Here is a 115,343-nt window from a genome sequence, read left to right as displayed (position 1 = left end):
TAATACCTGATAGTGCTGCTGCTTCTTCATTTCCACCAATTGCAAATGTACGGCGACCAAATGTCGTTTTCTTCAAAATGAAGTACAGTACTGCGAAAGCGATCATCATTGTAACAGCTGGTACCGGAATACCAAGAAAATAACCGCGGCCAAACATTTGGAACATTAAATGATCACCAAGACCAGTGATCGGACGTCCGTCCATATAAACAAGCGTCAACCCACGAAAAATAGTCATTGTTGCTAAAGTTGCAATAAATGGAGCTACTTTTCCCTTCGCTATGATGATACCGTTTACAATTCCCATTACAAGACCAGCTAATAATCCAACTGCCATCGCAAGGAACGGGTCCATGCCACTTGCCATCATTCCAGCAACAAGTGCACTTGATAATGCTAAAATAGAACCTACCGATAAGTCAATACCCCCTGTTAAAATTACAAAGGTCATTCCGAATGCAATAAGCGCATTAATCGATACTTGACGCAGTATATTAAATAAATTTGGAATTTCAATAAATGCTGGATTTAAAGCTGTAATTACTACAATAATTAATACTAGTCCAATTAAAGACCCAAGTTGTTGTAATACATTCCCCTTCTTAGCCATCCTTACTCTCCCCCTGTAGCTAGTGCCATAATAGACTCTTGTGATGCCTCATCTTTCTCTAAAATGCCGCCGACTTTTCCTTCATGAATAACAAGAACACGATCACTCATCCCTAAAACTTCTGGAAGCTCAGATGATACCATAATAACGGCATCTCCTTGCTCAGTAAGCTTATTCATGATAGAGTAAATTTCTTTTTTCGCTCCAACATCAACACCTCTTGTTGGCTCATCTAAAATAAGTAACTGCGGGTGGATACCTAGCCATTTCGCGATTACAATCTTTTGCTGATTTCCACCAGAAAGAGATTTCACCGCTTGCTCTCCACTAGATGCTTTCACATTAAGTAGCTTCATCATATCCGCTGTAAACTGTTGTTCTAGTTCGTTACTAAGGACACTTCCCTTTGAAAGACTTTCTAAATTCGGTAAAGCTAAATTTTCTCGGATTGAGAAATCTAAAACTAACCCTTCAGATTTTCTATCCTCTGTAATGAAAGCTATTCTTTGTCTAATCGCATCTATCGGACTATCAATCTTTACTTCTTGTCCATTAATAAAAATTTGGCCAGAATCTAAAGGTTCGTATCCAAATATCGCTTTCATAATATCTGTACGGCCAGCTCCCATCAAGCCAGCAACACCAAGGATTTCACCTTTTCTAATTTGAAACGAAACATTTTCAAACTTCCCTTTTTTCGTTCCGTTACGCATTTCAAAAATAACATCACCAATTTGACTATTTCGCTCCGGGTAACGTTCACCAATGCTGCGCCCCACCATCATACTCACTACTTCATCAAACGATGTTTCCGGAATTAATCTCTTTCCTACGTATTCCCCATCACGTAAAATCGTAATGGCATCACATATTGAAAAGATTTCTTCCATTCGGTGTGAGATATAAACGAACGAAACGCCTTCTTTACGTAATTTATTAATGACAGTAAACAACGTTTCAATTTCACGATCTGTTAATGCAGCTGTCGGTTCATCCATAATAATAACGCTCGCGTTTGTCATTAACGCTTTCGCAATTTCGATAATTTGCTGTTGTCCAACCGATAACTCTCCTGCCAACATAGCACCTTTTACATGTAACCCTAACTCCGCTAGTTGCTGCTGCGCAATCGCGTTCATTTGACGCGTACGTAAAATACCTGTCTTCCCATACATTAACTCTTTACCGAGAAACATATTTTCAGCTACTGTTAAATTCGATAATATGTTCAATTCTTGATGTATAAATGCAATACCGTACTCTTCAGCTTCTTTCGCATTTTTAAAAGTTCGTTCTTGTCCATCAATCGTGATGGTTCCACCATCTTTTTTGTATACACCTGTTAAAATTTTCATAAGCGTTGATTTGCCCGCTCCATTTTCCCCCATCAATGCATGGACTTCCCCTGTTTCAATCATAAACTGTGCATTCTTCAAAACAGGATTACCATTGAACGCCTTTGAAATATTTTTCATTTCAATACGCATTCCCATCACTTCCCTTTATTAAAAAATCACGCCTGCATGTAAAATTACATTGGCATAAGGCGTAGCCTCTCCTGTACGAATAATCGCCTTCGCTTTCTTCGTGTGCTCTTTAAATTGTTCATGCGATACATATTCAAATGCTGGTCCTATTAATTTCAGCTCGATTTCTTTATTTACTTCCGCATTATTGTTAATGATTTCTTCTGCTAACGTTACTTTTTCAATTGCCATATCATCAGCTACCACTTGCAATACGTCTAAAAAGCTAGGTTTTCCAATCTCAACTGCTAAATCAATTCGTTTTACTCCGTGAGGAATTGGTAACCCGCAGTCTGCGATTACAATTGTATCTGTATGCCCAAGTGAAGCAAGGACTGATGCAATCTCACTGTTTAATACACCGTGCTTTTTCATCCGACAATCACCTGCACTTCACGTACTCTATCTCTCGTTGGCATACCGCCCTGTGCTCCAAGTTTCGTTACAGAAAGGCCACCAGCAATATTCGCAAAACGAATTGCTTTTTGAAGTGTTTCTCCTTCAGAAAGCGCAACTGCTAATGCACCATTGAATGTATCACCAGCTCCAGTCGTATCTACTACATCAACAGCGATGCTAGGAACATGCACAATCTCCGTACCATTATGGAAACGAACACCTTTAGAACCTTCTGTCATCAATAGTTTATTTGGATATTTAGCCAGTAAATCTTCAATTGGTGATGTGAAATCATCTAATACGATGCGGCACTCATGTTCATTTGGCGTAATATAAGTTGCCTTTTTTAAAATATCTTCTGATAACACTTGTGCTGGCGCTGGATTTAACATAACTGGAATATTATGCTCCTCACAAATAGCCAATACATATTTTACTGTTTCAAGTGGAATCTCTAGTTGAAGAACAACCATATCTGCTTTTATAAGAAGATCTTTTGAACGATCTACAACCGACTCATTTACATGAGCATTCGCCCCTTGCACGACAACAATACTGTTATCCTCTTCTGCTAAAACGATATGAGCAATTCCTGTCGCCGCATCTGTAACCGGTACCACATAGTCGATAAAAACGCGTTCGTTCTCTAAATTGCTCCTAACTACAGTTCCATAATTATCGTTTCCAACTGCTCCAACCATTGCTACATTTGCGCCTAATTTAGCTGCAGCAACCGCTTGGTTTGCCCCTTTCCCTCCCGGGATTGTATGAAATGCTTCACCAATTACTGTTTCTCCTGCTTTCGGACGTTTTTTTGAAACAGCCACTAAGTCCATTGAAATACTACCTACTACTGCAATATTTGGCATCTGTTTCATCTCCTTACTTCGTTGTATTTCGTTCTATAATTTCAATCGGTAAACGATAGTGTTTCTCTTCTAATACGTTTCCTTCCATCTGCTCTAACAACAGCTCTGTTGCAATTTTCCCCATTTCATAAATTGGCTGTGCAACAGTTGTAATAGATGGATACATCATTTCTGTTAAAGAAATTCCATCGAATCCGATAATTTGTAAATTATCCGGAATAGAAATCCCCTTTTGAAGTGCAGCCTTTACAATACCTATTGCAATTAAATCATTTCCAGCAACAATTCCATCAATATGTGGGTATTCTTCTAATAATTCCACCGCTACACGCTCACTATTAGCTGGATCAAATGTACTCTCTGCAATCATATAAGAAAGATTATTTTGCGTAATAACGTCTACAAAACCTTCAAAACGCTCATTAGCCGTGCTTACGTCACGCGGTCCGCGAATATGAGCAATATGTTTACAGCCTTTATCTATTAATAACTTTGTCGCTGCCTGACTCCCTGCATAGTTATCTGCATATACAGTAGGAATACGCTCATTAAACATACGGTCAATTGCAACAACTGGAACAGACAACTTCATGTAATTAACACTATTTTGTGGATTTGTTGCTACAATAAATCCATCCACATTATTTTGCCTAAGTACATCAATATATTGCTTTTCTTTCTCTAAGCTCTCATCAGAGTTACAAAGGACAACTGTGTATCCTTGCTTATGCGCTACATCTTCTACGGCACGTGCAACTTCTGGAAAGAACGGATTCACGATATTTGGAACAACTAAGCCAATTAAACGAGATTTTTTGTTATACAGTGAACGCGCTACTGTACTAGGTTTATAATCTAGCATCTCAATTGCTCGCTCTACTTTCTTTAATGTATCTTCATGAACATATCCATTTTTATTTAACACTCTGGAAACGGTCGCAACAGATACTCCCGCTAATTTTGCAACGTCTTTAATCGTACTCATTCTCTTCCCTCTCCATTTCATGTAACCGTTTACAGAAAATAATATAACGTATTTCTAGAAATACGTCAATCATTTCTCACGAAAAAGCTTTTAAGGTTATACTCAAAAAAGCACCGCCATAAGGCGATGCTTTTTCATTACGAATACGATACAGTTTGTTCTTTGTCCTCTGCAGCTGGCTCTTCAGCGTCTTTTTTACGATCTGACAGTTTAATCTTCTGTAAGAAAATCGTAAAGATAGCACCTACTACGATAAATACTAATCCTGTTAGGAATACAGTATGAAGTGAGTCTACTAAAGAGTTTTTCAAAATCGGTACAATGCTGTTAGCGAATGCTTCTGGCATTTGTTTTAATGCCTCTGGACTAAATAGCATCGAATATAAACCTTGCGGGTCTGTATGAATCATATCTTTAAATTTCGTTACCATTTGTCCCGCTTCTTTCGGGAACGTATCTAATACAGGTACTAATTTATTTGTTAATGTTGTACCTGAAGTGTTGTTCATAATTGACCCTAAAATTGTAATACCAAATGTTCCACCGATTTGACGGAAGAACTGACTTGATGATGTTACGACTCCAAGATCTTTTTTCGGGAAACTTTCTTGTAACGCTAATGTTAATGTCGGCATAACAAGACCCATTCCTAAACCGATAATACTCATATAAAAAGTAGCAGTAAGTTTAGTCGTGTGCATATCCATCGTTGTTAATAACCAGAAACCACCAGCCATAATAAGCATCCCTGTAATAATTTGTGGTTTCACACCAACTTTTAATACAAGTTGACCACCGATAATACTCATAACAATCATTGTAATCATCATTGGTGTCATAATTGTTCCTGATTCAGCAGCACTTACTCCTACAATTCCTTGCATGAAGAATGGTACAAACATAATCGCACCGAACATTCCGATACTCATAAAGAAACCAATCGCATTCAGTATTGTAAACGTGCGATTTTTAAAGAAATGCATCGGTAAAATTGGTTCTTCTGCTTTCGTTTCAACGATAACAAAGCTAACAATACCAATTAGAGCTAATGCAAATAAACCGATAATTTGCCAAGAATCCCACGGATAATCTTTTCCGCCAAACGTTAATGCAAGTAATAAACTTACAACACCGAGAATCATCGTAAAGATTCCAGCGATATCAATTTTGATCGGTCCTGTTTGTTTATGTGACTTTAATCCCATTGCAATAAAGATTGTTGCTAAAATACCAACTGGTAAGTTAATGTAGAATACCCATCTCCAGTTCACTGCGTCTACAATCCAGCCACCCACTTGTGGTCCAATTACAGAAGCAAGACCGTATAACGCACCAAAAATACCTTGCCATTTCGCACGTTCTTTTCCCGTAAACATATCTCCGATAATAATCATAGCCATTGGCATCATAATACCGCCACCAAGACCTTGAATACCACGGAAAATAATTAATTCTGTCATACCATTTGCCATACCACATAACGCCGAACCAACCATAAAGATAACTAGTCCCGTAATATATACGTTACGACGGCCAAGTAAATCCGCTAATTTACCTGCAATTGGTACAACTGTCGTTGATGTTAACATATAAGCTGTTGTTAACCACGTCATTAAGCTTAATCCGCCTAGTTCACCGACGATACGCGGCATTGCTGTACCAACGATTGTTCCATCTAATGCAGCAAATAGCATCGCGATTATTAAACCGATTAACAGCAACTTTCTATTTATGTTTTCTTGTTGCTCCATGTAATCTCCTCAATTCCTCTTAGTTATTCTCTTTTTTCTCTTGTGTCCCGCAAATAATTGTTTCTAACTTCTCAAAGAGGCGTAACAAATCTTCTCTTTCTTGTAATTCTAAATGTGAGAAATATTTTGCAATATGCTCATTACGAGCGGTCATTGCCTCTTCTACTCTAGCTTTCCCCTTTTTTGTTAACTCAATGATGACAACACGACGGTCATCTTTGTCGTGATAGCGTTCTACAAGCTCTTGGTCAATTAGGCGATCAATCATCACTGTAATTGCACTAGGCTTTACATACATCTTTTTTGCTAATTTTGTCGCTCTTGAAGCACCGTAATGATCCAAAATCTTTAAAATATAAAACTGCGGTGGTGTAAGTCCTGTTGCTTGCATTTGTTCTAATAACTCCGTCTGCATTTTCTTTCCAATCGAAAAGGCAAGAGCTTGAATTTTATCGATATGCGTCATATCATTTGGCATGTTATCCACCTCTTATTTAAGCAATAAAATATTTAACGTATTTAAATATTAATCCCACAAACAAAATCCGTCAACACTTTTTATTTATAAAAACGTTTACATTTTTGTCACAAAGTTGTATAATTTTCGACGAAGTTAATATTGACAGTCACGGAGAATCGGAGTATACGGCTATGAATCATAAAAAAGGAAACTTTTTTATATTTCATGGCCTTTTTATATTCTCTCTGACTTACAACATTTCGAATTCATTAGGGGAGGATTTTCATTTTATGTTTTTTACACAATTATTTAAACCTGCGCCCCACGCGGAACGCTTACCAGCTGATCGCGTTGATAGCGAATACCGTAAATTACGTTTACAAGTATTCTTAGGTATCTTCATCGGCTATGCAGGTTACTACTTTGTTCGAAAAAACTTTTCACTAGCAATGCCATACTTAATTGAACAAGGCTTTAGTAAAGGGGAACTTGGGGTTATCCTTTCAGCAGTATCTATCGCTTACGGATTAAGTAAATTTCTTATGGGTATCGTATCCGACCGTTGTAATCCTCGCTATTTTTTAGCAGCTGGGCTATTTTTATCAGGTATCATTAATATTATTTTCGGCTCATTTTCTTTCATTACAACAAGCATTATACTTATGTTTGTCCTTCAGTTTTTAAATGGATGGGTACAAGGTATGGGCTGGCCTCCTTGTGGTCGTACGATGGTTCACTGGTTCTCTATTAGTGAACGTGGTACAAAAATGTCTATTTGGAACGTCGCTCATAATGTCGGTGGCGCACTTATGCCTTCTCTTGTAACATTAGGGTTATATTTCTTTGCAAATGACTGGCATAGTATTTTTTACTTCCCAGGTATTCTTTCAATTTTAGTTGGTATTTATGTATTAATTACGATGAGAGATACACCTCAATCTTGTGGATTACCTTCTATTGAAGAACATACTGGAGAATATCCAGCAGATGAAAAAGTAAAAGATCGAGAACGCGAACTTTCAGTAAAAGAAATTTTATTTACATACGTACTAAACAATAAATTTTTATGGTACATCGCTATTGCGAACGTTTTCGTTTATTTCGTACGTTACGGCGTTGTAGACTGGGCTCCTACTTATTTAGTAGAAGAAAAAAGTTTTACTCATAGTAGCTCTCGCACAGCTTATGCTCTATACGAATGGGCTGGTATTCCAGGTACACTTCTTTGCGGATGGATGAGTGATAAACTGTTTAAAGGGCGCCGCGCACCTGCTGGTATTTTATTTATGGTTGGTGTATTTATCGCCGTTCTTGTTTACTGGCTAAATCCTCCTGGTAATCCAATGGTTGATAGTATTGCACTTGTCGCAATTGGATTTTTAATTTATGGACCTGTTATGTTAATCGGCCTACACGCACTAGACTTAGCACCAAAAAAAGCTGCTGGAACTGCAGCTGGTTTAACTGGGTTCTTCGGTTACCTAGGTGGAGCTACTTTTGCTAGCGCAGCTATGGGCTTTATCGTCGATGCATTCGGATGGGATGGCGGATTCATCTTGTTACTTGTATCTTGTGTACTTGCAATGTTCTTCCTTGCTCTTACTTTAAAAACAGGATCTGCAAAACCAAAACAAGCTTAAGTACTAATATTATTCTTATCAAAAAAAGAGAGACTGTTCTTTCCAGAACACCTCTCTTTTTTCTACATATAAATCTTTTTTCTTACAAAAGATTTATTTTCCTCTCACATATATGTTAGCGTTTTCAAAACACTTCAACTACTAATACAACTGCATTCAATTTTTGTATAAAAAGATTTTTGAATATTTTCTCAACTTATACTTGTCAAACATTGTCATTTTATATTAAAATAACAACAACATACAAAATATTTAGTCTTTTCTGAAAAGATGGAGGGATAGCCATGAAGAATCCACTTCTTCGCATTGAAAACTTACAGACTTCCTTTCGCATACAAGATCACTATCATGCAGCAGTAGATGATGTTTCGTTAACTGTCCATGAAAATGAAATTGTCGCGATAGTTGGTGAATCAGGTTGCGGAAAAAGTGCACTTGCCCTTTCTATTATGCGATTGCATAATGAAGCAAATACAAAATTACAAGGGCAGCTTAACTATAGAGATAAGGATTTACTAACTATGTCAGCCGCAGAGATGAATAAAGTACGCGGATCAAACATCGGTATGATTTTCCAAGAACCTCTTACAGCACTCGATCCTCTCATGACAGTTGGAAAACAAATCGAAGAAAACTTAGACTACCACACAAGCCTTTCAAAAGTTGAAAAAAAAGAACGCACCTTAGAACTACTTCATCAAGTTGGTATTCCAAAACCAGAACTTACATATAAACAATACCCACACGAATTATCTGGCGGAATGAGACAAAGAATTGTTATCGCAATTGCAATTGCTTGTAACCCAGCACTCATTATTGCGGATGAGCCAACAACGGCTCTTGACGTAACCATCCAAGCACAAATTTTAGACTTACTAAAATCTATTCAAGAACAAACGAAAATGGGCATCATTTTAATTACTCATGATTTAAGTGTTGTCGCAGAAACAGCCGATCGTATCGTCGTTATGTACGCTGGACAAGTTGTAGAGACAGGAAAAGTTGAAGAGATTTTTAACAATCCTCTTCACCCATATACTCGTTCTCTATTACACTCCATTCCATCTGCGTATGGTGAAAAAGAAAAATTGCATGTAATTCAAGGGGTGGTTCCTTCGTTAGCGAAGCTTCCTCGCACAGGTTGTCGCTTCCAAGCTCGAATTCCATGGATTAGACCTGATCAACACGAGGAAAATCCAATTTTACATGAAGTAAAACCAGACCATTGGGTACGTTGTACTTGCTACAAGCATTTCAACTTCCAAGATAAGAAAGGAGATGACGTAACTCATGGCACTGCTTAAAGTAGAAGATTTAAAAGTACATTTTCCAATTAAAGGTGGCTTCTTCGGCCGCACATTAGATTACGTGCGTGCTGTCGATGGTGTAAGTTTTGAATTACAACCGGGTGAAACATATGGGATCGTTGGTGAATCAGGAAGTGGCAAATCAACAACGGGTAAAGCAATTATGCATTTAACGAAAGCAACAGAGGGTAGCATTCATTTTAATAATAGAGATTTAACAAAATTAAGTCGCTCTGAGCTACGTGAACAACGAAAAGATATTCAAATGATTTTCCAAGATCCTTATTCATCATTAAATCCGAAGAAACGTGTTCTCGACATTATTGCTGAGCCTCTTCGAAATTTTGAGAAGCTCTCACCTGATGAAGAACGTAGAGCGGTTCAAGAATATCTTGATAAAGTTGGTCTAAATCCAGAGTCAATTTATAAATATCCACATGAATTTTCCGGCGGGCAAAGGCAGCGGATTGGTATTGCACGCGCTCTTACATTAAAACCTAAGCTTATTATCGCTGATGAGCCAGTATCTGCGCTTGATGTCTCTGTACAAGCACAAGTATTAAACTTCTTGCAAGATTTACAAGCTGAGCTCGGACTAACATACTTATTCATTAGTCATGATTTAGGTGTAATTCGTCATATGTGTGACCGTATCGGTGTTATGTATCGCGGACGCATCGTCGAAGAAGCAACTAGTGCAGAAATTTATAGTAATCCGCAACATATTTATACGAAGCGCCTAATATCAGCAATTCCTGATATTCGTCCTGAAAACAGAGAGAGACAGCGTAAGCTCCGTCAACAAGTAAGCTCTGAATACGAGAAATCATACGAAAATTATTTCAATGAAAACGGTCGTGCTTATGACTTAAAAGCAATCTCGCCAACGCACCGGGTGGCATTACCATAAGGGAGTGATAAAACATGTGGAAGTTTATATTACGGAGATTTTTAGTGATGATCCCGCAATTATTCGTGTTAAGTGTACTTGTCTTTCTACTAGCTAAGGCAATGCCAGGCGATGCCTTAACTGGCAAAGCAATGAATCCAAAAGCGGATCCAAAAGTGATTGAAGAACAACGTGAAAAGCTTGGATTAAATGACCCAGTTCCAACACAATATGTTCGCTGGATTAAAAATGCAGCCCAAGGTGACTTTGGTATTTCCTATGCACATAAAATGAAAGTAACCGATTTAATTGGAGAACGACTTGGAAATACAGTATCTTTAGCACTTGTCATTCTTATTCTTACTTATTTAATTGCCATACCACTGGGAGTTATAAGTGGGCGTTGGAATGATACATGGGCTGATCGACTCATTACCCTTTACAACTATCTAGGTTTTGCTACACCACTATTTATATTTGCACTAGTTATGCTCTTCCTATTCGGATTTAAGTTTGCAATATTCCCAACCGGCGGTAGCGTAGATCCTCAAGTTGCAACAGGTACATTTGCTTACTATTTAAGCAAATTGAATCACATGCTACTACCAGCTTTATCCGGGGCATTAATCGCAACAGTTGGTACTGTTCAATATTTACGAAGCGAAATTATTGATACGAAACATAAAGATTTTGTTCGTACAGTAAGAGCAAAAGGTGTTCCAGAATCAAAAATCTATTCTAGACATATTTTACGAAATTCATTCTTACCAATTGCAGCCTTCTTAGGCTATGAAATTACAGGATTAGTTGGCGGTGCCATCTTTTTAGAAAGTATTTTTAGCTATCCAGGAATTGGACAACTATTTATACAATCTATCTCTCAACGTGATTTTAGTGTAATAACTGCACTCGTTATGTTTACTGGATTTGCAACGTTACTTGGAACTCTCCTTTCAGATATTATTCTAAGCATCGTCGATCCACGTATTCGTATTGATTAAAGAAAGGAGATGACGTTATGTTAGCAAACCCTGAAAAACAAACTGAAGTTATTCATTACGAAAAAAGCCCTTCTGGTTTCTCTATTATGTGGCGAGAACTTCGTAAAGATAAATTAGCAATGTTTTCACTTATTTTCCTAGCAATCTTATTACTAGCAGTCTACGCAACATCTTTTATTATGAAACAAGAAGATATTGTACGAGTTGATTTATTCGCTATTTATGCTCCCCCCTCTGCTGAACATTGGTTAGGAACAGATTATGGAGGACGCGATATTTTCGGCCAACTTATTATTGGTACACGGAACTCTTTTACAATTGGATTAGCAATTACTATTCTTTCTTGTTTAATTGGTCTTTCAATTGGATTAATTGCCGGGTATTTTGGAGGAGCTATTGATAATATCATTATGCGCATTATCGACTTTGTTATGGTTTTACCATTTTTAATGCTTGTAATTGTATTTATTACACTTGTTCCTACATTCAATATTTTTACTTTCATTTTAATTATGAGCGTGTTCTTATGGACAGGAAAGGCCAGATTAATTCGCTCAAAAGTATTAACTGAAAAAGAACTAGATTATGTCTCTGCATCTAAAACTTTAGGAACACCAAACTGGAAAATCATTCTTTTCCAAGTACTACCTAACTTAAGTTCAATTATCATTGTTAGCGTTACATTAAATCTTGCTGGAAACATCGGTATTGAATCTGGTCTAACTTTCTTAGGATTTGGTCTACCAGAAAGTACACCAAGCCTTGGTACACTTGTTAGTTATGCTAGAAATCCAGATGTATTACAAGAAAAATGGTGGATTTGGTTACCCGCATCAGTCATGATTTTAACATTGATGCTGTGTATAAATTTTATTGGTCAAGCGCTACGCCGCTCGGCCGACGCAAGACAAAGAAAAGGATAAGGGGTGGAAGAAATGACAAATAAGCCAAAATTTTTCAAAGTATTAAGTACACTTGCCGTTTCAACATTACTACTTTCAGCATGTGGGGGCAGTGGTGGTAGTGAAAAAACGAGCAGCACAAAAAAAGTAGATACAAATAAATTTAGTGCATCTGTTAAAAATGATAAAAAGGAAATTAAAGATGGTTCATTAACATATGGTCTTGTTTCTAACACACCATTTGAAGGACTTTTGAACTTCGCTGTATATGAAGGAGATCCTGATAACCAAGTCATTACAATTTTCGATGAATCTTTATTATCAAATGACGAAAACTGGGAATACACGAATGATGGCGCTGCTACATATGAAATTTCTAAAGATAAAAAGACAATTACATTAAAAATCAAAGATAATGTAAAATGGCATGATGGAAACCCTGTTACCGCTGAGGATTTAGAATACTCTTATCTAGTAATTGGTAACAAACAATATGCTGGTTCTCGCTATGACACTCAAATGCAAATGATTGAAGGTATGGAAGATTACCATAATGGAAAAGCCGAAAAAATTTCGGGTATAAAGGTAACGGATCCAAAAACAATTTCGATTACATTTAAAGAACCGAATCCTTCAGTGAAAACTGGACTTTGGACATATCCTCTTCATAAGAAATACTTAGGAGATGTACCAATCGATAAATTAGCAGAATCTGATAAAATTCGTAAAAACCCAATTGGTTTCGGGCCTTTTAAAGTGAAGAAAATTACGCCAGGTGAAGCTGTTGAATTTGAACGTTTTGATGATTATTATGGCGGAAAACCAAAACTAAAAAGTATGGTTTTAAAAGTTGTTAACCCTTCCGTTGTTAACGCGTCCTTAAAAAATGGTGATATTGACATTGCTGAAGTAAGTGCAGATCAGTATCCAAATGTAAGTAAATTAAAAAATGCACAATTAGTCGGTAAAACTGATTTATACTATAGCTATATCGGTTTTAAATTAGGCCATATGGATAAAGAAAAAGAAGAAGTAGTGATGGATAAGGAGAAATTTAAAGATGTTCGTGTACGTCAAGCAATGGCGTATGCTATCGATCGAAAAGAAATTGGTGAAAAATTATATCACGGCCTACGTTATCCGGCTAACTCACCAATTCCACCATCTCTACCAAAATATCATAACAATAAAGCTGGTGCCTATGATAAAGATATAGAGAAAGCTAAAAAATTATTAGATGAAGCTGGCTATAAAGATACGAACGGAGATGGATTCCGTGAAGATCCGAATGGTAAAGAATTTAAAGCTAATTTCTTATCAATGAGTGGTAGCGATGTAAGTGAACCACTTGCAAAATTCTTTATTCAATCTTGGAAAGACATCGGCCTAAAAGTAGAGCTTCTTGATGGTCGCTTACATGAATTTAACTCATTCTACGATATGATTAAAAAAGATGATCCAAAAGTTGATCTTTTCGCGGCAGCTTGGGGAACTGGATCTGACCCAGATCCTTCTGGTATTTGGGCTAAAGATGCAGCGTTCAATTACCCACGTTGGGCTACTGACAAAAACACAGAATTATTAAAACAAGGTATTTCTCCAGAAGCTGCTGATGAAAAGTACCGTAAAGATGTCTACGATAAATGGCAAAAATTAGTTCATGACGAAGTACCATTAATTCCACTTCATTATAAATTTGACTTAAAAGGTGTAAATAATCGCGTAAAAGATTATAAATATACACCAGAAGATCAATACAAGTGGGGTAAAGTTAGCGTAACAAGCGATAAAGCAGAAACAGAGAAATAAGAAAATAGCTCCTAGCACTAAGATACATGCTAGGAGCTATTTTCTATTTATAATACTTCTCTTGCTATTAATAACAACCAATTCCTTCCCTACTCTAAAATTAAAAGATTTGATGAACCATCTTTATTAAAATAGCTAACGTAACAGATGCAGCAAATCCGCCTAAACAAATTAAGCTTACCCCTTGACTATATGATAAATTTTGCAATGATTTCATTACTTCCATCCTCCCTATCTCCCCTTTGATACTCTTATTTTACCAATGGGAAAAATTTCATAACATCGATTTTTCTGACAACAAACTTACAAATTTGTAAGTTAACATTTTCTAAAACTTATGTATCTAGTATGTCCATACCTTCCCCTTTTATACGCCAAAAAGGACCTTGAATTATATCAAAGTCCTGCTTACACTACAGAGTATCTCACTCAATTTATTTAATAATCATCACCGGGCATTTCACTCGTTTTGCTATTTTATGACTTACACTACCAAGCACCATCTCTTGCAGTGTATTTAATCCTCTACTTCCAGCGATAACAAGATCTATGTCTCCTGTATTTACATATTGAACAATCGTATCTCCTGGATCGCCATGTAATATCGTAATTTTATAAGAAATGTTCTCTTTCTTTAATAAACCTTCAATCTCTTTTAATTTATCTTTTCGACTAGCCGATATTGTTTCTAGATCTGTTTGACCTTGTATAATATCTGATTTTGCCGTTCTATTATCTACTACGTACACAACTTCAACATTTGTTTCTTCGCTACATTTCGCAATATATGTTGCATGTTCCGCTGCTCGAAGTGCATGTTCAGAACCGTCACATGCTAATATAATTTGTTTGTACATATGCTGAATCCCCTTTTCGTTATCCTACCCGTATTATATAATAAAGCCCCCTAAAAAGGAGGCTTCTAACTAGCAATTCTTTTATTATAAGTAGCTAAATTTGAAATAATCTTCGAGCTTCGTTCATTTAATCCCGTTATACTTACTTTCACGCCACTTTGTTCATACTTCATGATAACTTTATCAATTGCAGCTACTGCTGAATCATCCCATATATGCGCATAAGTAAAGTTCAACTCAATTTCTTCCACATCTTCATTGAATGAAAAATTATTTATAAAGTCTGCTGTAGATGCAAAGAAAAGTTGACCATGAATTTCGTATATTTTCTTATTTTCAATATATAAATGTTTCACGTGAATCTTTGCCATATTGAATGCAAATAAAACCGCACTAATTACTGTTCCAATAATTACACCTAATGCTAAATTATGTGTAATTAAGACAATCACAACTGTTACGATCATAACAAACGCATTTCCTTTTGGTACTTTATGAATCGTTGTTACAGAGTTCCAATCAAATGTTCCGATTGAAACCATAATCATTACTGCAACTAAAGCTGCCATTGGAATATGAACGACATAGTCACCTAAAACAAATAGTAATACGATTAAAAATCCGCCCGCTACAAATGTGGATAAACGACCTCGTCCACCTGATTTAATATTAATAACAGATTGTCCAATCATTGCACACCCTGCCATTCCTCCGAAGAAACCAGCCACAATATTTGCAATACCTTGCCCACGTGCTTCTTTATGTTTATTACTTTCCGTATGCGTCATATCATCTAAAACTGAAGCTGTTAATAATGACTCTAGTAAACCGATAATTGCAAGCATAACTGCGTACGGTAAAATAATCCCTAACGTCTCAAGTGTAAAAGGTACGTCAGGAATGCTAAAGAACGGTAATTCTTTCGGCAAGCTTCCCATATCTCCTACTGTTTTTAACTGCAATCCGCTCATAAGTGCAATACTTGTCACAATAATAATAGAAATAAGTGTAGACGGTACAGCCGTCGTAATACGTGGAAATACATATATAATTACAAGTCCTAATGCGACAAGTGCATACATTTGCCAAGTTGCATGTTTAAAATGTGGTAATTGCGCTGTAAAAACTAAAATTCCAAGTGAATTTAAAAAACCACTCATAACAGATTTAGGTACAAACTTCATAAATGAGCTCAGTTTGAACACGCCAAAAATAATTTGGACAATACCGGTTAATATTGTTGTAGCAAATAAGTATTGCAAACCGTGATCTTTCACGAGCGTGACCATTAATAATGCCATTGCACCTGTTGCAGCTGAAATCATCCCAGTTCGTCCGCCAACAAATGAAATGGTAACTGCAATACAAAAGGCTGCGTATAACCCAACGGTCGGATCCACGCCTGCAATAACTGAGAAAGCAATCGCTTCAGGAATTAACGCTAAAGCAACAACAATTCCTGACAGCACATCCCCTTTCACATTGGAGAACCAGTCATTTTTTATCGTTTGAAACAAAATACCACTCCTCTACTCTTTTATCATTTGATTTTCTCCATAAGAAAACCTAGGCCGACTGCACGAAGGCTATTATATAACGAGTAGAGGATTTTGCGCTATGTAAAAGTTTCCTAAAAAAAGACGCTACCTTCATAGCGTCTTTTCTCATTTCATTAATGTCCACCGTGCCCTTGACCACTTTCCTGAACAATCTCTAACCTTTCATCCAGTATACCTTGTGTTTCAAATGAAATATCACTCGTACTTCCTAATAAGAAGCCGTGGTTATACGGTCCAAGTGTTGGGTCATCTTTAAACTTCGGCTGAATACTAGCAAGGAATTCATACACTGGCTGTGAAGCTTTCCCTTCTTCTAACAATACAACAGGTGCGTGTTTACCCATATGTGAAAATGGTGCCCCTGCAACTGCTAAGTCTGGTGTTTTGCTTGAAACAAATGATAAACCGTGACCTGGTTTTGTAAACCCCCATCCAAATTTCGTTTTTTCATCTTTAAACTTCGCAAATGCAACCGAATTTTCTGTTGGAGTCTCTCCACTAATACGCGTTATTTTTCCGTATTTACTTAACTCTTTTTCTACTGCTTTTGAAATGATTTTTTCTGGTCCTAATACATATATATTCGCTTTATCTTTTCTCATCTTTAATGCCTCTATCGTCGCTTCTGGCACTTTATCTTTTTCTGTATATAAAAGCGGTTCTGGCATATGAGAAATCCAATTTACAGCTGGTGTTGTATATAAACGCCCTTCTTCTTCAGACGAACCGATAATAACACTATTTGGATAGCTACCTGTTATATCGGCATATTCTTTATCCACATCTTTAGCAAATTTAGCTGGATCCGTTTCTTTTATTTGCTTTACTTTATATGCTTTTAATTGCTCAAGGATAGATGGACCTACATCCCCCATCAACATAATTTGTGTTCCATCTTTCGTTCCGAGCGGATTTAATCGTTTTATTTCTTTTAACGTCATTTCGGGTACCTTTTCTTTTTCTATAAATAAAATTGGCCCGTTATTCGGATGGTGAATAAGATCCGCACTTGCAATACCTAATTGCCACTCGTTTACTGGTACTAAAATAACAGCGCCTGGCTGATTCTCTTTATGCGTTGCTGGCCATATCGTTTGCGAAGTTAATACTGCCATTTGCATAGGGTCATTTGTATTTAATCTCGTTACATTTTTTAAACTCGTCGTTAATACATCATTCGATGCCCCTTTATTCATTTCTTTCGGCGCACTTACCTCCTGCTTCATTTTCATTTTCATTTCCTTTTGCTCTGTTTTCTTCTCTTCTTTAGATTCATGATTTTTATGATCTGTGTTCGTTTGCCCACACGCCGCAAGACCAGCCGCCGCAATTATTGTTATCCCTAAAATTCGGGTCATCTTTTTCACTATACCGCCTCCGTATGAATCGTTTTCGAGCCAATATGATTACCTAAAATGAAATTTCAACTTTACAATAACAAGCAATTCTGAAGAAATTATGCAGATGCATGATAATCTGCACCATTTCTTCATGATTTTGACTTACAATTTAAGTAATAACTACAAATGCGGAGGTACTCTATGGTCGATATACTACTCGTAGATGATGAGCCGAGAATGCTTGAATTATTAACGCTTTATCTTACTCCAATCGGATACAACTGCGTATGTGCAGTATCCGGGGAAGAAGCTATTTCACATATAGAAAATCGAAACTTCAAATTTGTTTTACTCGATATTATGATGCCAAAGATGGATGGGTGGGAAACGTGCAAAAGAATTCGATCCTTTAGTAACGTTCCCATCATTATGGTAACGGCTCGTGATCAAACGGTAGATGTCATCCAAGGGTTAAAACTTGGAGCGGATGATTATGTAACGAAACCTTTCCATGAAGAAGAGCTTTTCGCAAGAATTGAAGCTGTTTTAAGGCGAACGAATCAACACGCTCAAATCCAATATCACGGCATTTTATGGGATGAGGCAAAGCATTTCGTTTCTGTCTATAATGAAGAACTTCTTCTCACTCCAATCGAATTCTCTTTACTCGGATTATTTTTACGTCATGTGAACTACGTGTTAAGCCGCGATCAGCTCATTGAAAGAATTTGGGGATTAAATACAAATACAGAAGATAGAACAGTCGATTCACATATTCGTAATTTGCGTGATAAATTACGAAAAGTAAATTTCCCTATTGATCACCATTTAAAAACTGTTTACGGAGTCGGCTATCGATGGATTGATACTGTAGATTAAGGAGCAAAACGATGAAGCGAATCTCTATTCAACTCGGATTTTATTTTTTAATTGTTACACTTTTAATCGAAAGTGTTCTATTTGTCTTGCTTTATTATAGCCTTGTCAACAATAGAGTAAATGAAGAAATGACAGCTTTATTAAAGCGTGGAAATAGTCACCGAGATGTCCTTGAAAAGTATTTTGATAAGCAAACAATCTCCCATGTTGCACTAATGGAATCTGAAGCCGAAACCACTGTCGTTATTACAAATGCCAATAAGGATGTGCTAGCTAAATCTAATGAAATAAATACTACTATAAAAAAGCATATTGAAAAGATGCAAACACGGACAGATCATGACGGAGCAATTATAGAAAATCATTGGAAAACATCTAATTATATATGTACAGTTAGTCCTATTATAGTGGCAGGCAAAACAGAAGGCTACGTATATATGTTTCTCGGAACGGAATCAATCGAGGAAATGGTTAACGGGCTAACAAGACAATTCATTATTGCTGGAGTCATTACTTTTCTATTAACAGCCATCACCATCTTTCTCTTATCACGGTTGTTAACAAAACCATTGTTACACATGAAACATGCCACTGAAAAAATGAGTAAAGGCGACTTATCTGTTTCATTAACAACTACTCGAAATGATGAAATTGGTGAGCTAGCATCATCTATTCAAACGCTTGCTAATGATTTACATTATATGAAAACAGAGCGAAGTGAATTTCTAGCAAGTGTTGCTCACGAATTACGAACACCGTTAACATACGTAAGAGGTTATGCTGACATTGCTTTAAAAGAAACCACATCTCCTGAGCAACGTTTGCGATATTTATCTATTATAAAAGATGAGTCTGATTACATTACAAACTTAGTTCAAGATTTATTTTCACTTGCACAAATAGAACAACATAACTTCTCTATTCAAGTAAAAGAAGTACATTTACACACCTTCCTTACTCGCATAGCCGAAAAAGTAAACGCCATGTATAAAGAAAGACATATTAAAGTTTCCTTCTTTTGTCCTCCTACACTGGTAGTAAGCTTAGATGAACAGCGATTTGAACAAGTTATAGTGAACATTTTAAATAACGCTTATAGACATTCAAACGAACATTCTCATATAAACATTTCTGTTACGGAAGAACATAAAAGTATCTCCATTACAATTGAAGATGAAGGTGAAGGTATTCCGCCTGAAGACCTCCCTCACATTTTCGACCGCTTTTATCGAGTTGATAAAGCTAGATCACGCGCTACAGGTGGAACTGGTTTAGGACTATCTATCGTGAAAGAAATTTTAGAACTACACAGCGGGAATATTACTGTAACGAGCGAAGTCGATCATGGGTCTTGTTTTATCATTTCATTGCCATCTATACAAAAACACGACTACTGATGGTAGTCGTGTTTCTTTATCATTTTACTTTATAATATAAATTTACAAATTGCCCAAAACGTTTCGTATCCGTTAGAGTTAAATTAATTTCTGGATTCTTGTCTTGAAATAACAGAACTCCAGAACCTAATATATGCGGTGTAATCGTAACGATATATTCATCAATTAGATTATTCTTAAAGAACTCTTTCAGTAAACTCCCTCCACCGACCATCCATATTTTAGATCCTTCTTGTGCTTTTAACCTTTTAGTAAACTCCACTACATCTTCATTTATAAACTCAACGTTTCCGTCTGAGCCTTTTTCTGAACGAGAAAAAACATAACATGCTTTATCTAAGTAGGGGAATGTTTCTGTATGTTCTACTACATAATCGTACGTTCTTTTCCCCATAATTATTGTATCAATCGTTTCATACATTTCTGTATAACCGTTATCTCCCTCTCCTTCGGTTTCCATTAACCACTCTAAATCATCATTTTCTTTCGCAATATATCCATCCAAACTAGCGGCTATAAATAAAACAACTTCACGTGACATCTTTTTTCCTCCTTGCATCTCATCTTGATAACATTATGATGTAAACAATATACTATCAATAAAACATGACAATTTATGTCATGTTTAAAAAGAAAAAGGTGATACATTTGTCAAAAGCAAAACGTTTACTAGACATTCTTATATTTGCTTCTGCGAAAAGAACATTTACAGCTCAGGAAATAGCTGATGAATTTAATATTTCCGTTCGTACTGTCCATAGATATATTTTAGATTTAAGTGATATGGGATTACCCATTTACGCAGAACAAGGTCGTAACGGAGGCTATAAAGTATTAACGACTAGAGTCATTCCGCCTATTTTATTTACCGAAGAAGAAGCAGTCTCCATCTTTTTTGCTTTTCAGTCTTTAAGCTACTACAGAGACTTGCCTTTTAACACAGAAATCAATTCCGTTACGCATAAACTGTATAGCTCTCTTCAACATGATGCGAAAGTGAAAGTTAATAAAATACGTTCTTATATCGCTTTTTGGAATCCGAAGAGAACAATTGATACACCTCTATTAAACGCAGTGTTAAGTGCGGCTATTGAAAATAAAAATTTACACTTTCAATACGAATCTAAATCGGGGATAAAAACAAAACATGTTCATCCTATCGGTGTATACGCTCATGATGGGCTATGGTACTTACCATCCTATGACTTCAGGAGAAAAAAAGTATTACTCTATCGTGTTGATCGTATTCTTTCTATATTATCAACAGAAAAAAATGAAAGTACGTTCATGAATTTAGAAGAATGGTTTACCTCTAGCTCTAACGTAGTGCACATTCCTACCCAATTACATGTTTTACTAACGACAGAAGGCGTGCGCCAATGTAAAAGTGTTCCTTACCTTGAAGAATTCGTGGTAATAAACGAAGACGGGACAGGATATATACATTCAACAATTGATAAAGGCGAAATCAACTTTATTACCCCTTTATTTTATAGACTTGGAAAAGATGCACGAATTTTAGAACCGAAAGAATTGATAGATGGTTTACTTATGCGTGCGAAAGAAGTTTTACATATGTATGAAGACGAAAAAAGCTGCTAAATATAAGCAGCTTTTTTCGTCCCGTTGTTCCTATTGTTTTATTATTGACGAATGTCAAACCACCAACGATTTTTCGAATTCATATTCTCAGTTCCACTAAAACCACTGTAACGGAAAGCATCAAGGAAAATTGAATCTAGTTTATCCTCATCCACAAAATAACCTAAATTAACTTTCATCGTTTGGCCAGGTAGGATACTACCAATATTGTAAAAGCTTTTTCCATCTCCGTGAGGTTCTAAATAATCGACTTCGCCCGTCATAATATTTTTTTCCGCAATTCCATCTCTTTCAGCGTAATTCCATACATTACCTTTACCTTTAAGCACTTGTATGGATGGAGTCATATAGATTTCTTCTGTCGCCTGTTTACCAATATTTTTCACTGTTGTTATTAGGTAGACAAATTTAGGACGAATTAATTTTGACTCTACTAATGTATCAATTGAATCTTTACCATTTCCAACCTTATATTTATCCCGTCTATACGGTATTAATTGTCCGGCTTGATCCAAAGCTTGGTTCCTGCTTAGTATTCCTAAGCCAAGTTCATAAAAGTTATCTTGTTTAAAATCTTTAATCGAATCAAAAACTTCAACTTTCTCTATCACATATTCAATTTGGCTGTTATCCATAGATATCGTTACTGGGACCTTTTGCCCTATATGAAATAGTCGTTTGCTATCTTTTTTCAAAGGAATCACCTTAGTTTTTTTAGGTTCATCTGCTTGGCTAAAATACTTTTTATCATAATTTGATATATGTGATGCCTTTCCTTTTGACGTAGGCTCCAGTGAAATACTCCCTAACACATCTATCATTTGTTCTTCATTTATATCTGATCCAATAAAACTTTCTAACATAATCCCTTCTTTCTCAAAAAAGAGAAAGACCTTCCTATCAAACATTACATTGTTGTTTCCAGTTTCTTTATGAACAATTACTGCTTTCCTGCCATTTATCTCTTTTTCTTCATAACTTTTCGAGTACAGAGTTGGAAAATCTGAATTCCCCCCTACTCTCCAAAGTGCGAATGAAAATCCACCCATTGCGTAGTTATCTTTAAATGAATATTTCATAGCACTGTCATCAATTGCTTCCATATTTTCTGGTAATTTATCAATTTTCAACTTATACCACTTGTCCGCCTTTTTCGAGTCTTTGTTTGTTACCGAAACATTTACTTCATAATTTTGTTTTTGAACAATCATATTATAGACTTTCACTGCTCCAAAAACGGTTGTCGGCATGCCGATTAATAAGCAAGCAGCAGCGATTAACATACGATGTCTTTTACGCTTTTTCTGCGGTTGTCCATCTTTCAGCTTCATTTCCTCCATAAACAATTTCCTTTTGCGCGTATATGTATGTGAAAATTCATGTCTTTCTTCGAGTTTATCAAAATCATCTAAAGCAATTTTTTCAGCAAGTTCATATATTTCTTTGGAGTTCTTTGAATTCGTCATGTTGTATACCTCCTATCATATTTTGGATTCGTTTTCGAGCGCGTTCAAACTGCTTGCGGACATTAACCTCGGTTATTCCCATAACACTTGAAATCTCTTGATACGTTAAGTTATAGAAGACTTTATACTTAAACACCTGTCTGTTAGATTCACTTAATTCTGTTAGCAATGTATCAATTTGAACCTCAGACATTTTACGTTTTTCCCACTCTTCAATATTTTCATCTACCGCTTCTATTGATTCTCTTTCATATTCTTCTAAAAATGTTTCATGTCGTTTATTTTTCCGGTAACTATCAATCGCCTTGTTTTTCACGACCCTCAAAATGTAACGTTTAAGCTCTTCAGTGCTCAAGCTATGGAGCTTTTCCAAGTTCTTATAAAGTGTAATAAACGTCTCTTGAACCGCATCTTCAGCCTGCTGAATATTATTTAAAATAGAATACGCTACATAATAAATTTTTTGTTCGTACAACTCATATAGCCCTTCCATCTTTTCATAATCGTTGTTTGTGACTTTCATATAATTCCTCCTCTCACTCTATATAACGAATGGGCGATATACTTTGTGACACTGCATAATCTTTTTATATATAAAATTTAATAACAGAATAAACAAAAGCCCAATTTCTCTATTTTAACTGAGAAATTGGGCTTTTGTTTATTAGAATTTTCCTGACTGTTCCCTTAAGAACATTCCTCTTACGCCTTTTTAGTAAGCAGTATTTGCTCTATCGCTTCTTTTCACAAATTCTGTGTCTCTTCAAAATTATAATTCTTCTTTTCTCCCGATTGTACCGTATAAAACTCAGCAAATGAGCGCCCTTTATATCTTGGTACGACATGCATATGGTAGTGTGTTAGCTCGTTAAATACTCCACCATTTTGACAAATCGTAATTCCGTCTGGTTTATATAATGATTTAATCGCTTTTGCAATCAGCTTAGAAGCATCCATAATTGCTTTCGCTATAACATCATCTAATTCGTCCACTTCTACAACATGCTGCTTTGGCACAATTAAAGTATGTCCTGGATAGAAAGGTTCATGATCTAAAAAGCATGTTACATACTCATCTTCATATACTTTATATATTTTTTCCTCTCCGCTTGCTAATTTACACCCTAAACATTCCATCATATTTCCCCCTTTATTAAAAACATAAAAACGTGAGAGCCGTATTCTCACGTTTTTATGTTTCACTTTATTAGTTCAATTGTTTCCGTAACCTTTATACTATCTTTTACAGATTGAACAATCGTGCAATTTTTCACTGCAAGTTGCAGTGCTTTGTCCAACTGCTCTTCTGTAATGTTTTGCGCTTTAATTTTATAGTGCAAATGAACACTTTCAACTGGTTTTGATAAAGCTTCACTTCTACCAATTTCCGTTTCGATTGTAAACGTATCGTATATAATACGTTTCTTTTCTAAAATTGTTTGAAAGACAATTGCACTACATCCTGCGATAGAAGAAACGAGTAATTGTAACGGAGAATACCCATTTTCTTTTCCAATCGCTAATGGACCATACGATAAATCTGCCTCTATATCATCATGCTTAATTTTTATTTTCATACTTCGCTTCCATCTCCACTTTCATCGGCTTCTTTCGTTTCTTACTCATATAATAATATATATAGCAGAAAATGATAAATGGAATACCACAGTATAACGCCATTCTTTGTTCTGGAATAAACGCTAAACTAATAACAACGATACTATTTGTAATTAAAGCTAAAATAGGAACAATTGGATATAACGGTGTTCTATACTTTAAGTCCTCTAACTTTCCTCCACCTTTTATATACTGACTTCTAAAGCGAAGTTGAGATAGAGCAATAATGATCCAACTTGAAACAGCGGATAAACCAGCTATAGATAATAAGTACATGTATACTGTATCTTCTGCAAGGAAACTTGTGAATAAAGAAAGACCAGCTACCGCAATCGTTACAACTAGTGCTGTAATTGGAATGCCACGTTTATTTACTTTCTTGAAAGAAGTTGGTGCCATTCCTTCATTTGCAAGTGACCATAATATACGAGTTGCCGCATATAATCCTGAATTCGCTACAGATAGTAACGCTGTAATAATAACGAAGTTCATAATATCAGCTGCGTATGGAATACCGATTTTATCAAATACGACTACGAATGGACTTTCAATTACCCCTGCTTCTTTCCAAGAAATCAATCCTACTAAAATCGTCATTGTTAAAATGAAGAATAACATAATGCGCCATACTGTATTACGGATCGCACGTGGAATTGTTTTTTCTGGATTTTCACTTTCTCCCGCTGCAATCCCGATTAACTCTGTTCCTTGGAACGAGAAGTTAACTGTAATCATTGTAAGTAATACGGCAGCTAGTCCATTCGGGAATAATCCGCCATCGCTTACAAAGTTAGAGAAAAGAGGTGCTGCTTCTTTTCCGTCATATGATATAAATCCTAATAATGCACTACCACCAAGAACAACAAATGCAAGAATTGTAACTACTTTAATACTAGAGAACCAAAACTCTAATTCAGCATAACTCTTCGCTGATATTGCATTTGAAGCATATAAAATAACTCCGAATACGAGACACCATACCCAAACATCAACATTCGGAAACCATCTTTTCATCATTAAACCAATTGACGTTAATTCTAAACCTACCGTTACTGCCCAGCCAAGCCAATATAGCCAGCCGATCATAAAGCCCGTTCCTGGTCCAATAAACTTCGTCGCATACTTTTGGAAAGAACCTGAAACCGGCATTGCTACCGTTAGCTCTCCAAGACAAAGCATTGTTAAATACATAATAAATCCGCCCACTAAATAGGAAAGGATGGCTCCCCCTGGTCCAGCCTGATTAATGGTGTAACCTGAACCTAAGAAAAAACCAGTCCCGATTACACCACCTAGTGCGATCATAAATAAATGTCTACTCTTCATCGTACGATGTAATTTCTCATTCGTTGGTTGCTGCATCTAAATCCTCCCCCTACCGATACCCCTATATCTTGTTAAAATTTTCTGATAATAAAAATATACACGAAAGCGATTACAATTTCTATATAAAATTAAAACTTTTCTGATAAAATAATATAAAAAATCGAATTATCGCGAGTTTTAGATTCTAATTAGAGGAAAATAAGGTTAAACAAGGAAAAACCTTTACATATATTGTAAAGGTTAACGAAGTTCTAATCTTCTCGATAAAATTGATAAACTATAGTTTACGATAAAGTACATACAAGCTACTACTATAAACGTTGGAATCATATAATTTACATTCTGTCCGCTAATAATTTGAGCATTATGCATAAGCTCTGGCAGTGATATAGCAACTGCTAATGATGTATCTTTCAGCAATGAAATAAACTGACTAACAAGCGGCGGGACCATTCTTCTTAATGCTTGTGGTAAAATAATATGCCAAAGCGCTTGAACATACGTTAATCCTGAAGATCTTGCAGCCTCAATCTGCCCTTTTTCAATAGATAATAAACCACTTCGAACAATTTCAGATATCATTGCTGCTTCAAATATTGTTAAGGCAACAATTACAGCTGTTATAATTTCTAATTTTAAGCCTGCTTCTGGAAGTGCAAAATACGTGAAAAATATAATTAAAAGTAGTGGTAAATTTCGAATTACTTCAACAATAATTCCTAATATTTGTGAGACGACAGGTATTTTCATGTAGCGCAATATTCCTATTACACTACCAATAATAAAGCTAAGTACAATTGCTACGAGCGCTACCTCTAACGTTATAAGTAATCCTTTTAATAAAAACAGAATATGATCTCCTGTAATTGCTCCCTTAAAATCCATTTACACCGCCTCCTTTGCTAAGCGTTTTTCTAAATAACGCACTAGCATACTGAGCGGAATTGTTAATATTAAATAAAACATCCCGACAAATATATACACATCGAACGTAACAAAAGTCTTCGTTGAAATTAAATCTCCTTGATACATTAAATCAGTACCCGCGATAATTCCGAGTATGGAAGAGTTTTTTACTAAATTGAGAAATTGATTTCCTAGAGGAGGGATTACGATTTTCATCGCTTGAGGTAAGACTACATAATACATTCCCTGTACATACGTTAATCCTGAAGACCGTGCTGCTTCCATTTGCCCTTTTGCAACGGATAAAATACCAGCGCGAATGACTTCCGCAATAAACGCTGCCGTATATACAGTAAGCGTAACTGTTCCTGCTACAAAACCATTTAAAGTAATTCCTATTACAGGTAAAGCGAAATAAAATATAAATGCAATTAATACGAGTGGAATATTTCTTACAAACTCCACAAAAGCTGACCCTATCCAATTTAAAATACGAATAGGTGAAATACGCATTACAGCCAAAATTACTCCTAAAATAAAGCTTCCTATTAATGCAATTACACTAGACATCACTGTATATTTAAAGCCTTCTAAATACATATCAATGTTATTCGTTAATATAGAAAAATCAGGCACATATTCTCCCCTCTTTCTTTACAAGAAGAGGATGAGCGTCCCTCATCCTCTTACTATTTATCAATGGGAATACAGCTCCGCTCATTAAAATATCACTTTACTACTCTTGCTTTTGCCCAATCCATTTCTCATACAATTTGTCGTACTCCCCGTTCGCCTTCATATCTTTTAGCAAGCTATTAATCTCTTTCGTTAAATCACCTGCACCTTTTTGCACTGCAATTCCGTACGGTTCATCCGTAAAAATTTTCCCTACAACTTCATAATTTGAATCTTGTTTTGCCATGCCGTAAAGAATTGCATTATCTGTCGTTAAAACATCGCCTTTCCCTGCTTTTAACGCCGTAAATGCCTCACTATAATTTTCAAATTCTAATACAGTCGCTTCTGGTGACTTTTGACGAATATTATTTGTAGACGTTGAACCTTTTACAGCTAACACTTTCACACCCTTTTTCACATCATCAATACTTTTAATATCGCTTCCTTTTTTCACAAGTAATGATTGCCCTGCTTTAAAATATACATCTGAAAAATCTACTTCTTTTTTACGCTCCTCCGTAATTGTCATTGTTGCGATAATTGCATCAATATCACCATTTTTCAGTAGTGGAATACGCGTTTTAGACGTTACTTCTTTTAATTCTAGTTTCTTTTCATCTCCAAGAATTTTTTTCGCAAGCGCCTTTGCGATATCAACATCAAATCCTTTTACCTCCCCTGTCGAAGGATTTTTCAAGCCAAATAAGTTCGTATCATTCTTCACTCCAACTACTAGTTTCCCGCGCTTTTTAATTTGCTCAACAGCCCCGCCTTGCTTCGTATTCGTTTCTTTCGCCTCATCTTTTTTACTTTCGCACCCGGCCACGACAAGTACGAATAAACATAAGAATACGATTAACGTAAACAACTTTTTCATTTTAAGCATAAAATTCCTCCTTTAATGATTTAACACTCTTCTTAAAAATAGACGCGCTCTTTCTTGTTCAGGACTTGCAAAAAATTGCGCCGGTGTTGTATCCTCAATGATTTTGCCATCATCCATAAATAAAATCCGATCTGCTACTTCTCGCGCGAACCCCATTTCATGCGTGACAACGACCATCGTCATCCCTTCTTTAGCTAGCGTCTTCATAACATCAAGTACTTCCCCGATCATCTCTGGATCAAGAGCAGACGTAGGCTCATCGAATAGCATAATTTCCGGCTGCATTGCGAGCCCCCTAGCGATCGCTACCCTTTGCTGTTGTCCTCCGGATAATTGATGCGGGTATACACTAGCCTTCTCCGGAATTCCTACTTTCTCTAAATAAAACATCGCTGTTTGCTCAGCTTCCTCTTTTGAAACTTTATTTACTTTAATAGGTGCTAGTGTAATATTTTGAAGAACCGTTTTATGTGGATATAAATAAAAATGTTGAAAGACCATCCCGATATTTCGGCGTAATTCATTCATATCTGTTTTGACATTGTGTACCTCTGTATTCTGTACAATTAACTCTCCATCTGTAATTGTCTCTAGCTGATTTATACACCGAAGCAACGTGCTTTTTCCTGATCCTGAAGGCCCAACAACTACTACCACCTCACCTTTTTTCACTTGCACATTAATATCTTTTAAAACTTGAAAATTGCCATAATATTTATTTACATTACGAAACTCTATCAACATACTCCCCCCTTCCACTAACAAAGCATGTACATTCTTTTTATATTCAAAAATAGGAAAAAAAATAACTTCCAGCCTCATTTTGTCCATAAAAAAAGCAAAGGGATTTTCCCTTTGCTTTTTCACTTCTATTCTATTAAGATACTTCTTCTTTCTTATCTTTTCCGTATTCATGCTCCCAGAAATCAGCATTTTTAATTCCTAATGGCCCTGGATCGAATACTGGATCTTTTCCTTCTTTTTTCTGCTTTTCATAATCCTTTAATGCGACTAATGCAGGTTTTTGTAATAATAAAATCGCAATGATATTTACCCATGCCATAATTCCTACACCGATGTCACCTAACGCCCACGCCGTTGCTGCTGTTTTTATACAGCCGTAGAATACAGCTCCTAAAAATACAAATTTTAATATCATAGACAGCCAAGGGCGGTCTTTATCACGATTTAAGTACGCAATATTCGTTTCTGCAATGTAGTAATATGCCATAATTGTTGTAAATGCAAAGAATAGTAACGAAATTGCAACGAAACCGTTTCCAAATCCAGGGAAAACAGATTCTACCGCTGCCTGTGTATATCCCGGTCCTGGCTGAGCACCATTTAATTTATTTACGATAAAGTTTTTTCCGCTTGCATCAAATACGTTATACATGCCTGTAATAATCATCATAAATGCTGTTGCTGAACAAACAAATAATGTATCAATGTAAACGGAAAATGCTTGCACTAAACCTTGCTTAGCTGGATGTGATACTTCCGCAGCAGCTGCTGCATGTGGTCCAGTTCCTTGCCCTGCTTCATTGGAATAAATACCTCGTTTTACTCCCCAAGAAATTGCTAAACCGATAATACCACCGAAAGCCGCTTCTAATGCAAAAGCACTTCTTATAATTAGCATAAATGCTTCTGGCAACTTTTCAATATTCATAGCAACAATAACGCAAGCTACTAAAATATAACCAACTGCCATAAACGGTACGACAACTTGTGCAACGTTAACAATTCGCTTTACACCACCGAAGATGATAATAGCTAGTACAACAACTAATAAAGCCCCTGATACGGTAGTGTTAATTCCAAAAGCTGTTTCTAAACTTACAGCAATACTATTTGCCTGCACACCTGGCAGTAAAAGCCCCGTTGCAAGAATTGTCGCTGCAACGAATACTAATGCATACCATTTCACACCTAAACCTTTTTCAATGTAATAAGCAGGTCCACCACGAAACTGTCCTTGATGTTTCGTCTTATATATTTGCGCTAATGTAGATTCTATATAAGCTGATCCTGCTCCTAAAAAGGCCACTGCCCACATCCAAAATACAGCTCCTGGTCCACCGAAGGCAACCGCTGTTGCTACCCCAGCTATATTCCCCGTCCCAACGCGTCCTGATAACGAAAGCGCTAACGCTTGAAATGAAGAAACACCAGCCTCTGATTTTTCACCTTGAAATGTCAGCTTCACCATTTCTCCTACATGCCTTACTTGTAAAAACCTCGTTCGAATGGAAAAATATAAACCTACTCCTAAACATAAATAAACAAGTGCTGGACTCCAAACAATATTATTTAACCAATTCACGAAAGCTTCCAACATTCCCCCTCCTTCTTTATAAAGAATATTCAGAATATATATAAAATTATAAGTGTATACTGAATCTAGGACAATATTATTTTAATAAAGTAAACATATTTTTGTATAAAAAAACAAAGTATATATTTGTTTTATATACTTTGTTTCGAATTAAATGTATTATATATTCACAATTGCTTCTCTTTTTATAATTCTTTCATATAGCTCTTCTGATAATTCTCGGAAGTTATCTGGCATATCTTTCCCCTTAAACTTCTTTTGAAGTGTACCGTATAAACCAACATCACGTAGACGTAAAAACAACGGTAACGATTCATACCAACTATCCGCCAGTCTGTGCTCATGCTCATAGCCTTTTCGTAACACTTGTAGCTGTTTACGAGCAAAGTCTGTCTTCTCTTCCGCTGTCCATGGTGTAAATAGAACAGAGTAATAGAGAACCATCGCTAAATCATGTATAAAGTAATTATAAGCCGCATCATCAAAATCAAAGATTGTTAGCTCTTTACCATCATAATGAAAATTACCGGGATGGATATCACCGTGCATAAGGCCGAACGTTTCTCTTTCAATTGGAAGAACCTTTATTTCATCCATTAATACCGCTGCAATCTTTTTCACTTGATCATCTTCTAATTCATTAACAATCCCACTTTCGTCTTCTTCCCACGTATCACGATAGTCTGTTTTAGGATAGCTCATTGTTAGGCGATGCAGTTGTCCAATCGCTTTTCCCCATGCTTCAAAATAATCATCTCCCCAATAAGGCGATCCTTCCCCTTTTACTTGCTCACCTTTTGCATATGTAAATAAAGAAGCAAAAAAGAAAGTGCTATCTTCCGCTCCAATTTCTTCTACAAGATTTTGAGAAGTTGAGTTAAGAGGTCCTGCTACCTTTGCCCCATGCTCCGCAACATATCGTAAAAAATCTAGTTCAGCTTCAACTTCTTTTTTAGAGCGATGCGAAGAATGCGTTAAACGTAATACATAGTCCTCATCATTATCTCCCTTCGCCTTAAAAATATAATTTTCAAAATCTCCAAGCGGCTTCTCTTCCACTGTTACATGAAATGCCTTTGCCGCTCTTCTTAAGATCTCTTTCGTAAAAACACGTTCTACAGCTATTTCCATATGTATCCCTCCTATATATCTTCTTAATTCGACATAAATGTGAGAAGTACTGCTATAAAATTGAATAATGCGTGGGCAATCATAGCTGATAAAATAGAATTTGTTTTCTCATATAACCACGCAAATACTACTCCACTAAAAAAATTCACTGGTAATGTGTTATATGTTGGAATATGAACAACGGTAAATATTATGGAACTTATAAGCACTCCGCCCCATATACCATATTTATCACGAAAAAACGTATAAAAAACCCCTCGATACAAAATCTCTTCATAGATTGGTGATATAACTGCTGCTCCAATTACCGCGATACAGAATGAATATATTGATTTATCATTTTGGACCGTTTCTGTTTTACTATTTTCAAAAGAAATACCCATTTTCTCCATTATCATTAATACAGCAATACTAACTACAATTAAGAAAATAACCGCTCCAAATGTCCATAAGAAATCTTTCCATGAAAGCTTCCGAATTCCAATATCTCTCCACGAGATCTTATATCTTTTTATACAAAAAAGATAAACTACAGTAGTAAATATCACTGCCATTATAAATCCCATTAATACTCCAGCATATAATGAGTTCCCTATTATTTTTAAAGCATAGTCATAAAAAAGAGATTCAACAGTTACTGGAACAATAATAAATACAAACACAAATAAATATAAAATTTCTTTCCATCCCCACATACTTTTCAAAATTATATACACCATCCCTCTACTCCTTGTTTCCTTAAGTATAAAAGATGACGTAACGTAACTTTCAAGCTTATTTTTTTTCAAATAATCCAAGCATAATTTTCTCTCAAAACACAAAAAAGGTTGATTCACTAAATCAACCCTTACACTATTAAAAATTTTATTTCTCAATTCTTCATCAATTTATTCTTATATATAACATTTATCTTTATCTCTCTTCACCTTTTGTCTGCATTGAATTGAAAGTCCAATTTAATTTTAATGAATCTCCTTGAAATACATTTTGCTCTTCATTGCTATCTACAAATGTGAACATTACATAGAAAGTATCATCATTACCAGGAGCAAGTCCATTTCCTTCTCGGTCTACAACACCTTTTTGTACAAGATCAGGAATACTTCCGTTTTGCGTAGCTACCTTTAATTCAGATAATGTAGTAGACCAAATTGGAACCTCATTTTTATCCAAATTCCATAAGAAATCGACACGGATATGATCACCCAAATCAGCACTTCCATTATCTCCTTTAGCATCGATTACACTATAATCTGTAAGAAGTTTCACGTCTCCTATCGCTAAAGTTCCTTTGTTAACTAATTGAAAACCGCGTTCCATTTCATCACCTGGTTTAATATTGTCGACATTAATAACAACTTCAGGATTAACACTCAAATCTAAAGTACCCGCTGCAAACGTGTTTTGTGATACTTCCTTATCACTAAAATACGCATATGTCCCCCCGCCAATTAAAGATAAACCAAGCCCTGCAGTTACAACACCCATACCAAGTTTTTTCTTAATACTCATTTCACAAGTCCCCCTATTTTTAAAGTTCAAACTCCAAACCTTATTTCCATCCCACAAACAATACTAATTAAACAAATAATATTCCCCATAACGAAACCTAACCAACGTTAAACTATTTACTTCATGTATACAAATAACTATCACTTTAAGAATAGCCGGTAATGTTACATCGAATCATTACCGGTCCATTGTTAGTAAATCCTATTTAATTCTATACTCATTGTTTTATCACTTAGTTTACTCTAGAATTGTGCCCACTTATTTTTTTGGCTCTAATCCAATGGAACGTAAGATTTTATCTAACGTCACTGGCCCTACATTTTCTTTCGGTTTCTGATTTTCTTTGGCATCTGGACCCTTTTTCAAGAAATTCTTCTCAATAAAACGAATATCCGTTTCATTTACAACACCATCTTGATTGACATCTCCATCTTTTACAGCCACTTTTCCTTTTTCATATGAAAGAGCTGCTATTCTAGCATCTTGAATATCTACCATTTTATCGCCGTTTACATCACCTGCAAGGCTGTCATCCATATCAGCTCTAAAGTTTTGTCCCACTAATTCTCCATCCTGCATTTTCCCTATTTTTGTAGTTAATTTACTATTTAAATGACCTGGCATTTCTACGAAAATATTATATTCTGTATCACTTACTGGAACACTATGAATTTCAAATTGCCCATTATCATCAACCGTTCCTGTATATTTCTTTCCATCCTTACCAACTGCATACACTTTTGCTCCTAGTTTTGTGTAGTCATTCTTACCTAAATACCCCTCTTCAGTTAAGAAAGCTTCTGGTCCAATATATCCTGTAACCATTGCATGTTTCGAAATAATAGAAAAGGATTTATCTTTAAACACAGGAATCTCAATGCCTTCTGATGCACCTGTTTTTGTATAAGAGAATTTATCTACTCCAAATGCTGTTAAATTATTAAAATACTCGTCACTCGTCATCTCAAATGTAACATCTACAAATGGTGCGTCTCCATCTAGACCTTTAAATTCTGTTCCTTCTAAAGATGCACCAACTTTCACCTTGTTTTCCCAGTTTCCTTCTTCATTTATCACTGGATCTTCTAATTTAATATTTAATCCATGTTGTTTTGCATATTCTGCAAGTGCTGGGTTTGGTTTAACATCTACAAATTTAAATAACTGTTTACTATAAGGAATCTCAAATGTACCTGACATAAGTTGTTTCACATTATTAAGATTTAAAGTTAATGTAATTTTTTCTCCTAGTTTAACTTTATCCTTGTCATAGCTTGGGACAGCGTATTCCGTTCCCTCTTTAACAAAGACATAATCTTTAAATCCATTTGCCATATTTGATGCAGTTGCAAGATCATATCCAAATAACCTTAAATTAAGCGGTTCATTGATTTCCTCTGGAAGTACACCAAATTTAAAATCACCATTGGCTTGAATTGTATTCAACCAACCTGACGGAAAAGCAGAGTTTTGGTAATATACAATTTCATTAGTTTTTTGGTCATACTGAAGGCCTTTTGCCTTTAATACATCTATCGTAGAATCATAAATGTTACCATGTACCCATAATGCACGCTGACCATCTTCTTCTTTGAACATAGATTCATTTACCTCATGAACGCCAGGTTTTACATCGGTAAATTTCATTTCAGGTTTGATATTATCAATAATTACGCTATCTCCTTTTGTATAAGGTTTCCCTTCTTTGTCATATCCAATGAAATCAAGTTGGTAATCTCCATCAGGCAACGTAACTCGCTTGTCTCCAATTGGATGATTTGGATCTCCTGTAAACGGGAATACATAGCCACCCATACCATCGAACATGATATATTCAATATTTGGTGTTAGACTGCTAGCATTAATTGTCCCCACAATTCCTAATGCCTTTCCTGTTTTTCGATCCTTCACCACTGCATCGATAGTTTCAAGTGGACTGTTCAATTTAAATGTCAGCGGTGAACTCGGCCTTTCCATAAATGGATGGAAGTTAGATGTATCTGTTGCCATTGCATCTCTCAGCAAATCTACAGATTCAATTCCTTTTTCTGTGAATTTAATTGCAAATGGCACTTGATATACTTCTTTTTCATTTTTTTTATTTGAAATATGAATATATCCCTCATATCTACCAAATTCAGCGTTTTCTGGAATGATAATTTCAGGGCTAATTTCCCCTGATGTACTAGGAGCTACTTTAATAGAATCTTGTACGTTCAGCTTCACACCATTCTTCGCTGCATCTTGCACACCTACACTTGTTGGTGAAAACTCTACTTCTAATTTAAACTCTTTCTCGTCTGTTTTATTGCTGTTCTTAATTAAGACTTTTCGACTATCTTTAATAGGTCCATTTCCCAATTGGTTTTTATACCCGAATGCAATAGACCCTGTTTTTTCTTCAATTTCTACTTCTTCATCATTTACAACGTTTGATGTTTTATCGATAACCTCGATAGCTGTATCTGCATGAACTGCACGATACGCATCAATTCGGCCTGATCCTACCTCAAATACAGAGCGTGCCTCTTTTAAGTCAACTGCAGTATTCATAAGCGCTTCTTTTACTTCAAACGGACTATAGTTTGGATGTTCTTGTAAAATGAGTGCCGCCACCCCCGCTGTATGAGGAGTTGCCATAGATGTACCTGACATACGTCCATACGCTACCGGATAATTTTCTCCATCCTTTGGATCATTAATATATTCAGGAACAGTTGAGAAAATAGAAACACCTGGCGCTACAATATCCGGCTTAATATCATCTGTTTTACTTGCAGGACCGCGAGAGCTGAAATCAGCTAAGTGATCTCCTTCTGTTTTTGTGTTACTCAGTTCTCCAAATGTTAAAGAGACATCTCCTTGGACAGCTTTTGCTTGCAATTTCTCACCATCTGCCTTTGTTAAGCGGAACGATGGAATAGATGAAGTACTTTCCCCAAGGTAACTTGTAATTTCACCATCTACATTGTTATATACAATTACCGCCTTTGCACCTGCTTCCTTAGCATTTTTAATTTTTTCATCGAATGTAATCTCACCGCGCTGGATGAGCGCTAACTTTCCTTGTACATCTTTCCCTTTAAAATCATCTATTTTCCCAAGACCTGTATATACAACAGATAATGATTGACCTTTCAAATCTTCAATCTTATCAGTAAAGCTTTTTCCAAGTAGCATCATTTTATCCACATGTAAATCAGCTGCATCGGCGGAAAATGTCGGGATAGTCATCGCAGCGTCACTTGCTCCAACTGTAATTGGAAGTGCTGCTGCACTAGGTGATCCAAGGGTACCTTCTTCTGGACCACTATTACCTGCCGCTACTACTGTAACAACACCAGCTAACGTCGCATTGTTTACTGCAATAGAAGTAGGATATAAAGGATCATTAATAGACGCACCTAATGATAAATTGATAACGTCCATATCGTCTTTCACTGCTTTATCAATCGCAGCAAGAATACCGCTTGTTTGTCCACTTCCATATGGACCTAATACACGATATGAATATAAATCTACATCCGGAGCGACTCCCGTAACTGCATAATCCACACTATTCTTTTTGTCTGCAGCAATTGTCCCAGCTACATGAGTACCGTGGGATGTATAGTATGCACTTCCATCATAAATTTCAGGATATCCTCCAGAATTTTGCCAATCCTTATACGTTGTCTCCATTGGATCAGCATCATTATTAACAAAATCCCATCCTTTTATTGAGTTCGGATCTATTTTGCTTGCATCTTCACCTTGCTTTGCACGATACCCTTTATAAGCATCTTTTAAATCAGGGTGGTTATAATCAATACCTGTGTCCAGTACACCTACCTTAATTCCTTTTCCTGTTATTTTTTCATCATGCAGCTTGTCCACACCAATTTGTGGTACACTATCTGCCATTTTGGGTTCGGCAGCCGTCTTAGCTGTTTCTTTCGGTAAATCAATTTTGACCTCACGATCTTCCCATACACGCTTAACAATACCAGTGCGAACTAAATCTTCGATCATATTCGCAGGTAACGACATTGCCACACCATTAAAAGCATTCTTATATTCTCTTGTTATTTTGGCAGTTTTAAAATCCGGCCCCTTATCTTTCTTTTTTTGAAGCTGTTCAAGCTCAGTTTTAAATCCTTTATGCGATGCTTCCACCTTTTGTTCTGCAGTTGAAAGAGCTATTTTTTTCCCTTTAGCTGCTTGTTTTAACATCTCGATTTTGCTAGGTGCTTGCTTAAATTCTACAATCACATTCACATTATCAGGACTTGCTGTATTAATGCCTGGTGAAATAACAAAACCAGGTTTTGTATCTAGTGTTTTTAAAGCATTACGTTGTTCCTTTGTAAGTCCTTTCAATATAGAACTTGCATCATCAATTCCAGTTAAAGTAGATGTATTTACTTCTTCTGCCAATACGTTATATGGAATTCCTTGAGACATTAACATACCAACAGTTAGCGTTCCGATAAGTATTCTTCCGAATTTCCCCTTCTTCATAGCGCATCTCCTTATTATTAAAATTATTTTTTCTAAAATAAATCTTCTGAGCTCCTATGTAGCATTGGCAATTCTATCAACCTTGGATCTATTTAAAAGGATCAAAAATCTCCAACACTACTACCGCCATCCCCACACTTCTAATCTTCTTTCTATAAAAGCCCCCATAAATTGTTTCCAACTACAATGATTTACAACATGAATTATTAGTAGCTTTAAGCAATAATTCTATTTTTATTATTCCACATTCTAACTTTTCTGAAAATTAAACGAAAGGCGTATCTTTTTTCTAATGATTCTATGTCTACATAGTACAAAAGAACTATCTTGCTCTTTATTCTTTGTAATATAGAATAAAGAAACACGATAGTTCTTTTAAACATCTCTTATTTAATCCAACGGAACCAATTGATTTCGAACAGCATAAATCACCGCTTGCGACCGACTTTTCACATTTAGTTTTTTAAAAATTTTATTGATGTGAATTTTAACTGTTTTATCACTAATATACAGAGCTTCAGCAATTTCTTTATTACTAAGTCCTTTTACTAATTCAAAGAGAATTTCCTTTTCACGTTCCGTCAGTTCATTTTCATTTGATTCTACTTTCATTTTTTGCTGATGATATGTAATTAATTTTTTAGTCATACGCGGATGAATAACTGAATCACCTCGATATAACATCCGAATTGCTGCTACTACCTGCTCCGATGATGAATCTTTCAATAAATACCCATCAGCACCAGCTTGGAGTGCATCCATTAAATACTCATCATGCTCATACATTGTAAACACAAGTACTCGGCAATTCGGATAATTTTTTTTCACCAACTCTGTAGCTTCAATACCATTTTTCCCAGGAAGATTAATATCCATCAAAATACAATCTGGTCTGCATTCTTCTACTTTTTCCAATACTCCGTCCCCAGAGCTAGCTTCTCCAACCACGTTCATATCAGATTCATCCTCTAGTATGCTCCGAATTGCGTCTCGTAAAAAAGCATGATCATCCACTACTAATATTTTAATCATTTTACGCACCCCTTGTTTGTGAATCTGGAATTAATAGTGTAATTTCTGTCCCTTTCCCTACAGAACTATCAATCTGTAAAGTAGCCCCTAATTGTTCAGCTTGTTCATTCATATGTAATATACCATAATGTGGCTCATTCTTCGTTTTAACCATAGACTCAAATAGTGAAAAACCAACCCCATTATCCTTAACCCTTAAAAGCACGTGCTCACTTTGATAGCTAAGTAAAACATCAGTCTTGTCTGCTTGTGCATGTTTTACAATGTTTTGCAAACTCTCTTGTAATGTATCAAAAATAGCTCTTTCTTTTGAAAAGCTAAGTGCACGTGCATGACCTCTTTCATGATATGTAATATCTAGTTCATATTCTTGTTTTAAAGACTTTATTTTACTTGCTATCGCCTGCTTTAGCCCTAATTGTTGTGTCGGATATGGTTTTAAAGCATAAATAGAATAGCGAACTTCTCCTAAGCTTCCTCTTAAATCTTTTATACTTTTCTCTACTATTTGTTGCATATCTATTGGTTTATCACGATATTTTTTCTGTGCGGATTCTAGTTGATATATCACCCCTGCCAATGTTTGCGCAATACCATCGTGAATTTCGCGTGCGATTCTATTTCTTTCTTCTAAAATCATTCTTTTTTCCTGTTCAGAAATCAATATCCTTGTTTTAACTACGTTAGCTAATTGATTAGAAAACGTAGCTAAAGACTGTACATCTTCCGGGAAAAAACCCGCAGTTCTACTTTTTCCTGCAACAAACATTCCGACTAGTTCATCATTTACAATAAGAGGAAAATATACAAGGGAGCGTATGACACTATCAAATATTTCATCTCCAGGAGCCGTACCAGTTTTCCAATCATTAAACACAAGATTTTTAGAGATTCCCTCAAAATTTTCCGAATGATCAGAAATATCGAAACGGACTTTCCCATCTTTTAATAGAAGATTCCAGTTTCCATCATCTTTTGTCCATATTCCATATGCTTGTATGCCAAAAAAACCTTTAAGTGCTTGTTTAATATGTTTCAGGTTCCCTCCGGTTAGTCCACGACTAATTTCTGTCGTAATAAGAAACAGCTCATATAATCGTTCCTTCTCCATCCTTATCCGTACAGAAAAAGAGCTAATAACTGAAATTGCTACAAGTGGAAAAAAGAAAAAAAGTACTGTAATCTCATTTACTTCCACACTATATGTACTAATTAATACATGCATCAAGGCCGCATAAGAGAAACCAAAAGTTTCGCAAAGGAATACCGTTACAGTTTTTTTATACCACTGATAGATTGAATATGGCTGTGGAAGGAGTATCATTAACAAATCGTAAAAGCGGTTGTTGAAAAAACAAAAAAACACGCAAAATAATAACAAAGATATTAAATTTTCATACAGAACTGACATATCTATATTGTTAATTAATAAGTGCATACATTTATTTGAAAACCATTCGGCCAAGATCAAGCTAAGCGCATGCTGAGTACTATTAAATAACATTCTTTGTATTGGTGAACGACGATGCAGGTGAATAATTAACGTTACGAGTACAATAGCAATAATAGTTATATGGATTCCAAACTGCCAACTCATAGCGTAAATTATGGGAAAGGTAAGCGAGCTCGTTCCTCTCCAAAATCGTACAGGAAAATACTCTGCAATCCCCATAAATATTAATAACAATATTAGTATTGTTGAATGAGAAGGGATTTTAATTTCAAGTAAAGATATAGTTATAGTAATCAAACCAAGAAAAGAAATAAAATAAAGATAAGAACTAGCAATCTTTTCTCTTATAAAAATAGAATTTACATCCTTCAAAACAACCCCTTCTTTCTTTATAAAACTTCATTTTCTCTATTATCCAATAAAAAACCGGCACTGGCAAAATGGAAGAACCTCCACTAGCCAATCACCGGCTGTGTACTGCACCTAAAAAGGCAAGACACAATACTATTATTATAAATCGCTTTTCTTAAATTTCATATTCATCGAATGATGTAATTATACATACCGCTAGGTTTACCCACTTATAGTACAAAAGATATATATTAATATCGCAAATACATACTTTCTTCCCATCACCCTACCTTTTCCAAATAAACCAAGCATAATTTTCTCACAAAAAGCAAAAATTAACAGAAATAATTCCTATGTAAAGGAGATGGAAAGTATGGCCGAACAGAAGAGTTCACAACAAGATAATAGCAAAAAGCATATGTTTCCATCACTTCCGGAGAACATTAATTACATTGAAAATAAACTTTTCCATTCTGATGATATAAAAAAATTAGATCTCCCTTTTCAAAACGGAAAAGGAACGATCTTATATATCGAATCTTTATCAGATCCAAATTTAATGCATCAATTAGCTCTTGAGCCATTATTAACGCGGTCTGATTTGTCTTTAGATAAAGCTTTTTCCACATTAAATATGAAAAAAGAAACAAATTTAAATTATGGTGTACAGCTTTTATTACAAGGTAAATCCTTATATTTTCATGAACAGGTCGACAGTTTTTGTATTTTCGAAACGGCTTTATCTTTAAAGAGAGATATAACAGAACCTGATAATGAAGGCATTGTCCGTGGACCGCATACTGGTTTCGTAGAAGATTTAGCAACCAATTTAGCTTCTATTCGTAAACTCATAAAAAGTCCACATGTCGTCGTTAAATATTTCACACTTGGTGAAGAAATGCATACGAAAGTGGCAATTGCTTATATGCAAAATATAGCGAATGACGATTTAGTTGCAGAAGTGAAAAGAAGATTAGAAACAATTAAAACGGACGCACTTATGCCTCCCGGATACATACAAGAATTTATAGAGGATACGTCTTTCTCACCCTTTCCGCAACAATTAAATACAGAGCGTCCAGATAGAGTCGCAGCAAATTTAATGGAAGGACGAGTTGCTATTTTATCTGATGGAGATCCAACTGCACTTATCGTTCCTGTTACGTTATTTGCTTTCTATCAATCACCAGATGATTATAATAACCGCTGGATTGTCGGTTCTTTCATCCGAATGATTCGCTTAGTCAGTTTCTTGATTGCCTTTCTCTTGCCCGCTATATATATCGCAACAGTTGCTTTTCATCCTGATGTGTTGCCGCTCGAACTTGTTTATACGATTAAAGCTTCATTAGAAAAAGTGCCACTTCCTCCTATTTTTGAAGCTCTCTTAATGGAATTAATCTTTGAATTATTACGGGAAGCTGGTATTCGCTTGCCGAGCCGAGTTGGACAAACAATCGGTATTGTAGGTGGTTTAGTAATTGGTGATGCAATTGTAAAAGCCGGTCTCGTTTCTTATACAATGATTATCGTTGTAGCTTTAACTGCAATCTCATCTTTTCTTGTTCCATCAAATGATATGAGTTCCGCAGTTCGGATTCTTCGTTTTCCGTTAATGCTCCTTGCTGCCATATTCGGCTATGTAGGAATATCATTCGGTCTCATTATAACTTTCGTTCATTTATGCCAGTTACATTCATTTCATACCCCATATCTTTCTCCTGTTGCTCCGATGCGGATAAAAGATATGAAAGACTCTTTTGTACGACTACCAATTTGGTCGTTTTGGGAACGACCACATGATTCAAAACCGAAAAAAATGCAACGACAACATGTAACGAGAGAGGATGAGAACGGTGACAAACACGCAAAGTAAAATTTCACTGGTTCAATTTACCTTTTTCGTTATTCAATGCCAAATCGGAGTTGGTATACTTTCTCTACCAAACCGTCTTCACCCAATAGCGAAAGGTGGCGGATTGATTTCTGCTCTCATCGCTGGTCTTGCAATTCAACTTATTATTTTACTTATGTGGCTTTTCTTAAAACGATTTCCTGATGCAGATATGTATGAAAGTGTTTGTATGCTATTTGGGAATAAGTTTGGAAAACTATTAGGTTTTGCTTATGTTTTTTATTTTACCCTTATCGGTATGACGGTTATGTTAAATGCTTGTAATGTCATTAAAGTTTGGATATTACAAGCAACTCCTTGGTATGCCACCCTCATGCTATTTACAATAGCTTGTTGTTACATAGCTTATAATACGTTCAAAGTCATCGTACGGTTTTACGTCATGGCTTCTATTCTCATTTTACCAATGGCTCTTTTAATTGCCCTAGGGCTTACACGAGCTGATTTTTCTTACATTTTTCCAATTACAGAAGCCGGATGGTGGAATATTATTCAAGCATCAAAAGAAACCATTACAGCTATGTATGGTTTTGAGATTATTCTTATCGCTTTCCCAAAAGTAAACGGGAGTTCTGTGGCAAAACTGAAAGCAATTTCTATCGCTAATGGATTTGTAACTCTTTTTTATACTTTTACTGTTTGGATTTGCTTTATCGTATTTAGTCCAAAACAAGTTGAACTTATTCCAGAGCCAGTTGCTTACTTATTGCGTTCTCTACATATTGGGATTATAGACCGAACCGATTTACTATTCATCCCAATATGGATGATAACTGTTGTAGCTTCTATTGCTAGTTATTACTGTGCTGCTTCTATAGGAATTGGACATATCTTCAATCTGGCTAATCATAAAAAGGCTGTTCCAATCGTTGGTATTATTGCTTTTAGTGTAGCCCTATTTATAGATACACCTGAAGAATTAAAAGTAATTGCAACTTTTACTGATAAGTTCACGTATATTTTCATAGTTGTCCTCCCTCTTTTATTTCTACTTTATTCAGTAATAAGGAATAAGAAAGGAGAACAGTATGTTCCAAAAAAGAGTTAAATTACTTTTTATATTATGTACTAGTGCATTCCTTTCTGGCTGTTGGGATCAAGAACCATTAAGAGAAGCGAGATTAGCTTATAGCATTGGATATGATATTACGGAAGAAAATAAACTTCAGCAAACGCTTGAACTCGTAAAAAGTTCAAGCGGAGAGCAATCTTCATTCGAGAATGAAATACATTCAGCAAACGGGCATAACATAAGGGATACAAGCGATGCCCTAAAAAAAAATGTGACTGGGAATATTCGCTATTTTAAATATGGTGTTCAATTACTAGGAACCAAAATTCTAAAAAAAGGTATACTCCCCTATTTAGATGTCAGCTTTCGGGACCCAACAAACCCAACTGCTTTAGTAAAACTTATTGCAGTAGATGGTGAAACATCCGAGATACTAGAAAAAAAGAAGGTAGGAAATTTACTAATTGGAGATTTTCTAAAGAAAAAAGTGAAAAGCTTAGAAGATATGAGTGTATTTCCAAAAGAAACTTTAGAAACAGCTGCTACAAAAATGTTAGATCCCGGTAAAGACTTTACCCTCCCTTCTATAAAAATAAAAGGAAAAGAAGTAATTACAAACGGGTTAGCTTTATTTAACAATGATAAATTAACTGGGCATTTACCTTTGAAACAATCTATTTTATTCGTATTATTAACCGGAAAAATGGGAACAAGTGCCCGTATAACCCAAAAACTTACTAGCGATGAATCAGAGAAGACATCTGATTATTTAACAATGGAAGTTAGTAATCGAAAGTTAAAGCGAGACTTAAAAATAACAACAGATAGAAAAGGAAATGTATATGCTCACATTAAGCTTCAACTAAAAGTTATAGCCCTTGAGGCTCCAAGAGATAATATTTACAAAATGGAAGAAAGAAAAAAATTAAATGAAAAATTATCTAAACAACTTACAAAAGAAGCAAAACAAATAACGAACAGGTTACAAAAAGCAAATTGTGATGCTTTCGGTATCGGAAGACATCTTATCGCATATCATCCTGACTTATGGAAGAAAAAAAATTGGAATAAAGATTATGCAAAAGTAAAATTTAAACCGGAAGTAGAAGTAAAGATTTTATATAGCGGCGTTTTAAAATAAAAAGGTTGGATACCCGCCGGCATCCAACCTTTTTATTTCATATAACGATATACAATTGACTCATACGGTCTTAAGTTAAGATTGGTAATCTCTTTACTTGAATCTTTGTAATTTGATAATAATACTTCTTGTTTCATTCCATCCAATTGAACATCCACTGGTGCAGAATACGTTATTTCTTCTCCATAGAAGTTGTTGATAACAAGTAATACCTCTTCATTTACAGTACGTGTATATGCCCAAACTTTAAGATGATTTTCATCTAAAATAGCATATTCTCCTTCGGTAATTACATCATACGTTTTTCTAAGTTCTATTAACTTTTTATAATGATAAAATACAGACTCTTTATCTTCTAATGCCTTCTCTACGTTTATTTCTGTAAAGTTTTCAGCCACTGAAATCCAAGGTGTACTTGTTGTAAAACCACTGTTCATCTCTTCATTCCACTGCATCGGAGTACGAGAGTTGTCACGAGATTTTTGTTTTAAAATCCCGATAATCTCTTCTTTTGATAATCCTTCTTCTCGCTTTATATCGTGTATATTTAACGATTCCACATCGCGATATTGCTCGATGGACTCGAATTTAGGATTCGTCATACCGATTTCTTCGCCTTGATAAATGTAAGGTGTTCCTTGCAACATATGCATAGCTGTCGCTAACATTTTCGCAGATTCATTTCGGTACTTTCTATCATCACCGAAGCGTGACACTATGCGAGGTTGGTCATGATTACACCAGAACAACGCATTCCAGCCTCCGCCCTTTTGCATTTCAATTTGCCAATTAGACATAATCTCTTTTAATTTAATGAAATCAAAATCAGCTTGCGTCCACTTATCTCCATTCGGATAATCCACTTTTAAATGATGGAAACTAAACGTCATACTTAATTCATTACGCTCAGGGTTTGAATATTTAATACAATTATCAATTGTCGTAGATGACATTTCTCCAACTGTAATTACATCTTTCCCTTCAAAAACATTTCGGCTCATCTCTTGTAAATATTCATGAACGCGCGGGCCATCTGTATAATATTTACGCCCATCGCTTGTCGCCGTACTTCCATCATCATTTAAGAACTGTTGATCTTTTGAAATTAAATTAATAACATCTAATCGGAATCCAGTTACCCCTTTATCAAGCCAAAAACGCATCATATCATATACTTCTTCACGAAGTTTTTCATTTTCCCAATTTAAATCCGCTTGCGTCTCATCAAATAGATGTAAAAAATATTGCTCTGTCTTCTCATCATATTTCCAAGCAGACCCGCCAAACTTAGATTGCCAATTATTTTTTTCATCACGCCAAATATAGTAATTACGATATGGACTATTTTTATCTTCCTTCGCTTCCTTAAACCACTTATGCTCCGTCGAACTATGATTTACCACGATATCCAGCATAATTTCAATATTACGTGCCCTTGCTTCTTCTAAAAGCTCTTCAAACTCTTCCATCGTTCCGTAAGATGGATCAATACTGTAGTAATCACTTACATCGTATCCATTATCATTTTGTGGTGATTGGTATATCGGTGTTAACCAAATATAATCTACTCCGAGTTCTTTTAAATAATCTAGTTTCTCTGTAACCCCTTTTATATCACCGGTTTCTTTATTGTAATAGCTATTAAAGCTCTTCGGATAAATTTGATAAACTACACTTTTATGCCAATCCTTCATGTTTAACTTCCTCCTACTTCTGTTTTACTCGTTTTGCAAATAACCATGTTAACGTAAATGGGATTACAACAGCGATAATCATTCCTACAATAAATATTGGAATCGATTTCGGAATGATAGAAATAAATGCTGGTAATCCGCCAATTCCGATAGCAGGTGCTAATACACCATTTAACGTAATAAATATAGCTGCAGTAGCTGATCCTATAATCGCTGCATAGAACGGAAATTTATTTCGTAAGTTCACACCAAACATAGCTGGCTCTGTAATACCGAAATATGCTGAAATTGCTGATGTAGATGCCATACTTTTATCATTTTGATTTTTAGAAATCCAGAACATCGCAAGTGCCGCACTACCTTGCGCAATGTTAGAAAGAGCAATCATTGGCCAAATGAATGTACCACCGTGCTGTGCAATTAATTGTAAGTCGATAGCAATAAACATATGATGCATACCTGTAATTACAAGCGGTGCATATAATGCTCCAAACAATACTGCTCCAACTACTGGTACTGTTTCATATACACCTACTAATCCAACTGTTAATAAATCTCCAATATGACGTGTAACTGGACCAATAATTCCTAATGCTAACACACCTGTTACGACAATCGTTGTAATTGGTACAACTAATAATTGAATTGCATTTGGTACATGTTTCTTTAAGAAGATTTCCACTTTACTTAGTACGAATGCTGCTACTAAAACGGGTAGAATTTGACCTTGATACCCTACCTTTTCAATTTGAAATAATCCTAAAATATCGAAGTACTCAATCTTTTGTCCATCTAAACCAGTTGCTGCTTTACCATAATCCCACGCGTTTAATAAGGCTGGATGCACAAGCATTAATCCCATAACGATCCCTAATATCGGACTACCACCAAAACGCTTCGTTGCTGACCAACCGACAAGTGCTGGTAAGAATACGAATGCTGTATTCGCCATCATATTAATTAAATCCCAAAGCCCACTTAAGTTTGGATATACATCTAATAAATTTTTACCTTCAAAAAATAAGTCCTTCGCCCCTAATAGATTGTTAATTCCCATTAGTAAACCAGCTGTTACGATCGCTGGTAATATCGGCATAAATACATCTGAAAATACTTTTACAAACTTTTGAACTGGGTTTAACTTTTGGTTTCCAGAGTCTTTCACGTCAGCTACTGTCGCTTCCTTCATACCTGCAAGCGTTATCAATTCAGCATATACTCGATCAACATCTCCTGGACCGATTACAATTTGAAATACTCCAGCGTTATGAAACGCTCCCTTCACTAATGAAACAGACTGCAATTTATCGTTATCTATTTTACTTTCATCTTTTAAAGCGATACGGAGCCTCGTGACACAGTGCGCAGCTTGTTCAATATTGTCTTTCCCACCAATATACTGCAACACTTCCTCTGCTGTTTTACGATAGTCTTTCCCCATATTCCCGTCCCTCTTTTCTTTTTTTGATACCGTTTACAATTACATATTAACTCGTATATATAAGTTAGTCAACACTCGTATATACGAGTTTATAATTTTTTTATAAAGTGAAACTTTAATCAGTGGGGTTTTGTTCATCCCGCACTGATTATCAGCCCTCACCAATCGGGCGTTTACGGACAGCACGCCTCCCACAAATAGCAGGATAAAAAAAAGAGATGAAACGTTATTTCGTTCCATCTCCTTATTTTCTCCGCGCCACATCCGAAAAATGAAAAATATCTAAACGATGGCGTGATTCTGTATATTCGAACTGACTTCCATCATAAAAATGCGTAAAGTTTTTCACAACGACAACATAGTCTGTTCCATTTAAATCTAAATACTTTCTATCGTCCTCTGTACATGGCTGCACTTCAATTACCCTCTGTGAGTAACTAATATGAAGACCTAATTCTTTCTCAATGTATTTATAAATGGACTTTGCTGCAATTTCACTCGTTAGCCCAGGAATATATTCCGATACAAAATGATTAATATCCAAAATTACTTTTTCTCCATCAATATTTCGTACGCGTTTAATATGATCTATTTCTGTTTTCTCTTTCACATTCAATAGCTTTGCAACCTCTTTTGTCGCTTTTACTTTCTCTATTTCCACGACTTCTGTAATACAATGGCGTCCTAAACGTTCATTTTCTTCCTGGAAGCTTACAATACCACCAAAGTTGAATTCAATGTTTTTTCGCTTTAAAACAAAGACACCTTTTCCATGTATTTTTTGAACATATCCACGCTCTTGTAATAAATCTACAGCTTTTCTTACCGTACCTCGGCTCGCTTCATATTGCTTCATTAATTCAGTTTCTGATGGGATTTTGCATCCCTCTTTTAATTGTTTATTATCAATAGACTTGCTGATTGCTGTATAAATTTGTTCATACTTACTCATCATCTACAATAGCCCCTTGTCACCTTCTAATTCTATATGTATTATACCATGCTACACTCTTCTGCCAATCTCTCACTTATTTTCCAGTATAGGAAAAATACAGGTAAATATTTAATCTCTAAAACTTATTTTTATAAAAATTTTTATATTTTTCTTTTCATTCAAAAAAACATGTAGTATACTAACTTCAAAATCAGAGGAGAAAGGGAGCAAAGAACTATGCTTACTTATACAACAATTGTAGTTACATTTGCACAAAAACATCATCATCATACGTAACCCTTGAAACCTAGCGGAAAAATTACGCGTAGGTACAAGGGTTATTCCCGTTGTACCTACGTCAGGCGAAGAGCCATGTAGGTATTTTTTATCTACATGGCTCTTTTTTTATTGCCAAAAAGCTAGTAAAAAATGATGTTTAAGCAAAACTTACTACAAAGGAGTTAACAAAAATGGAAACGAAAAAATGGGGATTATGGATTTTAACAGCTTTTGTGATTGGAAATATGGTTGGCGGTGGCGTATTTATGCTCCCAGCAAATTTAGCACACGTATCAGGTCCAATGGGTTCTACACTTGCATGGAGTATTACAGGTCTTGGCGTATTTATGATTGCACTCGTATTTGGAAATTTAGCAGTTCGCAAACCAGAATTAAAGGCAGGACCACAAAGTTACGCTCAAGCAATGTTCCCTTCAAAAAAAGCGGGCAAAGTTGCAGGATATAGTATGGCATGGGGATATTGGGCTGCGAACTGGGCTGCAACCGCATCTGTTATTATTTCCTTTGCTGGATATTTATCAACATTCTTTCCAGTTTTACAAAGTAAGCAAATTCTCTTTTCTACGAACGGATTTTCACTAGAACTCGGAAAAGGACTAACTTTCCTCGTATGTAGCCTTATGCTATGGGGAATTCAATATATTCTTTCTCAAAATATTGACCAGGCTGGAAATATGAATCTTCTTGCTACCATTGCAAAAATTATCGGATTTACAATGTTTATTGTAATCACATTATTCATTTTCAATGCCTCTAATTTTGGAGACGGTCAAACATTTATGAATGAAGCAGGACAATCCATTTCGTTAGGTGGACAAATCAATTCAGCTGCTATCGCAACACTTTGGGCGTTTATCGGTATTGAATCTGCTGTAATGCTTTCTAACCGTGCTAAATCTCAGCGCGATGTAAAAAAAGCTACCATTTTCGGATTAATTATCGCTCTTCTTATTTACATGTCAATTACTTTACTTACAATGGGAGCTCTCTCGCAAGATGCTTTAAAAGAGTCTCAAAAACCATTAGTAGACGCATTAAATTTAGCAATTGGCAATAAAGGAGCCTATATCATGGCTTTACTTGCACTTGTATCTTTATTTGGCTCTACAGTTGGCTGGATCGTTGTTAGTTCAGAAGTACCTTATCAGGCAGCCAAGAATGGACTTTTCCCTAAGTTTTTCGCGAAAACAAATAAAAAAGGTAGTCCTTCAAAATCATTATTTATTACAAATGTGATGACGCAAATTTTCTTATTCTCAACGATTTCTGGTACCGTATCAGAAGCTTATAATTTCGCTATCGTTGTAGCAACATTAGCTTATTTAATTCCATACCTTGTTTCTACGCTGTACCAATTCAAATTGGTTATTACAGGAGAAACGTATGATATAATGCCTGGTTCTCGAATAAAGGATGGGGTCATTACTACATTAGCATTTGTATACTCTATTTGGGTTATCAAAACGGGAACTGCTGATTTAAAAACGTTCTTCTTAGGAATCGGATTGTTCGTACTAGGTCTTATTCTTTACCCAGTATTAATGAAAGACTCACAAAAAACGAATTAAAAAAAGAGAAGCTACCGGCTTCTCTTTTTTATTCAAAATCTGTAATTAACTTTTCTTTTAACTCTCCTACAGATAAAGGTTTCGCATAATAAAATCCTTGTACATAATCACAACCCATAGATTGTAATAAACTTTCTTGCTCTACTGTTTCTACCCCTTCAGCAACTACTGCTAAATTTAAGCTATGGGCAATTTCAATAACAGATTTTACAATCGTTCGCTCTGGCTGTGCATGATCATAATGAAATTCACGAATAAAATTACGATCAATTTTCACTATATCCAGTGGTAGTTGTTTTAAATAATATAAGGAAGAATAGCCCGTTCCGAAGTCATCTAAAGCAATTAAAATACCCATATTTCTTAATTCTTGTAATGTAGCAATAATATAATCAAAATGGCGAACAGCGATACTTTCCGTTATTTCTAAAATTAAACGATTCGGTGGAAAGCCCGTTCTCCTTAAAATGCTACGTACAGATAAAATAAAACGCTTTTGCATTAATTGTTGTATGGATAAATTCACAGATAACCTTAATCCTTCTTCGTAATCTGGCAATGTTTTAAACAAGCGACATGACTTTTCTAATACCCAGTCTCCTAATTTTATAATAAGTCCAGATTCTTCAGCTACTGGAATAAATTCGCCTGGTGAAATAGGCCCTTCTTCTATCGAACAACGTGCTAAAGCCTCAATACCAGTATATTTCTTCGTTTTCAAATCAATAATAGGCTGCAGTGCCACGTCTAACTCTTCATCACGAATTGCCTTTTGCAAAGCGAATTCAATTTTCATTCTACGATTTATTTTCGCACGTAACTCATCTGTAAAGAAACACGCGGCATTTCTGCCTTGTTCTTTCGCGCTATACATAGCTAAATCCGAATTCTTTAATAGAGTTTCTACATCTTGACCATCTTGCGGATATGCGCACAGTCCTAGACTAGCTGAAATGTATACTTCATGACCTTCAAGCATAAATGGTGCCTGAAAACATGACAACACAGATGTCGCTAGCTGCCTCATCGCATCTTGTGTATGACTTTTTGTTAACAGCACAAATTCGTCGCCACCCAGCCTAGCCAGAACGTCTTTCTCTCCTAGCACATAATGCAACCGTGAAGCAACTTCGCTTAAAAGTAAATCCCCTATCATATGACCTAGCGTATCGTTTACTAATTTAAAACGATCCAAATCAAAGTAAATCATACCAAATTCTTTTTTTCCTGCAATCATCTCGTTTACAGTCGTTATTAGCTGCAATCGGTTCGGTAAACTCGTTAAAGCATCATGATACGCAAGCTCCCTATAACGACTTTCACTTAACCGCAACCTCTGTTCTGCTTCTTTCCTACTACTAATATCATTTCGGATCGCGATAAATTGATATGGCTCTCCTTTTTCATTTAAAAACGGAACAATTGTTGTTTTAACCCAATAATACGTCCCATCTTTTGCTTGATTTCGAATCTCACCTCTCCATACTTTTCCGTTCAAAATACGCTTCCATAGAATTTGAAAAAATGTTTTCGGGTGATATCCTGAATTTAAAATACGATGATCTTTTCCTATTAACTCTTCTCGTCTATATTTGGAGATTTCACAAAACTTATCATTTACATATGTAATAAGACCATTTCGGTCTGTAATTGCAACAATTGAAGACTCATCTAATGCTAACTTTAAATCTCGCAATGAAGAGTCATATAATGCATGACCTCTTTGTTCTAGCATGCGCATCTCTCCTTGCTTCCTATCTGACTAAAACACAACTTGTTTCTCTTCATAGAAATAGAGATATTTCATTTCTTAATAATGGCTATTTGCATTCATCACATTTTGAAATATGCCGATTAAAATAACATAATATTATTTGTAATAAAAAGCAATATAATACCGTTTCAATTATAAATAGTGGTTTCTTATCGCTATAATTAGCTTACTTTATTATACATTATTCATTCTCTTACATTCCTTTATAGCTAGCTCTATACAATGCCTATTCCCTATTAATCCCGCTCATATCTAACCTCTTTACTTTACTAGCGAAATAGAAGTTCGAGCACACTATACAACTATTCACGGATAATAATATAAAAGTTAAAATTAGTATATATGTTTTTGAATTACAATAATAAAATATTAACATATTTTCACCTTTATTTTGGAAATATTTTATAAATAATTACTTTATTAAACTAAAAAAGAGGAAAGCCTCTTTTTTAGTTTAATACGGATATGGTATTTGCTGATACCCCGGATATGGAGTTGGATATGGTGCTGGGTATGGCGCTGGATAAGTTACTGGGTACGGTGCTGGATAGTAGCCTCCACTTGCTGCACCCGTTAATGCGCCAGCTGTAAGTCCACCTAACACGCCTCCAGCAAAACTTCCTGGGAAAAATCCACCGCCCCATGAGCCGCCACCCCAGCCCCATCCACCTCCGTGATGGTGGTGATGATCATGGTGATTGTGCCCTCCATGGTGGTGATGTCCGCCGTTATGGTTGTGCCCTCCATGAGGATGATGATTACGATAATACAATCCGTTATTTTCTATATAATTCATTATTCCCCTCTCCTTTTCCATTTTCTCATCTTAATAGGTATTGTATGAATAGTACGGACCTTGTTAGTAACCTATATAATAAGAAAGAATCCGTATAATACGAATAACCATATCCTCGGCTTCATCATGTACCTGTTACAAATCCATGATATGGTTATCCCCGTTCCTATATAAAGGACAAATGTTTTGTCCCCCCCTACACTGTTTATTAACCAGCAAATAGCAGGATAATAACGTAACAATATACTGTATGTAGGACAAATGCGGAAAGCATGGGGAAAATGTCTATATTTTGTAAAAAAAACAAAACACTTTATAATAAGAATGTCGGATTATACCTTTTTATATAAGAAGTCTATATTTAAGAAAGATTAGAGGAATTTTATAAAAATGAAGAAGCCTATCGTTCAATTATTATTGGTATTTACAATTATATCTATCGTACTCTTACTTTTAGATACGTCTATCCTCTCACTATATACCTTTGTCGGTGCATTATGGTCTCTTACAATCATAGGGATATCTTTCGTTATTTTTATTGAAAATAGATCCCCACAAAGCACTTTAGCATGGTTTTTAGTACTAGCACTTCTCCCTGTTGTTGGTGTGCTTTTATATGCGCTTTTCGGACGTAGCCGTTGGAGAAGAAAAAAACATCTACATCGTTCAGAAGAGCAAAGAAAATTATTCCGTGAAATATTAGAAGGAAGACGAGTAGAATTGTCACTCACAGTCCCCTTACATGAACGTTCTATGCATTTAACAAAAGTCGTACAAAAATTTGGAGGCGGACCTGCCGCAGATAAAACAACTACAAAACTTTTAACAAATGGCGATCAAACCTTTTCAGAAATTTTGCAAGCTATCGAGCAAGCAAAACATCACATACATATTCAATACTATATTTATAAATCTGATGAGATTGGTACGAAAGTTCGAGATGCTTTAATAAAAAAAGCAAAATCTGGTGTTATTGTACGCTTTCTTTATGATGGACTCGGAAGTAACACTTTAAGAAGACGCTTTTTAAAACCTATGAAAGAAGCTGGTATTGAAATTGTAGAATTTGACCCTATTTTTTCAGCTTGGTTACTTGAAACTGTCAATTATCGTAACCATCGAAAAATCGTTATTGTAGATGGAGAAATCGGTTTTACTGGTGGACTCAACGTCGGTGATGAATATCTTGGCCGTTCAAAAAAATTTCCCATTTGGCGTGATAGTCATTTAAAAATAGAAGGAAAAGCGTTATATAAATTACAAGCAATTTTTCTAGAAGATTGGCTCTATGCCTCTAGTGGATTGAATACTTATTCTTGGGATCAATTTATGAATAGACAATACTTCCCAGGTAAAGAAATTTCAAGTGCAGAAGGTGCTGTGCAAATTGTAGCCAGCGGGCCTAGCTCAGATGATAAAAGCATTCGCAATACATTATTAGCTGTTATGGGATCTGCAAAAAAATCGATTTGGATCGCTACACCTTACTTTATTCCAGATCAAGAAACTTTAACATTATTACGTTTAAGTGCAATATCTGGCATAGATGTACGCATTTTATATCCTGGTAAAAGTGATAGTATTATTAGTGATCAAGCATCTCAGTCCTACTTCACTCCGCTTTTAAAAGCTGGTGCTTCCATTTATAGTTATAAAGATGGTTTTATGCATGCAAAAATTGTACTCGTTGATGATAAGATCGCGACAATTGGAACGGCAAATATGGACGTACGCAGCTTTGAATTAAATTATGAACTTATTAGCGTACTATATGAATCAGAAACCGTTCATGATATTAAACATGATTTTGAAGACGACTTTAAGCATTCCACTGAAATTAAATGGAACGCATTCCAAAAAAGAAGTATCAAAAAACGAATATTAGAGTCTTTCATGCGACTCATTTCTCCTTTACTGTAAGCAATCAATGTAATATTGATTGCTTTTTCTTTTCCATTTCCCCTCTCTCCTTTTCTTTGCATACCATATTAAAACAAGTTATCATAAGATGTATTACTTTATGAAAATAATGTTAGGTGGGAAATACATGTTAGAACAATTTCATATACATGCTGATTTAAAACAACAGCTCTCAACCATTCACGAAAAAAATAAACAAGAAGCTGGTGAAAATGCACATTTAATTGGAAAGAAAATATATAAAGCATCTGATAACAGCATTATTGAAGATGCTATTACAGCGCTTCTTCTTGGCAAAAACATTCTATTAAAAGGGCCGACTGGTAGTGGTAAAACAGTACTAGCTGAAACTCTTTCTTCTTTATTCCAAAAACCAATGCATAGCATTAACTGTTCTGTTGACCTAGATGTAGAAGGTATTTTAGGATACAACACACTACAAACGAAAGATGGTGCATCTGAAGTTACATTCGTTAACGGCCCTCTTATGAAAGCAATGAAGAACGGTCATTTCCTATATATTGATGAAATCAATATGGCAAAACCTGAAACGTTACCACTTCTTCACGGTGCATTAGATTACCGTAAAATGATTACAAATCCGTTTACACAAGAAGTTGTATATGGCGATGAAGAGTATCGTGTAATTGCAGCAATTAATGAAGGTTACGTTGGAACAAGTGAACTAAACGAAGCATTAAAAAACCGTTTCGTTATTATTGAAGTTCCATACATTCAAGGTGACACATTAAAAGAACTATTACTATCTGAATCAAAATTAAATGATGTTGCAACAATTGAAAAGTTCGTTGCATTTGCAAGCGACCTTATGCCTTTAGCTCGTGATGGGCGTGTAAGTGAAGAAGCAGCAAGTATTCGTGGCATTATCGACGCATGTGATTTAGGTGTATATATTCCTGTTATGCGTGCAATTGAACGTAGTATTATCGCAAAATTAAACGATGAAACAGAACAAATGACTGTCCGTGAATTAGCAGAAAGTTATTTCTTTGAGGGATAATTCATGAGACAAATTTTTAGTGACAAAAAAATTGATGCGTCGCTGTTTCTACAAATGGAAAACTTAATGTATGCTCTTCTAAAAGAAGACGATGCCTACCTTGAGTATGGCTATAAAGCATACTACGACGAAATTGAAAAAAAGGTTGTCATTAGTCACTTTTGGGATGATCGAAAAGAAGAGGATACAGTAATCGGATTAAAAAGCGAAGTGTTTTTAAAAGCACTTGGTAATAAACATTACTCGGACATGACTTTAATTCGTTCTTATGCGATTGAATTACAAGAATCACCCTTAAAAAAGTTTTTAACACAATTATTTGTTCTATTAGAAGATTTACGTGTTGAGGAAATCGTAAAAAACTTACGCCCTGGCACAAAGCATGTTTTTAAAAGAAGAAAAGAAATGTATCGCAATTACTTTGGTTCACAAAATGAAATCAATCGTGTTCGTAACTATCACGGTGATCGTCTATTTTGTCTCTGCTATCTTTCATTAACGAGCGATAAATATGAAATGTTTAATAATGAATATTTCGAGCAAATTGAAGCAATTTTGCATGAAACATTCCAAGCTCGTAATACAGAAGACATTATGTATATCGTTGAAAAAATTCGCTATCGTTTAGAAGGACTTCTTGAAAGTGATATGCTTAATAATTATTTCGGACATGCACCGCTTTATTTATCTGTTATTACAGATGAGAAAGACAGTCGCGCTGAAAAATTAGCAAATGATGATACGCAGCTCATAGATGACGATGATAGCAAAAATAAAATGGATGAAAGTTTCTCCACATGGCACCGTGAAAATAAAAACAATGAAAACGAGAACTTTTTACGCTTTGATTTAGAAAGCGGAACGAAAACAAATATGATGGGTGATACTGCTCGTGAATCAGAAGATGGCGACCAAGCACTTGGTTCTGTACAAGGTACTTCTCAAAAAAGTACACAATCCAACTTTGATGGCGCTGATACAGAAGAAGCAAGAGCTTCACACGCTTCTAGCCAAAACGAGGGTGCATACGGTAAGTATAACGTTGGTGCTTCTCATATATTTAAAGAAGCTCGCAAATCAAATCCTGATGAAAAAAAGGATTACCAAGCTATCAAATCAGTTGTTAATAAAGATGTAAAAGAATTAAAGAAAATTATCGAAAAAACGATTGAAAATAAAACGAATGCAAATAGTGATAAATATTACGGAAGACTTCGTAAGAAATTCCTTCGTATTTATACTGAAAAGCAGCCGCGCATGTTTTATAAAAAAGGCCAGGAATCACAAGAACTTGACGTTGCATTCCAATTACTAGTGGACTGCTCTGGTTCTATGTATAACAAAATGGAAGAAACGAAAAAGAGTGTGGTCCTATTCCATGAAGCGTTGAAATCTTTAAAAATCCCGCACGCTATTAGCGGATTTTGGGAAGATGCTTCTAGTGCTAAGCCTGAAGATAAGCCAAACGTTATCCATGAAGTTGTAACGTATAAAAACTCAACGTTACCAAACGTTGGTCCAGAAATTATGCAGCTTCGCGAAGAAGAAGATAACCGCGACGGATATATTATTCGTATCGTTTCTGAAAAACTTGCAAAAAGACCAGAAAAGCATAAATTCTTACTTGTCTTTACAGACGGTGAGCCTTCTGCGCTAGACTATCAACAAGACGGTATTTTAGATACGCATGAAGCTGTCAAACTTGCTCGTAAAAGTGGTATGGAAGTAATCGGAATCTTCATCGAAGAAGGCGAAGCAAAAGAAGCAACTTATCAATTAATGAAGAATATTTATAACCATCACTTCTTAGTTGCAAATCATGCTGAAGATTTACGTCTGAAGATTAAACCACTATTGAAAAAGTTATTACTGAAGACGATTGAATAGAAAAACAGGAGCGTTGTCGCTCCTGTTTTTTCCTTTCAATCACTTTGTTTCTGGTTGAAACTTGTATGGAATAGCTACTTCTAATAATGCCTCGAATCCGCCATCATAGAATGGGAATCGTTCATTTGCGATCGTTCGATCCACCCACTCTATTGCGGAAATTTCTTCGTCATCTTCCGCAATCAATTCACCCTTTACTACATTTGTTCGGAATGTAAAAAATAGCGCATGATTCCCTGATTCTTCAAAGAATTTTTCATTAATCGCAACAAGTCCACCTGCCACAGCAGTTAAACCTGTCTCTTCTTTTACTTCTCTTATTAGTGCTTCCTCTAATATTTCACCTTTTTCCACAGCCCCGCCTGGCAATGACCAAACATTTTGTTCTACATTATGTACCATTAATATTTTATCTGTTTCTTCATCATGTATTAGTGCATATACGACGTCAACTCTTTGCATGTTGCTTTTCTCCTTCAATTAACTCATCCATTGTAAATAAAGAATGTAGCTGTAAGCCATCTTCTAATAAGTTATCGCTTCCCTCTTTCGTTCGTTCAATGACGCCTAGAACATGATGTACTTTCGCACCTAGTTCTCTTAAATCTTTCGTACTTAATAATATTTGACCACCTGTCGTAATAACATCCTCAACGACACAAACATTTTTCCCAGCAATATTAACGCCTTCTGCTAACTTACATGTACCATACTTCTTCGCTTCTTTTCTTACAAATACAACAGGTATACCTGTTTGTAAAGATAATGCTGTCGCTACTGGAATTCCTCCCATCTCTAAACCCGCGAGTACTTCTGTCTCAGGAGGAATGAGCTCTTTCAATTGTTTAGCAATTTCTAATAACAGTACTGGATTAGATTCAAATAAGTACTTATCAAAGTATTGATTTGATACTTGTCCTGATCGAAGCTTAAATGTTCCCGTTAAACGTGACGTATTATAAATTTCCTTTGCTAACTCCCATTTCTCCATTGTATCTCTCCCCTTTATGCACAAATTAACTCATTCTATCACATTTGCAATTATTTCTATATTCCCAAATTACAAATAAAAGGGTCAATTCCTAAGAATCGACCCTTCCTATTAATTCATCACTAACTCAGCTGTGAGCTTTTTTTTTAACTTAGCCAACATGTCCGTTGTCATTTTGTCTAAATCATATTCTGCTTTAAAGTCCCACTCTTTCATTGCTGCTGTTGCATCAATAGAGTTTGGCCAGCTATCAGCGATTGTTTGACGAGCAGGATCTACAGCGTAATCCATTGTAAACGTCGGGATGTGTTTACGAATTGATGCTGCGATTTGCTCTGGCTCAAAGCTCATCGCTGTAATATTGAACGCGTTTCTATGCACAAGTTTACTTGGATCAGCTTCCATTAATGAAATGATCGCTTGTAAAGCATCCGGCATGTACATCATATCCATGTATGTTCCTTCTGCAATGTATGAGGTGTATGTGCCTTTTTTAATCGCCTCATAATAAATTTCAACCGCATAATCAGTTGTTCCGCCTCCTGGAGGAGCTACGTAAGAAATTAAACCTGGGAAACGTACACCGCGCGTATCAACGCCAAACTTTTGATGATAATAATCACATAGTAATTCTCCTGCTACTTTGTTTACCCCATACATCGTAGTAGGACGCTGAATTGTATCTTGTGGCGTATTATCTTTCGGTGTTGATGGACCGAATGCACCGATAGAACTGGGCGTGAAAAACTTACAGTTTAATTCACGAGCTGCTTCTAATGCATTTACAAGTCCACCCATATTTAAATTCCAAGCAAATAACGGATTTTTTTCTGCTGTTGCTGAAAGTAAAGCTGCTAAATGAATAATTGTATCTACTTCATTACGCTTTGCAATATCATGTAGTTTTTGTCCATCTGTTACATCTAACGTTTCAAATGGACCAGACGTTACTACTTCACTATCTGTTTCACGAATATCTGTTGCAATAACATTTGATGCACCGTATACATCACGAAGTTTCATTACTAGTTCAGAACCAATTTGCCCTAAAGAACCGGTTACTAGAATTTTTTTCATTTTCCCCACTCCTCATTTGCAAGCTATTCAAAAGATGTCGTTACTTAAATGATGCCCATTTCTTTCCCTACTTTTTCATACTTACGAATTGCTTCATCTAACATTTCTTTCGTATGAGCTGCTGTAGGCATATTACGAACGCGTCCTTTTCCTTTAGCTACAGTTGGGAACACGATAGATTTTGCATATACGCCTTCTTCATTTAAACGTTTACTAAATTCTTGTGTTAATACTTCGTCACCAATAATACAAGGTGTAATTGGCGTTTCACTTTCTCCAATGTTAAAGCCAAGTTCTTTTAACCCTTGTTTTAAATAGCGGCCATTTTCCCATAAACGATCATGTAACTCTGTGCTTTCCATTAAAATTTCAATTGATCGCATACATGCAGCTGCATCAGCCGGTGTTAATGCTGTAGAGAATAAGAATGGACGTGAACGAACTTTTAACCAGTCAATTAAGTTTTGTTTCCCTGCTACATATCCACCAATTACCCCAATTGCTTTTGATAATGTACCAATTTGGAAATCAACTTTATCAGATAGACCGAAATGCTTTACAGTTCCTGCACCTTTTCCAAGTACACCTGAACCGTGTGCATCGTCTACATATGTCATTAAATCTAATTCTTCTGCAATCTCAACAATTTCTGGTAATTTTGCAACATCTCCATCCATTGAGAAGACACCGTCTGTAATTACCATTAATTTATTGTAAAGACCTGATTCTTTCGCCGCGATTGCTTTTTGGCGTAAATCTTCCATATCAGAATGTTTATAAACAATAATTTTTGCTTTTGATAGACGACTACCATCAATAATAGAAGCATGGTTTAATTCGTCTGAAAGAATCGCATCATTTTTATCCATAACGGCTGAAATCGCTGCCATATTACAGTTAAATCCTGATTGGTAAGCAATTGCTGCTTCTGTATGTTTAAACTTTGCAATTGTCTCTTCTAATTTAATATGCAAATCTAAAGTACCGTTAATTGTACGAACAGCTCCTGCTCCAACGCCGTACTTATGAATTGCACCAATTGCTGCTTCTTGCAAACGACTATCTGTTGCTAATCCAAGATAGTTGTTTGAAGATAAGTTAATATATTCTTTTCCGCCAATTGTAATGATCGGTCCATTTGAACTCTCAAGCGGATCAATTACGTTATAAAGCCCCTTTGATTTTAAATCCTCTAAATTTTCTTCTAAAAATTTCGCAAGTGTTTTACTAGACATTGTGAAGCCTCCCATCGTTCATGTAAGCGAATTATTGTCTTAATAGTTCTAATAATCCCTCTACTAGCTTAACACGTTTTCAGGATTTATTATAGAAAAATAGTTTAAAGTAACCGCTTACAATTCTAGATTATATATGATTCATTACAAGAAATCTATCATTTACTTTTCATATTTGGTAGAATAAAAAAAATATTTAAGGGGGCTTCAATCATGGCATTTACTGAATCTGATGTATATAATAACGAAGCATTTTTTGAACAATATATGAAACGAAGATACCGAGAAAATAGCCCAAATGAATCACTTGAAAAACCAGCCTTCTTTCAACTCATTGGTGATGTGAAAGGAAAGAAAATCCTCGATTTAGGCTGCCACTCTTACACTGGTATTGAGGGCTCCGAACTTATGTATGAAAAAGCTAAAAAACAACTAGAAAATAAAAATGGAACCGTCCATTGTTTAAACCTCAAAGACTACACATACCCTCCTTCTACTTTTGATTTAGTAACGTCTAGACTCGCCTTACATTATATTGAACATCTTCCTATCATTTTTCAAAATGTGTACGAAGCTTTAAAAACAAATGGAACCTTTACTTTTAGTGTTCAACACCCTGTTATTACCTCTTCATTTGAAAGCTTGCAAACGAGCGGGAAAAGAACGAGCTGGCTCGTCGATGATTATTTTAAAATTGGCGAACGGGTTGAGCCATGGATTGACCAAGAAGTTATTAAATACCATCGTACAACAGAAGAGTATTTTACATTGTTACAACAAGCCGGGTTTACGATTACAAACATAAAAGAAGCCACACCAAATCAAACTTATTTTCAGAGTGAAGAAGAATATGAACGACGTTTACGAATTCCCCTCTTCCTTTTATTTTCTTGCCGCAAATAAAAAAGACGATGAATCCTCATCGCCTTTTTTATTTAACTCATTACTTGAGCAACCTCTTTACGTACACGTCTTCCTTTTCCATGCGGGATGCAAAGTGGTGTCCCAAATAACGGATCCGTACTGATTTGACATTCCATTCGGAATACATCACGTACTAGCTTCTCATCTACTACTTCTTCCGGCTTACCTTGTGCATATATTTGTTTATCTTGAATGGCTACAATATTATCTGCATAACGGCATGCTAAATTTAAATCGTGTAATACCATAACAATTGTTCTTTGTTCTGTTTCATTTAATTCGAATAATAAATCTAGCACTTCAATTTGGTGAGTCATATCTAAATATGTAGTAGGCTCATCCAGTAAAATAATATCTGTATCTTGTGCAAGCGTCATTGCAATCCAAGCACGTTGTCGTTGTCCACCTGAAAGAGCATGCACATCACGCTCAGCAAATTCTGTCATACCTGTTGCTGCGAGTGCTTTTTGTACCATTTCCTCATCTTTTTCTGACCATTGCTTCAGCCACGTTTGATATGGATAACGCCCTTGCTTTACAAGTTGCAATACTGTAAGCCCTTCTGGAGCTTGCGGTCCTTGCGGTAAAATTGCCATTTGACGAGCGATTTGCTTCGTTTGCATACTTTGAATGGCTTGATTATCTAGCAAAATGTCACCAGTTGTTGGCTTTAATAATCTAGCTAGTGAACGTAATAAAGTTGATTTTCCACAACCGTTAGAACCGATAAAGATTGTAATTTCGCCTTTTGGAATTTCTAAATTCAACTCATCAATAATAATTGCTTCACCATAAGACAGCGTCAAACGTTTCGTCTCCAATGCTTTTTGCATATTCATCTCCCTTTATGAATTCCGACTTTTATAAAGTAAATAAATAAAATAAGGTGCACCAATTGCTGATGTAAATACCCCTGCTGGAATTTCAAGTGGTGTGAAAACTGTACGCCCGATTAAATCTGCAGCAAGTACTAAAATTGCACCAACAATAGCCGCAACTGGGAGTAATGCACCGTATAAAGAACCAACTAGTCTTCGTGAAATATGAGGTGCCATTAAACCGACAAACCCAATTCCTCCGGCGAAGGCAACTGCGCCACCAATTAAAGCTGTACTCAGTAATAACATGAATACGCGTGACTTCGTTAAAGGAACACCAAGTCCTACCGCAATATCATCCCCTAGCTCTTGCGCATTTAAATGCCTAGCAGCTATAAATGATATTACCGTTAAAATGAGAACCCACGGCGCAAGCACCATAACGTTTTGCCATGAAGAACCGTAAACAGTACCTGTAATCCATACATTCGCTTGACTCGCTTGATAAATTGGCGCTAACAACATAAACAAAGTCGTTGCCGCTTTCGTTAATGCCCAAAAACCAACACCAATTAAAACAAGACTAATCGGTGATAATCCGTCATTTCTCCATGCAAATAAATATACAAAAAGCGCTACAATCGTTGCCCCAGCGAAGGCTGCTAACGGCATATAATGAATGCTTACGGTTAGCGCATTATTTTTATCACTAAATATAGCTAAAAATAATACAACTGCAACACTTGCACCACCTGTAATCCCAATGATATCAGGAGAAGCCAGTGGATTTCGAACGAGACCCTGTAAAATACATCCTGCTACTGCAAGTGCGATTCCTACAAGGATGGCAATTAAAATACGCGGCATACGAAACTTATTTACAACCATATTAGACATCGCATCGCCATTTCCAGTGATTGCTTGCCATACATCATAAGGAGCAATTTTCATGTCTCCCATACCTGCACTCGCAAAAAATAATCCTATTAAAACAACTAGTAAACTGAATAAGACGAGACAAGCTCGTTTATACATTAAAAACGAGAGCCCGCCTTTTCCTATACGAAACGGAATATACTTCTTCATTTGCTAAGCCCTCTCTTACGTGCAATATAAATAAAGAATGGTGCCCCGATAAATGCTGTCATAACCCCTACCGGTACTTCTTGTGGCATAATGACATATCTTGCTGCTATATCAGCTAAGATTAATAGTATTGCACCTAACAACCCGCTATACGGTACTCTCCACCTGTGATCTACTCCAACAAGAAATCTGGCAAAATGCGGAGTAATAATACCAATAAATCCAATCGGACCAGCGACTGCAACTGAACCACCAGACAACAGGACAATAATAAGTAACACGAATGATTTCATTAAAATTGTTCGTTGTCCAAGCCCCTTCGCGACGTCTTCCCCCATCATCAATGTATTTACTTTTCCTGCCATCATAATAGATGCGATCCAGCCTATTAATAAATATGGGAATACAGATTGTAAAATTTCTAACTTTCTTCCTTGCACAGATCCGGCAAGCCAAAATAATACTTCTTCAAGCGCCTTTTCATTTAACACAAGTAATCCTTGTGTTAATGATGAAAATAACGCACTAATTGCGACCCCTGCTAATGTTAACTTAAGAGGCGTTGTCCCTTCTTTTCCTAAAGAACTAGAAGCGAATACAAGGATTGCAGCAACTGCTGCCCCTAAAAAGGCAATCCAAGTAAAAGCTGACAATGATGTAACAGAAAAAACCACAATTGCTACAACTATGAAAAACGCAGCGCCTGAATTTAATCCAATAAAATCTGGAGAAGCAAGTGGATTCTTCGTTAAAGTTTGCATAAGACAACCAGCAATGGCTAAACTAGCACCAACACTAGCTGCAATTAGTGCCCTTGGTAGACGCACATTTTGAATAATAATATGTTCATTGGAACCATTAAAATGGAAAAAAGCATCTAACGCTAATTTCCAACTCGTATTTGTATATCCGAAAATAATACTTCCCCAAATACAAATAATGACTGCAATGATTCCAACAAATAACCCAATCCATTTTGCTTGATATGTTTTTAATAACATGCAGCGTTTCCCCTTCAATGTATAATGATACGTTGTAAGTGTATTTCAACTTAATTCTCATTGTCAACGATAATGAGAACTATTTTCATTGATATGTATTGACAATCAAAAGATAAAAGCTTAATATCATGCTTGCTATTGAAAAAACTTCTCAGTATGTAGGGGGTACATAATGAAATTCGTGCAAAAGAAATCGTTTACAGTATTTGTATTTTTACTAGCCTTTTCACTACTTTTAAGTGCTTGTGGAAAATCAAATACGAAAGAAGAATCAAAAGAAGATACGAAAAAAGAAATGATTACTGTGGAACATGCAATGGGTAAAACAGAAGTTCCCGCTAGTCCAAAACGTGTAGTTATTTTAACAAATGAAGGCACTGAAGCTTTACTCGAGTTAGGTGTAAAACCAGTTGGGGCTGTGAAATCTTGGACTGGTGATCCATGGTATCCACATATTAAAGATAAAATGAAAGATGTAAAGGTTGTTGGTGATGAAGGGCAAGTGAACGTGGAAACAATCGCTTCCTTAAAACCAGACTTAATTATCGGTAACAAAATGCGTCACGAAAAAGTGTACGAGCAACTAAAGGCAATTGCACCTACTGTGTTCTCTGAAACGCTACGTGGTGAATGGAAAGATAACTTCAAATTTTATGCAAAAGCATTAAATAAAGAAAAAGAAGGTCAAAAGGTTTTAGCTGATTACGATAAACGTATGAAAGATTTAAAAACTAAACTAGGCGATAAAGTAAATCAAGAAATCTCTATGGTTCGCTTTATGCCTGGTGATGTTCGTATTTATCACGGTGATACATTCTCTGGTGTTATTTTAAAAGAACTTGGATTTAAACGTCCTGGAGATCAAAATAAAGATGACTTTGCAGAGCGTAACGTATCTAAAGAACGTATTTCAGCAATGGACGGCGATGTATTATTCTACTTCACATTCGATAAAGGAAACGAGAAAAAAGGTTCTGAATTAGAAAAAGAATATATCAATGATCCTCTATTTAAAAATTTAAATGCAGTGAAAAACGGTAAAGCATACAAAGTTGACGACGTTATTTGGAATACAGCCGGTGGTGTAATGGCTGCTAACCTACTATTAGATGATATCGAAAAACGCTTTGTTAAATAATATTTCCTTAACCAGCTCCTCTTCTATGGAGCTGGTTATTTTTCAATTCACTTAAATGTCACATTATTTCATTTTGTATTTTTATTCCCAATATGTTATATTATAAAAGTAAATAGAATATATTTTCTCTATATCAGAATAAATATTTTAATCTAAATTTTCTGATTAATCACTATTTTATTTTCTTTTAGAATTCAATTATTACATTTGAAAACGCTTATCATCTCGTTTTCAGGGCAAAATACAGTAACGGTCGAAGAAAAATAGAACTTTTTCAGAAATTTTCTTTCTATTTCCATATAATTCTATTGACTTCTAAATATTTTGTGAATTAAAATAATTACATAAATATCCGTTATACAGAATTAGGGGGAAACAAACATGGATGCAGCTTTAAAATTAGACAAAGCTGGAGAGCAACAATCACCAAAAAAACATCCACCAGGATTATATTTGTTGTTCTTTACAGAGGCATGGGAAAGATTTAGTTATTACGGAATGCGTGGCTTATTAGTTCTTTATTTAACAACGAGCTTAGTAAGCGGCGGTTTAGGATTTGATAAAGCAGTTGCTGTACAAATATACGGTATTTTCACAATGTTAGTATACTTCACACCGATTATCGGTGGTTGGTTAACTGACCACTTCATTACGAAACGCCATGCCATTACTATTGGTGGTATCATTATGGCAATTGGTAACTTTGTACTATTTTCAATGAACACTAAAACTGGACTATTTTTAGGATTAGGATTATTAGTTATTGGTAACGGATTCTTCAAACCAAATATTTCGACTTTATTAGGTCAATTATATAGCGAAAACGATTCTCGTCGTGATAGTGCCTTCACTATCTTCTACATGGGAATTAACTTAGGGGCTCTTATCGCTCCATTCATTTGCGGTTACTTCGCAGATTATAGATACGGTTTCTTAACAGCTTGTATCGGTATGATCATTGGACAGCTTGCTTTTAATTTCTTAGCACCTCGTTACTTAGGATCTATCGGAACAACTGTTGTCGGTAAACAATCTAAAGAAAAAAATGCAAAAGCAATTGAGAAAAAACCTTTAACAACACAAGAGAAAAAGCGTACAACTGCGATTTTAATTTTAACTTGTTTCGTTGTATTCTTCTGGGCAGGATTTGAACAAGCTGGTAGTTCTTTAACACTTTACACAGATAAGTTCGTGGATCGTACAATTGGTGGATTTACAATTCCAACACCTTGGTTCCAATCTGTAAACCCACTATTCATTATCTTACTAGCATTACCGGTTTCTGCATTATGGATTAAACTTTCAAAAACGAAAAATGGTGACTTAAAAATCCCAACAAAAATGGCATTTGGTATGATCTTACTAGGGATTGGATATTTAGTACTAACTTTAGCTGTATTAAAAACTGGTAGCGATGAAGGTAACATTGCAATGAAAGCAAACTTACTATTCATTGTATTCACTTACATGTTCCATACAATCGGTGAATTATTCTTATCACCAATCGGACTTTCTATGGTAAGTGCAATCGCTCCTGTTAAATTAGCATCATTATTAATGGGTGTATGGTTAGCTGGTACTGGCTTCGCAAACTTATTAGCAGGACAATTAGCTGCTTTCACTCAATCTTTAGGATATTTAGAAGTATTCGCAAGCATCGGTGTTATCGTAATCGTGCTAGGATTAGTACTTCTTATGTTCTCTAAGAAAATTGCACATATGATGGAATAAGAAATAAAAAGACGCTTCTAAACCTTTAGAAGCGTCTTTTCTATTACTTCTCCTCTAAAGCCGTCACGTTCACGTGAACGCTTTCTCCAGGATTAGATACATCATATACTTGAGCAACTCCACTCTGCTCGTCACAGCTCTCAATCCATACTGGTACGCCCTCATATGTAACGTCAATGCTACTTGAAGAAGATAAGATTTGTTTCACACGTTTTACATCCATACTACTATTCCTCCTTTTCCTTACTACACTCCCTTCTATCTTTTCTTTTCCCTTTAGAATATATTCCATATAACAACATGTTAATTGATAGCCTTTTCTTCCTTACATGCTAACATTTACTCTCATATCACCTTTCTGACAAATAAAAAAAGACGTAGATCCCATACGTCTTTTTCCATAATATTCAAATTTTAAGAAAATAATGTTTTTACAACTTCACTTACTTTATCATTATGAATTTGATAATACACTTCTAGTCCTCGTCTTTCAAAGCGCACTACTTTATTTTGTTTTAATTTCGTTAAATGTTGCGAAACCGTTGATTGTGGAATTTCTAACACTTCCTGTAATTGTGTTACGTTACAAGTTCCACGTTGCATTAGTTCCATTACTAGGCGTAAACGTAACGGATGCGCTAACGCTCTTAACATTTGTACATCTTCTTCTGAAATACGACATTCGAATTGATTTTGGCTCATAAAGTTCCCCTCATTTTCGTTTTTATTTTCTTTTTATTTATTTATATATCTGTTCTTATATTTCCTGTTACGACATAACTTTATCAACCTATAAAGCTGAAAATTTTTTCCACCTTTATCAGAAAAGAATTCAGGAAAAATTCCTTGCTGATTTTGAATATTATACTATATGATATAATGAAAAAGCAAAAGTAAGGGCTATGAATACTTTGCTTACAAACGTTGTTTTATCAGGCTTTTTGTTATATTTTCACCTCACTGCAACGTACAGTAATGATATTGTAAAATACTGTCTATAATTGATAACCTATCGTAACGTATTTGGGTTATATTTAACCTCTTTGTTATGCTAAAAGGAATTTTCAGTAAAAAGAGATACTGTAACATTAAAAATTAACTTATTTCTTTTTAAATTCGTATTCAATAGCTTGGACTGTGATGAAATCCTTCCTATTAAATGCATTTGCTTTCTCTGCCTTACTAGATCAACTCGGGCGAGCATGTGACCACCTATCAAAGCTTAAGTATTCCAACACCCTATATACTTGATGTAAAGACGTCATCTAATATATAGAATCAATGATATACGAACAAACAAAATAATATCGAAATAACTTCAAAAAGCACACTCAAATCTATTTGAGTGTGCTTTTTGTCTACTTTATGAACAAAGCATTCTTTTAACACTATTATGGAATAATTATACTTTTTTACGTTGACAATAGTGTTGAAGGAGAATATACTAAGCATGTAAGTTGATTGTGAATTGTTTCACAAATAATGTGAATTTCTTCACATAAAAATAGATAGGAGTTGTCATTATTATGAGTACTTGGACACAAATTTATGACCCATTAAACAATATTTGGTTATCTGCACTAATCGCAGCACTTCCAATTTTCTGCTTCATCATTTGTTTAATGGGACTGAAAATGAAAAGTTACATGGCTGGTCTTTACAGTGTGATTGTCGCTATTATTCTTGCTATATTCGTTTATAAAATGCCAGCAACCGTAGCTGTAGCATCTGCCGGATTCGGTGTTTTATCTGGATTTTATCCAATTTGTACTATCGTTATCGCAGCAATTTTCCTTTACAAATTAACTGTTAAAACAGAGCAATTCAACATCATTCGTGATAGTATTTCAAGCATTACAAATGATCAACGTTTACAAGTATTATTAATCGCTTATTCTTTCGGTGCTTTCTTAGAAGGCGCAGCTGGTCTAGGGGTTCCAGTTGCTATTACAGCTGCATTACTTGTAGGTATGGGCTTTAATCCATTAAAAGCAGCGGGTATTTGTTTAGTAGCTAACATCGCTGGTGGTGCTATGGGTGCCATGGGTATCCCAGTTACAGTACCAGCACAATTAACTGAGCTAGACGCATTAACTATCGGTCGTCAAACTGTTCTTATTTTACCATTCATTAGTATTGTTTTACCTTTCTTACTTGTTTCAATGGTTGATGGAATTAAAGGTATTAAAGAAACTTGGCAAGGTATTCTTGTAAGTGGTTCTTCTTTCGCTATTACTCAGTTCCTTGTGACTTACTTCTTAGGTGCAGAACTTACTAATATTTTCGCAGCCGTTGTAAGTATGGTTTCTCTAGCATTATTCTTACGTGTTTGGCAACCAAAATCTTCTACTAAAGAAGAAAAACAAGAAAAACAAGAATCTCATACATTCAATCAAATTTTATATGCTTGGTCTCCATTCGTATTCTTAACTGCATTCGTAACAATCTTTAATTTAAAACCAATTAAAGCTTTATTTGCTCCAGATGGTGCACTAGCAAACTTAGTATTTAACATTCAGTTCCCTGGTCTTCATAATGCTGTTATGAAAACTACACCAATTACAAAAGCTGATACACCTTTCGCAGCTGTTTTCAAGTTCGATGTATTCTCTTCTACAACTACTGCAATCGTATTGGCAATTATCGTTTCACTTATCGTGTACCGCGTAAAAGGTAAAATGGTTAAAGAATTAGTAGTAGAAACAATGAAAGAACTAAAAGCTCCAGTATATACAATCTGTAGCGTTATCGCTTTAGCTTACGTAGAGAACTACTCTGGTATGTCATCTACACTTGGACTTGCATTCTCTTCTACTGGTAATGCATTCCCAGTTCTTTCTCCAATCTTAGGATGGATTGGCGTATTCATTACAGGATCAGTAGTATCAAGTGGTTCATTATTCGCACCGCTTCAAGCAGTAACTGCAGATCAATTAAACATCGTTCCTTCTACACTTGTTGCATTAAACGTAGTAGGTGGTACAATGGCAAAAATGGTTTCACCACAATCTGTGGCAGTTGCTTGTGCAGCAGTTGGACTAGTTGGTAAAGAATCTGCCCTATTTAAAACAGCAATGAAATACAGTTTAATCTTCCTAGCTATTATTAGCTTACTTCAATTAAACTCTGTATTTAATATCTTTTAAAAAAAAAACACCGATCCAAATGGATCGGTGTTTTTTCACATTACATCTTCTTATTCTTTAATAAAGAAGCTCCAGCAATTTCAGGATGCGTCATTTCGAATGGATCTAAAATAATATCCAATTCTTCTTCTGTCAGTACACCATGTTCTAAACATAACTCCCTAACAGATTTTCCTGTTTCAATTGCTTCACGTGCAATACGAGATGCTGCTTCATAACCAATATGAGGATTAACTGCTGTAATAATTCCAACACTTTTCTCAACATATTGCTTCAGCAATTCTTCATTTGCTGTAATTCCTTTAATACAATATTCACGGAATACACGGAATCCGTTATTCATAATACTAATAGATTGAATTAAATTAAATACGAGTACAGGCTCCATTACGTTTAACTCTAATTGGCCTGCTTCTGATGCTAAGCAAATTGTATGATCATTACCAATTACTTGGAAAGCAACTTGATTAATTACTTCTGCCATAACAGGATTTACTTTACCTGGCATAATAGATGAACCTGGTTGACGAGCTGGTAATTGAATTTCTGCCAATCCAACACGTGGACCAGATGCCATAATACGAAGGTCATTCGCAATTTTAGACATATTCATCATACATACTTTTAATGCTGCAGATACTTCTGTATATGCATCTGTGTTTTGCGTTGCATCAACTAAATGCTCTGCACCAACAAGTGGGAATCCGCTAAATGTTCGTAAATGTTTAACTACTTGTTCAATGTACGTAGGGTTTGCATTTAATCCCGTACCAACAGCTGTCGCCCCCATGTTCACTTCATATAAATGTTGGCGAGACTGTTTAATTCTTTTTATATCACGTTCAAGCACTCGGCTATACGCTTCAAATTCTTGTCCAAGACGAATCGGAACAGCATCTTGTAAATGTGTACGCCCCATTTTAATGACGTGGTCGAACTCTTTTGCTTTTGCACGGAAAGCAGCATGAAGTTCTTCCATTGTAATAAGAAGTTCTTCTAACATCATAAGAGTTGCAATATGAATTCCCGTTGGAAACGCATCATTCGTTGATTGAGCCATGTTTACATGCGTGTTTGGGCTAATTTTCGCATACTCGCCTTTTTCATATCCCATACGTTCTAACGCTCGATTAGCAATTACTTCATTTGTATTCATATTAATAGAAGTTCCAGCACCGCCTTGGATTGGATCCACGATAAATTGATCATGGAATTTTCCATCAACAATTTCTTGCGCTGCTTCTGCAATTTCATGTCCAATGTCTTTAGCTAAGTAACCAGTATCCATATTTGCAAGTGCCGCCGCTTTTTTCACAATTGCCATTGCCGTAATGAGTGACGGATGAATACGATATCCTGTAATCGGGAAGTTTTCTACAGCACGTAATGTTTGTACCCCATAATAAGCTATACTCGGTACTTCCTTTTCGCCTAAAAAATCTTTTTCTATACGTATATCCTTCGTTGCTATCATTTTCATCACCTATACTTTTCATTCTAAATCCTTATCTAAAAAATCCGCCCTCTAAAAATACGAGTATCATTTAGAAGAAGTTTTCAGTATCCACCTTCACTATATAGCACCTTTTTTGAAAGCGCAAACATTTATTTTTCTATATATATCTTTTATAAAAATTTATAGAAAATCATTCTTCTACCTTCTTTATTTCCACTCGTTTAATTTGATGCATATCCTTTTCAAGAACTTTAAAAGAAAAGCCGTGTTTTTCAATACTATCTCCTTCAGCAACGATTTGCTTTTGTACCATAATCCAGCCACCGATTGTATCTACATCATCAGCGATTAAGTGTATGCCAAATACATCATTCACTTCACTAATAAGCACTTTTCCCTCTACGATTTTACACCCTTCACTTATATGCTCTATAGGCGGGTGTTCATCTTCATCGTATTCATCTCGGATTTCTCCAACAATTTCTTCTAAAATATCTTCTAGTGTAACGATTCCCGCTGTACCACCATATTCATCATATAATACAGCTAATGGAATTCGTTTTCTTTGCATTTGTAATAGCAAATCATGAATAGGGATATTTTCTAATACTTCAATAACTGGCCTTGTATATGGCGTAATCGAGCACCCCTCGTCTCGATTACCATCCATATAACGAATAAATAAATCCTTTACATTCACCATCCCGATAATTTCATCTTTATCTTCACCAAATACGGGATATCTCGTGTACTTTTCTTGTGCGATTATTTTAATATGTGTTTCAAATGGTTCGTCCTCATATAAACCTACAACTTCCGTACGAGGTACCATAATTTCCTTTGCTACTCTATTATCAAATTCAAAAATATTATTTACATATTTAAATTCCCTTTGATTAATCTCTCCGCTCTCATAACTCTCGGATAAGATTAATCGTAATTCTTCCTCCGAATGAGCAACTTCATGTTCAGAAGCCGGATGTAATCCGAATAACCCTGTCACAAGCCTTGCAGAACCATTTAAAGCCCAAATAAACGGATACATTACTCGGTAAAAGTAAATAATTGGCTTCGATAATAATAAGCTAACTTGCTCTGCCCTTTGTATAGCGAGCGTCTTCGGAGCAAGTTCACCAATGACAACATGTAAAAACGTAATAACTGCAAAGGCAATAATAAATGAAACTGTACTTGCAATTGCAGGAGATAGGTGTAGTTTTAAAAACAACGGCTCGAGTAAATGTTTTATAGTCGGCTCGCCTAACCACCCAAGCCCTAAAGCAGTAATTGTAATACCTAACTGACATGCTGATAAATACTCATCTAAATTCGAAGTTACTTTTTTTGCTGCCAATGCTCCTCGTCGTTTCTCACTAACGAGTTGATCAATACGACTGCTACGCACCTTAATAATTGCAAACTCAACAGCCACAAAAAATGCTGTTAACGCAATAAGGATGGCTACCATCAATAATTTTAAAATATCCACATATGTCCTTTAGCTTTCTTAGCTAAAGTTACACCTCCTTTAAAAAAGAAGTTTCACTTTAGTTTCTTCATTTATTTGAAAGCAACCCTATATAAAATTCACCAATTTCAAGCCTCATACAATTCTAAAGGCAAGCCATCAGGATCTTGGAAAAAGACAAATTTTTTATCCGTAATTTCATCCATACGTATCGCTTCAGTCTCCACACCGCATTGTTTTAAATGGTTTACAGCTTCTTCTATATTTGTAACAGCAAATGCTAAATGTCTAAGTCCAGCTGCTTCTGGAAAACTTGGGCGCTCAGGTGGACTAGGAAATGAAAATAATTCAATTTGATACTCTTCCCCTACACATAAATCTAACTTATAAGAATCTCGTTCTTTTCTATATACTTCATTTATCGCTTTAAAACCTAATATCCGAGTATAAAAATCCTTTGACAGTTCATAATTCGAACAAATAATTGCAACGTGGTGCACTCTACATATTTTCATGCTCTCTCTATTCCTTTCTTTACCAAAGATGCATATTCTCCCTTGAAATGAAAAACATATATAGCAGAATATCTCTTTTAGGGGGCTTACTATGAAATTTATTACTTTTTTCGTGGGACTTATCGTTGTTTTCTTCCTTGCTTATATTGCTAGCAACAATAAGAAACATATTAAATTTAAACCAATTTTCATCATGCTTATTATACAGTTGATTTTAACCTATTTATTATTAAATACAGAAATCGGCCTCATACTTATTCGGGTCATTTCCAGTCTGTTTACAAAGCTACTCGAGTATGCTGCTAATGGTATAAACTTTGTATTTGGCGGTCTTGCCAATAAAGGTGAAATGTCATTTTTCCTTACTGTATTATTACCAATTGTCTTCATTTCCGTCTTAATTGGTATACTACAACATTTCAAAATACTACCATTTTTTATTCATTGGATCGGTTACTTCCTTAGCAAAATCAATGGTCTTGGGAAATTAGAATCTTACAACGCTATCGCCTCTGCCATTGTCGGCCAATCAGAAGTTTTTATTACAGTTAAAAAGCAATTAGCTCAAATTCCAAAACACCGTCTTTATACACTTTGTGCTTCTGCCATGTCAACCGTATCTATGTCTATCGTAGGTGCCTATATGACTATGATCGAGCCTAAATATGTAGTAACCGCACTCGTTCTCAATTTATTTAGTGGTTTTATTATCGTACTCATCATCAATCCTTACGACGTTAAAGATGACGAAGATATTTTAGAAATTAAAGGCGAAAAGCAAAGCTTTTTTGAAATGCTTGGAGAATACATTCTAGATGGCTTTCGCGTAGCCATCGTTGTCGGCGCTATGCTCATCGGATTCGTCGCATTAATTAGCTGCATTAATGACCTATTCCTCATTATATTCGGCATTACTTTCCAGCAATTAATTGGCTACGTATTTGCGCCTGTTGCATTCCTTATCGGTGTACCAAGTTCTGAAATTGTCACAGCTGGTAGCATTATGGCAACGAAGCTTGTAACGAATGAATTTGTAGCAATGATGGACCTTAGTAAAATTTCTAATAGCCTTTCTCCCCGTACAGTGGGGATCATTTCTGTTTTTCTCGTTTCTTTTGCCAACTTTTCTTCTATCGGCATTATTTCAGGTGCAGTAAAAGGATTAAACGAAGAACAAGGAAACGTCGTTGCCAGATTTGGCCTTAAATTACTATATGGAGCTACCCTCGTTAGCATTTTATCTGCAATTATCGTAAGCATTATGTTGTAATTAGGTAAAATTTTATCATTTTCTTATCCCTATCTTTTGTATACAATAACGAATAGATATCTTATAAATAATCAAGACATCTATTTTTTATACATGTACAATCGCTTTTTTTTAGCGTACAATATTTTTTATGTGTTTGAATGTGCTTCTAGATGTATACACTTTGATAGTTTTAAAGGAGAAAAATGATGAAATCCGATATGAACAAAGACACCCGAGCCAAAAAAGGACGCTCAAAGAAAAAACGCCTACTCTGGTTCCTTCTTATTCCATTACTGATTATAGCACTTGGAACAGGAGGTTACTCCTTCCATATATACAGTAAAGCAAAGTCTGTATTAAGTAATGCCTATTCCGAACTGGGCCGCGGGGATAAATCCAGCAAACGTGAAAAAGCCGTGAAACCTATGACTGACAACATTTCCGTACTTATTATGGGTGTTGATGAAAGTGATATTAGGGACAAGAATTACGGAAAAGCAACTCGTACGGATGCGCTATTACTTGCAACAATTAATAAAAACGATAAATCTGTTAAACTTGTCAGCATTCCACGTGACTCACGTGTCTACATTAAATCACGTGATAAATACGATAAAATTACACATGCGCACGTATTCGGTGGTGTGGATAGCACAATTGATACCGTGGAGAAATTTTTAGATGTTCCAGTTGATTACTATGTAAAATTCAACTTTAAATCATTTATCAAAATTGTCGATTCTCTTGGTGGTATTACTGTCGATGTTCCGGTTGAGTTTACAGAACAAAATAGTAAAGACGAAGCAGATGCTATTCATCTGAAAAAAGGACGTCAACATTTAAATGGAGAAGAGGCATTAGCACTAGCTAGAACTCGTCATATCGACAGTGATTATATGCGCGGTCAACGACAACAGCTTGTTTTAGAAGCTATTGCTGCAAAAGCACTTTCTCTTAATTCTATTAATAAAATCGGTGGCCTATTAGATGCTGTCGATAAAGACCTAAAAACAAATTTAACTTTTGATGACATGATGACAATTGCCAAAAATTCAATGGATTCCAATTTAAAAATGGACAAACTGCAAGTAGAAGGTACTGATAAATATATAGGTGGTATTTATTATTACGTTCCAAATGAAACAAGCGTCAATAATATTTCGACAACACTACAAGAACACCTCGGTGTTACGAATAAAAATGAACATAAAAAATTATAATAAAAAGGCTGCTAGATCTTTCTAGTCAGCCTTTTTATTATAATTTTCAACATATTTCTCGTGCATATTGTGACAAAAAGAGACAATTATTACAACAGTGTAACGTTTTTTATAAAAACATTACACACATAGTGGAAATAATAGTATACTAGTACGTACATAATGTTATTTTCATCATTTTTATACAAAAAATGTAATACATATATTTATACAAAAATTTCTGGGGGGAAATACATGAAGCTAAGTAAAATACTGATCGGTTCTGCAATTACTGGAGGCATATTACTTTGTGTAGGCGGTGTTGGTGGATATCAATATGTATCCAAACTAAATAATCAATTAGATACTACTGCATTACCAAATACTACATTTGAAGGTATTTCTCTCGATGGAAAAAATAAAAAAGATATTCAAGCAATTATTAATCAAAAGGTAACTGAATTAGACCAAAAATCTCTTACCTACATATTCCAAAATGATAAACAAACGTACACATGGAAAGATTTAGGGATAAATTATAAGGAAAAAGATATTATTGACAAAATCTTTAAAGAACAAGAAGGAAACGCAATGAATCGTTACCAAATGCGGAAGCAGGCCGAAAACGGTGAATTAAAACGTGACTATAAATTAACAGCTCAATTAAATACAACTGCTTATGAAAGCTTTATGAAGGATAAATATAATGACACATTAAAAAATCCTGTTAATGCAGAATTAAGTGTTGAAGGCTCTACAGTACATATTAGCCAAAGTCAAAATGGAGAAAAAATTGATAAAGGAAAATTAACTGATTTAACGCAGCAGGCCATTACTTCTGGCTCATCGGACGTTACATTACCAGTTACACTCTTAAAACCTGAGCGTTCTACAGAAGATATACAAAAAATGGGGATTAAAGAAGTAATTGCTGAATATTCAACTCCAATGGCTGGTCGAAATGGAAACCAGTCCTATAACGTAAATAAGTCAGCTAATACTTTAAGTGGAGTTATTGTCGCACCTGATGAAACATTTAGTTTTAATGGCCGCGTTGGCGTAACGGATGCTGCCCATGGTTATAAATCCGCAGCAGTATTTTCACAAGGTAAAGTTATACAAAGTGCAGGCGGAGGCGTTTGCCAAGTTAGTAGCACTTTATATAGCGCAGCTTTAAGAGCAGATTTAGGAATTGTTTCTCGAAGCAATCATTCTATGCCCGTAAATTATTTACCACTTGGGCAAGATGCAGCAGTGGCAGATTATGGTCCGGATTTAAAATTTAAAAACAATACAGGCAATCATATTTATATTCAAGCATTTTCAAATGGCGGTAGTATTACTACTCGCATTTTTGGTACAAATACTGGTAAAAATGTTGAAGTTTCTTCTCAAGTAGTTAGTAGAACTGGTGATAAAATAACAGCGGTTACGTATAAAAAGGTAACACAAAACGGTGAAGTAGTATCAAATGGACAAATTTCAAAAAGCGTATATAAAAGTGCCCCAACACAATGAGACACCATCAAATTGGCAAACAAAAAAGGCGTGATCTATTCACGCCTTTTTCTTTTGCAATAATAGTAAAAAAGCTTCAAGATGGTCTTTCGTTTCTTCTAAAGACCACATGCGATTTCCTTGCTTCGCAGCTAATACGCACGCCTCTTCCCAAGCGTTCTTTTTCTTCATATATAATAATTCATCGCGTAATTTCAAAACAATTTCTTCATCTTCTTGCTCTATAAACTCTTCCATCACGCCTACTATTTCATCCTCATGGATACTTAACGTACAATACGATTTGAGAAAATATTGTAATGTCGTATACATATTTACTCCCCCTTCTTATTTATCAGATGGATAAGAAGTAATGATCTTATATCCTAAATCTCCTGACTTATCTCTCGCCAAAACAGTAACAGTTTTTACTAACTTGTCTTTTACATTCATATTTTTCTTTATTACCGTTTTTCCAACTGGGAATGAATGAGTTGTATTTAATACGAGACGAGCCTCTTTAGAATTTTTTAACCAATCTTGAATTTCCTTATCATGCTGCTTCAAACTATCTTTTACAGCTTTCGTCGCTGTTTCCTTATCATAGTATGTACTTGCCGCTGATACTTTATCTGTCTTCAAGCGATTCTTCAAATCCTCTTCTGATTTTCCTACATGTCTTTCAATCGTATGACCATTTTTAGGTGGCCCTTCCATTTCATCTAAAATATTATCACTAATTTTTTCTACTGATGTCGATTGATTCCCTGTTTGTTTCTCTGTTTTTTGTTCTTTTCCTGCACATCCACTTAAGATCAGCATTAATGCCAATAAACTACTCAAGAGAAGACTACTTATTCGTTTCATCATATCACCTCTTCCATGATTATTATCGCAACTTCACTAAAAGTCAATTTCACAACGAAAAAACATATACATTTTTAAAATTCCTCATCAATTTTGCCATATTACCACCCTAATTTCATCAAACCACTATTTTGGAACTTCTCCGAAATATACCCCTATATTTTACCGATTATTTCCCGACTTAAAACACCACTTAAAAAACCGAGAAAATCCTGTAAATACAGGGTTTGTTTAGTGTTTTCCAAACCAGAAAAATATACCCCTCATTTTATATACCCAATACCTATATAAGGTATATAAACAGTGTTTTATCAACAGTTTCCTACATTATGTAAATTTGCACTTGCCTACACAATAGAAATATGGTGTAATGCAAAAAAAGATAAAGGATTTTAAACAATGGCTGAAACAATTCAAAACTTCTTAACAGACTATTATTCAATCGCAATTCCACTTAGTATCTTAATTAACATCATCATCAGTCTTTTAGGTTTTATCCCTAGTATTTTTTTGACCGCTATTAACATACAGCTCTTTGGTGTAACAAACGGAACCATTATTTCGATCGCAGGTGAGGCATTAGGGGCTATTATCTCGTTTTATATTTATCGTATAGGCCTTCAGAAATTCACTCACAACAAAGTAAATAAGTATCCAAAGGTAGAACGCCTACTTTATGTAGAAGGTAGAGAGGCCTTTCTACTCGTTCTATCGTTTCGATTCATACCTTTCATCCCATCAAGTATCGTTACCTTATTTGCCGCTCTAGGCAAAATGTCACTACTCTCTTTCAGTATTGCCAGCACAATAGGGAAAATACCGGCCTTATTGATTGAAGTATATTCTGCCTACCACGTCATAAATGGAACGAATGAAGCAAAGTGGATTGTAACAATCGCAGGATGTGTTGGATTGTTTTATTTGTGGAAAAAATGGAGAAAAAAATAAAGAAGGAGCATAGGCTCCTTCTTTATTTTTGAAGTATTTTATTAATAATACTCTCTTAAACCCTTAGTTTACACCAACAGCACTAAATGATTGCTTCACTGCTGCTACTTCCGCAGAAGTCGCACCATATAAATCAGCTGCAGCTTGTACTGCACCAGCACGAGCTTGGCTAAATGTAGTAGATTGCGTGAAATATTGTGTGTTTGCACGGTAATAAATTGCACCTAACTTATCTTTACCAATACCAGTTACAGTTACACCAGAATGCGTACCGCCATTTGCTAATAAATAAGCTTGTTTGTTAATGATACCACTGTTCGTATGAACTCCACCGTTATCACTTGAACCAGTGTAACGCTTAGAATAATGGTCTGGGTCACCATATTTCGCCGGATCACTCATAGAACGAAGCGAATCTCCTGCTTTACCAGGCGTATAAATATCTTCACCAATCTCCCAATCTGGGTTTCGGTTATCATAGAATTCTACTAAAGTACCAAAAATATCAGAAATTGCTTCATTTAGCGCTCCTGATTCATTTTGATAAATTAAATCTGAGCTGTTTTCCGTAACAGCATGCGTTAATTCGTGACCAATTACATCAATTCCACCAGATAATGAAGTAAACGTTACACCATCTCCATCTCCGTATACCATTTGTGAGCCATTCCAGAACGCATTATTATACTTACTTCCGTAATGAACTGTCGATTTTAACGGAGCTCCTGCATCATTAATAGAGTTTCTATTAAATGTAGCTTTATAATAATCATATGTTCTACCTGCATAGTAATGAGCATCTACTGCCGCTGCATCATACGCTGCATTGAAAACATTATCTGCATCTGCCCATAATGTTCCTGGTAATGTTGAACGATTTTTCGCATCATATGTAAAAATCGTTGCTCCGCGCGTATTATCTTGCAAGTAGTAAGATGATCCAGATAACGTTGTATTAAGCGACTTTGTATCTCCTAATACCCCTTTACCAGTTCCCACTTTATTTGTCCCTGTTACAGGCTTTACAACCGCCTTCGCTTCTTGTTTAGGAGCTTCTTGCTTAACTGGTGACTTATCTTCATTTGCTACATGATCAAGTTTATTATATTTATTTAACACTTTACCGCTGTCTGCTTCAATGAAATAATAGTAGTTTCCTGGATTTGGATCTAAGAAGTTTAGATTTACAACGTATGCATATGTTGTTTCTTCACCATTTTGATATACATATAAGTCCGCTTTTGGTTCTACCTCATATTTCGGTGTTACACCTAAATCTTGCTGCGCGATTTCAATTGCTTTTGCGCCTTCAATCTTATTTTTATTTTTCAGCTTTTCCTTTTTGTCTAAATCAGGCGCAACTGTTCCAGACAATACTTTTAAAGAACCATCTTTACTTACGTGAGCTACTTGCGTAGATCCCCATACAGGTACTCCTTCGTATACTTGTTGCATACGTACTACTGTTGAATCAGTTACAGCATCTTTCTTCACTTGTTTCACTTTGAAAGAATCTTGCGCACTCTTTTCCCCTAACTTGTAATCACCTTTTGCCGCGTTTAAGTAATCAAACACAACAGATTCTGCTTTCTTACCAGTTGCTCCAGTTAAATCACCAGAAATAAACTCCGGTGACTGTACTGTCTCATTGTACTTCTTCGTAGAGAGCACATTTTTAGAATCTGCAAACGCAGAGCCTGTCCCTCCAAACGTTGTAACTGCCATTCCTGCCGCTAACACTAACGCTAAACTTTTCTTTTTCATGAACCTTCCCCCTAATAAAAATTTTTTTTGAAAAAGAGTAGTTTTATCGTAGCACTATGTTTCCACTATTAATATACTAAAAATTCAAATAATTTTTTTCTCAAGTTTTGTAGGATTTTGGAGAACAAATATTGAAAAACCCCTTTCCGATTAGAAAGGGGTTTTTCAATATTTTCTTAACCATAAATATCTGGATTAGAATAATTTATGAAACTTTTTTCTGAAAAATTAAAGCCATAAATATCCGGATTAGAATATTGTATATTCTCCTCTTTTACAGACTTCAATCCATAAATATCTGGATTAGAGTAATTTACTGATCCTTCTTTTAAGGATTTTACTCCATATATGTCTGGATTAGAATAATTAACTCCTAAAGAAAGAATCGCTACTATTCCCAATCCTACTACACCATATATACGTTTTTTCAATTCAATTCCTCCCTTTCTTCCAAAACTTTAATAACTTCTTTATAATATTTATTGCTTTCCTCGTACTTAAATTCATTCTCTAAGTACATTGCTAATTCTAAATAGGCATTTTTTAATTCTTTCATACTACCCACACTCTTAAAGAATGGAATAGCCTCATTCTCTAAAAATCTCTTAAACTCTTGGGATTCCCCAAAATATTTATACTTAAATATACAGAATGAATAAATCATTTTATTATATTTTTCATCACTACGTGAACACTCAATCCCTTTTTCTATCCATTTCTGTGCTTCTTCATAACATTTAAGATGAATAGATTGTTTAGCCAAACCATAAATTGTTTCAATATAATTCATATTGACAGTCTGCTGTAATTGGAAACTTTGAAGAAAATAGTTTTTTGATTTATCATGCTCATTCTTATAATGGTATAATTCTCCCATATTATTTAAAGTCATAGCTTTAATCATGTCTTTTTCCGCAAAAGAATCCACTTCTCTTAATATACTTTCATAAATCTTTAGAGCTTCTTCATACTGTGCTTTTTCCACATAACTTAAAGCAATAATCGTTTGACAATTTATTACATAACGGAATTTGTATTCGTTACGGAACCCTTCCATGGCAATGTTAGCAAAGTGCATGGCTAAATGTGGTATATTTAGGTGACTATACGCAAGGCTCAAGTTATAATATATACCAGTTTCATAATACCCTTGCTCTTTAGCCATTTCTTCCGTTTCAATTAAATACTTCAAACTTTCCTTATGCTTATATTGCAGACTAAGTAACAATGCCTTACTGTACGTATACAACATCTTCTGAAAAGGTGAATATTTCTTGTAAACTTTTTTCAATCTTTCCAACTCTTCTTCAACAGCAAGAAAATCTCGTTTCATAATTAAATAACGCGTATAAAGCAGTTTATAATAATTTATAATTTCAAAATCCAAAACATGCTTCATTTCACCTTGCAACTCTTCATATATGCGCTCTACTTGTGGCTTGTCCAAATGAACTAGTGCATTCAACCATTCATCTAGCTTCCCCTTCACATCTTCTTCTACATCTCTCAAATCCGTCACGGCAATTTCTAACCTTGTGCAGAGCAATTGTAGAATTTCTTCTGATGCCTCGATCTTTCCATTTTCGATTTTACTTAAGTATGAGACAGAACAAATGCCCTGACATAATTCTTCTTGTGTCATTTTTTGCTGTAGCCGTTTATAAAAGACTTGTTTGCCTATTTTTTCTAATGTTTGTTGCATTGTCCTCCTCCATTCTCATTACCCCATTACTCTAATAATACATAAAATCTTGAGAAATATAAATTGATAAATGTTAATTTTCTAAAAAATATGCATTATTTCATTTTTTTCCCTCTTGACTATACTTTCATATCCATTCTTTGCTACGAGCGGTGAAAAATTGATATACTATAACCAAATTATGGAGGTGTTTTCGCGATGACTTATTATAAAGACGATAGCTATGCCTTACATACAGATTTATATCAAATTAATATGGCTTATACATATTGGAAAGATGGTATTCATAATCGCCGCTCGGTGTTTGATTTATATTTTCGAAAACTTCCATTCGAGAACGGTTATGCTGTTTTTGCTGGCCTTGAAAAGATTGTAGAGTACATAGAAAACTTCAGCTTTACCGAAAGCGATATCGCTTATTTAGCAGAATTACAATTTGAAGAAGAATTCCTTCATTATTTACAAAATATGAAATTCACTGGGACGGTTCGAAGTATGCAAGAAGGTGAAGTTGTATTTAATAACGAGCCTTTATTACGTGTTGATGCACCGCTCGGTGAAGCACAAATTATTGAAACTGCCCTGTTAAACATTGTGAATTACCAAACATTAATTGCAACAAAAGCTGCTCGTATGAAGCATGCTGCAAATAATGATGAACTTTTAGAATTTGGTACAAGACGAGCCCACGAGTTTGATGCAGCTCTTTGGGGCACACGTGCTGCCTTTATTGGTGGATTCTCGTCTACGAGTAACGTTCGTGCTGGAAAACGCTTCGGGATACCTGTAGCCGGCACACACGCTCACTCTTTCGTTCAAGCGTATCGCGATGAATATGTCGCGTTTAAGAAATACGCTGAAACCCATAAAAAATGTGTCTTTCTCGTTGATACATACGATACTTTAAAATCAGGTGTTCCAAATGCAATTCGCGTCGCGAAAGAGTTTGGAGATCGTATCGATTTTTACGGCATTCGCCTTGATAGTGGTGATATGGCCTATTTATCTAAAAAAGCCAGAAAACTACTAGACGAAGCTGGGTTTACACATACAAAAATTATTGCTTCTAGCGATTTAGATGAATACACAATTATGCATTTGAAATCTCAAGGAGCAAAAATTGATGTATGGGGTGTTGGAACAAAATTAATTACATCCTTTGAGCAACCGGCATTAGGGGCTGTTTATAAACTAGTGGCGATTGAAGATACGGATGGAAAGTTAAATGATACAATTAAAATTTCATCTAACCCTGAAAAAATTACGACTCCAGGACTGAAACGAATTTATCGCATTATCAATCGAGTTAATGATCATGCAGAAGGCGATTATATTGCATTAGATTCTGAAGAACCTGGAAAAGAAGAACGTTTAAAAATGTTTCATCCTGTTCACACGTATATAAGTAAATTTGTAACAAACTTTGAAGCTCGCGAACTGCATAAAGACATTTTCGTTAACGGCGAAAGAACATATGAACTACCAGGTATATTAGATATTCAAAAATATAATGAACAGAGTCTCGCACTATTTTGGGAAGAGTATATGCGAACTTTAAATCCCGAAGAGTACCCTGTCGATTTAAGTCAAGAATGTTGGGATCATAAAATGAATTACATTCAAACTGTTCGAGAACAAGTTGAAAAAAATATACAAAAATAAAACAGAGAAGCTTCTCCTTCTCTGTTTTTTCAATACGATATGTATCTTTGTGAAAAATATATTAAAATAGTACGACAAATATTTTTTATTTGTAAATTTTAATATTACGTTATTTATTTATAAAATAATATTTGTTATTATTTTATTGAGTCAATTTCAACAAAATAACCTAAAAAAGAGGACGCAAGTTGCGTCCTCTTTTTTATAAATCTTTCACTCGTAGTACACGCATTGCATTTAACACTGCAAGTAGTGTCACACCGACATCTGAGAAGACAGCTTCCCACATTGTTGCAATACCAAAAGCACCCAGTAATAAAACTAATCCTTTTACCCCTAATGCAAAGATGATATTTTGCCATACAATGCGTCGTGTACGTTTTGCGATGTTTAAGGCTGTTGCAATTTTTGAAGGCTCATCAGTCATAATAACGATGTCTGCTGCCTCAATCGCTGCATCTGATCCTAAACCACCCATCGCAATACCAACATCTGCTCTTGCTAATACCGGTGTATCATTAATACCATCACCAACGAAAGCAACTTTTTCTTTTCCGCTCTTCGCCGCATCAATTTTTTCAATCTCTTCTACTTTTTGTTGCGGTAATAGTTCTGCGTGGACTTCATCTAAACCTAATTCCCTACCGACAGCTTCACCAACTGCTTTTGCATCACCAGTTAACATGACTGTCTTCTTAATACCTAGTTCTTTTAATTTTTGAATTGCTTGTTTTGAATCTTCTTTTACCTCATCAGAGATAACGATATAACCTGCATATTCCCCATCTACGGCAACGTGAACTAATGTACCTACCGTTTCTGGTTGCTTAAATGTAATGTTTTCTTTTCTCATTAATTTAGCATTACCTGCAAAAATTTCTTTTCCTTGTACTTTTACGAATGTACCATGACCAGAAATTTCGTTATACTCATCGATTATTTTTTCATCAATTGATTTTCCATATGCTTTTCGAATCGATTGTGCAATTGGATGATTAGAATACACTTCAGCAAATGCTGCATACTCTAATAATTCTTCATTTTTAATGCCTTCGCTTGGTTCCATTTTTGTAACTTTGAAGACACCTTTTGTTAATGTTCCCGTTTTATCAAAAACAATATATTTCACATCATTTAAAGCTTCTAAATAGTTACTTCCTTTTATTAACACACCACTTTTAGATGCACCACCAATTCCTCCAAAGAATCCAAGAGGAATTGATACAACTAACGCACATGGGCAAGAGATTACTAAGAACACTAAAGCTCTATAAATCCATTCTGAGAATGTAGCTCCTTCTAAAATAAGTGGTGGAATAAACGCCATAATCGCTGCTGTAATAACTACAACTGGAGTATAGTAACGCGCGAACTTCGTAATAAAGTTTTCTGTTGGCGCTTTTTTACTGCTTGCATTTTGAACTAAATCTAAAATTTTTGATACAGTTGATTCACCAAATTCTTTTGTAACTTCAATTGTTAATACACCATTTTGGTTCACAAAACCACTTAATACATCATTTCCAACTTCGACTTCACGTGGTACAGATTCACCAGTCAATGCTGAAGTATCTACCATTGATGTTCCTTCAACTACTTTTCCGTCTAATGGTACTTTCTCACCAGGCTTCACGATAATATAATCGCCGATTTGTACATCTTCTGGTGATACTTGTTTCGTTTCATTTCCAACCTTCACATTCGCATAATCAGGACGGATATCCATTAATGAAGTAATTGACTTTCGGGAGCGATTGACCGCAATACTTTGGAATAGTTCCCCTACTTGATAGAATAACATTACCGCAACAGCTTCTGAATATTGTTGAATCGCAAAAGCTCCTAGTGTTGCAATTGCCATTAAGAAGTTCTCATCGAACACTTGGCCGCGAGTTATGTTTCTTACCGCTCTCCAAACGATATCTCCGCCTATTAATAAATACGCAAGGACGAATAACGGAATTGCTATCATTTGTGGTAAGCCAGCTAATGCAGCAATTGCTGTCAAAATTCCGCCGACCACTAATCGTCCTACCATCTTTTTCACATTTGCTTCACCATGGTCGTGACTATGTCCGTGGTCATGACCACCTTTTTCTTCACGAACAACTTTCACATCTGGTTCTAACTTTTGCACGACATTCGTTATATTCGCTACAGTCGCTTCTAATTCTCTTTTATTCGCTACTTCAACTCTTAATTTCTTCGATACGAAATCAACAGTTGCTGCTGAAACAGCCGGCATTTCCTTCACTTTATTTTCAATCTTCATCGCACAATTCGCGCAATCTAAACCTTCTAATATAAATACTTCTTTTGCAACTTTATTTTTTTGTTCTTCTTGTACTTTAATATGCGGTTCTAATTTTGTAACGAGTTGTTTTGCTTCTGTAACAACTTCACTTTCTTTATTTTGTGCTGTTTCTAAAACCATTGTTTTTGTGGCGAAATTTACAGAGCAAAAATTTACTCCTTCTATATTCCCAACGCCTTTTTCAATTTTCATTGCACAGTTCGCACAATCTAAACCTTCTAACACCAGTTTCTTTTTCACTAATGCTTCAGCCATCGTTCTCCCTCCTCGCGTTCTTTTTATTCTTCCTCGTTTACGTGTTCAAACGCTTGCTCGAAGATATGAATTACGTGCTGGTCAGCTAATGAATAATAAACGACCTTTCCTTCTTTACGATTCTTTACAAGTTTCGCTTGCTTTAACACACGAAGCTGATGCGAAATAGATGATTGTGTCATTCCTAATAAATAAGCTAAATCACAAACACACATTTCAGCTTCAAATAATGCATGTAATATTCTCGTCCGTGTACGATCGCCTAATACTTTAAATAATTCTGCTACTTTACTTAAACTTTCATCAGTTGGAATTGTTTGTTTTACTTGATCAACAACTTCTTCATGAATTATCGTTTGAGAACATGTCTCTTGTGGTGTTTCTACTTTATTTCCAGCCATTATAGCTCACCTCTTTATTTGAACATATGAACAATCATTCATATATCTTATACTCTTATTATATGAGCGTCTGTTCATATGTGTCAATGAAATCCCATACATTTTTCCGAACATTTTGTTCACATTTTAATAAGGCGTACACATATTTTCCGCATCCATTACATTCTCATACGAAAAATGGATGTACATTTTGCACAAAAGAAAAAAGCCTTGCGCGCTCCCTAGACGCACAAGGCTTACTATCTTATATCCCTTTAATTAGCTTTTTCTAAATTATCTTGCGAACTTCCATCTTCTTTTAGATGACTGTGCTTTTTCGAATATACAAAGTATACAACTACCCCAATTGCTAACCAAACACCGAAGTATATCCATGTTTTTAACGGTAAATTTACCATTAAGAATAGACAACATGCAACTGAAATAATCGGTAAGATTGGTACAAGTGGTACCATAAATCCGCGTTGTAATTTCGGATGTGTTTTACGAAGAATGATGACAGTTACACCCACCATCGCAAATGTTAATAACGCTCCAATATTCGCTAAATTTGACAATTCTTTTAAATCGATAAATCCAGCAATTAATGCACTACCAATTCCTGTTAACCAAACTGAAAATGTTGGTGCTTCTGTCTTTTTATTAATTTTTGCAAATGATTTTGGCAATAAACCGTCACGGCTCATCGCGAAGAATACACGTGTTGTTGCATAAATGTAAGCAAAAATTACAGCCATAATACCAATTACAGCTCCAATTGCGATTATACCTGCTACTTTGTCTTGTCCTACAACTTCTAACACATATGCCATAGCTTCTGGTACATCTAATTCTTTATAAGAAACCATACCTGTCATAACGAGACAAACTACAACATAAATGATTGTACAAATGACTAATGAAGCAATAATACCAATCGGCAGATCACGTTGCGGATTTTTTACTTCTTCAGCAGAAGTTGCTAATGCATCAAATCCTAAGAAAGCGAAGAATACTGCTGCTCCTCCGGCGAAAACTCCACTTATGCCGTACGGTGCAAATGGTATCCAGTTTTCTGGTTTCACGTAGAATACACCAACTGCAATGAATAAAACAACAATACCAATTTTAATTAATACCATTATGTTATTCACACGCTTACTTTCTTTTGTACCTCGTGATAATAACCAAGTTATCACCAACGTAACGATAATTGCGGGTAAGTTCACCATACCACCTTGCGATGGAATCGTTAACAAGGCTTTAGGAATTTCAAGTCCTAATCCACTAACTAAGTTATTGAAATAACCCGTCCATCCGCCAGCTACTGCGGCAGTTGTTACGACATATACGGATAACAATGTCCATCCCATTAAATGGGCAACAAACTCACCAATTGTTGCATATGAATATGTGTACACACTACCTGAAACAGGAAGTGTAGATGCAACCTCTGCATAACATAAAGCTGCAAATCCACAAACAATTGCTGCAATCATGAATGAAAAAATAACTGCTGGACCAGCATCTCTTGCTGCTACTAATCCTGTTAATACTAGAACTCCTGTACCGATTATCGCACCAATCCCTAGCATTGTTAGGTCGAATGCCCCTAGCGTTTTCGTTAAAGTTTTACTTTTACTTTCCCCTAACAATTGCGTAACGGATTTCTTTTTAAATAGGTTGGCCACGATGTATGCCCCCTTTTGCCAAGAAGAGCTAAGAGATCTTCACTCTTAGCTCTTATCATGTTGGTTTATATATTGTTCGATTTTGTTTTGTATAATGCTTCTATTAGCAAGATACTGTTTCTGCTTCTAATAATTCTTTAGCACCTTTGTACTCTACACCGTGAGCTTCTGCAACTGCTTCGAATGTTACATAGCCGTCTAATGTGTTAATACCTTTTAGTAATGCAGAGTTGCCTAGGCAAGCTTCTTTGTAGCCTTTGTTAGCAATTTGCACTGCATATGGTACTGTTACGTTTGTTAATGCAAGAGTTGATGTACGTGGAACCGCACCTGGCATGTTTGCAACTGCATAATGAACAACGCCGTGTTTTTCGTAAGTTGGGTTATCATGAGTTGTAATACGGTCAGTTGTTTCGAAAATACCACCTTGGTCAATCGCGATATCTACAACAACAGAACCTGGTTCCATTGATTGAATCATTTCTTCTGTTACAAGTTTTGGCGCTTTTGCACCTGGAATTAATACTGCACCGATTACAAGATCAGACTCTTTTACAGCTTCTGCAATATTGTAAGGATTAGACATTAAAGTTTTTACTTGGTTTCCGAAAATGTCATCTAATTGACGAAGACGTTCTGCACTTAAGTCGATGATTGTTACATCCGCACCTAGTCCAACTGCAATTTTAGCAGCATTTGTACCAGCTTGTCCACCACCGATGATTGTTACTTTACCACGTTTAACCCCTGGAACACCTGCAAGTAAGATACCTTTACCGCCTTTGTTTTTCTCAAGGAATTGTGCACCAATTTGTGCAGCCATACGACCAGCTACTTCACTCATAGGTGCAAGTAATGGTAGAGAACGGTTTTCTAATTGTACTGTTTCGTATGCAATCGCAACAACTTTCTTCTCAATTAACGCTTTTGTTAATTCTGGTTCTGGAGCTAAGTGTAAGTATGTGAATAAGATTAAACCTTCGCTGAAGTGTTTGTATTCGCTTTCAACTGGTTCCTTAACTTTCATAACCATTTCCATGTTCCAAGCTTCTTCAGCCGTATCAACAATTTTCGCTCCTGCTTCAACATACTGAGCATCTGTGAAACCAGATCCTAGACCTGCACCCTTTTGAATGAATACTTCGTGATTGTTACGAATTAAATGTACAACACCTGCTGGTGTCATTGCCACACGGTTTTCGTTGTTTTTAATTTCTGCTGGTACCCCAATACGCATAATGAAATGCCCCCTTATAATTAACAGAAAAAAGAAAGTCTTTTTTCTTTTTGTAATAATTAATAACTTATGTCCTTATTCTAGCATAACTTAAAAATTATGAAAACGCTAACATATCATTTTTTTAAAGTTTATATATTTAGAATAGTGTAAATATATGGAACATTGATTCTATTAGCATCTTCGTTACATTTCATTATCTATCACTCTATTTTTATTATACTCATTAAAAATAAGCAATAATCATTTATTATTCGACAATAATGTAACAATGTAAGAAACCCGAGTGATTCCGTATACATATACAGTTCTTAATTTGTACAATACTTTAGAGATATATTCTTTTCCTAAAAAAACAGCTGCGGGCATCTAGCCAACAGCTGGGTAACTTATAAATAACTTGGAAAATAAATCATCTGTTGTTTCACTAATTTTATCAAACAGATCACTTTCTTCCGCTTCTTGTTCTTTTAACATCTTAATTGTTTCACGTGCATCTTTAGGATAATCGGTAATGATACCATCTACGTTTAATTTATAATATCCCTTTAAACTTTCCATATCATTTACCGTCCATACGTAAATCGGCTTGTTTAACTTTCTTGCTTCTTTTACTAATTTCTTATTTAACATGTATTCTTCTGCTACATAAAAATCAGCCTTCACATTCTTTAAGTTGGCTCTACTTGCATACAGTATATATCCTACTTTTATATTTGGATTTGCACGTTTAAACTCTTTAATAAGCGGATAGTGTAACGTTTGAATGACACATTGTTTCTCAAATTCATTATCTTTAATCACTTTTAATACTTTGTTTACGAAATCTTTTTCGCCACCATGAAGCTTCACTTCAATATTAAGTTTGATTTTGTTCTTTGACAGCTTAATGATCTCATCAAGTGTACTGATTTGTCCTGAAAACCCATCTTGACTAAGGGTAAGCTGTCTTAACTCGTCCATCGTTAAATCTGACACATGAACATTAGCATTTGCAAGACGTTTTAGCTTCAAATCATGTATAACTGCTAGTTCACCGTCTTTCGTTTGCAGTACATCAATTTCAGCATAGTCTGCTTTCGCATCAATAGCCCCCTGCACAGCTTCTTTCGTATTCTCTACACCTTTTGAAATATAACCACGATGAGCCATAATAATTGGTTCTTTATATGTGTTTGTAATAAAGGTAACAATGAAGGCAACAACCATTCCAGCAGTAATAATTCCTACAATATATACGCCAATAAATTTCCAACGATGTTTTTGGAAGAAACATTTATCTGCTTTTGTTTTCGAATAATCTAATCCTTCTTCTAATAAAACATCTTCAACCGGAACCTTTTGTAAATATAATCGTGTTATTGCCATAATATAAAATGGCGTCACGATAAAACTAAATAAATACAATGTACTCGTTAAAAATACAGACATTGTTGATTCCGCTAATAATGCAAATGTTCCCTGTGGATTTGTAAATTCGTACATGCCCCATAGACACAATAAATACATTCCAAAAAATACGCCGTACACAATCCCTATTGAAATAAAAAATCCTACTAAAAAGAATAGTACTTTAAAAAAACTTTCTTTTACTAACGTTGCACTTTTACGTGCTGCTGCGCGAAACGGCTTTTGCTCTAAAACAACAATAGGTAGAACAAAAATCCAGCGAAGGTTCAAATATGCAACTACAGCAAAAAATGTGTAATAACCAACTTGTCCCATCGTTGTCTTAAACAGTTCTCCTGTAATAAAGTTAGGAATTTGAATTTGCGGAATTAACGCCGTTTCATATCCGATATTTAAAAGAGGTAACAATACGACAGCATATAAAATAAATCCTGGTAAGCAATATGTGAACAGAGTAGGTAAATACGTTACAGTTTTATATAAAATCGGACGTAATTTCACCTTTTGTCTTTTATGAGCGAAGTACGAAATAATAATAAGTACCGCAAATTCCGTAAAGATAAGAAACAGGGCTAACAATGATAAAATTACGATTGCCAAAATGCCGTATGGTGTCTTTAAAAACGCTAATAATTCATCATTCGTCGCATTTGCATAACCACCAAAATACAATAACTTATTAAAAATAATCCCAAATAGCGGAACAAATACAATCGCTGCTAATAATTTATAAGCAAGTTGAAAGGTTAATACATTCCAAAAAGCAAACCTAACTGTTTGAAAGGAATGTCCCATTACCCCTGGTATAGATAGTCTTTTACGGTGTTGCATATATTCCTCCACATTCTAAAACGATATTTGAGATGGATTCCATATTTCCATTTCCAATCCATCTTTTTAATAATAATATATTCCGCTTAACATGAACACTCTTATACATGCAATGAAAAAAGTGATGGCTACTTCCCATCACTTTTTTCATTTACTCTATTTTTTCTCTAATCCTTGCCCAAATGCTTTCAAGAAGCTAAAACCGAATGTAATGGCTCTATTGATATCTGGATCTTTTAACACTTTAAAGAAATCCATCACTTTTGTTTTTTTACCACTATTTAATTCATCTGTAGCAAATTGCAATCCAGTGACTAAACTCGATGTGATTTGCTTCGTTACTTCTGGGTCAACTGCGGATAGCGCTTCCCCCGCCCCCATCATATTGTTGAGTGCATTTTTAACGGGTTCACGATTTAATTGCTCCACAGCGATTTTTGAAACATCTTCCTTCGCAGCAAGTAAACTAATCGCCGCATCTAATATACCAGCCTTCTGCAACTGTGCTAAAAGCTGCATCGTTTCTTCTACTGCTTCACGATTATTAGATAACTCATTTAGAAGTTCATCTGCTACTTGCTGTTTCTGCTCTTCCTCTGTTACAACTTTCTTTTTTATTAACGTAATTTCTTTCGCCACTATCTCCGCCCCCTAGTCCACAAGTGATACGTATTGTTTTCTTTGCCATTTTTGCTCGATTTCAACACCATTTTGCGGATTACGCTTTTTATCTCGCGGGTTTGAAGATGGTAACGGACGATTTCCTTTTTCACGTAACACACGCATTTTCACCATCGTTTGTTTATATGCTGGTGTACACGTATAAAGGTCTGTTGCCGTCCCCGTTAAAATATTAATCGCTTCTTCATTTATCGTTGCATGCATCGGTAAATATAGCTCTTTCCCCGTTACACGGTCAGTAATAAGCGCTTGTACTTTAATTTTTCCAAATGGTGATGCTAATTCTACAAGACCACCATCTTTCACATTGCGCTCTATAGCGAGTTCAGGTGAAATTTCAACGAATACTTCAGATACTTTAGATAAAATACCAGCTGATTTATTTGTCATATTCCCTTCATGGAAATGTTCTAGCATGCGTCCATTATTTAACAGTAAATCATACTCATCTGGCGCTACAACCGGTGGTACCCATTCATCTAATGATAAACGAGCAAGTTTATCTGGGAAGTTAAATCCGTCTACATATAATAGCGGTGTATCGCTACCATCATGACTACCCCAACATAAACTATTCCATCCTTCTAGACGGTCATACGTCGCTTGAGAGTATAACGGTGCAAGTGATGCGATTTCGTCCATAATTTCACTTGGACTTTCGTAATTCCAATCCCCGCCCAGTGCACGAGCAACTTTTTGCAAAATCCACCAGTCTGGTTTGGAATCACCTAGTGGTTTCAATACTTCATATAATCTTTGAATACGGCGCTCTGTATTCGTAAACGTTCCTTCTTTTTCTAAACTTGGTGCTGCCGGTAAAATAACATCAGCAAAACGAGCTGTTTTTGATAAGAACATATCTTGAACAACGAGGAAGTCTAAATTCGATAAAATGTGTTGCACATGGTTCGCATTTGAATCGACTAAAGCCATTTCTTCACCCATGACATACATACCGCGTAGTTTTCCTTCTTCCGCTGCAAGTAACATTGCAATATTATTTAATCCTGGTGCTTTCGGAATAGTTGTACCGTATGCTTTTTCAAATTTCGCACGCAGCGTATCATCTGATACTGCTTGATAACCAGGAAGCCAGTTTGGTAATGTTGCCATATCACAAGCACCTTGTACGTTATTATGTCCTCGTAATGGGTATGCACCTGCACCAGGACGACGATAGTTACCCGTAACAAGTAGTAAATTTGAAATTGCTGCTGATGTCGTACTTCCTCCTGTATTTTGCGTTACACCCATTCCCCAAAGTATACAAGTACCATCTGCTTCATATACCATACGGGCCATTTCTTTTAACTGAGTTTTAGAAATCCCCGTAATTTCTTCTGTATAATCGAGCGTATACTTTTCTAACATTTTGCTATATTCATCAAAGTTCTTCACATTTTCAGCTAAAAACTTTTTATCGTGCCAATCTTGATCAATAATATATTTCGTAATACCAGCAAGCCATACGTAATCCGTACCTTGGCGCGGATGAATAAATAAATCCGCACGCTCTGCCATTTCATGTTTACGAAGGTCTGCTACAATCAGTTTTTGCTCGTGTAATTTATGAGCACGTTTTACTCTCGTCGCAAGTACAGGGTGTCCTTCTGTTGGATTCGCACCAACGATAATAACAAGGCCTGCTTCAGCTATATCTTTCACTGTTCCAGCATCCCCGCCCATACCGACAGTTTTAAATAAACCGTCTGTCGCTGGAGATTGACAATAACGAGAACAGTTGTCCACATTATTCGTTCCACATATTTGTCGGGCTAGTTTTTGCATAAGGTAATTTTCTTCATTCGTTACTTTCGATGAAGAAATGAACCCAAATGCATCGCTGCCATATTCAGATTTAATATGCTGCATGTTAGAAGCAACAACTTCTAATGCTTCTTCCCATGAAGATTCAACAAACATATCCCCTTGGCGAATTAATGGCTTCGTAATTCGATCTTCACTATTTACAAAGTCCCATCCAAATTTACCTTTTACACATGTGGAAATACCATTAACAGGTGCATCTGAAACAGGTTGCACTTTTAATATATGGCGATCTTTTGTCCATACTTCAAAGGAACAACCGACACCACAAAATGTACAAACTGTTTTTGTTTTATTAACTTTCGTCTTACGCATCGCAGCCTCTACTTCTGAAACCGCTAAAATACTACTATATCCAGGCTCTACATCCTTTACAAAATCAATCATTGGATCTAACACATCTGATTTTAATCCAGTCATAAACCCAGCTTCACCTAGCATTGTTTTTTCCATTAACGCATTACATGGACATACTGTTACACACTGCCCACAACTTACACAAGATGAGTCATTTATGCTTACACCATGATCCCATATAACACGTGGACGATCTAAGTTCCAGTCTATCGATATAGTTTCATTAACCTGTAAGTTTTGACATACTTCTACACACTGTCCACAAGCAATACATTGATTTGGATCATACCGATAAAACGGATGTGACGTATCCACTTCACAAGCACTTACTTTCGGCTCATACGGATATTTCTGTTCTTCAATTTCCATCATATGTACCGTGTTATGGACTTTACAGTTACCATTATTGTTATCACAAACGGTACAATACAATAAATGATTCTCTAATATTCGATCCATTGCCTCAGTCTGTGCCTCTTTCGCACGCTGAGACTGTCTTTCGATATGCATACCGCTCTCTAATTTCGTTGAACAAGCACGTAATAACTTCCCATTTACTTCTACAATACACGTATCACAAGTTTGAATTGGATCTACTTCTGGTACATGACAAATTTGAGGATGTTCCAAATTACTCTCGTTAAATAATTGTAGTATCGTCTTTTCACCCGATGTGGAAAATTCTTTACCATCCACGGTTACACGGACTGTCTGTTCTGCCATAGTTTCCCCTCTCCTTACAACCAACTGTACAACACAATTATGAATCCGTTTTCAAAATCGCATTACTGTACATATTTTTGAAACGCTCTGCCCGAATACTTTTCTTATGAAGCCGATTCTAGATGTTATAAGGTATAACTACGAAAGCCTGAAAATATCACTATTCTACGGTTCTATTATATCGTACATATACAATAATAACCAAAATAATCTGTGATTTCCTTGCTAATAGGTGTTTTTATTTCCCCATTGTTTTATGATAAATATGGGAGAGAAATACATATAAAAGGGGAATTAAATATGGGGCCTACGCAAGAGACTTATACAATTGTACGCTATCAATCTGGTACATTTTCAAAACAACTGGATGAGATTGTTACAGAATCTCCTATTACCATTAAATTAAATGGTGAAGAATATGTAACAGTTGTATGCACACCAAATTATATTGAAGATATGGTAATTGGTTTTTTAATTTCTGAAGGAATTATTGCTTACTATAAAGATGTTGAAGAACTATGGGTGCAAAAAGATAACGGAATTGTCCATGTAACATCATCAAAAATAAATCCACTCTATCAAACTTTATATAATAAACGATACATCACTTCTTGCTGCGGAAAAGGTAGACAAGGCTTTATTTTCGTTAACGATGCAGCAAAAGCAAAAGATTTACATGATATACATGTAAAAATTACTCCTGAAGAATGCTTTTACTTAATGAATACTTTACAACAATCTTCCACTACCTTTCGCCAAACCGGCGGGGTTCACAATACCGCGCTATGTGATCGAAACAATATCCTCCTATCAAGAATGGATATTGGAAGACATAATGCATTAGATAAAATATATGGTCATTGTTTACGCAACGATATATCCGTTAAAGGAAAAATCATCGCATTTAGCGGGCGTATTTCATCCGAAATTTTACTAAAAGTTTCAAAAATCGGATGTGAAATGGTTCTATCTAAATCCGCTCCAACAAAATTAGCATTACAACTCGCTCATGATTTAGGCATTACAGTCGTAGGATTTATTAGAAATGAATCTTGCAATATTTACACACATCCACATCGAATTGATGGTTATCAATCGAATAACTAAAATAACTCCTCGGTTGAGGAGTTATTTTAGTTATAAAAATGTAATATATTAAAGACTTGAATAGTTAATGAAGTTAATATATAATTTCATTACATATTAAAAATAAAACATTGTAGCATATATCTTTTCATTCTTTTACAAATTAAAAGAGACTGCTAACAAAACGCATACACAATCTTATAGAAGTAATGGATTTATTTTATTTGAAATCGACCAAGGAGGTTATAACTATGGAAATTCGCTTATTAACGACAGAGGACGCAGAAATATATTTAAAAGTTTGTATGGAAGGTTTAACGAAGAACCCAGAAGCTTTTAGCTCTTCTTATGAAGATGTTCTTAAACATGAGGATCCTGTAGCTGCTATGGCAAAACGATTAAGCAATCCGGATAAGTATACTCTAGGGGTCTTCAAAGATAACGATTTAATCGGCATTTCTACTTTAGAAACAAAGCCTTTCATTAAACAAGAACATAAAGCAAAAATCGGTTCCGTTTTTGTTTCCCCAAAAGCGCGTGGCCTTGGCGCAGGACGAGCTCTAATTAAAGCAATTATTGAAAATGCCGATAAACTACATGTAGAACAACTTATGCTCGATGTTGTAGTTGGTAACGATGCGGCAAAAAAATTATATGAGTCATTAGGTTTCCAAACTTACGGCGTACAAGAACGTTCATTAAAACATAACGGTCAATATTGGGACGAGGAACATATGGTTCTATTCTTAAATGATTAATACTTCAATATAGTTAAAAGCACCTTTTGATTAAGAAAGGTGCTTTTTTCATTACAACAATGTAATCTTCATGTCACCTTTATCGATCGTACCAAACCTTTCCATTCATTATACTAAAAGTATAAAGTGAAACTTTAATTAGTAAGGCATCAATTATGAAATGAACGTATAGCATTCAATTGATAGGTAGAGGAGAATGTGACATGAAACAAAACAAACGAGCTATGCTTTTAATATTTACTACAGCAATTGTAACTTCTGGGTTAGCAATTTTACCTTGGTTTATTATATAGAACTATTTCCCTAATAATGAAAAAAGCTTATTGCTTCTTAAGAAGCAATAAGCTTTTTTATATTATAAAATCCCCAAAATTTTATTTACACAACTTATAATAATAACCATAGATACGGCAATGCACATGACAACCGTATTACGATCTTGCTTTTCTTTTTTTGAAATTTCTTCTTTTGGATTCATGTGTATGATCTCCTTTTAAAAAAAGTGTGAGATAGGAAATTTTTCTTATCCGATGCGAGGTGAATACGAAAACCCTCTCTATCTCACATACACAATAGAATGGAATTGTCATTTTATAAATAAAATGACATGACGTTATGTCGCAACATAGGGTATTTTGTGTCGCTACGTTTTCTATTATAAAAAATAGTTGTGCAAAACTAGTGCATTTTTTATGTCAATTACTCTGAGCGAAAAATAACTCTTCCACTCAATCACATAAAAAGAGTTTTTTATTATTTTCATGTAAACTATACAAGTAGAATGAACAGTTTGGGGTGCACAAGATAATGGTAAAAATTTTATTAGTAGACGATGAAGAACGCATGTTACGATTATTAGATCTTTTCTTAAGCCCTCGCGGCTATTTTTGTATGAAAGCTACCTCTGGCCTTGAAGCACTAAAGTTAATAGAACAAAAAGACTTCGATATTATTTTGTTAGATGTTATGATGCCGAATATGGATGGATGGGATACTTGCTATCAAATCCGTCAAATTTCCAACGTTCCAATTATTATGCTAACAGCTCGTAATCAAAATTACGATATGGTGAAAGGCCTCACTATGGGCGCGGACGACTATATTACAAAACCATTTGATGAGCATGTATTAGTCGCAAGAATCGAGGCTATATTACGTCGTACAAAGAAAGACGGCTTCGTTAGCTTCAATGGTATCGAGTGGGATAAAACGAAACATACTGTCACAGTTTATGACGAAAAAATCTCACTAACTCCTATTGAATTTTCGTTACTTGGACTATTTTTACAAAATACAAACCGTGCTTATAGCCGAGATGATTTAATCGAGAAAATTTGGGGCTATGAAACAGACATCGAATATAGAACAATCGATTCACATATTCGCAATATCCGTGATAAATTACGTAAAAAAGGATTTCCAATTGAAAATTACTTAGAAACCGTCTATAAAGTCGGATATAAATGGAAATGTGAATAATTACTTCGGTCAGTGGAAATACCATACCACTGACCGTTTATTATGAATAAGGTATGGTGAGAAAATGAGTAAACTTTCCCTTAAAATTGGGACATACTTTTTAATATTAGCTTTATGTATTGAAACAATTGCTTTCGTATCTTTTTACAAAAGCATTTCAACAATGCGGATTGAGGAAGAAACACTTGCTCTTTTAGAAAAAGGTAATCGCTATAGTAAAAAAATTACAAGCCGCACAAAGTGGAATGCAATTGCTAAAGAAAAGCAACACCCCGAACGCGCTGAATACAATAAAAACCCTAACCGTCCTATGTATCCAGATTTCGATATCGCGGATGCAGCTGCACACTTAGTAGAATCAGAATTAATTGCTAACTCTGATATAGCTATCATACTAACAGACAATAATGGCAAAATTATTTCCACTTCAGAACCCGTAACAAAGGCAATGCAGAAACAACTTACTTGTAAAACAGAACCTATTCCAAAAGGCGGATTAATTGTCGAAAAGAACTGGAAAAAATCAAAATTCATCACAACGGTAAGCCCACTTAACACAGAAGAGTTTCAAGGAAAGTTATATATGTTATTAAAAACATCTTTCTTAGAAAATATGTTACTTAAACTCATGAATCAATTTCTTATCATTAGTGTTGTGACAATTATTTTAACGACTATTTCTGTCTTTGTTTTTTCTCGTGTTATTACAGAACCACTTATAAAAATGAAGAGGGCAACAGAAAAAATGTCAAAATTAAATACACCAATTCAATTAGGTATTAAACGGAATGATGAGCTTGGCAGCTTAGCAAAAACGATCGAAGATTTATCCAGTGAACTGACTTATATGAAAAAAGAAAGAAATGAATTTCTCGCTAGTGTTGCCCATGAACTATTAACTCCATTGACCTATATGAAAGGTTATGCGAAGGTAGCAAAGAGGGATTCTTTAACGAAAGAAGAGCGTGAAGAATACTTACAGATCATTGAGGATGAAACAGATAGTGTAACCGATCTCGTCCAAGATTTATTTATGCTAGTGCAATTAGAACAACATCAGTTTGTTATAAAAAAACAAAAAGTGATCCTTAAACCATTTTTAGAACGAATGGTTGAAAAAACAAAAACAACATTAACTAACAAACAAATGCAACTCCATGTATATTGCAAAGATGATTTAGAAGTTTGCATAGACGAAAGACGTATGGAACAAGTTATGTTAAATTTATTACACAATGCTTATCAACATTCACCAGAAAACACATCTATTACGATACGTGTACTCACGGAAACAGATTCTTTTACAATAAATGTAGACGATGAAGGAGAAGGTATTCCTGAAGAAGATATCTCACATATTTTTGATCGTTTTTATCGTGTTGATAAATCCAGAACGAGAGCTACTGGAGGAAAAGGTATCGGGCTAGCTGTTGCAAAAGAAATTGTAGAATTGCATAACGGTTCCATTCTAGTAACAAGCCAATTAGGAGTAGGGACAAACTTTAGAATCAAGCTACCATTTGAATAAGATGCGTGTGAAAACACCAGTAGTAGTAAACACTACTGGTGTTATTTTGTTCATAAAATCAGCTCATATAAGCTAACCTTTTGAAATTATTCTTATTTCAATATAAAATAAAGTTACATTTGCAAAGATTTGGAGGGTGATATAATTGGATATCCATGTATTAACAAAAGACGAAGCAGAAATTTACTTAGAACTTCGTGTAGAAGGATTAAAGCAAAACCCTGAAGCTTTCAGCTCTTCTTATGAAGATATTATTAATAAAGAGTGTGCGATTGAATATAAAGCACAAAAATTAGCACAAGATGAAAACTATACACTAGGTGCATTTAAAGATGGACAATTAATCGGAGTTGCAACGCTGGAAACGAAACCATATGTAAAACAAGAACATAAAGCTAAAATCGGTTCTGTATATGTGTCTCCAAAAGCACGCGGACTTGGAGCAGGAAAAGCACTTATTAAAGAATGTCTTGAACTTGCTAAATCTTTAGAAGTAGAACAAGTTATGCTTGATGTTGTTGTTGGCAACGATGGTGCGAAGAAACTTTATGAATCATTAGGATTTAAAACATTCGGTGTGCAAGAACGTTCATTAAAATATAACGGACAATATTGGGACGAAGAGCATATGGTCTTATTCTTAGATGAAAATAAATAATAAAAAACATCCTCATGCTTGGAGGATGTTTTTTTACTTTCTTGTATACCATGCCTTATGTAATAATTGAATCGCTTTCGCAATTTCTTCTTCTGATAAAATCGCAAACCCAAGTAAAACTACATTTTCAGGCGCAGTACCGTCTTTATAGTACGTAGAAACAGGATATATTTTAATACTATATTTCGCAGCTTCTTGAATTAGTTCTTCTTCTCGCATTCCATTATGCACTTGTAATAAAATGTGTAATCCAGAATCTTCTCCTATCACTTCAACACGATTAGAGAAATACTTCTCTATTTCAAAAACAAGTCGATCCCTCTTTTTTCGGTAAACGACACGCATTTTATGAATATGTTTTTCCCAATAGCCTTCATTGAAAAACCTTCTTATCACTTCTTGGTCCATTCTTGAAACACTTTGCGTATAAAATAAATATTCCTTTTGATACTTTTCAATTACATTCTTCGGTAATACGATATAACTCATCCGTAATGAGGGTAACAACGCTTTTGATAGCGTCCCCATATAAATAACTTTCCCATCTGTATCTAATCCTTGCAGTGCCGGAATTGGCTTTCCTGAATAACGAAATTCACTATCGTAATCATCTTCAATAATATACCTGCCTTCTTCTTTCTTCGCCCATTGTAAAAGCTGCGTCCTTCTCGTAATAGGCATAATCATTCCATATGGGAATTGATGAGAAGGTGTAACAAATACAACATTTGCATCGCTATTTTCTAAATCTGCCATACAAATTCCGTCCCTATCTAAAGACAACATTTGAACCTTCTTTTCTCCCTGTTCAAAAACGACCATTTTCCTATGATAACCCGGGTTTTCAACCGCATAGTTACTTCCCTTCAACAACTGAAAAAGTAACTTCACTAATATTTGTGTTCCCGCCCCTAATACAATTTGACTAGCTGAACAACGCACACCTCTAGATTCATACAAATAGCTCGCAATTTCCTCCCTTAAGCTCAATTCCCCTTGAGGGTGTCCAAGAAAAAGCAACTCATTATTATGCGGCTGCCATACATCATTTATAAGCTTACGGTACATAGTGAACGGAAAAGTATTCGTATCAACTCCTGTTTGGGTGAAATCAAATTTATAGTTCTCCTCCCGAAACGGTACTTCTTCTACTTTCGCTTCGCTTCCTTCTACATAAATCATTTGTTCAATTTTACATACAAAATAACCTTTTCTCGATGCCGATTCAATATAACCTTCTGCAAGTAATTGCTCGTAAGCTGCTTCTACTGTATTCTTACTCACTTGTAAATAGCTCGCCAGCTTTCTTTTAGCAGGTAATTTTGTAAAAGCCGGAATCGTTCCATCTTTAATCTCTTTTTTTATATACTCATACAATTGCACATACAATGCTATTTTACTTTTCGTATTTAAATTAGGCGTTAATTCTAACATAATATCTGACCCCTTAATAAAACTAAAATCTGATACTTTTTACAGTACCAGAAGTTATATATAATTCCTTGTATCATGTCACACATAAAAAATCAAATACTCGAGAGGGGATGCATGATCATGAACAACAATAGACGGATTGGACTCATTATGATTATTACAGGAGCTACCTTATGGGGATTATCTGGCCCGATGATTCAGTGGCTATTTCAACATACTAACGTATCATCAATTGATTTTTTAACAATTCGCTTGTTGCTTGCGGGAATATTTATTTTATCTTTCTTACTTATAAAGAAACAAAACATATTTCAAATTTGGAAACATCCGAGATATGCTATACAACTTATTATTTTCTCTATTCTCGGTATGCTCGGTGCACAATATGCCTTTATCGAAACAGTTCATATTAGTAATGCGGTCACAGCGACATTATTTCAATTTCTAGGTCCTGTTCTTATTACCATTTATGTCCCATTTGGACAAAGAAAATTCCCTGCTTCTATGCAACTACTCGCAATTATAACTGCCCTAACAGGAACGTACTTTATTATTACAAACGGTTCAATTGAAAATATTGTTTTATCGAAAGAAGCCATTATTTTCGGCCTATTAACAGCAATTGGCTTTGCATTTTATACCCTTCATCCAGCTTCTCTTATTAAAGAATGCGGAACAACTGTAGTAATTGGCTGGGGGATGTTAATCGGTGGCATTGCCCTACTTATTTGTAATCGCTCGTTTGAATGGAATCAGCTTTCACAAACTTTTACACCAAAAACTTTTTCTATGCTTATTCTTATCATCATAAGTGGCACTCTTTCTTTCCTCCTTTATATCGGTAGTCTGAAATATTTAGCAGCAACAGAAACGAGCATTTTATCTAGCATTGAACCACTTGTAGCTGCCATCGTGTCAATCGCTTGGCTAAATGAATCCTTTGGAGCATATCAATTATTAGGCGGCGTATGTATCGTTCTTTCTGTTATTTTCTTAACGATGCCGCAAAAAGAAAATGAACCGACTTTTACAACTGAACAAATATAGAAAATGTCAAAAGAGGTCGTACAAAACTTACGACCTCTTTTTATACTTTAAAGGAATTGTCCCGCTTTCTAGCAAATACAATTACACTAACAATAAAAATTAGGAGTGTGACACCATGAAAAAAATCGGAACTATGCTACTTTTCTCTTTTCTCATCGCTGGATGCACACAAGCGCAACCTGATTCAGAAGCACTTAAAAAAGAAGCCATCGCAACGTCATCCACTCAAGTTAATGCACCTTCCTTCTTTCATCTTAGCGTTTTAAAAGATGTAAATTGGGAAGAAACACCCTCCTTCATACAAGAAAAAATACCTTTAAAAGGCATCGAAGAAAAAATCGCAATGGCTGATAGTCCTATTATCGCAAATGAAAAAAATGAAATGATGTGGTACTTTTTAGATACTGAAATGCCAACTGGAAAACTATCTATTATTGCACTAAAACAAGGATCAATAACTCCAACACCCGTACTCTTTCAACAAAAAACTTCCAAACCAACTTGGACTACTTCAAATACAATTGATTCTACTACAAACGAACTCCCTCTCACTATGTCACTACCTTCATCTGGATTATGGGTATTAAATATATATGTGAATGAAAAATATTATGATCAGTTTGTAATTACTGCTGAGTAAAGTGACAAAACTAAAACACTTTCTTACAACAATGTAATTTCTACGTCATATACTTCGATAGTGTAAGTATCTCTCTTCTCTTATACTTAAAGTAAGAAATGGCACAAGGAGAGATGAAAAAAATGATAGAAGTGATCGTAGCAGTAACTGAGGTTTTAGTAAATCGTAAACAAGTTGCAATGGAATTAAATAAATAGTGAAGACACACAAATAAATAATTTTACACTTCTTCATTATTTTGATTTCTTATCTCAAAAAAGCAGTGCCTTTTTAGGCACTGCTTTTAGCTATTAATAGCTTGGTATTTTCATAATTTGCGCCACACCTGAATCAATAGCTGCTTTCGCTACAGCTTCCGCAACACTTGGAACAATTCTTTTATCTAACGGATTCGGGATTACATAATTCGCATTACGTTCTTCGTCCGTAATGATGTTAGCGATCCCATATGCTGCCGCTAATTTCATCTCTTCTGTAATATCAGTCGCGCGCACATCTAACGCACCACGGAATATCCCTGGGAACGCCAATACATTATTTACTTGATTCGCATAATCCGAGCGCCCGGTTCCTACTACAGCTGCCCCAGCCTCTAATGCATCCTCTGGGAAGATTTCTGGAATTGGATTCGCCATAGCAAACACAATTGCTTTCTCATTCATCGTTTGTACAAGTTCTTTCGTTAATACGTTAGGAGCAGATACGCCAATAAAAATATCAGCTTGATGAATCGCTTCTTTTAACGTTCCACGCACATATTCTCGATTTGTCTTTTTTGAAACTTCAATTTGCGCTTCGTTCATCCATGATTCACCTTCACAAACAATACCTTCTAAGCTAACTAACGTAATGTGCTTTGCACCAGCCTTTAATAATAATTTTCCAATTGCAATCCCTGCCGAACCCGCACCGTTAATAACAATTTTCACATTATCCATTTGTTTGCTAACAACTTTTAATGCATTAATAACAGCTGCTAAGACGACAATAGCGGTTCCATGTTGATCATCATGGAATACAGGAATATTCGTTTCTGCTTTTAATCGCTTTTCAATTTCAAAACAACGTGGTGCCGCAATATCTTCTAAGTTAATTCCTGCAAACGTAGGCTCTAAATTTTTCACAAGGGTAACGATTTCATCCACATCAGTCGTACCTAAACATAACGGGAAAGCATCTACATTCGCAAAGTTCTTAAATAAAATACTCTTCCCTTCCATAACAGGCATAGCTGCTTTCGGTCCAATATTCCCTAAACCAAGTACCGCTGTTCCATCCGAGACAACTGCCACCATATTACCACGTGCCGTATAGTCATACACTGCTTCTTCATCCGCCGCAATTGCTTTGCAAGACTCCGCTACACCTGGTGTATATGTCAGGCTTAAATCATCCGCTGAATTTACTTCTACTTTACTTGTAATTTCAATTTTCCCTACTAATTCTTTATGCAGTAACAATGATCTTTCATTAATTTGATTTTCTAACATACTTATAATCTCCCCTTAATTTGACAAGCTAGCTATATGAATATAGCTAGCTTGTTTGATCATGAAAACATTTTTAATAAAATTGTCGCTGTTACAACCATTGCTGCCCCGCCTAAACGTGTTGAAATTTGCGCAAACGGCATTAATTCCATACGATTTGAAGCTGATAAAATAGCAACATCTCCAGTTCCACCTAAACCACTATGACATCCAGTTACAATTGCTGATTCAACTGGATACATTTTCATCACTTTCCCTACAAGAAAACCTGATGCTACCATTGTAAGAACAACTGATGCGCACACAACAACATATCCTACTGAAAGAACTGCTGCTACGTCTTTTAACGGAATATATAGCAATCCTAGTCCAACCATTAACGGCCAAGTTAAATTCTTCGAAATGAATTTATATAAATGGAATGCTCCTTGCTCCATTTTTGCTGGCATTAATTTAAAGTATTTCACAAGTGCTGCTGAGAAAATCATAATGATTGCCCCAGGAATACCGATGAACTTAGAAGCAAATCCTCCGAAGATAAAGAACGTACACGCAATTAATAAACCTGCTCCCATTAATGAGAAGTCAATTGGCTTCTCTGTATTTTGTTCTTTTAATAACTCTGCCTGATTGTCTGTTTTCACTAATACACCGTTACCACTAAGCTCCGGTTTCTTCTCACCTAAACGCTTCATATACCCTGCACTCACGATTGCGAACATATTTCCAATAATAGCCGCTGGAATAAGCTGTGATACAAACGTTGCTGATGATTCATTTAAAATATCACTATAAGCTAGCGACAATGGTAAAATCCCTTCCCCTATACCACCACTCACAATTGGTACGATGATAAAGAAGAATGTTTGCTTCATTTCAAATCCAAATAGTGAACCGACCAATAATCCTACCGCTACCGAAGCTAACGTCCCTACTACTAAAGGTATAAACATACGAACGAAACCTTGTACTAACACTTTACGATTCATTCCTAAAATACTTCCGACTACTAAACAAGAAATATATAAATATAAAAAGTTCGATTTTTTCATTAACATAGTCGCAGCTTCCATTGAAGCTGGATTCATCCAGTTAAAAAATACAAGTAATGATGGAATAAATAACGAAAGTATTGCCGGACCGCCGATATTTTTTAAAATTGGAATTCTCATTCCAATGTCGCCTAAGAAAATACCCATGATCATAATAACTGCAAATCCACCAATCATATCTGCTGGCAATTTATTATATACAGATGCCCCATAAATAATAGCAGCCAATACTACATATAACGGTAAAGGTATAACACCGATTTTTACATTCATAATTTTAGAAGCGAAAGATTCTCTTTGTACTTCATTTCCTTCAGAAAATGATACCGCTTCCACATTCTTTTGAATTCCCATATGGCACCCCCTTGTTTTCTTAATAACAATATTAAAACGCTTTCAATAGTAAAAATAGTTTTTGTAAGTTTTGTAATTGATTTTGTAATTAAAAAAAGTATAAGCGACTTATAATAAGTCGCTTATACGTAAAACTCTATTTTATTTTTGTCAATACATCTTAATTTACTCACTGGTCTTCCTACGTGTTGATACACCATTTCGTTTTCTAATACTCCAATTTCAGTCAAAAACATTACATACTTTCGAATAGAAACTCTTGAAACTCCAACTAATTGCGCCATTTCATCTGTTGTAAACGCTCGTCCATTCAGCGACTCGATCTTCTGCCAAATTAATTGCATCGTTTGCTTCGTTAATCCTTTCGGAAGCTCTTTAGTGACCGTAGGCTCTCTTTTTTCTTTTTGCAAAATTAACGAATCTAATTCCGATTGACTAATTTTTTGTTGTTCTTTCATGAAAGTAAGTTTTTCTCGATATATAGTTAATGCCTTTTTAAATCGTTCAAATGTAAATGGTTTAATTAAATAATCTACTACACCATATTGTAATGCTTTTTTAATACTCCCCATATCATGTACAGCTGAAATCATCATAATATCGATTTCTTTTTCTTGGTTCCGAATATACATTAAAAGCTCAAATCCAGTTTCTTCAGGCATAAAAATATCAAGTAATACTAAATCTACTCGTGATTCCTCTAATACTTCTATCGCTTCTTTAACGGAGTTAACTGCTTGAACAAGTTCAAACCCTCCTACTTGCTCTAAATAATGCGTATTTAACATTGCTACCATCGGGTCATCTTCTACAATTAAAACTTTAATCATATTTACCTCTCATCCCTACCTTTAGGTATTTCAATTGTTATCGTTGTTCCCTTTCCTACTAATGAATGCATATGAATTTCCCCATTTATTCGCTGTATACTTTCTTTTACAAGATACAAACCATAACCACGGTTATCTCCCTTTGTGGAATAACCTTTCGTAAATAATGCCCCTATTTCTTCTTCTGGTATACCTTTCCCCGTATCTTGTACTGTAATGATTAATGCATCCCCATATTGTATCTCAAGTTCAACTTGCTTCTTCTCACAATTCGTCACTGCCTCTAATGCATTATCAATTAAATTTCCGACAATCGTAATCAGTTCATGAGTAATACTTTCATCATCCATTTCTGGCATGTAAGAATCTTCACTTATGATTAATTTTATGTTTTTCTCTCTAGCATAGCTAAATTTTCCAAGTAAAAAGCCAGCAAATACTGGACTTTTTATTCTTTTCATAACCCCACCAATTTCATATTGATGCTCTGATACCATACCGCTTATATACTTTTGTAATTCTTCATACTGCTTCATATGTGTAAGCCCTAATACGACATGCATTTTATTCATAAATTCATGCGATTGTGCCCGTAATGCTTCCGCATATAGCCTAATACCAGTTAATTCTTCTGCTAATTTTCTAATCTCTGTTTTATCACGAAATGTTGCAATTGCACCAACTATTTCTCCTTTTACATATAAAGGAACACGATTCGTCACAATCGTAATTCCATAAATATTTTGTTCTTCGTTTAATTGTACCTCTCCCGTTTGTAATATTTCTTTTATACGTGAATTAGGCATATACAACTCAACATCTTTACCGATAAAATCTTCTTCAAGTCCACTTTTCTTAAACAATCGTTTTGCCTCATTATTTATTAAAGTTACATTGGCTTCCTTATCTACAGCAATAATACCTTCCTTTACAGATTGTAGCATCGTATTTCTTTCTTCAAGAATCTTCGCTATCCTGTGAGGTTCAAGACCGAATAAACTTTTCTTTATATGTCTAGCTAGCAATATTGCTCCTATAATTCCGACTAGTACTCCAACTCCGACACCAATGTAAATGATATGTCTACTTTCCTTAACTCTCTCTTTTACATTATCTGCTGAAATACCAACGGCCACCGCTCCAAGTTGTTCACCTGTTTCAGAAAATACAGGTACAAACACTCGCATTGAAATACCTAAAGTTCCTTCTGCCAGCGATACATGTTCCTTTCCTTTCAATGCAGGCCCTTCATCTCCCCCAATAAAATGATGGCCTATTTTTTGAGGATTTGGATGTGATTTTCTTATTCCATTCATGTCCATAACTACAATAAATTGAACACCTGTGTTTTTTAATATTCTATTTGTATACGTTTGGATTGCAGAAGTATCTGCCTTCCCAATCAAACCATCGATTACAATTGAATCATTCGCCACAATGTGTGCAATTGTTTTTGCTTTCTCTGCTTGGCTATCCTCCGTCGTCCGTTCTACATTATGACTAATTAATATATCTGTCACAAGTAAAGAAAAAATTACAACTGTACAAACTAACAATGTAATCGTTTTCCATAAATTCCATAGTCTTTTTCTTTTTTTCATCCCGTTAATGACTCCCCTAATTGCTGAATAGAAAAATAAGTAAGGTGAAAATAATATCACCTTACTTATCTGCTGTTATTATACTTTAAATTTACTAGTCATCGCTTGTAGTTCTTCGGCCATCCCAGCTAAGTTTTGCGAAGCTGAACTAATTTCTTCCATTGAATTCACTTGTTCTTCTGTTGAAGCAGCAACACTTTGCATACTAGCTGTATTTTCTTCTGCAGCCGCTGCAATTTCATCAATAGCATTTGTCACTTCATTTGCATCTCCAGCAATTCTCTTCGTTGTTTCTACCATTTGATTAACTTGAGAAACAATATGTGTAGTAGAACTTAAAATTTCCGTAAAACTGGCTTTCGTTTTCGTTACAACATCAAGGCCTTGTTGAACTTCTCCATTCACATTATCCATTGCCTTAACAGTATGTTCAATATCCGCCTTAATTTCTGCAATTAAATTTGCAATCTCTCCAGATGATGCTCCTGATTGCTCCGCTAATTTTCTAACCTCATCAGCTACAATAGCAAACCCTCGGCCCTGTTCACCTGCTCTTGCTGCTTCAATAGCTGCATTTAAAGCTAATAAGTTCGTTTGAGTAGCGATGTTTTGAATCGCTTCAGAAATAGCTCCTACCTGCTTTGATTTCTCATCAAGAAGTTTAATAATAGCATCTGAATCGGATACCGATCTAGAAATAGACTGCATTTGTTTTGCTGTTTGTTCAACCAATTCTTCCCCTTCTTCAGCTCTTTCTCTCGCATGTAATGAGGAGATAGAAATTGATTCCGCGCTTCCAGTTACATCTTGAATTGCTGTATTTACTTGTTGTAATGTAGCCGCACCTTCTTCAACACCTTGACTTTGTGATTCAGCCCCACCTGATACTTGTTCCATTGCAATTGTAATTTGATCTGTCGCATCATTTGCTTGCTGTACGCTCGCTGTTAACTCTTCAGCCGATGCAGCGACATGTTCTGCTGAAAAACTAATTTGAGTAATCACATCTTGTAAAGAGGCAGACATTTCATTAAATGAATTCCCTAATTTCCCTATATCATCCTTGGAATGGATTGTAATTTTCTCTGTCAAATCTCCCTTACTAATTTTATGGGCCGAGTCAGCTATTTTTCTTAATGGTCTTGTAATAGACTTTGTAATAAAATAAATTAATACACTACCAAATACAATAGCGATAGCAATGACAATCAAAGTCTTATAAAATACTGGATTCGCAGCTTGGGTAATTTCTTCGTCGAACATAACCCCAACTACTTTCCATCCTGTTTTCTCATTTGTTGCAAAGATTAAATTCTTTTTATCACCTTGTTCTGTATAAGACACATTTCCTTGTTTTTCTTCATAAATTGGTTTAATCCACGGATCAGTAACTTTTGCACCTGGTTTTCTAGATGGATGACTAACAATTTGCTTATTTTGATCTAGAATAACTGCATAACCTTTTTCACCAATGTTAATCATTTTGGAAATTTTTAAGATGTTATCTAAATTTAAGTTAATTCCTATAACACCTTTACCATCTTTTACTTCTTTAGCAATTGTCACTACCATATTTTTAGTAGATGCTGATTGATATGGTGCAGTAACAATTACTTTTCCTTTATTTTCATGTGCTTCTTTATACCAAGATCTATCTGTTGGATTATACCCATCAGCCATTTTGATAAATGGTTCTCTTATAAACTTTCCCGTCTGTGTTCCAATATAAATACCTTCTACTTCTGGATGAAGTTTTATATATTGCGCTAACTTCGTTCTTACTATTTCTTCTTGTCCGTTTGGATATGTATCCTCTGTTAAGACGTCTGCAAAATACGCCGCATCAACAAATTTCTCTTCTATATTTTGAGAAATAACAGTATTTAAAACAGAAATATTTTCCTTTGCTTTACCTGTAATTTGTTGTTCAAAATTTGTTTTGGCAGTTTGATATGAAACACCACCGATAATAAGTCCTGGTATAGTTAAAATAAGAAAAAATGAAATGATTAATTTTTTCTTGATACTCATACATTTAACCCAGTTAAATATTTTTTGCATAATAAGCCTCCTTTATGTAATGTGAATACTTGTGTAATTTTATACAATTAACATATATAAAACAATATATAATGATAACATGTAATTTTTTTGTCAATTATGCATTTTTTCATATTCACTACTTCTAAAGATTTAATCATAAAAAATAAGAGAACTTCAGCTTATATAATAAGCTGAAGTTCTCTTATTTCTTGACAAAAAACACCCACAAAAACTCCTCTTACAGTTCCTTACATCTATTTCCTTACTAATTCATTTAGAGCTTTTCACATAACTAATCGCCTGACTCCCCATTTGCATCCATGCCTTTTCAAATTTTCCTCTCGGCACTTTTACATCTAGGCTATCCTCGAGAGGATCCCGAATATATACAAATTCTTCATCGTATCCAATCAGTACTACACAATGTTCATTATACGTAATAGAAACATCTCCGCTATTTGTTTCCCATGTAGTAAATTCATCTTCATCTAATGGCGCAAATTTTGCATTCGTAATCATAACTACCGGTTGTCCTGATTTTACACTCTTATAAAGTTCTTCTATACTCTTCCCTGTTAAGTCCACAGCTTTATTAGGTAAATACTTTTTCGCTAATTGAAAAAGTGGTCCGTGATATACACCATATCCAGATTCAGAAAAGGTATAAATATTTCCTACAAATCCTTCATTCGGATTCCCACGTACACCATCGTTCATAAAATCAACTTTCTTTATTTCATTTGCTAATTTCATCTTATCCACTGTAATGCCTGCATATTGTAACATCATCGCTAAGCTAGTCACTTCACAGCCTCTATCTAGCTCTGGTAATTGCTGAATTAAAGGTACATTTGATAAGATGACCTTTTCATCATTATTACTAAAATCTGCTTCTTTTCCGCTTTGTATATTGAAGAATGTTAACTTCTCCACATACTTTGTAATGCCATTTGTATATACATTCCATACTGCTATAGCTAGTAAAGCCATACATATATACCACTTCCATCTCCGTATCACTCTCACGCCCTTTTTAGTTCGTTAAATAAGAATAAAACGCGTCAGCATCCGTGCGAATCACCGGTACAAAATTTAGTTCTTTTCCTTTTTCAGGCTGATTTTTTTTAATTTTTTCTGCTAGTTCTTGAACGTTCATATTCATTTTATCCATATTAAGCTCATCTGCCATTTGTAACACTTTTTGTTCATTAATTTCGCTTAATACTTGATATATATCTTTACCATACAAATCAATATGATATTTTTTTGCTTCTTCCTGCACTTTTTGTTCGTACACTTCTTGCGCTAACGTTTCTATCTCTTTTCCTTTTTGTGAAATACCTAACTTCCCTGCTTCCTCTCTTACTTTCGTTCCATAGATTTCTTCCGCAATGTCTTCTATTTCTTTTCCATTTGTCGAAATGCCTAATTTATCCGCTTCATCATTAATTTTAATCGTATTAATTTGATTAATTAAATTTACAATCGTTGTATTCTCTATAGATATGCCTAGCTTTAACGCTTCTTGCTTCACTTTTGTTTCATAGATTTCTTCTGAAAGAGTTCCAACGTCTTTTCCTTCAATCGAAATTCCTAACTGTTCAGCTTCTCTTCCTACTTCCGTCTCATGAATTTCTTTTTCTAGCGTAATTTGTTCTTTCCCTTCCGTTTCAATACCTAGATTCTCCGCCTTTTCTTCTGTATGCACCGCATGTATCTTCCCATTATTTAATTGTTCTTTACTGCGCTGCGTGTAATTTGTCTTTCCTTGTGATGTTT

98 protein-coding genes and 1 pseudogene (2 of these 99 only partly in view) are annotated in these 115,343 nt (G+C 35.3%); 32 read left to right on the top strand and 67 right to left on the bottom strand.

Features of this window, described 5'->3' with window-relative positions:
• From NHG49_RS03715 to NHG49_RS03685, 7 genes are all read right to left on the bottom strand, one after another.
• A protein-coding gene (locus NHG49_RS03715) for an ABC transporter permease subunit (protein ID WP_001074641.1) crosses the window boundary here: on the bottom strand, positions 1-610 show its 5' portion. It extends 326 nt beyond the left edge of the window; 610 of the gene's 936 nt are visible here — the first part of the coding sequence; the start codon lies at positions 608-610; its stop codon lies off the left edge, out of view.
• Positions 611-612: 2 nt separating this feature from the next.
• Positions 613-2,097: a ribose ABC transporter ATP-binding protein RbsA gene (rbsA, locus tag NHG49_RS03710; protein ID WP_064477164.1), complete on the bottom strand. Its 1,485-nt coding sequence runs from the start codon at positions 2,095-2,097 to the stop codon at positions 613-615.
• Positions 2,098-2,115: 18 nt separating this feature from the next.
• A complete protein-coding gene (rbsD, locus tag NHG49_RS03705; protein WP_098103201.1) occupies positions 2,116-2,511 on the bottom strand; it encodes a D-ribose pyranase in 396 nt (131 codons plus the stop codon).
• Positions 2,508-3,404: a ribokinase gene (gene rbsK / locus NHG49_RS03700; RefSeq protein WP_258125567.1), complete on the bottom strand. Its 897-nt coding sequence runs from the start codon at positions 3,402-3,404 to the stop codon at positions 2,508-2,510. The genes rbsD and rbsK overlap by 4 nt, the downstream gene beginning before the upstream one ends.
• Positions 3,405-3,417: 13 nt before the next feature.
• The gene (gene rbsR, locus NHG49_RS03695) at positions 3,418-4,389 is read right to left on the bottom strand and encodes a ribose operon transcriptional repressor RbsR (RefSeq protein WP_000104028.1); all 972 of its coding nucleotides are present in this window, start codon (positions 4,387-4,389) and stop codon (positions 3,418-3,420) included.
• Positions 4,390-4,526: 137 nt separating this feature from the next.
• Positions 4,527-6,140 (bottom strand): MDR family MFS transporter, encoded by a 1,614-nt coding sequence (locus NHG49_RS03690; RefSeq protein ID WP_064477078.1) that lies wholly within the window; start codon positions 6,138-6,140, stop codon positions 4,527-4,529.
• Between the two features lie 19 nt (positions 6,141-6,159).
• Positions 6,160-6,618 (bottom strand): MarR family winged helix-turn-helix transcriptional regulator, encoded by a 459-nt coding sequence (locus tag NHG49_RS03685; RefSeq protein ID WP_001132358.1) that lies wholly within the window; start codon positions 6,616-6,618, stop codon positions 6,160-6,162.
• A gap of 272 nt (positions 6,619-6,890) precedes the next feature.
• Between NHG49_RS03685 and glpT the strand changes: the two genes are divergently transcribed.
• From glpT to opp4A, 6 genes are all read left to right on the top strand, one after another.
• A complete protein-coding gene (glpT, locus tag NHG49_RS03680) occupies positions 6,891-8,240 on the top strand; it encodes a glycerol-3-phosphate transporter (RefSeq protein ID WP_048562905.1) in 1,350 nt (449 codons plus the stop codon).
• 284 nt (positions 8,241-8,524) lie between these two features.
• A complete protein-coding gene (locus tag NHG49_RS03675; RefSeq protein WP_098110872.1) occupies positions 8,525-9,544 on the top strand; it encodes an ABC transporter ATP-binding protein in 1,020 nt (339 codons plus the stop codon).
• Positions 9,531-10,457 carry an ABC transporter ATP-binding protein gene (locus tag NHG49_RS03670; RefSeq protein ID WP_001196372.1) on the top strand — a complete coding sequence of 309 codons (927 nt, stop codon included), beginning with the start codon at positions 9,531-9,533 and terminating at the stop codon, positions 10,455-10,457. The genes NHG49_RS03675 and NHG49_RS03670 overlap by 14 nt, the downstream gene beginning before the upstream one ends.
• Before the next feature lie 14 nt (positions 10,458-10,471).
• Positions 10,472-11,437: an oligopeptide ABC transporter permease gene (gene opp4B, locus NHG49_RS03665; protein WP_033657692.1), complete on the top strand. Its 966-nt coding sequence runs from the start codon at positions 10,472-10,474 to the stop codon at positions 11,435-11,437.
• A gap of 17 nt (positions 11,438-11,454) precedes the next feature.
• Complete coding sequence (locus NHG49_RS03660) at positions 11,455-12,360, top strand: ABC transporter permease (protein WP_000880734.1); 906 nt, start codon at positions 11,455-11,457, stop codon at positions 12,358-12,360.
• Positions 12,361-12,372: 12 nt separating this feature from the next.
• Positions 12,373-14,148 (top strand): oligopeptide ABC transporter substrate-binding protein, encoded by a 1,776-nt coding sequence (gene opp4A, locus NHG49_RS03655; RefSeq protein WP_000182624.1) that lies wholly within the window; start codon positions 12,373-12,375, stop codon positions 14,146-14,148.
• 100 nt (positions 14,149-14,248) lie between these two features.
• Here opp4A and NHG49_RS03650 read toward each other — a convergent pair whose 3' ends face one another.
• The 4 genes from NHG49_RS03650 to NHG49_RS03635 form a co-directional block, all read right to left on the bottom strand.
• A complete protein-coding gene (locus NHG49_RS03650) occupies positions 14,249-14,374 on the bottom strand; it encodes a DUF4027 family protein (RefSeq protein WP_000453509.1) in 126 nt (41 codons plus the stop codon).
• 208 nt (positions 14,375-14,582) lie between these two features.
• A complete protein-coding gene (locus tag NHG49_RS03645; protein WP_000277996.1) occupies positions 14,583-15,005 on the bottom strand; it encodes a universal stress protein in 423 nt (140 codons plus the stop codon).
• Positions 15,006-15,070: 65 nt separating this feature from the next.
• On the bottom strand, positions 15,071-16,522 hold the full coding sequence (locus tag NHG49_RS03640; RefSeq protein WP_000487883.1) for a SulP family inorganic anion transporter: 1,452 nt from the start codon (positions 16,520-16,522) through the stop codon (positions 15,071-15,073).
• 155 nt (positions 16,523-16,677) lie between these two features.
• Positions 16,678-17,931 (bottom strand): cell wall-binding repeat-containing protein, encoded by a 1,254-nt coding sequence (locus tag NHG49_RS03635; protein ID WP_000738886.1) that lies wholly within the window; start codon positions 17,929-17,931, stop codon positions 16,678-16,680.
• 174 nt (positions 17,932-18,105) lie between these two features.
• Here NHG49_RS03635 and NHG49_RS03630 point away from each other — a divergent pair, with 174 nt between their 5' ends.
• On the top strand, positions 18,106-18,783 hold the full coding sequence (locus tag NHG49_RS03630; protein ID WP_064477080.1) for a response regulator transcription factor: 678 nt from the start codon (positions 18,106-18,108) through the stop codon (positions 18,781-18,783).
• 11 nt (positions 18,784-18,794) lie between these two features.
• Positions 18,795-20,180: a sensor histidine kinase gene (locus tag NHG49_RS03625; protein WP_258125566.1), complete on the top strand. Its 1,386-nt coding sequence runs from the start codon at positions 18,795-18,797 to the stop codon at positions 20,178-20,180.
• A gap of 19 nt (positions 20,181-20,199) precedes the next feature.
• On the opposite strand, the gene NHG49_RS03620 is transcribed toward NHG49_RS03625, so the two are convergent.
• The gene (locus tag NHG49_RS03620; protein WP_258125565.1) at positions 20,200-20,721 is read right to left on the bottom strand and encodes a dihydrofolate reductase family protein; all 522 of its coding nucleotides are present in this window, start codon (positions 20,719-20,721) and stop codon (positions 20,200-20,202) included.
• A gap of 65 nt (positions 20,722-20,786) precedes the next feature.
• Here NHG49_RS03620 and NHG49_RS03615 point away from each other — a divergent pair, with 65 nt between their 5' ends.
• Positions 20,787-21,782: a helix-turn-helix transcriptional regulator gene (locus NHG49_RS03615; protein WP_179194439.1), complete on the top strand. Its 996-nt coding sequence runs from the start codon at positions 20,787-20,789 to the stop codon at positions 21,780-21,782.
• 41 nt (positions 21,783-21,823) lie between these two features.
• On the opposite strand, the gene NHG49_RS03610 is transcribed toward NHG49_RS03615, so the two are convergent.
• The 16 genes from NHG49_RS03610 to NHG49_RS03535 form a co-directional block, all read right to left on the bottom strand.
• On the bottom strand, positions 21,824-23,248 hold the full coding sequence (locus tag NHG49_RS03610; RefSeq protein ID WP_258125564.1) for a DUF4367 domain-containing protein: 1,425 nt from the start codon (positions 23,246-23,248) through the stop codon (positions 21,824-21,826).
• A complete protein-coding gene (locus NHG49_RS03605) occupies positions 23,214-23,771 on the bottom strand; it encodes an RNA polymerase sigma factor (RefSeq protein WP_064477084.1) in 558 nt (185 codons plus the stop codon). The genes NHG49_RS03610 and NHG49_RS03605 overlap by 35 nt, the downstream gene beginning before the upstream one ends.
• A gap of 221 nt (positions 23,772-23,992) precedes the next feature.
• Entirely contained in the window at positions 23,993-24,436 is a 444-nt protein-coding gene (locus NHG49_RS03600) for an HIT family protein (protein WP_258125563.1), read from the bottom strand.
• An 11-nt stretch (positions 24,437-24,447) separates the two neighbouring features.
• Positions 24,448-24,825 carry an OsmC family protein gene (locus NHG49_RS03595; protein WP_064477086.1) on the bottom strand — a complete coding sequence of 126 codons (378 nt, stop codon included), beginning with the start codon at positions 24,823-24,825 and terminating at the stop codon, positions 24,448-24,450.
• Positions 24,809-26,227, bottom strand: coding sequence for an amino acid permease (locus NHG49_RS03590; protein ID WP_064477087.1), 1,419 nt, complete (start codon positions 26,225-26,227; stop codon positions 24,809-24,811). Before NHG49_RS03590 ends, NHG49_RS03595 begins: the two co-directional genes overlap by 17 nt.
• 204 nt (positions 26,228-26,431) lie before the next feature.
• Positions 26,432-27,076 carry an amino acid ABC transporter permease gene (locus NHG49_RS03585; RefSeq protein ID WP_064477088.1) on the bottom strand — a complete coding sequence of 215 codons (645 nt, stop codon included), beginning with the start codon at positions 27,074-27,076 and terminating at the stop codon, positions 26,432-26,434.
• Complete coding sequence (locus NHG49_RS03580; protein ID WP_064477089.1) at positions 27,077-27,733, bottom strand: amino acid ABC transporter permease; 657 nt, start codon at positions 27,731-27,733, stop codon at positions 27,077-27,079.
• Positions 27,734-27,833: 100 nt separating this feature from the next.
• Positions 27,834-28,661, bottom strand: coding sequence for a glutamine ABC transporter substrate-binding protein GlnH (glnH, locus tag NHG49_RS03575; RefSeq protein WP_258125562.1), 828 nt, complete (start codon positions 28,659-28,661; stop codon positions 27,834-27,836).
• Between the two features lie 12 nt (positions 28,662-28,673).
• Positions 28,674-29,594 (bottom strand): amino acid ABC transporter ATP-binding protein, encoded by a 921-nt coding sequence (locus NHG49_RS03570; RefSeq protein WP_141669156.1) that lies wholly within the window; start codon positions 29,592-29,594, stop codon positions 28,674-28,676.
• On the bottom strand, positions 29,539-30,999 hold the full coding sequence (locus NHG49_RS03565; protein WP_098103386.1) for an alanine/glycine:cation symporter family protein: 1,461 nt from the start codon (positions 30,997-30,999) through the stop codon (positions 29,539-29,541). The genes NHG49_RS03570 and NHG49_RS03565 overlap by 56 nt, the downstream gene beginning before the upstream one ends.
• Before the next feature lie 159 nt (positions 31,000-31,158).
• The gene (locus NHG49_RS03560) at positions 31,159-32,130 is read right to left on the bottom strand and encodes a phosphotransferase enzyme family protein (protein ID WP_064477092.1); all 972 of its coding nucleotides are present in this window, start codon (positions 32,128-32,130) and stop codon (positions 31,159-31,161) included.
• 23 nt (positions 32,131-32,153) lie between these two features.
• Positions 32,154-32,840, bottom strand: coding sequence for a CPBP family intramembrane glutamic endopeptidase (locus NHG49_RS03555; RefSeq protein ID WP_064477166.1), 687 nt, complete (start codon positions 32,838-32,840; stop codon positions 32,154-32,156).
• 202 nt (positions 32,841-33,042) lie between these two features.
• Positions 33,043-33,642 carry a TasA family protein gene (locus NHG49_RS03550; protein WP_088046976.1) on the bottom strand — a complete coding sequence of 200 codons (600 nt, stop codon included), beginning with the start codon at positions 33,640-33,642 and terminating at the stop codon, positions 33,043-33,045.
• Between the two features lie 258 nt (positions 33,643-33,900).
• Positions 33,901-38,142, bottom strand: a complete 4,242-nt coding sequence (locus tag NHG49_RS03545) for a S8 family serine peptidase (RefSeq protein WP_258125561.1) — start codon at positions 38,140-38,142, stop codon at positions 33,901-33,903.
• Between the two features lie 390 nt (positions 38,143-38,532).
• Positions 38,533-39,174, bottom strand: a complete 642-nt coding sequence (locus NHG49_RS03540) for a response regulator (RefSeq protein WP_000590680.1) — start codon at positions 39,172-39,174, stop codon at positions 38,533-38,535.
• 1 nt (position 39,175) lies between these two features.
• The gene (locus NHG49_RS03535) at positions 39,176-40,999 is read right to left on the bottom strand and encodes a GAF domain-containing sensor histidine kinase (protein ID WP_258125560.1); all 1,824 of its coding nucleotides are present in this window, start codon (positions 40,997-40,999) and stop codon (positions 39,176-39,178) included.
• Between the two features lie 352 nt (positions 41,000-41,351).
• Here NHG49_RS03535 and gerKA point away from each other — a divergent pair, with 352 nt between their 5' ends.
• The 3 genes from gerKA to gerKC are packed head-to-tail and all read left to right on the top strand — an operon-like array spanning position 41,352 to position 45,046.
• Positions 41,352-42,854, top strand: coding sequence for a spore germination protein GerKA (gerKA, locus tag NHG49_RS03530; RefSeq protein ID WP_258125559.1), 1,503 nt, complete (start codon positions 41,352-41,354; stop codon positions 42,852-42,854).
• Positions 42,835-43,941, top strand: coding sequence for a GerAB/ArcD/ProY family transporter (locus tag NHG49_RS03525; protein WP_088046980.1), 1,107 nt, complete (start codon positions 42,835-42,837; stop codon positions 43,939-43,941). The genes gerKA and NHG49_RS03525 overlap by 20 nt, the downstream gene beginning before the upstream one ends.
• Positions 43,922-45,046: a spore germination protein GerKC gene (gene gerKC, locus NHG49_RS03520; protein WP_064477098.1), complete on the top strand. Its 1,125-nt coding sequence runs from the start codon at positions 43,922-43,924 to the stop codon at positions 45,044-45,046. The genes NHG49_RS03525 and gerKC overlap by 20 nt, the downstream gene beginning before the upstream one ends.
• Positions 45,047-45,078: 32 nt before the next feature.
• Here gerKC and treC read toward each other — a convergent pair whose 3' ends face one another.
• From treC to treR, 3 genes are all read right to left on the bottom strand, one after another.
• Entirely contained in the window at positions 45,079-46,740 is a 1,662-nt protein-coding gene (treC, locus tag NHG49_RS03515) for an alpha,alpha-phosphotrehalase (RefSeq protein ID WP_064477099.1), read from the bottom strand.
• 13 nt (positions 46,741-46,753) lie between these two features.
• On the bottom strand, positions 46,754-48,181 hold the full coding sequence (gene treP / locus NHG49_RS03510; protein WP_088046982.1) for a PTS system trehalose-specific EIIBC component: 1,428 nt from the start codon (positions 48,179-48,181) through the stop codon (positions 46,754-46,756).
• Positions 48,182-48,425: 244 nt separating this feature from the next.
• Complete coding sequence (gene treR, locus NHG49_RS03505; RefSeq protein WP_088046983.1) at positions 48,426-49,136, bottom strand: trehalose operon repressor; 711 nt, start codon at positions 49,134-49,136, stop codon at positions 48,426-48,428.
• Positions 49,137-49,585: 449 nt separating this feature from the next.
• Between treR and NHG49_RS03500 the strand changes: the two genes are divergently transcribed.
• A complete protein-coding gene (locus NHG49_RS03500) occupies positions 49,586-50,983 on the top strand; it encodes an amino acid permease (protein ID WP_064477102.1) in 1,398 nt (465 codons plus the stop codon).
• Positions 50,984-51,011: 28 nt separating this feature from the next.
• Here the strand turns inward: NHG49_RS03500 and NHG49_RS03495 are convergent, their stop codons facing one another.
• Both NHG49_RS03495 and NHG49_RS03490 read right to left on the bottom strand, forming a co-directional pair.
• On the bottom strand, positions 51,012-52,718 hold the full coding sequence (locus NHG49_RS03495; RefSeq protein WP_258125558.1) for a putative bifunctional diguanylate cyclase/phosphodiesterase: 1,707 nt from the start codon (positions 52,716-52,718) through the stop codon (positions 51,012-51,014).
• A gap of 493 nt (positions 52,719-53,211) precedes the next feature.
• The gene (locus NHG49_RS03490) at positions 53,212-53,553 is read right to left on the bottom strand and encodes a hypothetical protein (protein WP_064477104.1); all 342 of its coding nucleotides are present in this window, start codon (positions 53,551-53,553) and stop codon (positions 53,212-53,214) included.
• Between the two features lie 390 nt (positions 53,554-53,943).
• Here NHG49_RS03490 and NHG49_RS03485 point away from each other — a divergent pair, with 390 nt between their 5' ends.
• The 3 genes from NHG49_RS03485 to NHG49_RS03475 all read left to right on the top strand — a co-directional run bounded on the left by NHG49_RS03485 (position 53,944) and on the right by NHG49_RS03475 (position 58,381).
• Complete coding sequence (locus NHG49_RS03485; RefSeq protein ID WP_064477105.1) at positions 53,944-55,473, top strand: cardiolipin synthase; 1,530 nt, start codon at positions 53,944-53,946, stop codon at positions 55,471-55,473.
• 127 nt (positions 55,474-55,600) lie between these two features.
• Entirely contained in the window at positions 55,601-56,494 is an 894-nt protein-coding gene (locus NHG49_RS03480) for an ATP-binding protein (RefSeq protein ID WP_064477106.1), read from the top strand.
• A gap of 3 nt (positions 56,495-56,497) precedes the next feature.
• Positions 56,498-58,381 carry a vWA domain-containing protein gene (locus NHG49_RS03475; RefSeq protein WP_064477107.1) on the top strand — a complete coding sequence of 628 codons (1,884 nt, stop codon included), beginning with the start codon at positions 56,498-56,500 and terminating at the stop codon, positions 58,379-58,381.
• 39 nt (positions 58,382-58,420) lie between these two features.
• Here NHG49_RS03475 and NHG49_RS03470 read toward each other — a convergent pair whose 3' ends face one another.
• The 4 genes from NHG49_RS03470 to NHG49_RS03455 all read right to left on the bottom strand — a co-directional run bounded on the left by NHG49_RS03470 (position 58,421) and on the right by NHG49_RS03455 (position 61,684).
• A complete protein-coding gene (locus tag NHG49_RS03470; protein ID WP_258125557.1) occupies positions 58,421-58,843 on the bottom strand; it encodes an NUDIX hydrolase in 423 nt (140 codons plus the stop codon).
• Positions 58,830-59,372, bottom strand: a complete 543-nt coding sequence (gene pyrE, locus NHG49_RS03465) for an orotate phosphoribosyltransferase (protein WP_142315095.1) — start codon at positions 59,370-59,372, stop codon at positions 58,830-58,832. The genes NHG49_RS03470 and pyrE overlap by 14 nt, the downstream gene beginning before the upstream one ends.
• A gap of 111 nt (positions 59,373-59,483) precedes the next feature.
• Positions 59,484-60,449, bottom strand: coding sequence for an L-threonine 3-dehydrogenase (locus tag NHG49_RS03460; protein ID WP_064477110.1), 966 nt, complete (start codon positions 60,447-60,449; stop codon positions 59,484-59,486).
• 44 nt (positions 60,450-60,493) lie between these two features.
• Positions 60,494-61,684: a glycine C-acetyltransferase gene (locus NHG49_RS03455; protein ID WP_000095903.1), complete on the bottom strand. Its 1,191-nt coding sequence runs from the start codon at positions 61,682-61,684 to the stop codon at positions 60,494-60,496.
• A gap of 213 nt (positions 61,685-61,897) precedes the next feature.
• Here NHG49_RS03455 and NHG49_RS03450 point away from each other — a divergent pair, with 213 nt between their 5' ends.
• Positions 61,898-62,587: a class I SAM-dependent DNA methyltransferase gene (locus NHG49_RS03450; protein WP_258125556.1), complete on the top strand. Its 690-nt coding sequence runs from the start codon at positions 61,898-61,900 to the stop codon at positions 62,585-62,587.
• A gap of 32 nt (positions 62,588-62,619) precedes the next feature.
• Here the strand turns inward: NHG49_RS03450 and NHG49_RS03445 are convergent, their stop codons facing one another.
• From NHG49_RS03445 to NHG49_RS03435, 3 genes are read right to left on the bottom strand one after another with little or no spacing between them, the layout of a single operon-like run.
• Positions 62,620-63,441, bottom strand: coding sequence for an ABC transporter ATP-binding protein (locus tag NHG49_RS03445; protein WP_001167945.1), 822 nt, complete (start codon positions 63,439-63,441; stop codon positions 62,620-62,622).
• Positions 63,442-63,453: 12 nt separating this feature from the next.
• Positions 63,454-64,512: a FecCD family ABC transporter permease gene (locus tag NHG49_RS03440; protein WP_000760065.1), complete on the bottom strand. Its 1,059-nt coding sequence runs from the start codon at positions 64,510-64,512 to the stop codon at positions 63,454-63,456.
• Positions 64,509-65,513, bottom strand: coding sequence for a FecCD family ABC transporter permease (locus NHG49_RS03435; RefSeq protein ID WP_154131632.1), 1,005 nt, complete (start codon positions 65,511-65,513; stop codon positions 64,509-64,511). The genes NHG49_RS03440 and NHG49_RS03435 overlap by 4 nt, the downstream gene beginning before the upstream one ends.
• A 172-nt stretch (positions 65,514-65,685) precedes the next feature.
• On the opposite strand from NHG49_RS03435, the gene NHG49_RS03430 reads away from it, so the two are divergent.
• On the top strand, positions 65,686-66,651 hold the full coding sequence (locus tag NHG49_RS03430; protein WP_000673897.1) for an ABC transporter substrate-binding protein: 966 nt from the start codon (positions 65,686-65,688) through the stop codon (positions 66,649-66,651).
• A 381-nt stretch (positions 66,652-67,032) separates the two neighbouring features.
• Entirely contained in the window at positions 67,033-68,382 is a 1,350-nt protein-coding gene (locus NHG49_RS03425) for a peptide MFS transporter (RefSeq protein ID WP_048562865.1), read from the top strand.
• 43 nt (positions 68,383-68,425) lie between these two features.
• Here NHG49_RS03425 and NHG49_RS03420 read toward each other — a convergent pair whose 3' ends face one another.
• Together NHG49_RS03420 and NHG49_RS03415 are read right to left on the bottom strand one after the other, a co-directional pair.
• A complete protein-coding gene (locus tag NHG49_RS03420; protein WP_000382688.1) occupies positions 68,426-68,605 on the bottom strand; it encodes an acid-soluble spore protein H in 180 nt (59 codons plus the stop codon).
• A 191-nt stretch (positions 68,606-68,796) separates the two neighbouring features.
• Positions 68,797-69,084 (bottom strand): ArsR/SmtB family transcription factor, encoded by a 288-nt coding sequence (locus NHG49_RS03415; protein WP_000081429.1) that lies wholly within the window; start codon positions 69,082-69,084, stop codon positions 68,797-68,799.
• Between the two features lie 824 nt (positions 69,085-69,908).
• Between NHG49_RS03415 and NHG49_RS03410 the strand changes: the two genes are divergently transcribed.
• Positions 69,909-71,528, top strand: coding sequence for an L-lactate permease (locus NHG49_RS03410; protein ID WP_258125555.1), 1,620 nt, complete (start codon positions 69,909-69,911; stop codon positions 71,526-71,528).
• A 40-nt stretch (positions 71,529-71,568) separates the two neighbouring features.
• Here NHG49_RS03410 and aspA read toward each other — a convergent pair whose 3' ends face one another.
• The 3 genes from aspA to gloA2 form a co-directional block, all read right to left on the bottom strand.
• A complete protein-coding gene (aspA, locus tag NHG49_RS03405; RefSeq protein ID WP_048562862.1) occupies positions 71,569-73,002 on the bottom strand; it encodes an aspartate ammonia-lyase in 1,434 nt (477 codons plus the stop codon).
• A gap of 172 nt (positions 73,003-73,174) precedes the next feature.
• Positions 73,175-74,473, bottom strand: a complete 1,299-nt coding sequence (locus tag NHG49_RS03400) for a hemolysin family protein (protein WP_098103380.1) — start codon at positions 74,471-74,473, stop codon at positions 73,175-73,177.
• A gap of 107 nt (positions 74,474-74,580) precedes the next feature.
• Positions 74,581-74,967, bottom strand: a complete 387-nt coding sequence (gloA2, locus tag NHG49_RS03395) for an SMU1112c/YaeR family gloxylase I-like metalloprotein (RefSeq protein ID WP_064477114.1) — start codon at positions 74,965-74,967, stop codon at positions 74,581-74,583.
• Between the two features lie 91 nt (positions 74,968-75,058).
• Between gloA2 and NHG49_RS03390 the strand changes: the two genes are divergently transcribed.
• The 3 genes from NHG49_RS03390 to NHG49_RS03380 all read left to right on the top strand — a co-directional run bounded on the left by NHG49_RS03390 (position 75,059) and on the right by NHG49_RS03380 (position 78,936).
• Positions 75,059-76,237, top strand: a complete 1,179-nt coding sequence (locus NHG49_RS03390) for a NupC/NupG family nucleoside CNT transporter (RefSeq protein WP_064477115.1) — start codon at positions 75,059-75,061, stop codon at positions 76,235-76,237.
• A gap of 185 nt (positions 76,238-76,422) precedes the next feature.
• Entirely contained in the window at positions 76,423-77,439 is a 1,017-nt protein-coding gene (locus NHG49_RS03385) for an LCP family protein (protein ID WP_305037809.1), read from the top strand.
• A gap of 234 nt (positions 77,440-77,673) precedes the next feature.
• Complete coding sequence (locus NHG49_RS03380) at positions 77,674-78,936, top strand: VanW family protein (RefSeq protein WP_098103379.1); 1,263 nt, start codon at positions 77,674-77,676, stop codon at positions 78,934-78,936.
• 39 nt (positions 78,937-78,975) lie between these two features.
• Here the strand turns inward: NHG49_RS03380 and NHG49_RS03375 are convergent, their stop codons facing one another.
• Together NHG49_RS03375 and NHG49_RS03370 are read right to left on the bottom strand one after the other, a co-directional pair.
• A complete protein-coding gene (locus tag NHG49_RS03375; protein ID WP_000288799.1) occupies positions 78,976-79,248 on the bottom strand; it encodes a hypothetical protein in 273 nt (90 codons plus the stop codon).
• A 15-nt stretch (positions 79,249-79,263) separates the two neighbouring features.
• Positions 79,264-79,782, bottom strand: coding sequence for an RNase A-like domain-containing lipoprotein (locus tag NHG49_RS03370; protein ID WP_064477118.1), 519 nt, complete (start codon positions 79,780-79,782; stop codon positions 79,264-79,266).
• Positions 79,783-80,181: 399 nt separating this feature from the next.
• On the opposite strand from NHG49_RS03370, the gene NHG49_RS03365 reads away from it, so the two are divergent.
• Positions 80,182-80,730 carry a TVP38/TMEM64 family protein gene (locus NHG49_RS03365; RefSeq protein WP_088046990.1) on the top strand — a complete coding sequence of 183 codons (549 nt, stop codon included), beginning with the start codon at positions 80,182-80,184 and terminating at the stop codon, positions 80,728-80,730.
• A 63-nt stretch (positions 80,731-80,793) separates the two neighbouring features.
• Here the strand turns inward: NHG49_RS03365 and NHG49_RS03360 are convergent, their stop codons facing one another.
• The 3 genes from NHG49_RS03360 to NHG49_RS03350 form a co-directional block, all read right to left on the bottom strand.
• Complete coding sequence (locus tag NHG49_RS03360) at positions 80,794-82,494, bottom strand: M4 family metallopeptidase (protein ID WP_064477120.1); 1,701 nt, start codon at positions 82,492-82,494, stop codon at positions 80,794-80,796.
• A 176-nt stretch (positions 82,495-82,670) separates the two neighbouring features.
• Positions 82,671-82,925 carry a Phr family secreted Rap phosphatase inhibitor gene (locus tag NHG49_RS03355; RefSeq protein ID WP_064477121.1) on the bottom strand — a complete coding sequence of 85 codons (255 nt, stop codon included), beginning with the start codon at positions 82,923-82,925 and terminating at the stop codon, positions 82,671-82,673.
• Positions 82,922-84,196: a helix-turn-helix domain-containing protein gene (locus NHG49_RS03350; RefSeq protein ID WP_064477122.1), complete on the bottom strand. Its 1,275-nt coding sequence runs from the start codon at positions 84,194-84,196 to the stop codon at positions 82,922-82,924. The genes NHG49_RS03355 and NHG49_RS03350 overlap by 4 nt, the downstream gene beginning before the upstream one ends.
• Before the next feature lie 198 nt (positions 84,197-84,394).
• On the opposite strand from NHG49_RS03350, the gene NHG49_RS03345 reads away from it, so the two are divergent.
• Positions 84,395-85,858, top strand: coding sequence for a nicotinate phosphoribosyltransferase (locus tag NHG49_RS03345; protein WP_064477123.1), 1,464 nt, complete (start codon positions 84,395-84,397; stop codon positions 85,856-85,858).
• A gap of 202 nt (positions 85,859-86,060) precedes the next feature.
• Here the strand turns inward: NHG49_RS03345 and NHG49_RS03340 are convergent, their stop codons facing one another.
• The 7 genes from NHG49_RS03340 to fdhF form a co-directional block, all read right to left on the bottom strand.
• On the bottom strand, positions 86,061-88,427 hold the full coding sequence (locus NHG49_RS03340) for a heavy metal translocating P-type ATPase (protein WP_258125553.1): 2,367 nt from the start codon (positions 88,425-88,427) through the stop codon (positions 86,061-86,063).
• A 23-nt stretch (positions 88,428-88,450) separates the two neighbouring features.
• On the bottom strand, positions 88,451-88,828 hold the full coding sequence (locus NHG49_RS03335) for an ArsR/SmtB family transcription factor (RefSeq protein ID WP_000918377.1): 378 nt from the start codon (positions 88,826-88,828) through the stop codon (positions 88,451-88,453).
• A 254-nt stretch (positions 88,829-89,082) separates the two neighbouring features.
• Entirely contained in the window at positions 89,083-90,498 is a 1,416-nt protein-coding gene (locus NHG49_RS03330; RefSeq protein ID WP_064477125.1) for an amino acid permease, read from the bottom strand.
• Between the two features lie 103 nt (positions 90,499-90,601).
• Positions 90,602-91,735 carry an alanine dehydrogenase gene (gene ald, locus NHG49_RS03325; RefSeq protein WP_001219749.1) on the bottom strand — a complete coding sequence of 378 codons (1,134 nt, stop codon included), beginning with the start codon at positions 91,733-91,735 and terminating at the stop codon, positions 90,602-90,604.
• 369 nt (positions 91,736-92,104) lie between these two features.
• Positions 92,105-93,976: a glycerophosphoryl diester phosphodiesterase membrane domain-containing protein gene (locus NHG49_RS03320; protein ID WP_064477126.1), complete on the bottom strand. Its 1,872-nt coding sequence runs from the start codon at positions 93,974-93,976 to the stop codon at positions 92,105-92,107.
• Between the two features lie 156 nt (positions 93,977-94,132).
• Positions 94,133-94,615, bottom strand: coding sequence for a helical membrane plugin domain-containing protein (locus tag NHG49_RS03315; protein WP_001040525.1), 483 nt, complete (start codon positions 94,613-94,615; stop codon positions 94,133-94,135).
• 12 nt (positions 94,616-94,627) lie between these two features.
• Positions 94,628-97,564, bottom strand: coding sequence for a formate dehydrogenase subunit alpha (fdhF, locus tag NHG49_RS03310; RefSeq protein WP_154131634.1), 2,937 nt, complete (start codon positions 97,562-97,564; stop codon positions 94,628-94,630).
• Positions 97,565-97,864: 300 nt separating this feature from the next.
• On the opposite strand from fdhF, the gene fdhD reads away from it, so the two are divergent.
• Positions 97,865-98,671, top strand: coding sequence for a formate dehydrogenase accessory sulfurtransferase FdhD (fdhD, locus tag NHG49_RS03305; RefSeq protein ID WP_098275189.1), 807 nt, complete (start codon positions 97,865-97,867; stop codon positions 98,669-98,671).
• A 230-nt stretch (positions 98,672-98,901) separates the two neighbouring features.
• On the top strand, positions 98,902-99,408 hold the full coding sequence (locus NHG49_RS03300) for a GNAT family N-acetyltransferase (RefSeq protein ID WP_000405878.1): 507 nt from the start codon (positions 98,902-98,904) through the stop codon (positions 99,406-99,408).
• A gap of 355 nt (positions 99,409-99,763) precedes the next feature.
• Here the strand turns inward: NHG49_RS03300 and NHG49_RS03295 are convergent, their stop codons facing one another.
• Entirely contained in the window at positions 99,764-99,886 is a 123-nt protein-coding gene (locus NHG49_RS03295) for a hypothetical protein (protein ID WP_001068388.1), read from the bottom strand.
• A 329-nt stretch (positions 99,887-100,215) separates the two neighbouring features.
• Here NHG49_RS03295 and NHG49_RS03290 point away from each other — a divergent pair, with 329 nt between their 5' ends.
• From NHG49_RS03290 to NHG49_RS03280, 3 genes are all read left to right on the top strand, one after another.
• The gene (locus NHG49_RS03290; protein ID WP_064477129.1) at positions 100,216-100,887 is read left to right on the top strand and encodes a response regulator transcription factor; all 672 of its coding nucleotides are present in this window, start codon (positions 100,216-100,218) and stop codon (positions 100,885-100,887) included.
• Positions 100,888-100,951: 64 nt separating this feature from the next.
• Positions 100,952-102,415 (top strand): sensor histidine kinase, encoded by a 1,464-nt coding sequence (locus tag NHG49_RS03285; protein ID WP_064477130.1) that lies wholly within the window; start codon positions 100,952-100,954, stop codon positions 102,413-102,415.
• 145 nt (positions 102,416-102,560) lie between these two features.
• Complete coding sequence (locus NHG49_RS03280) at positions 102,561-103,073, top strand: GNAT family N-acetyltransferase (protein WP_000351216.1); 513 nt, start codon at positions 102,561-102,563, stop codon at positions 103,071-103,073.
• 33 nt (positions 103,074-103,106) lie between these two features.
• Here the strand turns inward: NHG49_RS03280 and pdxR are convergent, their stop codons facing one another.
• Positions 103,107-104,507, bottom strand: coding sequence for a MocR-like pyridoxine biosynthesis transcription factor PdxR (gene pdxR, locus NHG49_RS03275; protein WP_064477131.1), 1,401 nt, complete (start codon positions 104,505-104,507; stop codon positions 103,107-103,109).
• A 120-nt stretch (positions 104,508-104,627) separates the two neighbouring features.
• Here pdxR and NHG49_RS03270 point away from each other — a divergent pair, with 120 nt between their 5' ends.
• Positions 104,628-105,554, top strand: coding sequence for a DMT family transporter (locus NHG49_RS03270; protein WP_098102960.1), 927 nt, complete (start codon positions 104,628-104,630; stop codon positions 105,552-105,554).
• Positions 105,555-105,669: 115 nt separating this feature from the next.
• Positions 105,670-106,194 (top strand): DUF4871 domain-containing protein, encoded by a 525-nt coding sequence (locus NHG49_RS03265; protein ID WP_064477133.1) that lies wholly within the window; start codon positions 105,670-105,672, stop codon positions 106,192-106,194.
• A 290-nt stretch (positions 106,195-106,484) separates the two neighbouring features.
• Here the strand turns inward: NHG49_RS03265 and NHG49_RS03260 are convergent, their stop codons facing one another.
• From NHG49_RS03260 to NHG49_RS03230, 8 genes and pseudogenes are all read right to left on the bottom strand, one after another.
• Positions 106,485-107,684 carry an NAD(P)-dependent malic enzyme gene (locus tag NHG49_RS03260; protein WP_098102959.1) on the bottom strand — a complete coding sequence of 400 codons (1,200 nt, stop codon included), beginning with the start codon at positions 107,682-107,684 and terminating at the stop codon, positions 106,485-106,487.
• A gap of 59 nt (positions 107,685-107,743) precedes the next feature.
• On the bottom strand, positions 107,744-109,090 hold the full coding sequence (locus NHG49_RS03255; RefSeq protein ID WP_000512725.1) for a 2-hydroxycarboxylate transporter family protein: 1,347 nt from the start codon (positions 109,088-109,090) through the stop codon (positions 107,744-107,746).
• 122 nt (positions 109,091-109,212) lie between these two features.
• On the bottom strand, positions 109,213-109,920 hold the full coding sequence (locus NHG49_RS03250; RefSeq protein WP_048541629.1) for a response regulator: 708 nt from the start codon (positions 109,918-109,920) through the stop codon (positions 109,213-109,215).
• 2 nt (positions 109,921-109,922) lie between these two features.
• Positions 109,923-111,521, bottom strand: a complete 1,599-nt coding sequence (locus NHG49_RS03245; protein WP_064477137.1) for a sensor histidine kinase — start codon at positions 111,519-111,521, stop codon at positions 109,923-109,925.
• A gap of 78 nt (positions 111,522-111,599) precedes the next feature.
• Positions 111,600-112,418, bottom strand: coding sequence for a methyl-accepting chemotaxis protein (locus NHG49_RS31885; RefSeq protein WP_433848330.1), 819 nt, complete (start codon positions 112,416-112,418; stop codon positions 111,600-111,602).
• 120 nt (positions 112,419-112,538) lie between these two features.
• Positions 112,539-113,552 (bottom strand): annotated as a pseudogene (locus NHG49_RS31880) (HAMP domain-containing protein); the annotation flags it as partial.
• A gap of 282 nt (positions 113,553-113,834) precedes the next feature.
• Entirely contained in the window at positions 113,835-114,584 is a 750-nt protein-coding gene (locus NHG49_RS03235) for a C39 family peptidase (protein WP_142289316.1), read from the bottom strand.
• 13 nt (positions 114,585-114,597) lie between these two features.
• Positions 114,598-115,343: the 3' portion of a transporter gene (locus NHG49_RS03230; protein WP_078183464.1), read on the bottom strand. Its footprint extends 76 nt past the window's final position; only the last 746 of its 822 coding nucleotides appear in the window; the start codon falls outside the window, past its right edge; it ends in the stop codon at positions 114,598-114,600.

Source organism: Bacillus sp. IBL03825, from assembly GCF_024712505.1.
In the GTDB taxonomy this organism is placed as follows: domain Bacteria; phylum Bacillota; class Bacilli; order Bacillales; family Bacillaceae_G; genus Bacillus_A; species Bacillus_A wiedmannii.
Note: the sequence above shows the minus strand (reverse complement) of the source record. Positions and strands in the feature narration are given on the sequence as shown.

Bases quoted from the DNA above. Each gene is read 5' to 3' on its own strand.
- rbsA (WP_064477164.1), bottom strand. From the start codon at position 2,097: ATGCGTATTGAAATGAAAAATATTTCAAAGGCGTTCAATGGTAATCCT.
- rbsD (WP_098103201.1), bottom strand. From the start codon at position 2,511: ATGAAAAAGCACGGTGTATTAAACAGTGAGATTGCATCAGTCCTTGCT.
- rbsK (WP_258125567.1), bottom strand. From the start codon at position 3,404: ATGCCAAATATTGCAGTAGTAGGTAGTATTTCAATGGACTTAGTGGCT.
- rbsR (WP_000104028.1), bottom strand. From the start codon at position 4,389: ATGAGTACGATTAAAGACGTTGCAAAATTAGCGGGAGTATCTGTTGCG.
- NHG49_RS03690 (WP_064477078.1), bottom strand. From the start codon at position 6,140: ATGGAGCAACAAGAAAACATAAATAGAAAGTTGCTGTTAATCGGTTTA.
- NHG49_RS03685 (WP_001132358.1), bottom strand. From the start codon at position 6,618: ATGCCAAATGATATGACGCATATCGATAAAATTCAAGCTCTTGCCTTT.
- glpT (WP_048562905.1), top strand. From the start codon at position 6,891: ATGTTTTTTACACAATTATTTAAACCTGCGCCCCACGCGGAACGCTTA.
- NHG49_RS03675 (WP_098110872.1), top strand. From the start codon at position 8,525: ATGAAGAATCCACTTCTTCGCATTGAAAACTTACAGACTTCCTTTCGC.
- NHG49_RS03670 (WP_001196372.1), top strand. From the start codon at position 9,531: ATGGCACTGCTTAAAGTAGAAGATTTAAAAGTACATTTTCCAATTAAA.
- opp4B (WP_033657692.1), top strand. From the start codon at position 10,472: ATGTGGAAGTTTATATTACGGAGATTTTTAGTGATGATCCCGCAATTA.
- NHG49_RS03660 (WP_000880734.1), top strand. From the start codon at position 11,455: ATGTTAGCAAACCCTGAAAAACAAACTGAAGTTATTCATTACGAAAAA.
- opp4A (WP_000182624.1), top strand. From the start codon at position 12,373: ATGACAAATAAGCCAAAATTTTTCAAAGTATTAAGTACACTTGCCGTT.
- NHG49_RS03650 (WP_000453509.1), bottom strand. From the start codon at position 14,374: ATGGAAGTAATGAAATCATTGCAAAATTTATCATATAGTCAAGGGGTA.
- NHG49_RS03645 (WP_000277996.1), bottom strand. From the start codon at position 15,005: ATGTACAAACAAATTATATTAGCATGTGACGGTTCTGAACATGCACTT.
- NHG49_RS03630 (WP_064477080.1), top strand. From the start codon at position 18,106: ATGGTCGATATACTACTCGTAGATGATGAGCCGAGAATGCTTGAATTA.
- NHG49_RS03625 (WP_258125566.1), top strand. From the start codon at position 18,795: ATGAAGCGAATCTCTATTCAACTCGGATTTTATTTTTTAATTGTTACA.
- NHG49_RS03620 (WP_258125565.1), bottom strand. From the start codon at position 20,721: ATGTCACGTGAAGTTGTTTTATTTATAGCCGCTAGTTTGGATGGATAT.
- NHG49_RS03615 (WP_179194439.1), top strand. From the start codon at position 20,787: ATGACAATTTATGTCATGTTTAAAAAGAAAAAGGTGATACATTTGTCA.
- NHG49_RS03610 (WP_258125564.1), bottom strand. From the start codon at position 23,248: ATGACGAATTCAAAGAACTCCAAAGAAATATATGAACTTGCTGAAAAA.
- NHG49_RS03605 (WP_064477084.1), bottom strand. From the start codon at position 23,771: ATGAAAGTCACAAACAACGATTATGAAAAGATGGAAGGGCTATATGAG.
- NHG49_RS03595 (WP_064477086.1), bottom strand. From the start codon at position 24,825: ATGAAAATAAAAATTAAGCATGATGATATAGAGGCAGATTTATCGTAT.
- NHG49_RS03590 (WP_064477087.1), bottom strand. From the start codon at position 26,227: ATGCAGCAACCAACGAATGAGAAATTACATCGTACGATGAAGAGTAGA.
- NHG49_RS03585 (WP_064477088.1), bottom strand. From the start codon at position 27,076: ATGGATTTTAAGGGAGCAATTACAGGAGATCATATTCTGTTTTTATTA.
- glnH (WP_258125562.1), bottom strand. From the start codon at position 28,661: ATGCTTAAAATGAAAAAGTTGTTTACGTTAATCGTATTCTTATGTTTA.
- NHG49_RS03570 (WP_141669156.1), bottom strand. From the start codon at position 29,594: ATGCTGATTTCTGGGAGCATGAATACGGAAAAGATAAGAAAGAAGAAG.
- NHG49_RS03560 (WP_064477092.1), bottom strand. From the start codon at position 32,130: ATGGAAATAGCTGTAGAACGTGTTTTTACGAAAGAGATCTTAAGAAGA.
- NHG49_RS03550 (WP_088046976.1), bottom strand. From the start codon at position 33,642: ATGAGTATTAAGAAAAAACTTGGTATGGGTGTTGTAACTGCAGGGCTT.
- NHG49_RS03545 (WP_258125561.1), bottom strand. From the start codon at position 38,142: ATGAAGAAGGGGAAATTCGGAAGAATACTTATCGGAACGCTAACTGTT.
- NHG49_RS03540 (WP_000590680.1), bottom strand. From the start codon at position 39,174: ATGATTAAAATATTAGTAGTGGATGATCATGCTTTTTTACGAGACGCA.
- gerKA (WP_258125559.1), top strand. From the start codon at position 41,352: ATGGCCGAACAGAAGAGTTCACAACAAGATAATAGCAAAAAGCATATG.
- gerKC (WP_064477098.1), top strand. From the start codon at position 43,922: ATGTTCCAAAAAAGAGTTAAATTACTTTTTATATTATGTACTAGTGCA.
- treC (WP_064477099.1), bottom strand. From the start codon at position 46,740: ATGAAGGATTGGCATAAAAGTGTAGTTTATCAAATTTATCCGAAGAGC.
- treP (WP_088046982.1), bottom strand. From the start codon at position 48,181: ATGGGGAAAGACTATCGTAAAACAGCAGAGGAAGTGTTGCAGTATATT.
- treR (WP_088046983.1), bottom strand. From the start codon at position 49,136: ATGATGAGTAAGTATGAACAAATTTATACAGCAATCAGCAAGTCTATT.
- NHG49_RS03500 (WP_064477102.1), top strand. From the start codon at position 49,586: ATGGAAACGAAAAAATGGGGATTATGGATTTTAACAGCTTTTGTGATT.
- NHG49_RS03495 (WP_258125558.1), bottom strand. From the start codon at position 52,718: ATGCTAGAACAAAGAGGTCATGCATTATATGACTCTTCATTGCGAGAT.
- NHG49_RS03490 (WP_064477104.1), bottom strand. From the start codon at position 53,553: ATGAATTATATAGAAAATAACGGATTGTATTATCGTAATCATCATCCT.
- NHG49_RS03485 (WP_064477105.1), top strand. From the start codon at position 53,944: ATGAAGAAGCCTATCGTTCAATTATTATTGGTATTTACAATTATATCT.
- NHG49_RS03480 (WP_064477106.1), top strand. From the start codon at position 55,601: ATGTTAGAACAATTTCATATACATGCTGATTTAAAACAACAGCTCTCA.
- NHG49_RS03475 (WP_064477107.1), top strand. From the start codon at position 56,498: ATGAGACAAATTTTTAGTGACAAAAAAATTGATGCGTCGCTGTTTCTA.
- NHG49_RS03470 (WP_258125557.1), bottom strand. From the start codon at position 58,843: ATGCAAAGAGTTGACGTCGTATATGCACTAATACATGATGAAGAAACA.
- pyrE (WP_142315095.1), bottom strand. From the start codon at position 59,372: ATGGAGAAATGGGAGTTAGCAAAGGAAATTTATAATACGTCACGTTTA.
- NHG49_RS03460 (WP_064477110.1), bottom strand. From the start codon at position 60,449: ATGAAAAAAATTCTAGTAACCGGTTCTTTAGGGCAAATTGGTTCTGAA.
- NHG49_RS03455 (WP_000095903.1), bottom strand. From the start codon at position 61,684: ATGTCTAGTAAAACACTTGCGAAATTTTTAGAAGAAAATTTAGAGGAT.
- NHG49_RS03450 (WP_258125556.1), top strand. From the start codon at position 61,898: ATGGCATTTACTGAATCTGATGTATATAATAACGAAGCATTTTTTGAA.
- NHG49_RS03445 (WP_001167945.1), bottom strand. From the start codon at position 63,441: ATGCAAAAAGCATTGGAGACGAAACGTTTGACGCTGTCTTATGGTGAA.
- NHG49_RS03440 (WP_000760065.1), bottom strand. From the start codon at position 64,512: ATGAAGAAGTATATTCCGTTTCGTATAGGAAAAGGCGGGCTCTCGTTT.
- NHG49_RS03435 (WP_154131632.1), bottom strand. From the start codon at position 65,513: ATGTTATTAAAAACATATCAAGCAAAATGGATTGGGTTATTTGTTGGA.
- NHG49_RS03430 (WP_000673897.1), top strand. From the start codon at position 65,686: ATGAAATTCGTGCAAAAGAAATCGTTTACAGTATTTGTATTTTTACTA.
- NHG49_RS03425 (WP_048562865.1), top strand. From the start codon at position 67,033: ATGGATGCAGCTTTAAAATTAGACAAAGCTGGAGAGCAACAATCACCA.
- NHG49_RS03420 (WP_000382688.1), bottom strand. From the start codon at position 68,605: ATGGATGTAAAACGTGTGAAACAAATCTTATCTTCTTCAAGTAGCATT.
- NHG49_RS03415 (WP_000081429.1), bottom strand. From the start codon at position 69,084: ATGAGCCAAAATCAATTCGAATGTCGTATTTCAGAAGAAGATGTACAA.
- NHG49_RS03410 (WP_258125555.1), top strand. From the start codon at position 69,909: ATGAGTACTTGGACACAAATTTATGACCCATTAAACAATATTTGGTTA.
- aspA (WP_048562862.1), bottom strand. From the start codon at position 73,002: ATGATAGCAACGAAGGATATACGTATAGAAAAAGATTTTTTAGGCGAA.
- gloA2 (WP_064477114.1), bottom strand. From the start codon at position 74,967: ATGAAAATATGTAGAGTGCACCACGTTGCAATTATTTGTTCGAATTAT.
- NHG49_RS03390 (WP_064477115.1), top strand. From the start codon at position 75,059: ATGAAATTTATTACTTTTTTCGTGGGACTTATCGTTGTTTTCTTCCTT.
- NHG49_RS03385 (WP_305037809.1), top strand. From the start codon at position 76,423: ATGATGAAATCCGATATGAACAAAGACACCCGAGCCAAAAAAGGACGC.
- NHG49_RS03380 (WP_098103379.1), top strand. From the start codon at position 77,674: ATGAAGCTAAGTAAAATACTGATCGGTTCTGCAATTACTGGAGGCATA.
- NHG49_RS03375 (WP_000288799.1), bottom strand. From the start codon at position 79,248: ATGTATACGACATTACAATATTTTCTCAAATCGTATTGTACGTTAAGT.
- NHG49_RS03370 (WP_064477118.1), bottom strand. From the start codon at position 79,782: ATGAAACGAATAAGTAGTCTTCTCTTGAGTAGTTTATTGGCATTAATG.
- NHG49_RS03365 (WP_088046990.1), top strand. From the start codon at position 80,182: ATGGCTGAAACAATTCAAAACTTCTTAACAGACTATTATTCAATCGCA.
- NHG49_RS03360 (WP_064477120.1), bottom strand. From the start codon at position 82,494: ATGAAAAAGAAAAGTTTAGCGTTAGTGTTAGCGGCAGGAATGGCAGTT.
- NHG49_RS03350 (WP_064477122.1), bottom strand. From the start codon at position 84,196: ATGCAACAAACATTAGAAAAAATAGGCAAACAAGTCTTTTATAAACGG.
- NHG49_RS03345 (WP_064477123.1), top strand. From the start codon at position 84,395: ATGACTTATTATAAAGACGATAGCTATGCCTTACATACAGATTTATAT.
- NHG49_RS03340 (WP_258125553.1), bottom strand. From the start codon at position 88,427: ATGGCTGAAGCATTAGTGAAAAAGAAACTGGTGTTAGAAGGTTTAGAT.
- NHG49_RS03335 (WP_000918377.1), bottom strand. From the start codon at position 88,828: ATGGCTGGAAATAAAGTAGAAACACCACAAGAGACATGTTCTCAAACG.
- ald (WP_001219749.1), bottom strand. From the start codon at position 91,735: ATGCGTATTGGGGTACCAGCAGAAATTAAAAACAACGAAAACCGTGTG.
- NHG49_RS03320 (WP_064477126.1), bottom strand. From the start codon at position 93,976: ATGCAACACCGTAAAAGACTATCTATACCAGGGGTAATGGGACATTCC.
- fdhF (WP_154131634.1), bottom strand. From the start codon at position 97,564: ATGGCAGAACAGACAGTCCGTGTAACCGTGGATGGTAAAGAATTTTCC.
- fdhD (WP_098275189.1), top strand. From the start codon at position 97,865: ATGGGGCCTACGCAAGAGACTTATACAATTGTACGCTATCAATCTGGT.
- NHG49_RS03300 (WP_000405878.1), top strand. From the start codon at position 98,902: ATGGAAATTCGCTTATTAACGACAGAGGACGCAGAAATATATTTAAAA.
- NHG49_RS03295 (WP_001068388.1), bottom strand. From the start codon at position 99,886: ATGAATCCAAAAGAAGAAATTTCAAAAAAAGAAAAGCAAGATCGTAAT.
- NHG49_RS03290 (WP_064477129.1), top strand. From the start codon at position 100,216: ATGGTAAAAATTTTATTAGTAGACGATGAAGAACGCATGTTACGATTA.
- NHG49_RS03285 (WP_064477130.1), top strand. From the start codon at position 100,952: ATGAGTAAACTTTCCCTTAAAATTGGGACATACTTTTTAATATTAGCT.
- pdxR (WP_064477131.1), bottom strand. From the start codon at position 104,507: ATGTTAGAATTAACGCCTAATTTAAATACGAAAAGTAAAATAGCATTG.
- NHG49_RS03270 (WP_098102960.1), top strand. From the start codon at position 104,628: ATGAACAACAATAGACGGATTGGACTCATTATGATTATTACAGGAGCT.
- NHG49_RS03265 (WP_064477133.1), top strand. From the start codon at position 105,670: ATGAAAAAAATCGGAACTATGCTACTTTTCTCTTTTCTCATCGCTGGA.
- NHG49_RS03260 (WP_098102959.1), bottom strand. From the start codon at position 107,684: ATGTTAGAAAATCAAATTAATGAAAGATCATTGTTACTGCATAAAGAA.
- NHG49_RS03255 (WP_000512725.1), bottom strand. From the start codon at position 109,090: ATGGGAATTCAAAAGAATGTGGAAGCGGTATCATTTTCTGAAGGAAAT.
- NHG49_RS03250 (WP_048541629.1), bottom strand. From the start codon at position 109,920: ATGATTAAAGTTTTAATTGTAGAAGATGACCCGATGGTAGCAATGTTA.
- NHG49_RS03245 (WP_064477137.1), bottom strand. From the start codon at position 111,521: ATGAAAAAAAGAAAAAGACTATGGAATTTATGGAAAACGATTACATTG.
- NHG49_RS31885 (WP_433848330.1), bottom strand. From the start codon at position 112,418: ATGGAACAAGTATCAGGTGGGGCTGAATCACAAAGTCAAGGTGTTGAA.